This window comes from Streptomyces caeruleatus, assembly GCF_001514235.1.
Taxonomy (GTDB): Bacteria; Actinomycetota; Actinomycetes; order Streptomycetales; family Streptomycetaceae; genus Streptomyces; species Streptomyces caeruleatus.
In genome coordinates this window covers 1-113244 of record NZ_KQ948924.1, presented here as the reverse complement: position 1 = coordinate 113244, position 113244 = coordinate 1, and the positions used below count along the sequence as shown (strand labels likewise).

Below are 113244 nucleotides of genomic sequence, written 5' to 3'. Positions count from 1 at the left end.
TCGCCGCCGTCCCCACCACGGTCGCCCTCTCCCGCCGCGCCCGGAAACTGGTCGTGCAGAACCTGGTCATCGCCGGCGTGTTCATCACCGGCCTCGTCATCTGGGACCTCGCCGGCACACTGCCCCTGCCGCTCGGCGTCGCCGGCCACGAGGGCTCCACGGTCCTGGTCGGCCTGAACGGGCTGCGGCTGCTGCGGGACGCGGCGTGGCAGCAGGCGGCGGCGGACGGGACGGGCTGACCGCCGGGAGGCCGACGGGCGGGTGGAGGACGTGTGCCGGCTCCGCCGATATTCCCTCGCCGGTGCTGCCCGCCGCGCCTAGCGTGCTCCACATGCCCGACGACACCACGCGAGCACAGCGCGACGACAGGCCCCAGGAGTCCCGGAGGGTGCGCCTGAGCCGGACCTTCGACGAGGACGCGGAGCTCTACGACCGGGTCAGGCCCGGATATCCGGCGGAGCTGTACGACGACCTCGCGGAGCTCGCGGTCGCCGGCCCCGGCCGGCGCGTGCTGGAGGTGGGCTGCGGGACCGGTCAGGCGACGGTGCCGCTGGCCGCGCGGGGCTGTCGGATCACGGCCGTCGAGGCGGGACCGAGCATGGCCGCGGTCGCCCGCCGCAACCTGGCCGGAGTCACGGCCGTGGAGGTGGTGACGGCGGAGTTCGAGAGCTGGCCGCTGCCGCGGGAGCCGTTCGACGCCGTGGTCTCGGCCACGGCGTTCCACTGGATCGACCCGGCTGTGCGGGTGTCCAAGTCCGCCGACGCGGTGCGTCCGGGCGGGGCGCTGGCCGTGGTGCGCACCCAGCATGTGCGGGGCGGCACCGAGGACTTCTTCGTCGAGGTCCAGCACTGCTACGAGCGTTTCGACCCCGAGACGCCGCCCGGGTCGCGGCCTCCCGCGGCCGCCGACATCGACGGGGCGGAGCATGCGGAGGAGGTGGCGCGCAGCGGCCGGTTCGGCCCCACGGTCTTCCGTCGTTACGAGCGGGATCTCACCTACACCACGGCGGAGTACCTGGAGCTGTTGCGGACCTACTCCGGCCACCGAGCCCTTCCGGACGCCGCCAGGAACGGACTGCTGGGGTCCATCGGCGACCTGATCGACCGGCGGTACGGGGGCCGGGTGACCAAGCGCTACCTCAACGAGCTGAGCGTGTCGTACAAGCGGTGACGCGGCGAGGTGCCGTCGCGTCAACGGGGCGTCAGCGGCCGGGCGCCGGGCCGCTGCTGCGGCGCAGCACCAGGTCGACCGGGACCAGGGAGTCGACCACGGGCGGCTCGGCGGCGCCGTCGAGGCGGTCCAGGAGCAGGCGCAGCGAACGGGTGCCGATCTCGGCGAAGTCCGTGCGGACGGTGGTCAGCGGGGGGAGGAAGTGCGCGGCCTCGGGGATGTCGTCGTACCCCACGACGCTCACCTCGTCGGGGACGCGACGGCCGGCCTCGTGCAGCGCGTGGAGGACGCCGAGGGCCATCTGGTCGTTGGAGGCGAACACGGCCGTGACGTCCGCGCGCCGGGCCAGCTCCCGGCCGATGTCGTAGCCCGAGCAGGCGCTCCAGTCACCGATCAGCGGGGCCGGGACCTCGGCGCCCGCCGCCTCCAGGGTGGCCTGCCAGCTGCCCAGCCGGTGGTCGGCGGAGGTCCAGCCGGTCGGGCCGGCGAGGTGCCACACGGTGCGGTGGCCCAGCCCCAGCAGATGCTCGGTGGCCTTGCGGGCACCGGTCCGGGAGTCGCCGGTGACCTGCTGGGTGTCGGCGTCCAGGCCGTTCTCCAGCACCACCAGCGGGGTGTCCAGGCGAGTGTCCGCCAGCGCCTTGCCCACCCACAACTGCGGGGCGATGGCGATCACGCCGTCCGCGCCCTCGGCGGACAGCCGGTTCACCGCCTCCACGACCGTGTCCGGCTCGGCCGTGTCCAACGCGATCGAGCTCAGCAGATAACCGGCCTCCTGCGCCGCCGTGTTGATCGCGGTCAGGATGGAGGCAGGCCCGTAGCGGGCGGCGTCGAACGAGATCACACCGACCATCCGGGTCCTGCCGCTGGCCAGCGACCGGGCACTGCGGCTCGGCCGGTAACCCAGGGTCCGCATGGCGGTCAGCACCGTCTCCCGGGTCTGCGGCCGCACCGACGGATGGTCGTTGAGGACACGGGAGACGGTCTGCTTGGAGACCCCGGCCAGCCGGGCCACGTCGTCCATCACCGGACGCGCGCCCGCGAAGTTCCGTCTACTGCGCCCTCTCGGAGCGGAGTCGTCGGGGGAGCTTGGGCTCATGGTGGCTGTTTCCTCGACGTCGTCACGGCGGTGGTGTCCCGCCCCGGCAGAACCCCAGCATAGGCAGGGTCACGGAGCGGGAACCCCCGGGACCGGCGCCTCATCCCGAGCGGACCGCCCAGGTACGGCTGACGACCCACTCGGCCCGTGTCACCGCGGCCGTCCGCGCCGCCTCGCCCGCCCCGTCCGGCACATGGACCCGGGCCTTCGCGTGCAGCGGCAGCACCCGCACGCGCAGCGTCGCTCCCGCCGGCAGCCGGCCGATGTCCCAGGCCCGCCCCGAGAAGAACTGGTCGGCGACCAGCGCGTCCCCCACGTACGCCCGCCCGACGTCCCCGGTCCAGCGCAGCCGCAGCACGGCCCCGGCGGGGAGGTCCTCCGGTACGTCCACGCGGTACTCGGCGGCCACCGTGTCGAAGTACTCGTCCGCGGGCACGCTCGCCCGCTCCAGCACCCCGGTCGAGGGCTCGGGGGCCGGACCGGCGGGCCGCAGGAGGGCGAGCGGCGGTGCCGCCGGAGCCTCCTCGGCGTCGGTCACGATGCCGTAGCGGGTGAAGACCCCGTCGGCCTCACCGGTCACCGTCTCCCCGTCCACCACCAACGCCCGCCCCGGCGCGGGCAGTACGGCGAACGACGACTGCCCGGCCGTGCTGTGCACCCGCACCTCGCCGCCGTCGAACACCACCCCGTCCGCGCACAGCACCAGCCGCTCGGCGCCCCACGCCTCGCCCCGGTAGACGGTACGAGCCGTCGCCGCGTCCAGCACCAGCAGACCGACCCGCCCGCCGTCCGCCGCCTCCACCTCGACCAGCGCGTCGGTCCCGGGCCGCAGGCCGGTCAGCAGGATCCTGCCGTCGACGTCGGTGACGTCACCGGACGGCGCGCTGACGGACCGCACCGTGCCCGCGGCCAGGGCGACTTCGGGCGCGATGCCGTCGGTGGCGGCGAGCACCAGGACCGTACGGCCGTCCAGGGCGACCGTGCACACCGGCTGAGCGGTCGCCCACTCCAGCCGCACCCCGGCGACGTCGAGCCGCAGCGGCCAGCAGAAGTAGGCTCCGGCGGGCACGGTCACCGGGGAGCTCGGCACGTTCAACTCGCCGCCCCCATCCGGGAATTCGACCGTGAAAGAGGTGCCCCGGCGGTCGGGCAGCGGCTCGTGCGGCTGGTGGTTGTTGACGAAGAGGAAGCCCGAGGAACCGTCCGAGCGGACCGCCCACCGCAGGCTGTCCCGGTCGTGCTGACCCCGCGGCCGCTCCTCCGGCAGCACGGACCCCATCGGCGCGATTGTGTGCCCGAAGTCCGCCAACAGCAGGTGCTGGAGGCGGAGTTCGTCGTACGAGGGCCGGTACTGGCCGTACTCGCCGAGCGGGGCCTGGAAGTCGTACGTCAGGACGGGCAGGTCGTTGGGGTAGCCGGTGGCGTGGGACTCCTGGAGCGTGGACAGCTCGCCCGCCGGATTCGTACCGCCGTGGAACATGTAGTAGCCCTGCCACACCGAGCCGCAGCCGATCTTGGTGAGCCCGAGCGCGCCGATGTCGGCGGCGTCGAGGCGGGGCCGCCGGTGGTAGGCCACCGCCATGCCGCCGCCCAACTCGCAGGTGGCCCAGGGGAACCGGTCCGCGAGGGCGTCCGGGGCACCGCCGCGGACGGTGGTCGGGCGCAGGTCGGCGCCGATGCCCTCGTCGTCGCGCTGGTGGGTGAAGAAGAAGTGCTTGCGACACGTGTCGGGCCAGCCGCCGTCGGCCTCGGTCCAGAACGCCTCGGGGTAGCCGCCGTACAGCGGGAACAGTTCGTCGCCCGGGAGCTGGACGCCGCCCCACGCGGTCGACGTCCACAGGGGCGCGCTCAGTCCGGCCTCCTGGGCCATCCGCTTCAACGTCAGCAGATGGCCGGGCTGGTCGTAGAGCTCGTTCTCGATCTGGACGGCGATGACCGGGCCGCCCCGGGCGCGGTCGAGGCCGCGCAGCTGCTCGGCGACGGCCGCGAACCATCGGCGTACCGGCTCCAGGTACGCGGGATCGTCGGTGCGCGGTGTGCAGTCGCGGGCCAGGAGCCAGTCGGGCAGGCCGCCGTTTCGTACCTCGGCGTGGGACCACGGCCCGATGCGCGGGATGAAGTCCAGGCCGTGGTGGGAGCACAGCTCGGCGAAGCGGCGCAGGTCGCGGCCGCCGTCGAAGCGGACGCGGCCCTCGATCTCCTCATGGTGGATCCAGATGACGTAGGAGGCGACGGCGGTCACGCCCCCCGCTTTCATCTTCAGCAGTTCCTCCTCCCACTCGGCGGCCGGGTAGCGGGAGTAGTGGAACTCGCCGGAGACCGGAAACCAGGGGCGGCCGCCGCGGGTGAGCCAGCGGCTGGTCACCTCGACGGGGTCGGGCGCGTCCGGCGCGTCGGCGAAGGGGAGGTGGCCGGACAGCGGGGGTGCGGCGGGCGCGGGGACGCGCAGGCGGTGTGGGCGGGTCACCAGGTGTTCTCCGGTCCGAGGTCGGCGGTGTCGGTGAGGTGGGCGCGGGTGCCGGTGGTGGCGTGCAGTTCCAGCACGACGAGCTGGTTGGTGCCCGGGCGCAGGACCGGTGCGGGGACGTACAGCGTGTGCTGGGGGCCGCGGTTCCAGTAGCGGCCGAGGTGGAAGCCGTTGATCCAGGCCTGGCCCTTGGTCCAGCCGGGCAGGGCGAGGAAGGTGTCCGCCGGGGTGGCCACCTCGAAGGTGCCCTGGTGGAAGGCCGGTCCGGCGGCCGTGGTCGCCCCGGACGGCTCGAACGGCACCGCGTCCAGGGTGTCGAGGGGCAGCGGGTGGCAGTCCCAGCCGTGCAGCGGGGCGCCGTTGAAGGTGACGGGGCCGAGGAGGCCCTTGGGGGCGCCGATCCGGGGGCCGTAGTTGACGCCGCCCATGTTCTCGACGAGGACGTCCAGCGTGGCACCGGCACGCGGGACGCGGACGGGCAGGGTCGCGTCGTGGCGTTCGCGCTCCAGTACTCCGGCGGGGGCGCCGTCGACGAAGACCTGGGCGCGGTCGCCGACACCGCCCGCGAAGTGCAGCAGACCGTCGCCCGCCGCCTCCACGGTCGTGCGGTACAGGACGTAACCGGCGTGCAGGTCCAGGTCGTGCATCGTCGCCGGGTCCTCGGTGCGAGTCGGCTCCGCGAGGGCGGACACGTGGGGGAGGAGCGGGGCCCGGCGGTCCAACTCGACTGTGGTGACCGGCAGTTTGGGCGTTGGTCCGGGCACGGGCTCGTCGGGAACCGGGGCGTGGCGGGCGATGACATCGCGGAAGGCGTGGTACTTGGGGCCGGGGTCGCCGCACTCGGTGAGCGCGGCGTCGTAGTCGTACGAGGTGACCGTGGGCGCGTAGGCGTGCTTGTGGTTGGCGCCGTTGGTGAAGCCGAAGTTGGTGCCGCCGTGGAACATGTAGATGTTGACCGAGGCACCCGCCGACAGCAGCCGGTCCAGGTCGGCCGCGGCGTCGGCGGCGTCCCGCACATGGTGGGGACCGCCCCAGTGGTCGAACCAGCCGATCCAGAACTCCGCGCACATCAAGGGCCCCTCGGGCCGGTGCCGGCGCAGCTCCGCCAAATTCTGCTCGACCCGGCTGCCGAAGGTCACGGTGGCCAGGACGCCGGGCAGGGAACCGGCCGCCAGGTGCTCGGGGTCGGCCTGGTCGCAGGTGAAGAGCAGCTCCTCGACGCCCCGGGAGCGGAAGGCCTGTTCGAGGTGCTTGAGGTAGGCGGAGTCGTCGCCGTAGGCCCCGTACTCGTTCTCCACCTGTACGGCGATCACCGGGCCGCCCGCCGCGGCCAGGTGCGGCAGCAGCGGCGGCAGCAGCGCGTCGAGGTAGCGGTCGACCGCTCCGGTGAAGCGGGGGTCGCTGCTGCGCAGCCGGATGTCGTGGTCCGCGATCAGCCACGCCGGCAGACCGCCGTCGTCCCACTCGGCGCAGATGAACGGACCCGGGCGCAGCAGCACGTGCAGTCCCTCGTCGCGCGCCAGGCTCAGATAGCGGGGCAGGTCGAGGAACCCGTCGAGGACGAGCGGTCCGTCGGGGTCGGGCTGATGCAGGTTCCACGGCACATACGTCTCCACCGCGTTGAGCCCCATCAGCCGGGCCTTGCGCAGCCGGTCCGCCCACTGGTCGGGATGGATCCGGAAGTAGTGCATCGCACCGGAGATGATCCGGAACGGCTCGCCGTGCAGCAGGAAACCGTTGGAGGACGTCGTCAGAGCGGACATGCGGAAGCTTCCCTTCATCAGGAGGTGGGCGGCGGATTCAACGCGTGCGGGTACTGCGGATCAGCCAGAGCGTGGCGGCCAGACACAGCGCCGAGACCCCGGACAGCAGAAGCGGGACCGTGCGGATCCCGGACCACTCGATGGCCTTGCCCAGCGCCGGACCGGCCACCACGCCGCCGACCATGGACGCGGCGATGACCACCGCTCCCGCTCTGCGCGCCCGAGGAGCCGCCCGGTTGAGCCAGGGCAGCCCGGTCGGGAAGATCGGGGCGATGAACAGACCGACACCGGCGTACGCGTACGGGGCGAGCGCCGGGACCGAGGCGAGCAGCAGACAGACCGTCATACCCGCGCACGAGACGGTGATGATGGCCTGGGCCGAGAAGCGCAGCGCGATCGGGGCGACCAGGAAGCGCCCGACGGTCATCATCAGCCAGTACACGGACGTGGCCGTGGCCGCGAAGCCGGCACCGTAGCCGACGGTCTCCAGATGCGTCGGCTCCCAGCCGCCGACGCCGGCCTCGATGCCGACGTGCAGCACGTACAGGGCGACGAACACGGCGAGTACGGAGCCGAGACTCCGGGCGAGCACCCGCCCGCCGTACGGCTCACCGGCCGCGTCGGCCGGCTCCGGCGCCCGGTCGCGTACGCCGCGCAGACACAGCAGCAGCGGCAGGTTGGCCAGCGCGAAACCGAGGAACACCGCGGGGTAGTGGGCGGCACCGACGGCGCCGATCAGGGCCGGGCCGAGGATCGCGCCGATGCCGAAGTGGGCGTTGAGGATGTTCAGCATGGCGGTTGAGCGCTGCCCGAAGCCGACGGCGAACAGCTGGTTGAGGCCGTAGTCGATCCCGCCGAAGCCGAGCCCGGCCAACAGGGCCGTACCCAGCGCGGCCGGCCAGTTCGGCGCCAGCGCGAAACCGGCCGCGCCGACCGCCATCAGCAGATACGAGACACCGAGGATGCGCCGGTTGCCGACCCGCCCGTAGAGCCGGTCGAAGAGCAGCACGCCCGCCACCCCACCGACGAAGTGCGCACTCAGCCCCAGACCGGCAGCCGACGGCGACAGCCCGAACTCCTCACGCAAAGCCGGAATCGCCGGCCCGTACAGGGCCTGGAGAGCACCGATCAGCACGAAGCCCACGCAGGAGGCGACCACTGCGGCGGGGCTGAAGATCCGGGGGCGTGGGGGTGCCGACGTCACTGTCATGGCGGGATGTTACCGGTAACATCCCGCGCCGCGTCAAGATCCGGGTCGCGCCGACCGAGGGGGTGACCGGCGCTGGCCGGGGCGGTCATCTGGCGGTCGCGTCTGGAGGCGCGACGCCCGCACCCACCCCGGGGGCGCGGGGAACTGCGCGACCAGCCCACGACGACCCGCGCCCTGCCTCCGAGCAGTACCCCACGAAAAATTTGGACTGTCAGTACAGAACTTGGACCTGTAGTCTAGGCGGCGGACAGTCCGGAGGACGGGAGCAGGCAATGCCGGCCGAACAGCCTCTGCAAGCCGAGCGGGACGCAATCGTCACCGCCCTCAGACCGGTCGTCGACGGCCTCGCGGCCACCTTCGGCCCGATGTGCGAGGTGGTCCTGCATGACTACCGCCACCCCGACCGCTCCGTGGTCGCCGTGTCCGGCTCGGTGACCGGCCGGACCGTCGGCGGGGCGATGAGCGAGATCGGCATGCGGATCGTCGCGCGCGGCGACGACGCGGGCGACGAGCTGAACTACGTCACCCGAACCCGCGACGGCCGTCTGGTCAAGGCGTCCACCATGGTGCTGCGGGACTCGACCGGCACCGTGTTCGGCGCCCTGTGCGTCAACCTGGACGTCACCGCCGTGAACGACGCCCACGCGCTGCTCGGCGCCCTCGCCGGCGTCGGCGCCGTCGCCCCCGGAACCAGCGGCAGCGCCAACGTGCCGGTCACCACCTTCGGCAACGACATCGACTCCGTCGTCGACGCCATCCTCGACGCCCACCAGCTCCGGCAGAACGGGAGTTGGGCCGGCCTCGACCGCACCCAGCGCCTGGAGCTGTTCCGCGGCCTGGACGACCGGGGCGTGTTCGCCGTGCGCCGCGCGATCGAGCAGGTCGCGGCACGGCTCGGTATCTCCCGCGCGTCCGCCTACAGCTACCTCTCCCAGGCGCGCGCCGGGGCCGGGACGGCGAAGGACGAGGCCGCGACCGACACGACACCCTCTGGAGGACACGCGTGACGACCACCACCCCACCGGTCACCCTCGACGACGTCCGCGACGCCGCCGCACGGCTCAAGGGCGTCGCCCACCGCACCCCGGTGCTGCGCTCGCGCACGCTCGACGCCCTCGTCGGTGCCGAGGTCTTCCTCAAGTGCGAGAACTTCCAGCGCGTCGGTGCCTTCAAGTTCCGCGGAGCCTACAACGCGGCCTCCCGCCTCACCCCGGAGCAGCTCGCGCGCGGTGTCGCCGCCTACTCGTCCGGGAACCACGCCCAGGCCGTGGCCCTGGCCGCCCGCGAACTCGGCACCACCGCGGTGATCGTCATGCCGGAGGACGCCCCGCCGTCGAAGCGCGCCGCCACCTACGGCTACGGCGCCGAGATCGTCACCTACGACCGCTACACCGGCGACCGTGTCGCCATCGCCGAGGCCCTCGCCGCGGAGCGGGGCCTCACCGTCATCCCACCCTACGAGCACCCGCACATCATCGCCGGACAGGGCACGGCCGCCCTCGAACTCCTCGAAGAAGCAGGGGAGTTGGACGCGGTGCTGGCGCCCGTCGGCGGGGGCGGGCTCATCGCCGGGACCTCCACGGTCGCCAAGGGGCTGCACCCGGGCATCCGGGTGATCGGCGTCGAACCGGAGGCCGGGGACGACACCAAGCGGTCCCTGGAGGCGGGTCGGCGCGTCAGCATCCCGGTGCCGCACACCATCGCCGACGGCCAGGCCCTGCCCACCCCCGGCGAGCTCACCTTCTCCGTCAACCGGCGCCTCGTCGACGAGATCGCGCTGGTCAGTGACGACGAGATCCGGGACGCGATGCGGTTCGCCTTCGAACGCCTGAAGATCGTCGTGGAGCCGAGCGGCGCCACCCCGCTGGCCGCCCTGCTCACCGGCCGGACGGGCACGCTGCCCCGCCGGGTCGGCGTGATCATCTCCGGCGGGAACGTGGACGCCGACCGCTTCGCCGAGCTCTGTGGGAACGGCGGCTGACGGGCCCTCCCCGAATGGCGGCCCCGGATGGACGGGCGGACGATGGAGTGGTAGGGGGTCGGCCGCCGACGGCGATGTCCAGGGCCGCCGGGCAGACCGGCCCGGGCCGCGGTGAACCCGCGGCCGGGAAGGGAGCGCGTCATGGTGTTGGAAGTGAAGCCGATCGAGAAGCCGGACGAGCGCCGTGATTTCCCCCGCGGCCACCTCGAAGCCGTCCATATGACGGATCTCGACTTCGCCGTGGCGACCTTCGAGCCGGGCTGGCGCTGGTCGGAGTCCGTGGGCCCGATCGCGGGCACCGAGAGCTGCCAGATGCACCACAACTGCTACGTGGCCCAAGGCCGTATGCACATCCGCATGGACGACGGCGGTGAACAAGAGGTCGGCCCCGGTGACGTCTTCGTCTGCTCGCCCGGACACGACGCCTGGGTCGTGGGCGAAGAGCAGGCAGTGGTCTACGACTTCCAGGGGCAGACGGCGAGGGAGTACGCGAAGCAGGAGTAGTGCCGACCGGCCCGCGCCCGCACCTCACACGGTGACGACGACCTTCGCGCGCGCGTGCTCCACCTCCACGTACCGGATCGCCTCGGCCGCCTCGCTCAGGGGGTACGTCCGCTCGACGACCGGGGCGATCCTCCCGGACTCGGCGAGTTCGCGCAGCGCCGCGAGGTTCGCCCTGCTCTGCCGGGCCGGGAGTTCGAGCAGCCGCTGACGGGCGAAGGGCGCGGCCAGCCGCCTCCTGAAGAAGAGCCCCATCGGCCCGACCACGCTGCCGCCCTCGTACACACCGCCGCCGGACAGCACCAGCGTGCCGGTGGGTGCGAGCGCGCGGCGGAACCCGGCCAGTGAGTGGTTGCCCACCAGGTCCAGCACGACGTCGTACCGCCTGCCGCCGTGGGTGAAGTCGTCCCGCTTGTAGTCGATGACATGGTCCGCGCCGAGCGAGCGGACCAGCTCCACGTTCCGCGTGCTGCACACCGCCGTCACCTCGGCGCCGTAGGCCTTGGCGAGCTGCACGGCGAACGTGCCCACCCCGCCCGAAGCGCCGTTGACCAGGACCGTCTGGCCGCTCCGCACCCCGGCCACGTCCCGCAGGCCGATCAGCGCGGTGTTCCCCGCCAGGGGTATCGCGGCCGCCTGCTCGAAGGTCAGGTTGGCCGGCTTCGGGCCCACCATGCCGTCCTTGGCGCACACGAACTCCGCGAACGCGCCGTCGGCCTCGCCGTACACCTCGTCACCGGGCACGATCCCCGTGACTCCGGAGCCCACGGCCTCCACCAGCCCCGCGAAGTCCCGGCCCCGCACGGGTGCCTTGGGCCTGCGCAACCCCATCATGGCGCGCCCGAGCACCGGGTCGCCGTGCATGAGGTGCCAGTCGTACGCGTTGACCGAGGCCGCGCGCACCCGCACCAGCACCTCGTCGGCCGCCGGCACCGGCCGGTCGACGTCCCTGAACTTCAGGACGTCCGCCGAGCCGTACCGATCCTGGATCACTGCCTTCATGGGATCCCCCTCCGTTCTCGCCGAGCGTAGGAAATCCACCCCCTGCCGACCATCGGGGACGAACCCTGATTTTCACCGGGGTCCGGCCCGCGGGCTCGGCGGCGGATCCGGGCACCCTCGCCCCGCAGCTCGCCGCCGTCTGATCACCCAGGGGGGCGCAGCGTCACACCGGCAACAGCCGCGCCACCAGCGCACTGAGCTGCCGGGCCGTGCGGCACTCGTGCATCTCGACCAGCTCGGCGTAGTCGGGTGCGGCGGAGTCGCCCGTGCCCCAGCGGGAGCGCTGCTCGGGGTTCAGCCAGTAGACGCGGCGCGCCTGTCCGGCGATCTGCCGCACGGCCGGCAGGTTCGGGTCGTTCATGTTCGTACGGGCGTCGCCGAGGACGAACACGGTCGTGCGCGGGCCGACCGCGTCGCCGTAGCGCTCCGCGAACTCGCCCAGCGCCATGCCGTAGTCGCTGCTGCCGTGATAGCCCGTGAGCGTGGCCTCCGCCTCGATGCGGGCGCCGAGCCCCTCCGGGTCGGCGGTACCGTGTTCGAGCAGCTGGGTCACCTCGTCGATCCGGTTGACGAACGCGAACACCCGCACCTTGCTGAACTGGTCGTGCAGCGCCTGCACCAGCAGCATCGTGAAGTCCGAGAACCCGGACACCGAGCCCGACACATCGCACAGGAGCACCAGTTCGGGCCGGACCGGACGGCGCCGGCGCAGCACCGGCCTCATCGGCACCCCGCCCGTCGACAGCGACCCGCGCAGCGTCCGCCGCAGATCGATCGAGCCCCGCGAGGCACGGCGGCGACGGGCCGCGAGGCGGGTCGCCAACTTGCGGGCGAGCGGCGACACGGTCCGGCGCAGCTCGGCCAGTTGGGCCTTCCCCGCGAACAGGAAGTCCAGCCGGTCGGCGGTCGGAGCCACTGCCCGCCGGGCGATCTCGTCCCGGCCCCGCCGCTCGGCCACCCGCCGCCGCGCCTCCGCCGCCACCAGCGCCCGGAACGCATCGATACGCCGGCGGATCTCGTCCTCCAGCAGCCGGTCCGTGAACCCCGAACTGCCGCCCTGCCCACGGACGTTGTCGCGGACCCGGGCGAACAGGGTCTGCGGGCGCAGCCGTTCGAGCGTCTGGTACGACGACCAGCCGTCCGAGCCCGGCGAGGAGCCGTACCCCCCGAAGCCGTCGACCGCCTCGACCGCCAGCCGCGCCAGCATCGCCCGGTCGTCGGCGGTCAGGGCGTCCGCCAGTCGGTGGCGGAGATCCTCCCGGCCGGCCGTCCGCTGCTCCGGGCCGCCGACGCCGCGCGGGAAGTAGAGGTCGAAGACCGGGTCGAAGACCGTCCGTTGACCGGGGCCGTGCAACAGCGTCGCCGCCAGCCCTTCGCGCAGCAGCTCCCGGTCCGCCAGGCCGAGCGCCTCCACGGCCTGTGCCGCGTCCACCGTCTCGCCGGTGCCGATCCGGACGCCGTGCGCGCGCAGGGCCGCGACGAAGGACGTCAACCGCTCCGTGACCCCCGCCCCCGCGGGCGTGGTCACAGGGCGTCCAGGTCGAGCTTGGCGGCGGCCTTGAGGACGTCGTCCTGGTGCTTGAGGAGGACACCGAGCGTGTCCCGTACGACGGTCTCGTCCAGGGTGCCGGCGCCGAGCGCGAGCAGGGTGCGCGCCCAGTCGATGGTCTCGGCGACGGACGGCAGCTTGCGCAGGTCCATCGCCCGCAGCGCGCCCACGACCCGTACGACCGAGCGGGTCAGCGCCTCGTCGAGGCCCGGCACCTTCAGCCGTACGATCCGCCGCTCCAACTCCTCGTCGGGGAAGCCGATGTGCAGGAACAGACAGCGGCGGCGCAGTGCCTCGGACAGCTCCCGGCTCGCGTTGGAGGTGAGGACGACGAACGGGCGGCGCGTCGCGCTGATCGTGCCCAGCTCCGGGACGGTGACCTGGAAGTCGCTGAGCACCTCCAGGAGCAGGCCCTCCACCTCGACGTCCGCCTTGTCGGTCTCGTCGATCAGCAGCACCTTGGGGTCGTCGCCCCGGATGGCCGTCAGCAGCGGCCGCGTGAGCAGGAACTCCTCGCTGAAGATGTCCGTGCGCGTCTCGTCCCACGTCTCGTCGCGGCCCGCGCTGATCCGCAGCAGCTGCTTGGCGTGGTTCCACTCGTACAACGCCCGGGACTCGTCGACTCCCTCGTAGCACTGGAGCCGGACCAGCCGTGCCTCCGCCACCTCGGCCACGGCCTTCGCGAGCTCCGTCTTGCCTACCCCGGCCGGACCCTCCACCAGGAGCGGCTTGCCGAGGCGGTCGGCGAGGAAGACGGTCGTGGCGACGGCGGGCGAGGCGAGGTAGCCGGTCTCGGCCAGACGGGCGGAGACGTCGTCGACGGAAGTGAACAACGGGGCCTCCAGGTCAGTGGTCCAGCGTGGTGTCCAAGCGCTTGTTCAGTGATGATGTCATGAGGGCTCGGCCGACCGGAAGGCGATAGACCGATCGGTTTCCTCTCGGGGGCGGCCGCCGAAGCGACCGCCCCCTGCCGCGGCCCGGCTCACGAAGCCACCGCGACCGCCCCCACCGCCGGCGTCCGCAGCATCCGCCGCGCCGTGGCCAGGGCCGTCCCCAGCGTCACCGACGCCGCCACCGCGATCACCGCGACCCCGATGGCGCAGACCTCGCCCGGCAGCACCCCGTCCGTGCGCACCACCGTGAACGGGACGATCCCGGCCAGCGCGGCCACCGTCCCGAACAGGACTCCGGTGACGGTCAGGATCAGGGTCTCGGTGCCCACCGTGCCGAGCACCTGCCCCGGGGTCGCGCCCGCCAGGCGCTGTTGCCCGAACTCCCGGGCCCGGTAACTGGTCGCCGCGTACAGCGAGTTGACCAGCATCACGCAGACGAAGACCACGATGATGCCGACGACCGTGACGTTGAGCGTCTCCAGGTTCTTGGCGTCGATCGACTTCGTCAGGCCCGAGGCGGCCACGGCGTCGCTCTCCACCGCCTGCATGGTGAGCGTGGCCGTGGCGACCGCCGTGAACAGGATCAGCGACATCAGGATCCCGGCCAGATGACCGGCCCGCTCCCGCAGGTTCCGGACGGCCAGCCAGCCGCTCGCGCCGTCCAGCGGCAGCCGGTCCAGCACGGCCTCCAGCAGCCGCGGCGCCATCAGAGCGAAGCCCACCGACAGCAGGATCGCCCCATAGGCGGGCGGTGCCATCAGGGCCGCGTCCGTCCCCGAGAACACGAACGTGGAGGAGGCCGACGCGGCTCCGGCGAGCAGCGCGCCGTATGCGAGGAACTTCCGTGCCCCGCCCGGCCGTTCCTGCCCGCGCGTCGCACGCCGTACGGCGAGGAAGGCGGCGCCGGCCGACGCGAGCAGCGTGATGTCGATGCCCGTCAGGAGCGCGACCGGACCGAAGGAGGGATCGACGGACCCGGCGACCTGGCCGCTGTCCTGGAACACCTCCAGCAGGGCTCGGCCACCCAGCATCGCCGGGCCGATCGCCAGCGCCGCGCCCACCAGGGCCACGACCACCGCCTCGCCGACCACCATCCGCTTGAGCTGCCCGGGAGTCGCCCCCGAGCGGCGCAGCAGCTCCAACTCGGCGGTGCGCTGACGGACGTTGACCGTCAGGGTGGAGGCGACGGCGAAGAAGACCAGCAGGGTGCCGTAGCCGCCGACGACGCCGGCCGCGGTGGACAGGGTCTCGGCACTGGTCGGGTCCACGCCGTCCTGTGCCGCCGTGTCGTGCATCGAGTTGAACGTCATGATGATCGCCGCGCCCAGGAACGCGGACAGCAGCGTCGCGAGGAACCGCCCCGGGCGGTGCCGGATCGACCGCATGGCCAGCAGGAACATCGCTCACACCCCCGTCGTGACGTTGTCGCCCAGGTGCGCGAGGCGTTCGGCCACCGCGTTGGCCGTCGGCGCGTCCATCCGGCCCGCGAGCCTGCCGTCCGCCAGGAACAGCACCGAGTCCGCGTAGGAGGCGGCGACCGGGTCGTGGGTCACCATCACCACGGTCCGGCCGTGCACCCGCACCGCCCGCTGGAGCAACAGCAACACCTCACGCGCGCTCCGGGTGTCCAGGGCGCCCGTGGGCTCGTCCGCGAAGATCACCCGGGGTTCCGTCACCAGCGCGCGGGCGATGGCCACGCGCTGCCGCTGACCGCCGGACAACTGGCCGGGGCGGTGTCCGAGCCGGTCGCCGAGGCCCACCGAGGTCAGCACCTCCTTGGCGCGCCCGCGGTCGACACGCTGCCCGGCGAGCTTCAGCGGCAGCACCGTATTCTGCGCGACGGTGAGTGTCTCCAACAGGTTGTACTGCTGGAACACGAACCCGATCCGACCGCGCCGGAACTTCGTCAAGTCGGCCTCCCCGCCCCCGGTCAGCTCGGTGCCGTCCACGCACACGATGCCGCTGTCGGGCCGGTCCAGACCGGCCGCGCAGTGCAGCAGCGTGGTCTTGCCGGAACCCGAAGGCCCCATCACCGCGGTGAACGTGCCCCGCCCCAGCCCCAGGGTGACCCCGTCCAGAGCGGTCACGGCACTGTCCCTCGCCCCGTAGGTCTTGCTGACCTTGACCAGCCGGAGCGCCTCGGCGGCCGGTCCCTTGTCGTGCGTCCGTCGCGAGCCCGCGCGCACCATCGTCATCACTCCCCGTCCGGCACTCCCTGTGCCCTGCCGAAGAAGCTACGGAGCGGACGACGCGACCACATGGGGCGCAGGACCCGTAATGCCAGGTGTACTTGACGACACCCCCGGCGCCGGCAAAGCGGCGAGAGCCGGTCATCACGTTTTGAACGGTTTCAATTCCTCGCTCATCGACTGACTGCTTCTGTTGGAATCTGCACAGAAGTTGTCCTGCATACGCCATGGACTCCCGTCACTTCTGCCACTAGCTTCAACCGACGTTCGAGCTGAATCGTTCCAACTCCGAGCAAGCCGAAGGGACAACGGCATGAATGACGGAGTCGACAGCACGAAGGGCCGCGGGGTGCGCCGAAGGGCGGTGCTCAGCACGGCACTGGGCGCCGCACCCCTGGCTTTCGCCGGCGGGGTCGTCGGCGGCACGCCCGCGTCGGCCGCACCGCCCCCGCACCGCACCGCCGTCGAGGGCCTGACGGTCGAGCACAGAACGAACCCCCTCGGCGTGGACGCCACCCACCCGCGCTTCGGCTGGCGCACGGCCTCCCCGGTACGCGGTCGCCGCCAGTCGGCGTACCGGATCCTGGTCGCGACCGCACCCGACCGCCTGACCCCCGGCCGGGCGGACGTGTGGAACAGCGGCCGCGTCACCTCGCCCGACTCGGTCGCCGTGCGCTACGCGGGCCCCGCCCTGCGCGCCTCCACCCGCTACCACTGGACGGTGACCGTCTGGGACGAGACCGGCCGTGCCGTCCCCGCCGCACCCACCGCCCACTTCGAGACCGGCCTGCTCGGCACCGACGGCACGGCAGGCTGGGACGGCGCCCGCTGGATCACCATGGCGGGCAAGCGGCCCCACACCCCCGGCGCCCCACTGCTGCGCCGCCAAGCCCGCCTGACCGGACGGCAGGTCCGAAACGCCCGGCTCTACATCTCCGCCCTCGGCGTGTACGAGGCCCACGTCAACGGCCACCGCGTCGCCGTACCCCAGGGCCACGGCACCACCCACGAACTCCTGACCCCCGGCTGGACCAACTACGACACCACCGTCAACTACTTCACCTACGACGTCACGGACCTGGTCGCGGGCGACCGGCACGAAGGGCAGGTCACCCTCGCCGCCGTGCTCGGCAACGGCTGGTACAACAGCCGGATCTCCGAGAACAGCGTCTACTACTCGGCCGACGGCAACCCCCTGGCCCTCAAGGCCAAGCTCCTCGTCCGGTACGCCGACGGATCCGAGCAGACCGTCGTCACCGCACCCGGCGACGACTGGGCGGCCACCGACACCGGCCCCCACCGCGCCGACGACATCTACGACGGCCAGACCTACGACGCCCGCAGGGAACTCCCGGGCTGGACGTCGGCCGGCTTCGACACCTCCGGCTGGGCGGACGTGACCGAGCACGACTTCGACTCCAGGTTCCCCGACGCGAAGCTCGTCGCCTACCCCGGTGAAAGCGCCCGTCTGATGCCCGAGTGGGATCGCCGGCCGTCCTCCCTCACCGTCTACACGGGTGTGACCGGCCAGGAGAGCAGCCCGAACGGCAAGGGCGGTATCGTCGTCGACCCCGCCCGCACCGTCACGGACCCGGACATCGCGGCCACCGCCGCCGTGACCCTGCATCCCGGCGACACCGCCGTGATCGACCTGGGCCAGAACATGGTCGGCGTGCCCCGCTACACCCTGCGCGGCCCGGCCGGCGCCCAGGTCACCTTCAAACCCGGCGAGATGCTCAACGACGACAGCGCCGGCGCCGACGGCCCCGTCGGCTCGGTCTACCGCGCCAACCTCCGCGCCGCCAAGGCCACCAGCACCTACACCCTCAAGGGCGACCCCGACGGCGAGACCCACGAGGACTCGCTGACCTTCTACGGCTTCCGCCACGTCTCCGTCACCGCGACCGAGACCGTCACCCTCACCCGCTTCACCGGCCGCGTCGCCACCTCCGCCCTCCGCGACATCGGCACGATCACCACGGACGACGCCGACGTCAACCAGCTGATCAGCAACGTCCGTTGGGGCCAGCGCGGCAACTACCTGTGGGTCCCCACCGACTGCCCCCAGCGCGACGAACGCCTCGGCTGGACCGGTGACACCCAGCTGTTCTCCCAGACCGGCCTCTACAACGCCGACGCCGTCAGTTTCCTCAGCCACTTCGAGGACATCCTGATCGACTCGCAGAAGACCTACGGCCAGGACGGCGCCCAGTTCACCTGGGTCGCACCCGGCTCCCGCTACAACCAGCCGCTCCCCGCGAGCGGTTGGGCGGACTGCGGGGTCGTCGTGCCCTGGACGGTGTGGCAGATGTCCGGCGACACCACCGTGGTCGACCGCAGCTGGGCGGCGATGACGACCTACATGGACTGGATCAGGAAGCGCACCGGCGACACCTACGCCGGACAGGGCGCGATCTTCGGCGACTGGCTGGCCTTCCAGGACACCAGCACCCAGCTCATCAGCGACGTCTACTACGGCTACAGCGCCCGCCTGATGGTCGACATGGCCCGCGCCACCGGCCGCAGCGCCGAGACGCGGACGTACGAGGACCTGTTCGCCCGGATCAAGCGGGCGTTCCTCGCCAAGTACCTCGTCACCGACCCCGCCACGGGCGAGGTCACCGTCCGCTCCAGCCTGGGCGAGGCCCCGCCCTGGCTCGGCGGCAAGCCCGAGGACAACAGCCAGACAGCCCTGCTCTGGGTCCTCAAACTGGGCTTCTACGACACCGATGCCCAGCGCCGCCGCCTCGTCGAGCTGCTCGCCGAGAACATCGGCAACGACGAGGCCTACAAGGACGCGCACCCCGACAGCACCCGCGTGCGGTATGCCGAGAACACCCTCTCCGTCGGCTTCCTCGGCGTGAACGTCCTCGCCCCCGTCCTCACCGACGAGGGCCGCGTCGACCTCGCGTACCAGCTGCTGCACCAGGACGCGATGCCGTCCTGGCTGTACTCCGTGCGCAACGGAGCCACCACCATCTGGGAGCGCTGGAACTCGTACTCGAATCAGGACGGCTTCGGCCCGGTCGACATGAACTCGTTCAACCACTACTCCTACGGCGCGATCATGGAGTGGATGTACGAGAGCATGGCGGGCATCGCCAAGGACCCGGCGCACCCGGGCTTCCGGCACTTCTTCCTGCGCCCGCACCTCGATCCCGGCGGGCGGGTCACCCGGGTCACCGGCTCGCATCTCTCGCCGTACGGCGAGATCGTCAGCGCGTGGCGCACGGACGGCCGGACACTGACCTACCGGGCCGTGGTCCCCGCGAACAGTACGGCCACCCTGCGCATCCCCACGGCCGACCCGGACACGGTGCGTGAGGGCCGCACACCCCTGTCCCGGGTGCCCGGCGTCGACGACCTGGGCTTCGCGGACGGGACCGCGAGCTACCGGCTGCCGTCCGGCCGCTACCAGGTGACCAGCGCTCTGGGCTGACCTGCGGCCCCTCGTGTGACGGAGCGGGTGCGGGGAACTCGGCCGCCATGGACGAGCCGACCCGCACCCACGCTTCGTACTGGATCGAGACGGCACCGCCCGGCGACCTCGCGCCACCGCCGCACGGCGACCTCACGGTCGACGTCGCCGTCGTGGGCGCGGGCATCGCCGGGATCGCCACCGCCTGGGAGCTGGCCCGGCGGGGGCACGGCGTCGCCCTGCTGGAGGCGGACCGGGTCGCCGCCGGCGTCACCGGGCACACCACCGCCAAGCTCAGCGCCCAGCACACCCTCATCTACGACCGGCTGCGGCGCACCCGCGGCAAGGACGGCGCCCACCTGTACGCGACCTCCCAGACGGACGCGATCCGGCACGCCGCCGAGGTCGGGGACGAGCTCGGCATCGACTGCGACTGGGAGGAGACGGCCGCCTACACCTACGCCGAGGACGCCGACCGTACCGACGAACTGCGGGCGGAGGCCGACGCGGCCCGGGAGGCGGGCCTGGCCGCCGAGTACGTCACCGACACGGACCTGCCGTATCCGGTGGCGGGCGCGGTGCGCGTCGCGGGGCAGGCGCAGTTCCACCCCCGCAAGTACCTGCTGGCGCTGGTCGCCGACCTGAAACGCCTCGGCGGGCAGGTGCACGAGCACACCCGCGTCGTCGGCCTCTCCGAGGGCGAGCCCTGTGTGCTCACGACCGAGGACGGGGTGAAGGTCAGCGCCGAGACCGTCGTGGTCGCCACCCACTACCCGATCTTCGACCGGGCGCTGCTGTTCACCCGCCTCTCGGCACGGCGGGAACTGGTCGTCGCCGCTCCCATCGACGCGGCCGCCGCACCGGACGGCATGTACATCACCCCCGAGCAGAACACCCGCTCGGTGCGCACGGCGCCCTACGCGGACGGTGAACGCCTGCTCATCGTCACCGGCGAGCACTTCACCCCAGGCACGGGCGGCGACGTCGAGGCACGCTTCAAGGACCTGTCCGACTGGGCGACGGACCGCTTCGGCGAGCTCACCTTCACCCACCGCTGGGCCACCCAGGACAACGACTCCACCGACTCCGTACCGCTCGTCGGCCCCCTGCACCCCGCCGGCCGGCACTGCTATGTGGCCACCGGCTTCGGCGGCTGGGGACTCAGCAGCGGCATCATGGCGGGCCGGCTGCTCTGTGATCTGGTCACCGGCCGGGAGAACCCGTGGAGCGAGCTGTACGACCCTCGCCGAGTGATGTCCGTCGTCCGCGAGGGCAAGGACTTCGTCAAGCACCAGGCCGACGTGGCCCGCCACTTCGTCGGCGACCGCCTCCAGCACCTGCCGGGCCCCTCGGCCGGCTCGGTGGACGACATCGCCCCCGGCGACGGCGCCGTCGTCCACGTGGCCGGCAAACGCTGCGCCGTCCACCGCGACGAGGACGGCACCGTGCACGCCGTCTCCGCGAAGTGCACGCACATGGGCTGCCTGGTCGCCTTCAACCGCGCGGAACGAGCCTGGGAGTGCCCCTGCCACGGCTCCCGCTTCGACCCCGACGGCCGGGTCGTCCAGGGCCCCGCCGTACGGCCGTTGGAGCGGCGCGACATCTGAAGCCGGCGCGCCAGGGACTTTCAAAACACCCCCTAGTCGCCGACCAGGACGACCTCCAGCGTGCGCGGGCCGTGCACCCCCTCGACCCGGTCCAGCTCGATGTCGCTGGTCGCCGACGGGCCGGAGATCCAGGTCAACGGGCGTACGGGATCGAGGCGTTCGAGGGCCTGTGGAACGGACGACACGACCTGCTCGGGTACCCGTACGACACAGATGTGATGGTCGGGGACGAGCGTGATGCGGCGGCGGCCCTGGTCGGGGGAGCCGTCGAGGACGATGGTGCCGGTCTCGGCGACGGCCACCGCGCACGCCGTGACCACGCTGTCGATCCGGTCCAGCTCGTCCGGGGTGCTCTCCGCCCGGTCCGCGACCCGCTCGGCGTCGGTCGCCGCCAGCCACTCGGACTCCAGCCCCGGCGGCACCAGCACCGTCTTCGCGCCCCGCGCGGCCAGCATCCCGGCGATCGTGGCCGCGAGATCGGCGGGAGTACAGCGGTGCACGATCGCCCGGTAGTCCGCCAGGTTCTCGGCCAGCAGATCCACCGTCTGCTCGACACTGCGTTCGCCGTGTTCACGCAGATAGTCGCGGGGGACCGCCTGCTCGTACGGCATCTGCTCCGGCGGCACGTCCGCGAGAGCCCGCCGCACCCGGCCCAGGATCCGTTCCCTGCTGCTCACTTGGTACCGCCCTTTCCGCCCTGCGTCCGCTGCCACCAGTCCCGGAACGGTTCCGCGGGCACCGCCGGCAGATCCCGCGTCCCGCTCCACGCCTTGCCCGGCCCGGGCAGCGTGCGCGGATGCAGCCGGCGGGTGCGCGAGGCGAGCAGCTGCCCGGTCCGCAGGGCGCCCGGGTGGCTGAACGCCCAGCGTGCCGCCCGCATCGCGGCCCGCTCGGCGGCGTGCCCCTTGGCCGGCTTCAGCACCACCTTGTTGCCGTTCGAGGTCACCTGGCCGCCCTGGACGACCCGCTCCCGCAGATGCACCAGCACCTCGGGGATGTCGATGGCGACCGGGCACACCTCGTAGCAGGCGCCGCACAGCGACGACGCGTACGGCAGCGAGGCGTCGATCTCGCTTGTCACGCCCCGGAGTTGAGGGCTGAGGATGGCGCCGATCGGGCCCGGGTAGACCGAGCCGTAGGCGTGTCCGCCCGCCCGCTCGTACACCGGGCAGACGTTGAGGCAGGCTGAGCAGCGGATGCAGCGCAGGGCCTGGCGGCCGACCTCGTCGGCGAGGGTGTCGGTGCGGCCGTTGTCGAGCAGCACCAGATGGAAGTTCTGCGGACCGTCCGCGTCCGTGGTGCCGGTCCAGGTCGAGGTGTACGGGTTCATGCGCTCGGCCGTGGAGGAGCGGGGGAGGGTCTGGAGGAACACCTCCAGGTCCTGCCAGGTCGGCACGATCTTCTCGATGCCGACGACCGAGATCAGCGTCTCGGGCAGCGTCAGGCACATCCGCCCGTTGCCCTCGGACTCGACCACGACCAGGGTGCCGGTCTCGGCGACCATGAAGTTGGCGCCCGAGATGCCGACCTTGGCCCGCAGGAACTTCTCGCGGAGGTGGAGGCGGGCGGCCTCGGCGAGTTCGGCGGGCGTGTCCGTGAGGCCCTCGGGCGCCGGGCGCCCCCACTCGCTCATCTCGTTGCGGAAGATGTCCCGGATCTCGCCGCGGTTGCGGTGGATCGCCGGGACGAGGATGTGCGACGGCCGGTCCTTGCCCAACTGCACGATCAGCTCGGCGAGATCGGTCTCGTAGGCGCGGATGCCCTCCGCCTCAAGGGCCTCGTTCAGCCCGATCTCCTGGGTGGCCATCGACTTGACCTTGACGACCTCCGACTCGCCGGTCATCTTGACGAGCTGGGCCACGATCTCATTCGCCTCGTCGGCGTCCGCGGCCCAGTGGACCGTGCCGCCCGCAGCCGTGACCGACTCCTCCAACTGGACGAGATACCGGTCGAGGTGACGCAGCGTATGGTCCTTGATCTGCTTGCCGGCCTCCCGCAGCTCCGCCCAGTCGGACACCTCCGCGACGGCCTTCTCCCGCTTGCCGCGGATCATGTGCGTGGCGTGGCGCAGGTTGCCGCGCAGGGTCGTGTCGTGCACGGCCTCGTGCGCGGCCTTCGGAAACGCCGGCATCCCGACGAACGTTCCACTCATGCCGCCGGCTCCTCCTCCGTGCTCGCCAGGATCTCCGCGATGTGCACCGGCCGCATGCCGGTGCGCAGCCGTGCCATGGTCCCGCCGATATGCATCAGACAGGAGTTGTCCGCCGCGCACAGCACGTCGGCGCCCGTCGCCTCGGCGTTGCGCACCTTGTCCGTGCCCATCGCCGCCGAGACATCGGAGTTCTTCAGCGCGAACGTGCCGCCGAACCCGCAGCACTCCTCGGCACCCGGCAGCTCCACCAACTCCAGCCCCTTGACGGCCTGAAGGAGCCGGCGGGGCCGGTCGGCGAGACCCAGTCCGCGCAGACCGTGACAGGTCGGGTGGTACGTCACCTTGTGCGGGTAGTAGGCACCCACGTCCGTCACCCCCAGCACGTCCACCAGGAACTCCGTCAGCTCGTACGTCTTCGGCACCACCGGTGCCAGGGTCGCCGCGAGGGTGTCCCCGCGCCCCTCGGCCAGGGCCCGCTCACCCATCCGCGGATACAGCTCGCGCACCATCGCCCCGCACGATCCGGACGGGGTGACGATCGCCTCGTACTCCCCGAAGACATCGGAGAAATGCCGGGCGAGTGGCTCGGCCTCGTGGCGGTAGCCGGTGTTGTAGTGGGCCTGTCCGCAGCACGTCTGGGCCATCGGGAAGTCGACGTCGACGCCCAGCCTGGTCAGCAGTTTCACCACGGCGCGGCCGGTGTCCGGATAGAGCGTGTCGTTGACACAGGTCAGGAACAGGGCGACACGCATCGCGGCTCCTTGTGATCGATCATCGGATGAGTGCAGGGTAGTGCGGGCACGCGGCCCGGGGGAGACCCCGCTCGCCGTCGGGTGGGAATCACCCTCGGGTGAGCCGGGCCTCCGCCTCGCTCCAGCGCGCCGCGTCCCCCCGCGGCTCGTACCGGGTCAGCGGCTGCGTACGGGTGAGCAGGCGCCGCCCGTCGGCGAGGTCACCGACCAGCCCGTGGGTACGGGCCTGGACCAGGACGTTGCCGAGCGCGGCGGCCTCCGTCGGGCCCGCCACCACCGGCAGCCCGCAGGCGTCGGCGGTCAGCTGGCACAGCAGGGCGTTGCGGGTGCCGCCCCCGACGACATGCACGACGTCGACCGGATGGTCGGCCAGCCGCTGTGCCTCGGCGACGGCCCTGCGGTGGGCGAGGGCGAGCGAGTCGAGGATGCAGCGCGTGATCTCGGCGGGCGAGGCGGGCACCGGCTGCCCCGAGGCGCGGCACGCCTCGGCGATCCGCTCCGGCATCCGCCCCGGCGCCAGGAACGCCGCGTCCCCCGCGTCCACCACCGACCGCAGCGCCGGCACCTTGGACGCGTCGAGCAGCAGCGCGCCCAGATCGGGGTCGCCCCACGCCCGTACGCACTCCTGGAGCAGCCACAGGCCCATGATGTTGCGCAGATACCGGACGGTGCCGTCCAGCCCCAGCTCGTTGGTGAAGTTGGCGGCCCGGCTCTCCTCGCTCAGCACGGGCGCGTTGAGCTCAAGGCCCGCCAGCGACCAGGTGCCGGTGCAGATGTACGCGAACCGCTCGCGCTCGGCCGGGACCGCGGCCACCGCCGACGCGGTGTCGTGCGATCCGACCGCCGTCACCGGTACCGGCCCGCTCAGCCCGGTCTCCTCCAGCACCTCCCCGCGCAGCATCCCCGCGAAATCGCCGGGCTGCCGCAGCGGCGCGAACAGGTCCAGGTCGACATCCAGCCGCGAGGCGACGTCGTACGACCAGTCCCGGGTCCGCGGATCGATCAGCTGGGTGGTGGAGGCGTTGGTGAGCTCGGTGCCCTGCTCGCCGGTGAGCCAGTACGTCAGCAGGTCCGGGACGAGCAACAGCCGCTTGGCGTAGGCGAGTTGAGCGGAACCCCGGGCCGCGGCCAGCTGGTACAGCGTGTTGAAGGGCGCGTACTGCAACCCGGTCGCGGCGTACAGCTCCGCCGCCGGGACGCTCGCCCACACCTTCTCCGCGACCCCTTCCGTACGGGAGTCGCGGTAGTGCACGGGGTTGCCGAGGAGCGCCCCGTCGGCGTCCAGCAGCCCGTAGTCGACGGCCCAGCTGTCGATGCCGACGGAGTCGAGTCGTCCACCGCACTGGGCACCGGCCGCCCGCAGCCCGTCCAGCACCCCCGCGTACAGCCCGAGCACGTCCCAGCGCAGCCCCTCCGGCACACGCACCGGCCGGTTCGGGAAGCGGTGGGCCTCGCTCAGCTCCAGCGAGTCCGGGCCGACGCGGCCGACCATGACGCGCCCGCTGGAGGCACCCAGGTCGACCGCGGCGTAGGACTTCACACTCGTGCTCATCGCAGGAAGGCGGCCGCGACGCCGGCGTCGACCGGGATGTGCAGCCCGGTGGTGTGCGTCAGCTCTCCGCCGGTCAGGGCGAACACGGCGTTCGCGACATGGTCCGGGAGCACCTCGCGCTTGAGGATCGTGCGCTGGGCGTAGAACTCACCCAGCTTCTCCTCCTCGACCCCGTACACGGCGGCCCGCTTGGCTCCCCAGCCACCGGCGAAGATGCCCGACCCGCGCACGACACCGTCCGGGTTGATCCCGTTGACACGGATGCCGTGCTCACCGAGCTCGGCGGCCAGCAGCCGCACCTGGTGGGCCTGGTCGGCCTTGGTGGCCGAGTAGGCGATGTTGTTCGGCCCGGCGAAGACGGCGTTCTTGGAGGCGATGTAGACGATGTCGCCGCCCAGCTCCTGGGCGATCATCACGCGCGCCGCTTCCCGCGACACCAGGAACGAACCGCGCGCCATGATGTCGTGCTGGAGGTCCCAGTCCTTCGTCGAGGTCTCCAGCAGCGGCTTGGAGATGGAGATACCGGCGTTGTTGACGACCAGGTCCACACCGCCGAAGGCGAGCACGGCGGCCTTGAACGCGTCGGCGATCTGCTCCTCGGACGTGACGTCCACGGCCACCGCGACGGCCTTGTCCGGTCCGCCCAGCTCCTCGGCGACGGCCTCGGCGTTGTCGGCGTTCAGATCGGCGACGACCACACAGGCGCCCTCGGCCACCAGGCGCTGCGCGATGGCCTTCCCGATCCCGCTGCCGGCCCCGGTCACCAGCGCGACCCGCGTCGCGAGCGGCTTGGGCTTCGGCATCCGCTGAAGCTTGGCCTCCTCCAGCGCCCAGTACTCGATCCGGAACTTCTCGGACTCCTCGATGGGCGCGTACGTGGAGACGGCCTCGGCGCCGCGCATCACATTGATGGCGTTGACATAGAACTCACCCGCGACCCGCGCGGTCTGCTTGTCCTTGCCGAAGCTGAACATGCCGACGCCCGGGACCAGCACGATCGCCGGGTCGGCGCCCCGCATGGCGGGGGAGTCGGGCAGGGCGTGCCGCCGGTAGTAGGCGGCGTACTCCTCGCGGTACCCGGCGTGCAGCTCCTTGAGCCGGGCGACGACCTCGTCGAGCGGAGCGGTCGGCGGCAGGTCCAGCACCAGCGGCCGCACCTTGGTCCGCAGGAAGTGGTCGGGGCAGGAGGTGCCCAGCGCGGCCAGCCGAGGGTGCTCGGCGCTCGCGAGGAAGTCGAGGACGACCTCGGAGTCGGTGAAGTGACCGACCTGGGGCCGGTCCTGGGAGGCGATGGCACGGATGACCGGCGCCAGCGCCGCGGCCCGCTCCCGCCGCTCGGCGGCCCCGAGTGCCGCGTACCCCTCGATCACGGGCCCGAAGGGCTCCGGCTTCCCGCGCTCGGCGAGAAACGCCTCGGCGGTGCGGATGATGTGCAGCGAGTTGCGCTCGCACTCCTCGGAGGTGTCACCCCAGGCGGTGATGCCGTGGCCCCCGAGAATGCACCCGACGGCCTGCGGATTGGCGGCCTTGACAGCGGCGATGTCCAGCCCGAGCTGGAACCCGGGCCGCCGCCACGGCACCCACACCACGCTGTCCCCGAAACACTCGGCGGTCAGCTTCTCCCCGTCGGCGGCACAGGCGAGCGCGATGCCGGAGTCGGGGTGCAGATGATCGACATGCGCCGCGTCGACCAGCCCGTGCATGGCGGTGTCGATGGACGGAGCCGCCCCCCCCTTCCCATGCAGGCAGTAGTCGAAGGCGGCGACCATCTCGTCCTCGCGCTCGACACCCGGGTAGACGTCGACCAGCGCCCGCATCCGGTCCAGCCGCAGCACCGCCAGCCCCGCCTCGGTGAGCGTCCCGAGGTCACCACCGGACCCCTTGACCCACATCAGCTCGACGTCACTTCCGGTGACGGGGTCGGTGTCGGTGCCCTTGGCGGACGCGTTTCCGCCGGCGTAGTTGGTGTTACGGGGATCGGAGCCGAGCCGATGGGAACGGGCGAGGAGGGCGGCGGCTTCGGGATGGGGTGCCATGCGTTCTCAGTCCTTAGAAGAGGAGTCTTTTCCGATGGGCGCCTCAGGGGCGCACGGGGGGTCAGGCGCGAAGCGCCAACCCCCCAGGGGCGCGGGGAACTGCGCGGCCAGCCACATCCGGCCCGCGGCCCGCGGACGACAGATCGGGGCGGTCGCTCACGCCCCCCACCCGGCCTGGTCCCCGCCAACCCGCTCGGCCACGATCTTCTCGGCCCACCCGGACCGGCGGTACGCGCCCATGGGATCCGCGTCAAGCCCCATCTCGCCCCGAACCTCGGCGAGCAGCGGCCGCACATCCGTGTTGTACGCGTCCATCAGCACGGCATTGGCCTCCAGCACGTCCCCCGAGGCCTGGGCGGCGGCCAACGCCTCCCGGTCGACCAGCAGTGCCTTCGCCGTGGCCTCCTGCACATTCATCACGGACCGGATGATCGCCGGAATCTTCGCCTCGATGTTGTGGCACTGGTCGAGCATGAACGCGACCTCGGGCGAGAACCCACCCCCGCGCACGACCTCGTACATGATCCGGAACAACTGGAACGGGTCAGCCGCCCCCACCATCAGGTCGTCGTCCGCGTAGAACCGCGAGTTGAAGTCGAACCCTCCGAGCTTCCCCTCCCGCAGCAGCGTGGCGACGATGAACTCGATGTTGGTCCCCGGCGCATGGTGCCCGGTGTCGACCACGACCTGCGCCTTCTCCCCGAGCTTCAGACAGTGCGCGTACGCCGTCCCCCAGTCGGGGACGTCCGTCGAGTAGAAGGCCGGCTCGAAGAACTTGTACTCCAGCAGCATCCGCTGCCCGTCCCCGAGCCGCGCGTACACCTCGGAGAGGCCCTCGGCCAGCCGGTCCTGCCGCGCCCGCAGGTCGTCCTGCCCGGGATAGTTCGTACCGTCGGCGAACCACAGCTTCAGATCGCTGGAGCCCGTCGCGTCCATGATGTCGACGCACTCCAGCAGATGATCGACGGCCTTGCGCCGCACCGCCGCGTCCGGATGGCAGATGCTGCCCAGCTTGTAGTCGTCGTCCTGGAAGGTGTTGGAGTTGATCGCGCCCAGCTTCACGCCGCGCTCTTCGGCGAACTTGGCCAGCGCCGCGTAGTCGTCGACCTTGTCCCAGGGGATGTGCAGGGCGACGGTCGGCGCGACACCCGTGAACGCGTGCACCTGGGCCGCGTCCTCGAGCTTCTCCCGCGGTGTCCGCGGCACGCCCTGCTGGGCGAACACCTTGAACCGCGTCCCCGAGTTCCCGTACGCCCACGACGGCGTTTCGACTGCCTGGGTCTTGAGTGCGGCCTTCACCGCGGCGAGCTCGGTCACTGAGGGCTCCTGTGACGTCGGGACGGAAGTCGGAAGGTGGCGGACGGCGAGCGTCCGAACCGCTTCGCTGTGAAACGATTCAAGACGGGAACGTATGAGCCGCCCCGCGGGAGTGTCAACCCCTGCGGCCCAGGTCATTTCCCCGTGACTCGCCCGTGACCTTCGATCATCGAAATATTTTCGACACAAACCCATTGACGTGACATGTCGTCCATGCCTAACGTCCCGGCAACCAAGTTGAAACCTTTCACGACGCCGAGAGGGCCGTCCCGCCGGCGTCGTCGAGGAGCCCCCATGACCCACCCGTCCACCACGGGTCCGGCCCCGGTTCTGGCGCTCAGGGACATCTCGAAGTCCTTCGGCGCGGTCCGCGCCCTGCGGGACGTCTCCCTGGAGCTGTTTCCCGGGGAGGTGCACGCCCTCGCCGGAGAGAACGGCGCGGGCAAGTCGACCCTCATCAAGACGCTCGCCGGAGTGCACAGGCCGGACGCCGGCCAAGTGCTGCTCGACGGTGAACCGGTCGTCTTCCACGGCCCCGGTGACGCCCGCGACGCCGGCATCGCCGTGATCTACCAGGAGCCGACCCTCTTCCCCGACCTGTCGATCGCCGAGAACATCTTCATGAGCCGCCGCCCCCGGCGCGCGCTCGGCCGGATCGACCACCGGGCCACCCACGAGGCGACCCTGGCCCTGATGCAGCGCCTCGGCGTCGAACTCGACCCCGACCGCCCCGCGCGCGGCCTGTCCATCGCCGACCAGCAGATCGTCGAGATCGCCAAGGCGCTCTCCTTCGACGCCCGCGTCCTGATCATGGACGAGCCGACCGCCGCCCTCACCGGCAGCGAGGTCGCCCGCCTCTTCGGAGTCGTCCGCACCCTGCGCGAGCAGGGCGCCGCCGTCCTGTTCATCTCGCACCGGCTGGAGGAGATCTTCCAGATCTGCAAGCGGGTCACCACCCTGCGGGACGGCGCCTGGATCGCCAGCGAGCCGCTGGACGGCATGACCGAGGACGACCTCGTACGCCGGATGGTCGGCCGGGACCTCGACGAGCTCTACCCCAAGCAGGACGTGCAGCCGGGCGAGGTCGCCCTGAGCGTGCGCCGGCTGACCCGCGAGGGCGTCTTCACCGACGTCTCCTTCGACGTGCGGCGCGGCGAGATCGTCGGCCTCGCCGGACTGGTCGGCGCCGGCCGTACCGAGGTCGCGCGGGCCGTGTTCGGCATCGACCGCTGGGACGCCGGTGAGGTCGAGGTCGACGGGCGCAAGCTCACCAGCGGCGCCCCCTCCACCGCCATGGCCTCCGGTCTCGCCCTGGTCCCCGAGGACCGGCGCGCACAGGGCCTGGTGATGGACATGTCCATCGAGCGCAACATCGGCCTCACCGGCCTGCGCACGACCGTCAAGGCCGGCCTGATGGACCGCGGCGCCGAACGCAGCCGCTCCCTCGACTGGGCCGTCAAGCTCCAGGTCAAGTACGCGCGGATCGCCGACACGGTGAACACCCTGTCCGGCGGAAACCAGCAGAAGGTCGTCCTCGCCAAGTGGCTCGCCACCGGCCCGCGGGTGCTGATCGTCGACGAGCCCACCCGCGGCATCGACGTCGGCACCAAGGCCGAGGTGCACCGGCTGCTCAGCGAGCTGGCCGCCGACGGCGTCGCCGTCCTGATGATCTCCTCCGACCTGCCCGAGATCCTCGGCATGGCCGACCGCGTGCTCGTGATGCACGAGGGCCGCCTGACCGCCGAGATCCCCCGCTCCGAAGCCACCGAGGAAACCGTGATGGCCGCAGCAACCGGGAGGGCCGCCGCATGACGGTGACCACTCCCCACGAGGCCCCTGTCACCGACGTGCCCAAGTCCAGCGGCACCCGCCTCGTCGACCGCGTCTTCAAGATGCGCGAACTCGCCATCCTGGCCGTCTTCGTGGTCATGATCGTCGTCACCCAGCTCGGCAACAGCCAGTTCCTCACCGAACAGGGCATCAAGGACCTGCTGCTGAACGCGACGATCCTGGTCCTGGTCGCCACGGGCCAGTCCCTGGTGGTGATCACCAGGAACGTCGACCTCTCCGTCGGCTCCACCCTCGGCATCAGCGCCTTCGCCGCCGGCACGTACCTCCAGGGCGGCGGCAACCCGGTGGTCGCCGTGCTGCTGGCGATCCTCATGGGTGTCGCCTTCGGCCTGCTGAACGGCCTGCTCGTCAGCCTCGGCCAGGTGCCCGCGCTCGTCGTCACCCTCGGCACGCTCTACATCATCCGCGGCATCGACTCCATCTGGGTCGGCTCCCGCCAGATCACCGCGGCCGACCTCCCGGACGGCTTCGTCGACTTCGGCTCCGGCGGCATCTCCGCGGTGCCGTGGCTGGCGCTGATCGCCGTCGTCGTCCTGGTGGCCACCGCGTACTACCTCAAGCACTACGGCAGCGGCCGCGAGCTGTACGCCCTCGGCTCCAACCCCGAGGCCGCCCGCCTCGCCGGCATCCCCGTCCGCAAGCGGATCCTCGCCGCCTACACCTTCTGCGGTGCGCTGGCCGGACTCGCGGGCGCCATGTACCTGGCCCGGTTCGGCAACGTCGACTCCGGCACCGGCAACGGCTACGAACTCACCGTCGTCAGCGCGGTCGTCGTCGGCGGCGTCGTCTTCACCGGCGGCTCCGGCAGCGTCTACGGCGCGGCCCTCGGCGCGCTGCTGCTGACCTCCATCAACAGCGTGCTGCCCGCCCTCGGCGTCAGCTCCGTCTGGGTCCTCGCCATCAACGGCATCCTGCTCATCCTCGCCATCGCGGTCGACCGGATCGTCGCCCTGCGCGTGGCCAACGCCCTGAAGAAGAGGAACGCCCGCCATGGCTGACTTCTCCCTGAGCCGAGCGATCCGCTGGGACACGGTGGTAGGCGCTCTTCTGATCGTCGTGCTCCTGCTGTCCTTCGGAACGGTCGACGGTTTCGGAAACGCTCTCAACCTGTCGTTCCTGATCGGAAACACCCTTCCGATCGCGATGATCGCCCTGCCGATGACGCTCCTGGTCGTCTCGGGCGAGATCGATCTCTCGGTCGCCTCCACCGCCGGTCTCTCCGGCGCCGTGATGGGCGCCCTGTGGAACCAGGGCATGACGATCGAGACGATCATCCCGATCTGCCTGGTGCTCGGTGTGGTGTGCGGACTGATCAACGGTCTGCTGGTGACCAGGCTGGGACTGCCGTCCCTCGCCGTCACCATCGGCACCCTCGCCGCCTACCGCGGTATCGCCCAGATCGTGCTCGGCTCCGACGCGGTGACCGACTTCCCGACGCAGTACCTGGACTTCGCGGCCGGACGCATCGGCGACACCTTCATCCCGTACGCCTTCCTGCCCTTCCTGGTCCTGCTCGCCATCGCGGTGGTCGCCCTGCACGCCACCCCGTTCGGTCGGTCGATCTTCGCGACCGGCGCCAGCGAGGAGGCCGCGCGGTTCGCCGGTATCCGCGTCAAGCGGCAGAAGCTCATCCTGTTCACGGTGACGGGCCTGATGGCCTCCCTCACCGGGATCTTCTGGGCCCTGCACTACGCCAGCGCCCGCTACGACAACGCCACGGGACTTGAACTCTCCGTCGTGGCAGCCGTGTTGCTCGGCGGCATCGACTTCGACGGCGGCAAGGGCACGTTGGGCGGTGCCATCGCCGGGGTGTTCCTGCTGGGGGCCCTGCAGAACGTGATGAGCCTCCAGGACGTCTCCGCCCAGTCGCAGATCGTCGTCACCGGCGTCCTGCTCGTCCTCTCCGTGCTCGGCCCCCGGGTCGCACGTCAGATCTCCGTCGCGAGGGCAGGGCGTAGAGCCGCCTCAGCGCCGGTGTCCAAGGCGCCCAGTCCGGCCTCGTAGGTCCAACGCGCCCACGGACAACCTCGTAAGCCCACGCCAGTTCACCCTCGTAAGGAACCCACCATGCGCAAGTCATCCCTCCGCCGTGCCTCCGCCGGCCTCGCCGCCGCGACATCCCTCGCCCTGGCCCTCACCGCCTGCGGCGGCACCACCAAGGAGGACGTCAAGAGCGAGGGCGCCTCCGCCGCCACCGGTGGCAAGGCCGACCCGAACGCCGAGCTGAAGAAGGGCCTGACCGTCGGCTTCCTGCCCAAGCAGGTCAACAACCCCTACTTCACCTCCGCCGACAAGGGCGGCGAGGCGGCCCTGAAGGAGCTGGGCTCCAGCTACAAGGAGGTCGGCCCGTCCAGCGCCACCGACACCGCCGGCCAGGTCTCCTACGTCAACACGCTCACCCAGCAGCAGGTCGACGCGATGGCCGTCTCCGCGCAGGACCCGGGCGCCCTGTGTACCGCGCTGAAGCAGGCCATGAAGAACGGCATCAAGGTCGTCACCTACGACTCCGACACCACCCCCGACTGCCGTAACGCCTTCGTCTCGCAGGCCTCCGCCGATGACCTCGGCCGCACCGAGGTGCAGCTGATGGCGAAGCAGATCGGCTACAAGGGCGAGATCGCGATCCTGTCCGCCGCGCAGACGGCGACGAACCAGAACATCTGGATCGACATCATGAAGCAGGAGCTGAAGGACCCCAAGTACAAGGACATCAAGCTGGTCAAGGTCGCCTACGGTGACGACGACGCCCAGAAGTCCTTCCAGCAGACCCAGGGCCTGCTCCAGGAGTACCCGAACCTGAAGGGGATCATCTCCCCGACCACCGTCGGCATCAAGGCCGCCGCCCAGTACCTGTCGGGCTCCCAGTACAAGGGCAAGGTCAAGCTGACCGGCCTCGGCACCCCGAACGACATGCGCAAGTACGTCAAGAACGGCACCGTCGAGGCGTTCGAGCTGTGGGACCCGTCGAAGCTCGGCGAGCTGGCCGCCCGTACCGCCGTCGCCCTGTCCTCCGGGCAGATCACCGGCAAGGAGGGCGAGACCTTCAAGGCCGGCTCGATGGGCGAGTACACCATCGGCAAGGACGGCGTGATCAGCCTCGGCAAGCCGACCGTCTTCGACGCCAAGAACATCGACCAGTTCAACTTCTAGACCCCGGAGGGTCGTTGATGCAGCGCGTGTGCTTCCTGCTGAAGGTCCGTCAGGACCGCTTGGACGAGTACCGCGAGCGGCACGCCGCCGTGTGGCCGGAGATGCTCCAGGCGCTCTCCGCCACCGGCTGGCACAACTACTCGCTCTTCCTGCGGGAGGACGGCCTCCTGGTCGGCTACCTGGAGACCGAGGACTTCGCCGCCGCCCAGGCCGGCATGGAGGCCGCCGAGGTCAACGCCCGCTGGCAGAAGGAGATGGCGCCGTTCTTCGAATCGCTGGACGGCGCCCGGCCCGACGAGGCCATGAAACCCCTGACGGAAGTGTTCCACCTCGCCTGACCCTTCCCCCGTACCTCGCCGACAACGGAGTCCCCCGAGATGAAAAGACGTACGCTGCTGGGCGCCGCCCTCGCTGGAGCCGTGATGACCCCCGCCCTCACCTCGGGCATCGCCCGAGCCGCCGACCCCGGGCCCTCGGTCACCCTGACCGGCACCACCACGCTCGACACCCAGGCCATCTTCTTCGTGTCGTACGACGGCCTGGTCAACAACAACTCCTTCCAGAAGAACGGCCTGCTGAGCTACAAGGGCTACCAGTACGCCGTCTGGTACACCGCCGACCGTAACGCCGTCGTCGGCCGCCGCGTGCTCGGCTCCAGCACCTGGTCCACCGTCAAGGTCGGCCACACGCTCAAGGCGGACGACTCCCACAACGTCATCTCGATGGGCATCTCGAAGGTCGACGGGCGTCTCCACCTCAACATGGACTCGCACAGCGACGGCTTCACCTACGTCAAGTCGGTGGCCGGGCTGGTGGACAACCCCGGCGGGCTCAGCTGGGACACCAGCCGCTTCGGCGCCCCGCAGTCCACCCTCGACGGCCTCGCGCTCACCTCGCAGTTCACCTACCCGCAGTTCATCTCGATGCCCGACGGCAAGCTCCAGCTCAGCTACCGCGTCGGCATCTCGGGCAACGGCCGCAACGCGATCGCCGAGTACAACGGCACCTCGTGGACCAACCTCGGGGAGTGGCAGAGCTCCACCGGCACGTACACCAGCGAGCACGGCTCGTCGACCGCCCGCAACATGTACCTGCACGGCATCGACTACGACAAGAACGGCCGGCTGCACTCGTTCTTCACCTGGCGTGAGCAGAACGGCGCCGTGATGTGCAACGGCGGCGGCATCACCAACCACGACACCGGCTACGTCTACTCCGACGACCGCGGCCGCACCTGGCGCAACAACGCCGGCGCCGTGGTCGGCACAACCGGCGGCTCCGACAAGGTCGCCGTCACCGACAGCGGCCTGGTGATCGACGCGATCAACGCGGACCACTCCCTGATGAACCAGGAGAGCCAGTTCACGGACTCCGCCGGTCTGCCGCACGCGATCATCAGCTACGTACCGGGCCGTTTCGGCCAGTGCACCACCAACTACGTCGCCGACCGCACCGCCAACGGCCGCGCCTTCCACGTCCGCAAGAACTCCTCCGGCACCTGGCAGAAGACCGAGATCCCGGTCCCGCTGAACTCCAGCCAGCGCACCAAGCTGATCCTGGACAAATACGACAACGCGTACGCGATCTTCCCGTTCTGCCGGATCGCCGGGGCCTCCAAGGCCTCCGGATACACGGACTGGACGGTGCTGTACGACGGTGTCACCGCCGGACTCAACGCCTTCGGCGAGGTCGTGATCGACGAGACGCGTATCGCACAGGACAACTTCCTGTCGATCATGTACCAGGAGAAGTCCAGCGGTACGACGCCCTCGGCGCTGCGCAACCTCAACTTCCGCCTTCCTGCCTGACCACAGCCGTTGTGGGCGGCATGACGGTAATGTGCCTTCGCGCCGCCCCACGTCTTGTCGAGTCTTACCTGGAGGTCCCTGCCCGATGACCCAGTCGGTGGGTATCAAGGACGTCGCCCGCGCCGCCGGAGTCTCCGTCGGTACGGTCTCGAACGTCATCAACCGCCCGGACGCGGTCGCGACCGAGACCCGGGCGCGCGTGCAGTCCGCGATAGACCGGCTGGGCTATGTCCGCAGCGAGTCCGCGCGCCAGCTGCGCGCGGGCCGCAGCAGGATCATGGGGCTGCTCGTCCTCGACATGGGCAACCCCTTCTTCGTCGACGTGGCGCGCGGCGCCGAACGCACCGCGCGCGACGCCGGGCTCGGCGTGATGGTCTGCAACAGCGCACAGAGCGCCGGCGAAGAGGCCGAGTACCTGTCGCTCTTCGCCGAGCAGCGGGTACGCGGCGTGCTGCTGACCCCGGCCGACGCCACGGGCCGCAACATAGAGACGTTCCGGCGGCACAACATCCCCTTCGTCCTCGTCGACCGCGTCGCCGAGGGCACCACCGAATGCTCGGTCTCCGTCGACGACGTCGCGGGCGGCGCGCTGGCCGTTCGCCATCTCGTCGACGCCGGACACCGCTCCATCGCCTACGTCAGCGGCCCGCCCGGCCTCAACCAGGTCCGCGACCGCCGCACCGGCGCCCTGAACGCACTGGAGGAGGCCGGCCTCGGCCCCGACGTCCTGCGTGAACTGCCCACCGAGCGGCTCGACGTCGCCGCCGGCCGGGACGCCGGCGCCCGCCTCCTCGGCCTCGCCGACCGCCCCACCGCCGTCTTCTGCGCCAACGACCTGCTCGCCCTCGGCGTCCTCCAGGCCATGTACGCGGCCGGCATAAAGGTCCCCGACGACCTCGCGATCGTCGGCTACGACGACATCGAGTTCGCGGCCGCCGCGGCCGTCCCCCTCACCTCCGTACGGCAGCCCGCCGTCACCATGGGCACCCTGGCGGCCGAGATGCTGCTGGAGGAGACGGAGGAGGAGACCGGCACGAAGAGGCACGAGCACCGCAGGGTCGTCCTCCAGCCGGAGCTCGTGGTACGACGGTCCAGCCTCGCCGCCCGCTGATCGGCCGTTCAGTACGATTTCATGATCCTGGGGGTCGGTCGACGGACGAGCATGTGCTGAACTGGGACGCGGCCCGAAAAACCATCCGTCCCGGGAGCCCTGTTGACCGTCAGCTACCGCCAGCCCGGCGTCGTCCTCACCGATCGCCACTTCACCGTGCCCCTCGACCACGACGCCCCGAAGGGCGAGACGATCGAGCTCTACGCCCGTGAGGTCGTCGCCACCGACAAGGCGCACCAGGACCTGCCGTGGCTGGTCTACCTCCAGGGCGGCCCCGGCTTCGGCGCGAACCGCTTCGTCGGCAAGGGCGCCTGGCTCGGCCGCGCGCTGAAGGAGTACCGCGTCCTGCTGCTCGACCAGCGCGGCACCGGCCACTCCACGCCCGCCAACCGCCAGACGCTCCCGCTGCGCGGCGGCCCCGCCGAACAGGCCGACCACCTCACGCACTTCCGCGCCGACTCGATCGTCCGCGACTGCGAGGCAATCCGCCGGGACGTGACCGGCGGCGCCCCCTGGACCGTCCTCGGCCAGAGCTTCGGCGGCTTCTGCACGGTCAACTACCTTTCCACCGCCCCCGAGGGCCTGACGGCGGCCGTCATCACCGGTGGCCTGCCCTCGCTCGACGCGCACGCCGACGACGTCTACCGCGCGGCCTACCCGCGCATCGAGCGCAAGGTCACCGCGCACTACGCCCGCTACCCGCAGGACGTCGAGCGCGCCCGCCGTATCGCGGACCACCTCCTCGCACACGACGTGGTCCTGCCGAACGGCTACCGCCTCACCGCCGAGGCCTTCCAGTCCCTCGGCATCCTCCTCGGCGGCAGCGAGGGCAGCCACCGTCTGCACTACCTGCTGGAGGACGCCTTCGTCCGCACCCCGCGGGGCCCGGCCCTCTCGGACGCCTTCCAGGAGGAGGCGCAGGGCCTGCTGTCGTACGCCGGCCACCCGTTGTACGCCCTCGTCCACGAGGCCATCTACGGCCAGGACGCCCGCCCCACCGCCTGGTCCGCCGAGCGCGTCCGCGCCGAGTTCCCGCAGTTCGACGCGGCCAAGACCCTCGCCGGCGACGGGCCGCTGCTGTTCACCGGCGAGACCATCCACCCCTGGATGTTCGACTGCGACCCGGCGCTGCGCCCGCTGCGCGAGACCGCCGAACTCCTCGCCGCCCGCACCGACTGGACGCCCCTGTACGACCCGGCGCGCCTCGCCGCCAACGAGGTGCCGGTCGCGGCGGCCGTCTACCACGACGACATGTACGTCGACACCGCCCACTCCCTCGCCACCGCCCGCGCGATCCGGGGCTTGCGCACCTGGGTCACCGACGAGTTCGAGCACGACGGCGTACGGGCCGGCGGCCCCCGTGTCCTGGACCGGCTGCTCGCGCTCACCCGTGACGAAGCGTGATGTCAGTGTGAAGGGTTAGTGTGCGGGCATGACCGAGCCGACGATCACTCAGCTCCAGCCCATGCCGGACGACTGGCAGCGCGCCCTCGCCGTCGTCGCCCACCCGGACGACCTCGAGTACGGCTGCTCGGCGGCGATCGCCGCCTGGACCGACGCCGGCCGCGAGGTCACCTATGTCCTCGCGACCCGCGGCGAGGCCGGCATAGACACCCTGGAACCCGCGAAGTGCGGCCCGCTGCGGGAGCGCGAGCAGCGGGCCAGCGCCGCCGTGGTCGGGGTGTCGGCGGTGGAGTTCCTCGACCACGAGGACGGCGTGATCGAGTACGGCCTCGCCCTGCGCCGCGACATCGCCGCCGCGATCCGCCGGCACCGGCCCGAGCTGGTGATCACGCTCAACCACCGCGACACCTGGGGCGGCGTCGCCTGGAACACCCCGGACCATGTGGCCGTCGGCCGCGCCACGCTGGACGCGGCCGGCGACGCGGGCAACCGCTGGATCTTCCCGGAGCTCGGCGAGCAGGGCCTGGAACCCTGGAACGGCGTCCGCTGGGTCGCCGTCGCCGGCTCCAGCAGTCCCACGCACGCGGTGGACGCGACGGCGGGTCTGGAGCGCGGGGTGCGCTCGCTGCTCGAACACCGCACCTACATCGAGGTGTTGACGGACGAGGACCCGGAGACGTACGCCCGGAGTTTCCTCACCGGGAACGCCGCGGCGACGGGGGAGCGGTTCGGCGGAAAGCCGGCCGTGGCGTTCGAACTGTTCAGCCGGTGAACGACACAGAACTCCTCGCGGACCGCTTCCAGGAGCACCGCGGCCGGCTCAAGGCCGTCGCCTACCGCATGCTGGGCTCACTGGCCGAGGCGGAGGACGCCGTCCAGGAGGCCTGGCTGAAGCTGAGCCGCAGCGACGCGCACGACATCGAGAACCTCGGCGGCTGGCTGACCACGGTGGTCGGCCGGGTCTGCCTGGACCTGCTGCGCTCGCGCACGCGCCGCCACGAGGAGCCGCTGGACGACACCTTCGTCCCCGACCCCGTGATCAGGCCGTTGTCGACGGTCGACCCGGAACAGGAGGTGCTGCAGGCCGACTCGGTGGGGCTGGCCCTGCTCGTGGTGCTGGAGGCCCTGGAGCCCGCCGAGCGGATCGCGTTCGTGCTGCACGACATGTTCGCGGTGCCGTTCGACGACATCGCGCCGATCGTGGAGCGCTCCTCGGCCGCCACCCGGCAGCTCGCCAGCCGCGCCCGGCGCCGGGTGAAGGGCGCCACGCCGTCGGCCGAGACCGATCCCGGCAGACAGCGCCAGGTCCTCGACGCCTTCATGGCCGCCTCCCGGGCGGGGGACTTCGAGGCGCTGCTCGCGGTCCTGGACCCCGGCATCGTGCTGCGGGTCGACTCCGGACCGCTGGTCGGTGGTGCGGCGGCCTCCAAGGTGGTGCGCGGTGCGCAGCCGGTCGCCGAACAGGCGATGCTCTTCCGGCAGTTCGCGCGGTACATGCAGCTCGTGTCCGTCAACGGCACGGTCGGGGTCCTCAACGCCCCCGAGGGCCGGCCCCAGTCGGTCATGGGCGTCACCGTCGTCGACGGCCGGATCACCGAGATGTACATCCTGGCCGACCCCGAGCGGCTGGCCGCCCTCGACCTGCCGGACCTCACCGGCTGAGGGACGCGGCCGGAAGGCTGGTCGCCGCGCAGGACACTCATCGGTGCGTCATCCGTTCCGTATGCTGAACGGCATGCAAGATCAGATGTTCGACCGGGCCGACCTGCGCGGCGACTGCGCCAGCTGCTTCGGACTGTGCTGTGTGGCCCTGCCCTTCGCCGCGTCCGCCGACTTCGCGGTCGACAAGGCGGCCGGGAAGCCCTGCCACAACCTGCGCGACGACCACCGGTGCGGCATCCACGACCGGCTCCGGCAGACCGGCTTCACCGGCTGCACCGTCTACGACTGCTTCGGTGCCGGCCAGAAGGTCGCGCAGGTCACCTTCGGCGGCCAGGACTGGCGTACGGGCTCCCGGGAGCACGCCCGGCGGATGTTCGACGTCTTCCCGGTCGTCCGCCAGCTCCACGAACTGCTCTGGTACCTCACCGAGGCGCTCACCCTGCCCGCCGCCCGCCCCCTCCGCGGCGAGCTGCGCCGGATCCTGGACCGGACCGAGGAACTCACCCGCGGGACCCCGGACGAGCTCGCGGCGCTCGACGTCGCCGCGCACCGCCAGGACGTCAACGTCCTCCTGCTCAAGGCCAGCGAACTGGCCCGGGCCGGATTCGGCGGCCGCAAGAAGAACCGCCGGGGCGCGGACCTGATGGGCGCCCGGCTCAGGGGCGCCGACCTGCGCGGCGCGAACCTGCGCGGCGCCTACCTCATCGCCGCCGACCTCACCGGCGCCGACCTGCGCGGGGCGGACCTCATCGGCGCCGACCTGCGCGACACCGACCTCACGGACGCCGACCTGACCGGCGCCTTCTTCCTGACCCAGCCCCAGCTCAACGCGGCCCGGGGCAGCGCGGGCACCCGGCTGCCCGCCTCAGTCGGCCGCCCCGTGCACTGGACAGCGGACGTCTGACGCCGCGCCCTCGGCGGTGCCGGTCGGGACAGGGGCCGTAGGGTCCGCGCCGGGCGCCCGCCGCTCCAGCCGCAGCCGCAGTCCCTCCGGCATCAGCGTCAGCCGCTCCGTCACCCGCAGCCGATAGGCCGGGTCGCCCCTGAAGTCGTAGCGGCGCAGCAGCAGTCCCAGCACCAGCGTGGCCTCGTGCAAGGCGAACTGGCGCCCGATGCACGCCCGCGCCCCCGTCCCGAACGGCTTGAAGGTGTGCGGCGGACGTGTCCGTACGGCCTGCGGATCGAAGCGGTCCGGCTCGAACCGGTCGGCGTCCGCGCCCCACACCTCGGGGTCACGGTGCAGCATCGCCGTGAGCACCAGGGCCCAGCCGCCCCGGCGCATCGGATGGACCCCGCCCAGCACGGTGTCCTCGCGGGCCTCCCGCGTGAAGGCCGGCACCGTCGGCCACAGCCGCTGCGACTCGTCCAGGACCCGGCGGACGTACCGCAGCTTGGCCACCTGGTCGTAGCCCGGCACCGCCGTGCCGCCCCAGACCCGGTCCACCTCGGCGCGGGCGCGGGCGGCGACGTCGGGATGCCGGGAGAGGTAGTGCAGGGCGAAGGAGAGCGCCCCCGACGTCGTCTCGTGCCCGGCGACCAGGAAGGTGATCACCTGGCGGCGGACGTTCTCGGCGGACAGCCGCTCGCCCGTCTCCGGATGGGCGGTCTCCAGCATCCGGTCCAGCAGGTCGCCGTCGCCCGCCCCGCCGGCCGTACGGGCGCGGACCAGGTCGTCGACCGTGCGGTTGAGGTACGCGACGTCCCGGTCGTTGCGGCGCGCGGCACGCCGTAGCAGGAACGGCGACGGCACGGTGTTGAGCCGCTGTGCGTAGGTGAGGGTCCCCACCATCGCTGTCACGAAGGGGTGCGGCCGGGCCCGCTCGAAGGAGCCGAAGTCATGCCCGAACCCCGTGCGCGCGATGGTCTCCAGAGTCAGTTTGGTCATGTCCTCGGGCACATCCACTGTCCGGCCCGCGGCCATTTCGCGGTCCCAGTGGTCCATGAGCCGGTCCGCCACGGCGAGCATCATCGGGTGGTAGCCCGCCATCGCGTCCCGGCTGAACCCCGGCGCCAGGACGTCATGGGCCAGCTGCCAGTTGGGCTCGTGGTTGTACGCGGTGAACAGTCCGTCCCCGACGACCGGTCGCAGGTTGGCGACGCCGAGCCCAACGTGCTTGGCGAACCGCGACTCGTCCGCCATGTCGGCCGCCAGCGCGGCGCCCCCCACGAACACGATCTCCCTGTTGAAGACCCTGCGCCGGAAGATCGGCCCGAGCCGGCGGGCATGGCGCAGCGAGTCCTGCAAGGGCTTGGTCCGGCTGGCACCGAGCACGTCGCCGAGCACGGGGAGCCGGCGCGGGGGATGCGGGATGCGGGACAGCTCGGGCCAGCCCTGCTCGGCGCTGCGGAACCCCTTCGGCAGTCCGGCTGCCGTCGTCGTCTCCGTCATGACGCGATCTCCCTTGCTGCATGGGCAGGTTGAGCGTGTTGTACATGGGTTCAATAACGCGTTCAGTCTGATCCCGGTGCTGAATCGACGTCAAGTAAAGTGCGGGCATGGCCGCGAACCAGGGCGAGCGCACACGCCGCCGGCTCAGCACCCAGGAGCGCCGTGAACAGCTCCTGACCGTCGGGGCGCGGCTGTTTTCGGAGAGTCCGTACGACGAGGTGTGGATCGAGCAGGTCGCCGAGATCGCCGGCGTCTCGCGGGGGCTGCTCTATCACTACTTCCCGACGAAGCGGGACTTCTTCGCGGCGGTCGTCGAGCGGGAGAGCGAGCGCATGCTGCGGATGACGGCCGCCGTGCCCGGGGTCCCGGTCCGCGCGCAGCTCGCCGCGGGCCTCGACACGTATCTGGAGTACGTCGAGGCCCACGCCCATGGCTACCGCGCCTTCCACCGTGCCGACGCGGCCGGCGACCAGGCCGTGCGCAAGGTCTACCAACGCGCCCTGGCCGCGCAGGAGAAGCAGATTCTGGCGGCGATGGCGGCGGACCCCGAGTTCGGCCCTGTCTTCGAGGAGCGGCTCGACGTCCGGCTCGCCGTGCGGGGCTGGCTGGCGTTCACCACTGCCGTCTGCCTGGAGTGGCTGCGGGGCGCGGACCTCTCCCGGGAGCAGGTGCGCGATCTGTGCGCCCGGGCCCTGCTGGGTGTCATCACACCCTGAGCTCCCGCAAAGAGATCGCACAGGAACACCGTGGCTGGTTGGCGTGCGGCTCGATCTTCGATAGGTTAGGCAAGGCTTACCTAAGGAGGAACGGGATGGGTGACAGCCAAGCCTGGACGGCGGCACCTTCCGCGGCGGAACGGGCCCGGTCGGTGCTCGCCGGTGCGTGGTCCTGCGGGGTGACCGCGGAGAGTTGCCGGGAGGAGCTCGTCGGCGCGCACACGGTGACCGAGGGCGGTGCCGTCCTGCTGGACGTGCCGGAGGACAGTGTGCTCGTGACGGCGGCGATCTGCGCGCCCCGCGGAGAGCCGTCCGCCGTCCTGGAGTTCGCCGACGTCGCCCCCGTGCCCGTGCGCAAGCGGATCCGCACCCGGCTCTGGATGTCGGGCTGGTTCATCCCCGAGGACGGCAAACTCGCCTTCCAGGCGACCCGCGTGGTGCTGCGGCAGCCGTCCGGAGCCGTGGTCGTCGGCCTCGACGAGTTCGCCGCCGCCGCGCCCGACCCGCTGGCCACCGCCGAGGCCCGGCTGCTCACCCACCTCGCCGACTGCCACCCGGACGCCGTCGAGCGGCTCACCCGCCTCGTCGACTCCGACAGCCTGCACGGCGCCGTCCGCGTCCAGCCCCTCGCCGTCGACCGGCACGGACTGACCCTGCGCATCGAACGCGCCCGCTCCGACGGCGACGTACGACTGCCGTTCCACCGCCCCGCCGACGACGTCGCGCAGCTCACCGAACGCATGCACGTCCTGCTCGCCCAGGCCAGCGCCGCCTCGTGCCCACGCGCCCTACAGCGGCAGCGCACAGACGGCGACGGGTGACGCGAAAGGCTCGCCCGCGAGCCGCAGTTCACCGCTCTTGTCGTCGAGGAGGAAGACACTCACGGTGCTTGAGCGCTGGTTCGCCGCGAACAGCAGCGTGCCGTCCGGCGAGAGGGCGATCTGCCGCGGGAAGTCCCCGGACACCGGCACCGTGTCGAGCAGCCTGAGCCGGGCGCCCTTCGCCTCCACCGCGTAGCGCGCGAGGCTGTTGTGGCCGCGGTTGGCGAGATAGGCGAAACGGCCGTTCGGCGTCACCACGATCTGCGCCGGATAGCTGGTGCCGGAACCCGTGCCCGTCTCCTGCTCCTCGCCGATGGTCACCCGGCCGCTGCCCGGGTCGTACGCGCAGACCGCGACGGTGTTGTCGACCTCGTTGGCCAGATACGCGTACCGGCCGCCCGGGTGGAAGGTGAGATGGCGCGGGCCGGCGCCCGGCTTCGTCCGCGCCCGCGTGACCTCGGTGAGCGTGCCGGCCTTCTGGTCGAGGCGATAGGTGTACACCGTGTCCGTGCCCAGGTCGACGGCGAGGACGTGGCCGCCGTCGGGGCTGGTGACGATCTGGTGGGCGTGCGGGCCGTCCTGGCCGGGGCCGGGCGCCGGGCTGGAGTGCGTGACCAGGTCGGTGCGCTCGCCGAGCGCGCCCGAGGCGTCGATCGGGTGCACGGCCACGCTGCCCGTGCCGTAGTTGGCGCTCAGCAGCCAGCGTCCGCCCGGATGCACCGACAGATGGCAGGGCGCCGCCCCGCCGGTGCTCCGGCTGCCCAGGACCTTGCGGTCGGCGAGGCGCACGGCGGTCACGGCGCCGTCCTCGCGCTCGTCGACCGCGTACAGCGTCCGGCCGTCCGGGTGCAGTGCCAGATACGACGGGTCGGCGACGTCCGTGATCGTGCCGGTGCCGGTGACACGACCCGTGTCCGGGTCGTACGCGGCGAGCCCGATGCCCTTGCCGCCGCCCTCCACGGAGGTGTACGTGCCGAGGTAGAGCGGGCGTGGGCCGGACGGGGCACGGCTCTCGGACTGCGCGCTCGGACGGGTCCCGGGCGTGGTCGCCTCGGGAGCCGCCGTGTCGGCCGTGGCCTCAGGGGCGGGCGCGTCGTCGCATCCCGTGGCCGCGGGGAGGGTCACGCCCGCGGCCGATCCCGCGAGGGTGCCGACGAAACGGCGCCTGCTCAGCCCACCACTGCCCATGTCCACACCTCAGGTCTCGGTCGTCGTGGTCGCGACAGCAACCTTGGCGTGGATCACCCGTCGAGCGCAAGAAGAGCAACGCGCGTTGCGCACAGTGCAATGCGAAGGGGTGGCGCTCAACATGGGCTCATGCCGCGACACGAGCTCCGCGTGCCTCCTACCAGTCCCCGTCCTGCACCGGCTTGCCCGGCGCGTCCTTCAGGTGCTTCACCTGGCCCGGCGTCGGCGCCTGCCACGGCTCGTGGTCGTCGCCGAGCCAGTCACCGACCGGCTTCACCGCCTCCAGCGTGTCCGTCGGGGCGAGATCCTCGGCGTCCTGGTCGTAGTAGTCGAACCAGGGCAGCCCCGCCCTGGTGTACGCGGCACGGTCCACCGGCGACGGCGGGGGAGCCTCACCGGTGATACGGCGCCACTCCGGGGGCATCACCAGATGGACGAAGACCCGTCCGGCGGGGGCGTCGGCCCAGTCCGACAGCGGCCGGTCGTCCTCGTAGACCTCCTGGCGCATCGAGCCGCCCACGCCCAGGCCCATCGCCGCGGCCGCCCGGCGCATCCCGCGCGCCGGAGCTGCGGCGGGCGCCGGGACCGCGCCCGGTGCGGGCGGCGCGGCCATGGGCATGGCGGCGCCGTAGCCGCCGTACTGCGGCATGGCCCGCGCCTGCTCCGCCCGGCGCCGCTCCTCCTCGCGCCACCGCTCCAGCAGCGGCTCCCGCAGTGCGAAGGACTGCAGCTGTACGCCGCCCCAGACCTCCTCGCCGGTGACCTGACCCTCGACGGTCGCGCCCAGACCGAGCGGGACGGCGACGAACTGGCGGACGGTGCCCTTGCCGGAGTTGATGCCGTCCAGCCAGGGCTGTCGGGGCAGCACGACGTAGTTCTGCGGTTTACGGGCGAGCCGGTCGCTCCAGGGCTTTCCCGACACCGCGCACACCTTGCCCACGCCTACCTGCAAGGCGGCCGGCTCGGTCGTGCCCCCGAAGCTCAGCCACATCGCCTCGCGCAGGTAGACGGGCAGCATCACCCCGCCGCGCGCCCGCCACGCCTCGGGAACCGTGTCCGCGTAGTCCGCCACCCTTCGGACCGGGAACTCGCCCAGCCCCGGCGGCAGCGGATGCGTGCCCTTCTCCGGCAGCCGCAGCGTGCGGATGAACCGCACCGCCACACCGCCCGGCAGCCGCAGTGTGTTTCCGTCGATCCGCACGGTGGACTCGCCCATCGTCCCGCTCCCTAAGGCCCTGTCGTCAAATTCCCGCCTGCCCGGCGGCGTCTGGCACGCACGCTCGCCGCGTTGCCGAACCGCCCACGTGGCTCCGCCACGCGGGCGCTCCGGCGCCTTACGATCGCACGCACCAGACGCCGCCGGGCCCGCCCTTCGGGCGGACGACGGGAATTTGACGACAGGGCCTAGCTCCCGGCGCCGGCCCCGTCCCGGCGCTCCCTCACGAAGAACGTCCGCCGATCCCCGTACGGTTCCACAACTGCTCCTGAACGCCCATGCGCTCGCGCAGCCGGGTCAGGCGCGGCATCCGGGACCGCTGCTCCTGCGAGACGCGGTCCAGTTCCTCCAGCAGCCGGCGTGAGCGGTGCTCGGTGTCCATCTCGTCGAGGATGCGGTTGACCTCCGTGAGCACGGCGCCCAGCAGCTGCCAGTGCCCCTCCTCACGCTCGGCCTCCTCCCGCAGCAGCAGGGCGAGCTTGTCGCGGGTGCCCCCCGCCGTGCGCAACTCGGCGGCGAGCCGGGACTCCGCCGCGTCGGCGTTGCTGCTGACGTGCGTGGTGACCAGCACCGAGAAGCTGACCACCGCGTCGGCGATCTCGGACAGCAACTGCTCCAGGACCGCGCCCGTCTCCTTCGCGAACAGCGGCTCGGGCTCACGTTCCTTCGCGAGGTCGGTCAGGGTGCGCGCGAGCACCCGCAGGACGACCGTGCAGATCTCCAGCGTGTCCAGCCCGGTGCGCAGCACCACGCGGTGCAGCAGGCTGTCGCGCACGCGCGGATTGAGCCGGAGACTGTCCTCGGCCTGCCGGAGCGCCGCGTCCACCTCGACGATGTCGTGGTCCAGCCGGCGCGCCTCGTGCAGCCGGGCCGCGGCCTGCTCGAACGGGGTGTGACCGGCGGCCTCCTCGCCGATGCGCAGCATCAACTGCCGCACCCGGCGGGCCAGTCCCTCCAGCGACTCACCGGCCTCCTCCACCCACACCGGCGGCGCGAGCAGCAGATTGAAGCCGAGCCCGACCACCGCGCCGATCAGCGTCTCCACGACCCGCGCCCAGGCGGTGTCCCCGACGGTCGTCACCCCGAGGACCAGCATGGCGCTGATCGCCACTTCGGGCACGTACTCGTTCACCCGCACCAGATGGCCGACCGCCAGCGAGGCCACGATCAGCAGGGCGAGGCTCCACCAGGTCAGGCCGACCAGGAGGCTGAAGGCGATGGCCACCAGGACGCCGGCCACCACGGAGTTCACGCGGCGGATGCCGTTGGTGAGCGTGGCGTAGAAGGTGACCTGGACGACCAGCAGCGCGGTCAGGGGAGAGGTCAGCGGGGCGGCCTCGGGGCTCAGGCGCAGCGCGATGACGTAGGCGATCGTCGCCGCCGCCGCCGAACGCAGCGTCTGGACCACCACGGGATCCCGGCGCAGCTTCGCCAGCCGCTCCCGGACCGGCGTTCCCTCACGTGCCTCTGGCATCCTCGGGCTGCTCCCCTTCCATCCACAGATGCTTCCCACCCCGCTTGCGGAACGTGACGGTCCGCAAGGACCCCCAGAGTGATCGCAGCGGCCGTGGTACGGCAAGGGGCCGGGCTGGTGATCGTCGACACCCGCGCGCCGCCGGACCGGGCGCCCGGCCGGGTCCGGGGCTGAGGAAAACCCCCGCCCCCACCCCGTGGTTGTCCGCACCCGGGGACGGAGGACCACCGGATGGCCCCCGTCCGCCCGGGACGCAAGCCTTGGATCATGAATCGGCATCTCACCGGATCAGTGCTGACCCTGTTCATCATCCTCGCCGCCCTGGCGACCGGCATCCCGGCCACGGCGGCACCGCCCGCCCGCACGGTCGTCGAGGCGCTCGACCGTGCCGCCCACCCGCTGCGAACCGTCGAACCGGGCGGCGACACCGCAGATCTGCGTCCTGTGGACCGGATGGTCGGCGGCGCGCGGGTCGTCGGCCTGGGGGAGGCCACGCACAGCTCGCACGAGTTCTTCGCGCTCAAGGCCCGCGTCTTTTGGCATCTCGTCGCCCAGAAGGGCTTCCGCACCTTCGCCCTGGAGGCCCCCTGGAGCACCGGTCTGCGCCTGGACGCCTATGTGCTCCACGGCAAGGGCGACCCCCGGCGCATCATGCGCGAGGAGTTCCAGCGGGACTTCCTGTGGTGGAACAACACGGACTATCTGCGGCTCGTCGAGTGGATGCGCGCGTACAACCTCCGCCACCCCGACGACCCCGTCCGCTTCCTGGGCGACGACATCGCCTGGAGCGGCCCCGAACTGTACGACGCGGTCGAGGACCACGCCGACGGCGCCCACCCCGGGCTGAGCGCCCGGCTCGCCGAGCTCTACCGCGGCCTGCGGCCCACCGTGCCGACCGGCAGGTACATCGAGGAGTACCTGAAGCTGCCGTACGCCGAACGCAGGGAGCGGGCGGCGCGCACGGGCGAGGCGCTGCGGCTGCTCCGGCGGACGGCTCCCGGCAGCGACCGCGCGGCGCACGCCTGGGCGATCCGGCAGGCGACCGTGATCGACCAGACCGCCCGGCAGTACGCCTTCGACCTCGCGGACCCGGCCGGGGTCGCCGCGGCCATGCGCTACCGCGACGCGACCATGGCGGCCAACGTGGTGTGGTGGCAGCGGCACACCGGCACCAAGGTGCTGCTCTCGGCGCACAACAACCACGTCGGCTACGTCCCGGAGGACCCCGCCGAGAACCCCGAGGTCCAGGGCGCGTTCCTGCGCGACAGCCTCGGGGCGGGCTATGTCTCCGTCGGCCTGACCTTCGGCCGGGGCTCGTTCAACGCCACGGGACTGGACGACGACGTGATCCGCCGCTGGACGCTGGGGCCAGCGGGCCCGGACGGCAACGAGCGGACCCTGGACCGGGTCCGGCACCGCGACTACGTCCTCGACCTGCGGTCCGTCGGCGCACCGGCCCGCGAGTGGCTGCGCCGGGCCCGGCCGACGCGCGGTATCGGCACCGCCTACCCGGACGGGCCGCACGACATCGCGCTCGCCCGCAGCCACGACGTACTGATCCACCTCCACCAGGTGCGGGCGGCGCGGCTGCGGGACCGGTAGGCGCCCGTCAGACGTACAGCTTGTCGAGGAAGGCGGACAGATTGCCCGTGGCGCGGGCGATCTGCTCCTCCAGCGTCAGACTCTCCTCGAAGCGGGCTCCGGAGTCCGGGACCTTCTTGCCGCGCAGGTAGAGGGAGCACGCCAGGTCGGTGCACATGTACAGGCCGACGGAATTGCCCTCCCGCCCGGCGGGGCCCGCCTTGCGCGCGGTCATCAGGGAGACGCCCCCGCCCCGATGGGTCGTCAGACACAGGGAGCACATGCTGCGGTGCAGGAAACCGCGCTGCGAGGACGGGAAGCGCAGGGTGACGCCCACCGCGCGCCCCTCCCGCTCGGTCACCAGATAGCTGCGATCGGGTGCTCCCGGATCCCGCCAGCCCAGGAAGTCGAGGTCGTCCCACGGGCGTTCGTCGAGGTCACGGGGGAGGGACAGCCGCTTGGCCTCGCCCTTCGAGCAGTTGATGAAGGAGTTGCGGATGTCCGGGTCGGTGAGCGGCCTCATGGGTGGGCTCCTGAATGAGTCGGTCCGGCAAACCTAGAGGCTCTAGGTTCGTGGCTAGGTCAGGCAGGATCGCAGGAGTGAGGGACGTGCGCCAGTGAATTACGGCGACGCCGGCTCCGGCGGCCACACCCCGGGTGCGAGCACGCCCTTCGCATAGGCCCGGGCCACCAGCTCCGTACGGTTCGCGGCGTCCCACCGTGCCGACAGGCGCCGCAGGTGGTAGTTCACGCCGTCCACCGTCAGCCCCGTCTCCCGCGCGGCCCGCGCCGTCGTGGCACCCCCGGCGAGAAGGGCCAGGACGCGGGCCTCGATCGGCGCCACCTTCGCGGGCCTGCGCTCGGGCGCCTCGCGGTCACCGAGGACGCGGAGCATCACCAGCAGCGTCGGAGTCTCCTCCACCGTGTCGCTCACCGGGTCCGCCGTCAGCTCGCCGTGCCGCTCCGCGCCGTCGGGTGCCTGCCAGCGCACCGACACCTGGTACCGCGAGCGGTGCCGCAGCCGCAACGCCTCGGCGATCCGCTCCACCTGGGTCGCCTCCTGCGGCCGGAACAGCTCCAGCACGTCCCGGCCGCGCAGCCGCCCCGGCGGCGTACCGCACTCCGCCGCCATCGCCGGATTGGCCAGCAGCACGGCGCCGTACACATCACAGACCGCGATCGGCACCGAGACCCGGTCGAAGACCATCAGGGCGCGGTTGCGCCACACCACGGCCTCCGGGTGCAGCCAGCCCACGAGCACCTCCTGTCCCTCGGCGCAAGAGCGACGTACGCCCCGGCACTACACAATCATGTAGTGCCGGGGCGCGGGCGGCCGGTACCCGTCGATCACGCTTGATCGCAGGAACTCCGTACCGCGAAAGGCAGTTGTCGCGCCATGCCCCCCACCGCGCTGCACCCGCAGACCACGGACGCCCTCCCCGGCGTCCCCCTCGTCGACATCACCTCCGTCGGACCCGGCGGCACCCCGATCCAGCAGGCCATGGCGCTGATGCGGGAGCACGGGCCGGTGTTCGTGCGGCGGCTGCACGGGCGGGACACCCTGTTCGTGGGCGACCTGGACCTGGTGGCCGAACTAGCCGACGAGCAGCGGTTCGCCAAGCACGTCGGGCCCGGCCTGGAGAACGTCCGCGAGTTCGCCGCCGACGGCCTGTTCACCGCGTACAACGACGAGCCCAACTGGGCCAAGGCCCACGACATCCTGATGCCCGCCTTCGCGCTCGGCTCGATGCGCACCTACCACCCGGTGATGCTGAAGGTGGCCCGCCGGCTCGTCGAGTCCTGGGACCGCGACGCCCGCGCCGGACGGCCGGTGAACGTCCCCGACGACATGACCCGGATGACCCTGGACACCATCGGGCTCGCCGGCTTCGGCTACGACTTCGGATCCTTCGAGCGGCCCGAGCCGCACCCCTTCGTCGAGTCGATGGTCCGCTGCCTGGAGTGGAGCATGACCCGGCTCGCCCGGGTCCCGGGCCGGGACTACTCGGCGGCGGACGCCGCCTGCCGCACTGACTCCGCCTATCTCGCGAAGGTCGTCGACGACGTCATCGCCGCCCGCACCGGCACCGACCAGAGCGCCGCCGAGGACCTCCTCGGCCTGATGCTCACCGCCGAGCACCCCGCCGACGGCACCACCCTCGACACCGCCAACATCCGCAACCAGGTCATCACCTTCCTGATCGCCGGCCACGAGACCACCTCCGGCGCGATGTCCTTCGCCCTGTACTACCTGGCCAAGCACCCGACCGCGCTCCAGCTCGTGCGGCGAGAGGTCGACGAGCTCTGGGGCGACCAGGCCGACCCGGAGCCGACGTACGACGAGGTCGGGAAGCTGGCGTACACCCGCCAGGTCCTCAACGAGGCGCTGCGGCTGTGGCCCACCGCAGCCGTGTTCTCCCGGCAGGCCCGCGAGGACACCCTGCTCGGCGGACGCATCCCGCTGCGCGCCGGGCAGGCCGCCCTGGTGCTCACGCCGATGCTGCACCGGCAGCCGGTCTGGGGCGACAACCCCGAGCTGTTCGACCCCTCGCGCTTCACACCCGAGGCCGAGGAAGCCCGGTCCGTGCACGCCTTCAAGCCCTTCGGCACCGGTGAACGGGCCTGTATCGGGCGGCAGTTCGCGCTGCACGAGGCGACCATGCTGCTGGCGATGCTCGTCCACCGCTACCGGCTGCGCGACCACGCCGACTACCGGCTCACGGTCAAGGAGACCCTCACCCTCAAGCCCGAGGGCTTCACCCTCGCCCTGACCCCGCGCACCACCGCCGACCGCGCACACGCCCCGCTGCCGGGCGCCGTCCCCGCCGCCGCGCAGGCCGAGTCCGACACGGCCGTGCTCCCCGCCCGCGTCCGCCCCGGCACCAGCGCTCTGTTCCTGCACGGCAGCAACTACGGCACCTGCCGCGACTTCGCCGCCCAGCTCGCCGACGAGGCCGCCGCGATCGGCTGCGAGACCCAGGTGGCGCCCCTGGACGACTACGCCGGCGGCCTGCCCACCGACCGCCCGGTGGTGATCACCGCCGCCTCCTACAACGGCCGCCCCACCGACGACGCCACCGCCTTCGCCGCCTGGCTGGACGAGGCCCCCGACGCCACGGACGTCACCTACGCCGTCCTCGGCGTCGGCGACCGCAACTGGGCCGCCACCTACCAGCACGTCCCCACGCGTTTCGACGCAACGCTCGCCGACCTCGGCGCCACCCGCCTCGTCGACCGCGCCGCCGCCGACGCCTCCGGTGATCTCACCGGCGCGGTACGGGACTTCACCGCCCGGCTCCGTACGGCGCTGCTGGAACGGTACGGCGACCCGGACGCGACCGCCCCCGCCGACGCCGGGCCGGCCACGGCGTACCAGGTCCGCACGCTGACCGGAGGCCCGCTGGACGCCCTCGCGCAACGGCACGGCCTCGTCCCCATGACGGTCACCGAGGCCCACGACCTCACCGCCCCCGGCTACGCTCGCCGCAAGCGCTTCGTCCGCGTCGCCCTCCCGGACGGCGTCACCTACCGCACCGCCGACCACCTCACCGTTTTGCCCGCCAACGCCCCCGCCCTGGCCGAGCGAGCCGCCGCCGCGCTCGGCGTCGACCTCGACACCGTCCTGGACATCCGCGCCACCCGCCCCCGCCGGGACGGCCTCGCGGTCGACCGGCCGGTGTCCGTACGCCAACTCCTCACCCGCCACGTCGAGTTGCAGGAGCGCCCGAACGCCGCCCAACTCGCCGCCCTCGCCGCCGCCAACCCGTGCCCGCCGGAGCGCACGGCGCTGGCGAACCTGACCGACGACCCCCGCACCCTGGTCGAGGTGATCGAGGACTTCCCGGCCCTGCGCGGCGCCCTCGACTGGCCGCGACTCCTGGAAATCCTCACCCCGCTGCGCCCCCGCCACTACTCCATCTCCTCCTCGCCGGCCGTCGACCCCGGCCACGCGGACCTGATGGTCTCCCTGCTGGAGGCCCCCGCCCGCTCGGGCAAGGGCCGCTACCGGGGGACCGGCTCCGGCCACCTCACCGGCATCGAACCCGGCGACACGGTGTACGCCCGGGTCCAGCCCTGCCGGGAGGCCTTCCGGATCGACGCGGGCACGCCCGTCGTCATGGTCGCCGCGGGCACCGGGCTCGCCCCGTTCCGCGGAGCCATAGCCGACCGTACGGCGGCCCGCGCGACCGGCACCGAACTCGCCCCCGCCCTCTGCTACTTCGGCTGCGACGCCCCCGACGCCGACTTCCTGCACGCCGACGAACTGCGCGCCGCCGAGGCCGCCGGCGCCGTCTCGCTCCGCCCGGCCTTCAGCGCCGCCCCGCAGGACGGAGTGACCTTCGTCCAGCACCGCATCGCCGCCGAGGCCGACGAGGTCTGGGAACTGCTCGGGGCGGGCGCCCGGGTGTACGTGTGCGGGGACGGTTCACGGATGGCGCCGGGGGTGCGCGAGGCGTTCCGTACGCTGTACCGGGAGCGCACGCCGGGCGCCGACGACACGGCGGCCGGGCGGTGGCTCGACACACTGATCGCGGACGGCCGCTACGTCGAGGACGTGTACACGGCCGGCTGATCGACGGGGACCGAAGGGGCGGGGTGGGCGCACGGTGGTGGACTCCTGGGAACGGGCCCGGCAGGTCCTGGACGCGGCGGGCATCCCGCCGGACCACCTCGCCCACCTCCGCCCGCTGACGGGCGGCACCTACAACACGGTCGAGGAACTCCTCCTCACCGACGGCCGCCGGTACGTGCTGAAGGTGCCGCCCCCGCCGACCGTCCCGGGACTGAGCCACGAGAACCGGCTGCTGGTGTCCGAGGCGCAGTTCTACCGGAGCGCCGCCGAGGCGGACGTGCCCGCACCGCGTGTGGTGGCCGACGGGGACCGGCTGCTGATGACCGCCTGCCCCGGCGAACCCTGGAACGGCGAGCTCACCGACACCGAACGAACCGCCCTGCGCACGGAGTTGGGCCGCCAGGTGGCCCGCCTGCACCGGGTGACCGGACCGGCCTTCGGCTACCCCTCCGGCGCCCTCGGCCCGCTCGCCCCCGACTGGCGCACCGCCTTCACCGGGATGCTCGACGCCGTCCTCGACGACGCCCGCCACTACCGGCCCACGCTGCCCCGCCCCGCCGACGCCGTCGCGGACACGCTCCGGGCCGGCTACGACACCCTCGACGAGGTCACCGTCCCGTGCCTGGTCCACTTCGACCTGTGGCCGGGCAACATCCTGGTGGACCGGGCGTCGGGGGAGGCCCGGATCGGCGGGCTCATCGACGGCGAGCGCATGTTCTGGGGCGATCCTCCCCCAGTGCCTGAACGGCCTGGGGGGACCCCCAGCCGACTTCGTCTCCCTGGCCCTGCTCGGCGACATCAAGCAGGACGACGCCTTCCTCGCCGGATACCGGGAGGCCGGAGGACGGGCCGACTTCGACGCCCCGGCCCGCCTGCGCCTGGCCCTCTACCGCTCCTACCTCTACCTGATCATGCTCACGGAGACGGCCCCCCGGGCGGCCGACGCCGCACAGCACCGCTGGGTCCAGGACTCGGTCGCCCCGGAGCTCGTGGCGGCACTGGCCGAGATCGAGGACCTGACCTCGTAGACCGGCTCGTGGTCCGGTACGGGACCTCAGACGGGGCAACCGTACGGCCGTGCTGCAACGCCTGTACTTCGACGGCCCCCTCAGCCGCTTCGAACTCGGCCCGGCGACCGGACTGAGCTCCGGTTCCGTCAGCAACGTCGTCGCCGAGCTGATCGCCGACGCCTGGTCGAGGAGGCCGGCAGCGTCGACTCCGACGGCGGCCGCCCCCGCATCCTGCTGCGCGTCGCGCCCGCCAGCGGCCACATGATCGGCGTCGACGTGGGGGAGACCCGGGTACGGATCGGGCTCTTCGACCTCACCCTCACCGAACTCGCCCGCGCGGAAAGGCCGTTGACGCAAGCGCGGTACGAGGTCGAGGGCATCGTCGGCCACGTGCGCGACGGCATCGCCGAGGTGCTCTCGGACGCCGGCATCGCACCCGAGCGGCTCCTCGGCGTCGGCATCGGCGTCCCCGGGATCGTCGAACCCACACCGGGCCCCGGCGCCGTCGTGCACGGACAGACCATCGGCTGGGACGCCGTACCGCTGGAGCGGCTCCTGCGGGCGGCTCCCCGCTCCCGGACGGCGTCCCGTACTTCATCGACAACGGCGCCCGCACCCTCGGCCAGGCCGAGATGTGGTTCGGCGGCGGACGCGGCGCCCGCAACGCGCTCGTCGTGCTCTTCGGCTCCGGCGTCGGCGCCTGTCTGGTCACCCCCGAGGTGGAGCACGGACGGGCCGTCGAGTGGGGTCATCTGACGGTACGCGTCCGGGGGCGCCGCTGCCGCTGCGGTGCCCTCGGCTGCCTGGAGGCCTACGCGGGCGCCGAGTCGCTGCTCGCGCGCTGGCGCGAGGAGGGCGGGAGCGCCGGAGGGCACCGACGAGGAGACCGCGCTGGCGGCGATGCTGGCCGGCGCGTATCCGCCCGAGGGCGAGGCCGCCGACCCGGTGGCGCTCGCCGTACTGGAGGAGACGGCCGAGTACGTGGGCGCGGGCCTGTCCGACCTGATCAACCTCTTCCAGCCCGAGCGCATCCTGATCGGCGGCTGGGCGGGACACCAGCTCGGCGCCCGCTTCCTGCCCGCCGTACGCCGGTACGCGGCTTCCTACGCCCTGCGGCACCCGGCCCAGAAGGTCACCGTCGACCTCGGCCGGCTCGGTCCGGACGCGGTCACCGTGGGTGCCGCGATCCTGCCGCTCGCCGACTTCTTCGCGCGGGGCGGCCGACGCGCCGAACCGGCGGCACAGGCGCCGGGGCCCGCCTGGCGGACGGCTTCCTCGGAGCGGGTGCCGCACTGAGGTTTCGCCGCTCGCGGGAGCGGTACTCGCGGTGCCCTGACCTTGGACGACGCGCAGGAGGTGCACCATGGCCGACGACCGTCGCGAGGCGCCGGAGCAGAACGGCGGGCCGGTTCCGCGAGATCTGCCGGACCAGCAGGCGAACGAGGGGGAGGACCCCTGGGAGGTGCCGGTCGCGCCCGCCGACGACGCGGGCGAGGACGACGACGTCCCCGACACGGACGAGGCGGGCACGAGCCGGCAGGGCGCGTCCCCGTCGGGCGCGGTCCATCCGGAACATCCGGCACCCGAGGAGCCGCCCGGCTGAGCCGGGTCAGCCGACCTTGCGCCCCCGCATCGGCTCCGTGGGCGCGCCCTCACCGCGCTGGAGGCCCTGCAGGAACTCCTCCAGCACCTCGGTCGCCGTACGCTCCGGCCGCCAGCTCAGTTCCGCACGGGCCCGTGTGCAGTCCATCAGCGGCAGCCGCAGCACCGCGTCGAAGAGGTGCGGGGAAGCGGGCAGCAGGTGCAGCCCCCACGCGGCGGCAATCGCCGAGCGGGCCGCCGGGCGGGGCAGCCGGACCGGGCGGGCACCGAGCATCTCGCCCAGCAGCCCCGCGTCGATCGGAGGGTCGGCCGCCAGGTTGAACGCGCCCCGCACGTCGGACTTCACGGCCAGCCGATACGCCGTCGCCGCGTCGTCCGTGTGCAGGGCCTGGACCCGCAGTCCCGGAATGTCCGGCAGGACCGGCAGCAGTTCGGGCCGGGCCAGCGGACCCGGCAGGAAGCGGCCCCCGAAGATACGGCGCTGCTCGCTCGCCGACTCCCGCTTGAACAGGAACGCCGGCCGCATCCGCACCACCCGCACCCGGGGATGGGCGCGGTCGAAGGTGTCCAGCGTCCGCTCCAGATAGGCCTTCTCCCGGCAGTACGCGGCGTCCGGCCAGCCGTGCGTCGGCCAGGACTCGTCCACGGCGTGGTCCTTCGGCCCCGGCGAGTACGCGCCGACCGACGACGCGTGCACCAGCGCCGGCACCTTGGCCGCGGCCACCGCCTCGAAGACCCGGATGCCGCCCAGCACGTTCGTGCGCCAGGTCCGCGCCGGATCGTGCGTCGGCTGGAACGCCCAGGCCAGATGGACGACGGCGTCGGCACCCGCGAAGACGCCCGCCAGGTCGGCCTGCTCGGAGCCCAGGTCGACCGCCGCCCAGTCCGTCTTCGGCGGCGACCAGTCGGGGATCCGGCGGGCCAGCCCCAGCACGGAGCCGACCTCCGGATCCTCCGAGAGCAGCCGCACCACACTCGTACCGACATTGCCCGTGGCACCGGTGACCACGATCCTGCGGGCCGCTTCGCTGCTCACCTGCGGCTCCTTACGAAGAGCGGGGACGGGGAGCGTCCGAGTACCCGCTCCGAGGCGCTCGCACGCTCCGGGCCCGCACTACGAGGCGAACGCGTCCACCCCGGTGAGCTCCGCCGACAGCGTCCACAGCCGCGCCGCCTGCTCCGGGTCCACCGCCCAGTCCTTCACGCCGGCCCGCTCACCGTCCGCCGGGGCGGGCTCGGCGATGTCGCAGTCCTCCAGGTAGACGCCGCCCAGGCCGGTCAGCTGGGGTGAGGTCGCGGCCCACACCTGGGTCGCGGCGCCCTGCTCGGGCGTCTTGAAGCCGTCCTGCGGGATCGGGTTGCCCTCCTCGTCGATCCAGCCGTGGGCCACCATCTCCTCCTTCGGCAGATGCCGCTGCAGAGGGGTGAGGATGCCGCCGGGGTGCAGCGCGAAGGCCCGTACGCCACGGTCCGCCGCGAGCCGGTCGAGCTGGACGGCGAACAGGACGTTCGCGGTCTTCGCCTGGCCGTAGGCCTGCCACTTGTCGTAGCCCTGCCGCCAGTGCACGTCGTCCCAGCGGATGCCGGAGAAGTGGTGACCGCGCGAGGACACGGACACCACCCGGGCGCCGCCGGGCTCGATCGCCGGCCACAGCCGGTTGACCAGGGCGAAGTGACCGAGGTGATTGGTCGCGAACTGGGCTTCCCAGCCCGGCCCCACCCGGGTCTGAGGGCAGGCCATGATCCCGGCGTTGTCGATCACGATGTCGATCGTGCGCGCCGAGTCGAGGAACCGCTCGGCGAAGGAGCGCACGCTCTCCAGGTCCCCGAGGTCGAGCGTGTCCACCTCGACACCGTCCACGCCGTCGAGCGCCTCCCGCGCGGTGTCCGGCCGACGTGCCGGTACGACGACCCGGGCACCCGCCTTGGTGAGGGCACGCGTGGTCTCCAGGCCGAGCCCCGAGTAGCCGCCGGTGACGATCGCGAGCTTGCCGGAGAGGTCGATGCCGTCCAGGACCTCGTCGGCGGTGCTGTGGGCGCCGAACCCCGAGCCGATCTTGTGCTGTGCAGTGCTCATGTCCGGAACGCTACGAATTGGAGTGCTCTCGAAGTCAAACCGACCCGGCCGGGTGCGCCCACAAAGTGCGCCCACAAAGGAGAGAGCCCCGACCGGGACGGGGGAGCCACGGTCGGGGCGGTCTGTGGTGGGTGCGGATGGCGGTCGCCTCTCGGCGAAAGGCTCCACAGGGCTTCAGCCGAACGATCGTCCCTGTGGGCAAAAGGTGAGGCCCGGGGACACTGTCCCATCCGCACCCACGTGTTGTTCAACGGGCAACCACCCTCGGGTGTTCCGTCTCGGGGGCAGATGCCAGGTGATCTGTGTCACCCTCGCTGACCTGCCGAAACGGTTTCGCTCCACACGTTCTCGGCCTGCAGCAGCAGGGTCCCGAGCACCGTCGCCCGAGCGGCGCCCTGCCCGGCGTGCTCCCGCAGCCAGTCCTGGAGCTCCCGTCGCAGCCGCAGCATCGTGGCCTCGGCCCGGTCGTCCGGACCGGCCTCGCCCTCCCCGGCCTCCAGCAGATGCCTGCTCTCCACCTGGCACTTGTCGCCGATCAGGTCCAGCAGCCCGGCGTACGCGTGCAGCGCGGGCCCGTCGGGCGGCAGGGGAGCGCGTTCTTCGTCGGCCGCGACGGCCAGCGTCCGGGTGAGCGCCCTGATGTGCCCGGTGACCCGGCTCCAGCGCTCGTCCTCCTCTTCCGGCGGCGCCGGCCTCGGAGCGCGCCGCACCCGCAGCGGGCCCGCGGTCAGCCGCAGGCTCTCCCGGCTCCAGCCCCGCGCCGAGCGCAGCGTCTCCAGGCGGCGCTCCAGCCGTGCCGAGGCACTCGACCAGCCGGCCGCGCTCTGCGCGTTCCACTCGGTGTCCCGCAGATCGGCGGCCACGGTGTGCAGGAGGTCCCCCGCCTCCCGGGCCAGTGCCGCGAGGTTCTCCCGGACGTCCCGCAGATGGATCGGCGGCAGTACGAGCGCGTTGACGGCGACCCCGATCACCGCCCCGAGAGCGGCCTGTCCCACCCGGTGCCCGACGGCGGCCGCCCCGGCCGCGCCCGTGGCCAGGGTGAACAGCGCGGTCGTCGCGCCGAAGACGCCCTGGTCGCCGAAGCGCGACCAGTTGGCCAGCAGCATCAGCAGCGGGATCGACAGGGTCAGCGCGCCCAGGGTGCTCCCGGTGAGCGCCAGCGCGGCCGACGCGAGCACCGTCCCGGCACAGATCGCCGTGAACTGCTGCGCGGCCTGGAGCAGCGAGCTGTACACCGTGGCCTGCACCAGGATCAGCGCGACCCAGGACGCCATCAGGGCCATCGGGTCGCCCAGCCACACGCTCCCCACCAGCCAGGCCAGCAGCGCCGCGGCCGCCGCCTTCAGCGACTGCACGATTAGGTCGCGCTCCCGGCCGGGCCCGGCCCAGGCGGCCCGGGCGGCCCTGCCGACGGAGTCCGCCTCCCGCCGTAGCGCGTTGATCACCCGGGCGCCCCCGTCGGTCCGCTGGCGTATGGATTCCGCCGCCCGGGTGACCCGGCGCGCGGGCCGGGCCACCCCCTGCGTCGCACGCGTCATCCGGTGCGCGGGTGCGTGTCCGGGCCGCCCGGCACGTCGGCCAGGGGGCTGTCGGCCAGCGTCGCCAGCAGATGGGCCGGATCGTCGTACACCGCCTGCGCGCCCGCGTCCAGCAGGTCGGCGCGGGGGATGCCGCCGCACAGGACGCCCACACAGCGCACCCCGGCGCGGGTGCCGGCCCGCATGTCCCACACGGTGTCGCCGACGAAGACCGCCCGCTCGGCGGGCACCCCGGCCAGTTCCAGGGCGTGCTCGACGGGCTCCGGAGCGGGCTTGCCCTCGTCGACGTCGTCGGCGCTCGCGGTGGCGTCGATCGCGTCGTCCGCGGAGATCGCCCGGCGCAGCGCGGACAGCTCCGCCCCGCCGGCCGAGGTCGCGAGGACGACGCGCCAGCCCTCGCGGGCGAGTCGTCGCAGCAGCCGGTCCGCGTCCCGCAGCGGGGGCAGCCGGTCGAAGTACTGGCCGTACAGGGCCTTGTGCGCGGCGCTCAGCTCGGCGTCCCGGTCCTTGTCCCGGTCGTCCCCGAGGAGGTGGGCGATCAGATCGGTGGAGCCGAGGCCGACGGCCCGGTGGACGGCGTGCATGGGCACCCGGTGGCCGGTCTGGCGGAAGGCTTCCCACCAGGTCGTCACATGGAGGTGATTGGTGTCGACAAGGGTTCCGTCGACGTCGAACACCGCCGCCCGTTCCATGGGCTGCCCCTTCCTGGCGCGCGAACCGCTTCTCTCGTGCCGGCCGAGTACCACGTCAGACGCCCGCCACTCGGGCCGGTGTCCGGCCCTCGTGGGTCCAGGCCAGCAGCTCCTCCAGGCTCCAGGTGGTCACCACGCGCTCGGCCGGCACCTCGCACTCCTCCGCGCGGGCGCACCCGAGGATCTGCCAGTCCAGCTGTCCGGGCGCGTGCGCGTCGGTGTCGATCGAGAACAGCACGCCCGCGTCGGCGGCCCGGCGCAGCAGCCGGCGCGGCGGGTCCAGCCGCTCGGGCCGGCTGTTGATCTCCACCGCCGTGCCCGACTCGGCACACGCCCTGAACACGTCATCCGCGTCGAACTGCGACTCGGGCCGCCCACGCCCGGTCACCAGCCTGCCCGTGCAGTGCCCCAGCACGTCGGCGTGCGGATCGCGTACGGCCGCCACCATCCGCCGGGTCATCGAGCGGGCGTCCATGCGCAGCTTGGAGTGCACGGACACCACCACGACGTCCAGCCGGTCCAGCAGCTCCGGCTCCTGGTCCAGCGAGCCGTCCTCCAGGATGTCGCACTCGATGCCGGTGAGCAGCCGGAACGGCGCCCAGGTCTCGTTCAGCTCCGCCACCACGTCCAGCTGCCGCAGCAGCCGCTCGGGCGACAGACCGCGGGCCACGGTCAGCCGCGGCGAGTGGTCGGTGAGCGCGGCCCACTCGTGGCCGAGCTCCGCCGCGGTCCGGCCCATCTCCTCGATCGGGCTGCCGCCGTCGGACCAGTCGGAGTGCAGATGGCAGTCCCCGCGCAGCAACGCCCGCAGCCGCCCGCCGGCCCTGCTGTCGGCCCCGGTGGACTCCTCGACGTCGCCCTCCAGCTTCTCCAGATAGCCCGGCGTCCCACCCGCCAGTGCCTCGCGGACCACCTGGGCCGTCTTCGGGCCGACGCCCTTGAGCGACTCCAGCGACCCGGCCTCCGCCCGCTCGCGCACCTCGCCCTCGGGCAGCCCGGCGAGCACGCGGGCGGCCGTCCGGAAGGCACGGACGCGGTAGGTCGGCGCCAGGGCCCGCTCCAGCAGGAAGGCGATCCGCTCCAGGGCCTCGACGGGGTCCATCGCCACCTCCTCCTCCAGAGTTCCCCAGGCTCCCCGGGGACGCACCCCGGACCGCCGGCGCGCGCCACCGGACGCCGGCCGAAGGACCCGTCGATGACTCAAGGACCCGCCGAGGCGAGTAGCGCCTTACGCTCTATTCATGACCGAAAGCATGAGCCCGCACATGGCACACCCGCGGATCATGGTGCTCGGGGTCCAGCCGGGTACGCCTCCGTTTCGCATCATGGAGATCGACGGCATGGTCGTCGGTCAGGCGAGGACCATCACCGACGTCCTGGAGTATGCCGCCGCGTTCGGCATCACCGTCCATGACCTGGACGACCCGGACGTGGTCCGCTGGGTCGGCGGGGACAAGTTCACCTGGCACCACCACTAGGCCCTGTCGTCAAATTCCCGCCTGCCCGGAGGCGTCTGGCACGCACGCTCGCCGCGTTGCCGAACCGCCCACGTGGCTCCGCCACGAGGGCGCTCCGGCGCCTTGCGATCGCACGCTCCCCCACGCTCGAACCGAGCTTCGCCCGGCTCGCGCGGGGGCACCCCCATCGCCGCCTCCGGGCCCGCCCTCCGGGCGGACGACGGGAATTTGACGACAGGGCCTAGACCTGTCCGACTCGCCCCCGGATCGCGACGCCGCCGGTCGGGCTGTCTCCGGTGGTCACCGAGACGTGGTCCACCACCAGTTGCCGCGGAAAGACCGTGGAGCCGTCCGGGTCGCCGGGCCAGTAGCCGCCCACCGCGAGGTTCAGGATCAGGAAGAACGGCTGGTTGAAGACCCATTGCCTGCCGCCCAGGTCGGCGGGTGTGCGGCGCTGGTAGACGTTCCCGTCCACGGACCAGGTGATCGAGTCGGGCGCCCAGTCGACGGCGAAGGTGTGGAAGGCGTCGGCGAAGGCCTGCCCGCCCGGCAGCGAGTAGGCGGCGCCTATGCCGCCCGAACCGGAGTAGCCGGGGCCGTGGATCATGCCGTGCACGGTCGAGGGCTCGAAGCCGACGTTCTCCATGACGTCGATCTCGCCGGAGCCCGGCCAGTTGACGGGGGTGCCCAGCATCCAGAACGCGGGCCACATGCCCTGCCCCCGCGGCACCTTCAGCCGTGCCTCGACGTGCCCGTACTGCGCGGTGAACTTCCCGGCGGTGTTCAGCCGGGCCGAGGTGTACTGGCAAGTTCCGTACCAGCACTGGTAGTTGGCCGGGTTCTCGCGCCGGGCCGTGATCACCAGATGGCCCTGGCCGTCCAGGGCCGCGTTCTTGTTGCCCGAGGTGTAGTACTGCCGCTCGTGGTTGTTGACGTTGTCGCCGGTCTCGCTCTGCCACTTCGACGCGTCGACCGCGGCGCCGGCGGGCCCGTCGAAGGTGTCGGAGAACGCCACCGCCGCCGCCGACCGAGGTGGGGGGAAGGTGTCGCCACTTGATTCAAGGAGTGAGATAAGAAGTCGTCAATACCTTGGTACGGACCAGGATTTCCCATCCTTCGTCCGCCGCCGAAGTGTTGCGTTCCTAGGCTTCTCACCATGAACGCCGCACACATCGGTGAGCTGCTCGCGATCCTGGGCGCGGGCACGGCAGCCGGAGCCGTCAACGCCGCCGTCGGGTCGGGGACGCTGATCTCGTTCCCGGTGCTGCTCGCCACGGGCCTGCCGCCGGTCACCGCCACGGTCTCCAACGCGCTCGGACTGATCCCGGGCTCGATCAGCGGAGCCGTCGGATACCGCGCCGAACTGCGCGGCCAGCGCCGCCGCATCCTGAAGTGGAGCGCCGGCGCCCTGCTCGGCGGGCTCACCGGCGCCGCGCTGCTGCTCGCCCTGCCCGCCTCGGCGTTCGAACGGATCGTGCCGGTCCTGGTGGGGCTCGCCCTTCTGCTGGTCGCCCTCCAGCCGGTGATCAGCAGGAGGCTGAACGTCCGCCGGGCGCGCAAGGAACGCCCCGCGCGCCCCGACGGCGGCCCCCTGCTGCTCGTCGGACTGACCCTGGCCAGCGTCTACGGCGGCTACTTCTCCGCTGCCCAGGGCATCATCTACGTCGCCCTGATGGGCATGCTCCTCGACGACGGCCTGCAACGCCTCACCGCCGTCAAGAACGTGCTCGTCGCCGTGGTCAACTCCGTCGCCGCGCTCTTCTTCCTCGTCGTCGCCGACTTCGACTGGACGGCCGTCGCCCTCCTGGCCGTCGGGTCCGCGGTCGGCGGCCATCTCGGAGCCACCGTCGGCCGCCGCCTGCGTCCCGCCGTTCTGCGCACGTTCATCGTGGTCGTCGGCACCGTCGCCATCGTCCAGCTGGTCGTGCGGTTCTAGGCGGACTCGCCCTGGGCCTTCCGGGAGCGCGACCCGCGCGCGTGCACGGCGCGGCTCAGCCGCCGGCCCAGCAGCAGATAGCCGACCAGGGCGCCGGTGGTGTTGAGGATGACGTCATCGACGTCGAAGGCGCGCCCGGTGACCAGGGCGCCCTGGGCGAACTCGACGAGGAGCATGACGGTCGCCGTCAGCAGGAGCACGCGCAGCACACCGCGCGTCCTCGGGGCGACGACCGGGACCAGGACGCCGAACGGCACGCCCAGCAGCAGATTGCCCCCGATCTGCCGGACGGCGTCGCGCAGTTCGGGCTGGTCCAGATAGGCCCGCAGCGAACGGCCCGGCCGCAGGTTGGTGTGCGTCAGGGCCTCCGACGCCGGGGACGGCTCCAGGGTGAGCTTCGCCAGGACGACGGCGAAGGCCACCATGAACGCGAACGCGCACACCATGGCCAGCAGCCGGGCGAGGAAGCGCAAGGGGTGCCGCTCGGATCGCGGGGACGGCTCGGACTTGAAAGATTTGGGAGTGCGCCCGGACTTGGCAGTGCGCCCGGATTTGGCAGTGCGCCCGGACGTGGCGGCGCCTGCGGACTTGGGAGTGCCGGGGTGCAACGCGGCACGCGAACGTGGGGTTCTACGGGCCATGCGGTCCTCCAGTCTTCAACTTCCCTTCGTAGTAAGGGGATTACCCCGGACCGGCGACATGATGCCCACCGTGCGGCTCCCGGTCCCGGCCGCCCGCGGTTTCCCTTCACGCTGTCGGGGCACTCCGGGCGGAGACCCGCGCGCGCCGCCGCCTCTGTCACCCGAGGCGGTGTTTGGATGACGCGGAACGGAAGTAACGGACATCTGGCCCGCGGAGGTGCCCCAGCATGGACCGGCGTACGACGCTTGTCGCCACGGCCGAGTTCCTGGCCTGGTGGGCCGCGCTCGCCGGGCTGTGGCTGATCCTCGTCAGCGCCGTGGACACCCTGGAACTCGCCGTCGGCGCGGGCGCCGCCGCCGTGGCCGCGCTCGCCGCAGTCGCCGCGCGCCGGGCGGTGACCGCAGGGTGAACGGCTGGCTCCTCGCGGCGTCCGTCGTACTCGGCGCGGGACTGGGCGCCACCCTCTGGGGCGTCGCCACCGGACCGCTCAGGCGCCGGGTCGTGGCACAGAACGTGTCCACCGCGCTGGCCTGCCCCGGACTGCTCCTCCTCGCCCAGGGCTACGACCGCTCCGCATACGTCGATCTCGCCCTGGTCCTCGCCCTGCTCGGCCCCGTCGGCACCCTCGTCTTCGCCCGTCTGCTGACCGACGAACTCGCCGACGACCCGCCCCGCGCCTGGGGCGTGACCTGGGCCGCAGCCGGGCTCGCCGCGGGCGTGGTCGCGGCGCTGTGCGCGGCCGTCGGACCGAGCCGGGCGATGGCCAAGCTGCTCCTCGTCGGCGCGCTGCTGATCGGCGGGAACGTGGTCGCCTCGCGCGCGCTGTCCGGCGGGATCGCGGGGGTGCGCGGTGGCTGACGCGGTCGTCGTCGTCGCGCTGCTGCTGGTCGCCGGCTCCGCGACCGTGGCCGTACTGGTCCGCGACCCCGTCCGCCAGGCCCTCGTCCTGGCCGTCCTCGGCGTCGTGCTCGCCGTGCTCTTCACCGCCGTACAGGCACCGGACGTCGCCCTGTCGCAACTCGCGGTCGGCGGCGCCCTCACGCCGCTGTTGCTGCTCCTCGCCGTACGCAAGGTCAAGCGGCGCAAAGGGCGTGAGCGATGAGCCCGCGCACCCGGCTCGGGCTCGTCGCCTTCGGTCTCGCCGGCCTCGCCGTGCTCCTCGTCGCCGCCTGTCTGCGGCTCCCCGGCTTCGGCGGCGACAGCCACCCCTACGGCGACCGCGCGGTCCGCGAGTCCCTCGCCCGGCACACCGCCAACACCATCGCCTCCGTCAACTTCGACCAGCGCGCCTTCGACACCCTCGGTGAGATGACCATCCTGTTCGCGGCCGTCGTCGGCTGTGTCGTCCTGCTGCGCCAGACCCGCGACGAACACCGAGCCCGCCCCCGACCCGCCGACGTGGCCCCGCCGGTGCGCCGGTACGCCCTGATCGTCCTGCCGATCGCCCTGGTCACCGGCCTGTACGTCATCGCGCACGGCCAGCTCAGCCCCGGCGGCGGCTTCCAGGGCGGCGTCGTCGCCGCGACCTCCCTGCACCTGCTCTACCTCGGCGCCGACTACCGCGCCCTGGAACGCGTCCGCCCGGTCGGCCTGTACGAGGTCGGCGACGCCGTGTCGGCCTCGGCGTACGTCGTCACCGGACTCGCGGGCCTCATCGGCGGCACGGCGTTCCTCGCCAACACCCTGCTGCCGTACGGCACGTTCAACACCCTGTCCTCCGGCGGCACCGTGCCGCTGCTGAACGCGGCCATCGGCATGGAGGTCGCCTGCGCGGTCGTCGTGCTGCTCGCCCGCTTCCTGGACCAGGCCGTCGAGATCGAGGAGGAGAGCGGGACATGAGAGCCGTGATGGACGTCCTGCCGTACCTCGTCGCCGTGTGGATCTTCCTGGCCGGCTGCTACGGCCTGGCCACCAGCCGCAATCTGATCCATGCCGTCGGCTGTCTGTCCGTGTGCCAGTCCGGCACCTACGTCCTGCTGCTGGCCGTCGGCTACCGCGACGACGCCACCGCACCCGTCTTCTCCGACGTCGAGCCCGGCTCACGCCCCGTCGTCGACCCGGTCGTGCAGGCCCTCGCGCTGACGGACGTCGTCGTCGGCGCCACCGTCACCGCGCTCCTCCTCGCCCTCGTCATCCAGGTCGCCAAACGGCACGGCACCGTCGACCCCGACGAACTCTCCGAGCTGCGCGGCTGATGAACGACCTGCTGCCGCTGCTCGTCGCCGTCCCCCTCCTCGGGGCCGCCCTCCTGGTCGCCGGCGGACGCCGGGTCCCCCGCGTCCTCGCCGAGTCCGTGGGCTGTGCCGTCTCGGCGGGCACCGCCGGGCTCGCGATCGTGCTGCTGCTGAACTCCTCGCCGCCGATGACCGAATGGGTCGGCGGCTGGACGCCCGTCGACGGCCGCAGCGTCGGCATCGTCCTGGTCGGGGACGAAGCGGGGCTCGGCATGGCGGCCCTGGCCTCCCTGCTGACCCTCGCGGCGCTGGCGTACTCCTGGCACTACTTCGACGAACCCCCACGCCGCCACGCCGGTTCCTTCCCCGCGCTGATGCTGCTCTTCCAGGCCGGGATGTGCGGGTTCTCGATCGCGGGCGACCTGTTCAACGCGTTCGTGTGGTTCGAGCTGATGAGCGTCGTCGCCTACGCGCTGACCGGCACCCGGGTCGAGGAGGCCAAGGCCGTACAGGGCGCGCTGACCTTCGGCGTCGTCACCTCCCTCGGCGCGTACGCCATGCTCATGGGCATCGGGCTGCTCTACGCCCGCACCGGCGAGCTCGCCATGACGCAGATCGGCCGCGGCCTCGACGCGCACGGGCCGCCGGACGCCCTGGTCCTCGCCGCCTTCGTCCTCGTCCTGACCGGCCTGCTGGTGAAGGCCGCGGCCGTCCCCTTCCACTTCTGGCTCCCCGACGCCCACGCCGTCGCGCCCACGCCCGTGTGCATGCTGCTGTCGGGCGTCATGGTCGAACTCGGGGTGTACGGCGTCTGGCGGGTGTACGGCACCGTCTTCGCGGGACCCGGCGGCATCCCGGCCGCCGACCTGGAACGGGTCCTTATCGTGCTGGGCTCGGTGACGGCTGTGCTCGGCGCGGTCATGTGCTGGTACCAGCGGCACATCAAGCGGTTGCTGGCGTACTCCACGGTCGCGCACACCGGGCTGTTCCTGATCGGCGTCGGCGCCCTCACGCCCGAGGCCGACGACGGCGTCGCGCTGTACGTCCTCGGACACGCCGGTGTGAAGGCCGCCCTGTTCGCCTGCACGGGCATCCTCCTCGACCGGTACGGCACCGTCGACGAGCACGCCCTGCACGGACGGGCCCGGGAACTGCGGGGCGTCGCCGTACTGTTCGCCATGGCCGGACTGGCACTGGCCGGGCTCCCGCCCTTCGGCACGGCGTTCGGCAAGGCCGTCACGGAGGAGGCCGTCGGCGGCCCGGTCGTCGCGCTGTACGTCGCCGTGAGCGCGGTCACCGCCGGGGCCGTACTGCGGGTCGCGGGGCGGGTGTTCCTGGGGCTCGGCCCGACACCCGAGGACGACACCGAGTACGAGACGACCGGCGCCGGGGAGCGCCCCGAGACCCGGCACCGGCTCAGCCGCGTCCCCGACACCATGACCGCCGTCCCCGCCGTGCTCCTCGCCGGCTCGCTCGCCGTCGGTGTGGCCCCCGGCTTCGGCGAGGTCGTGGCGCACGCCGTCAACGAGGCCGGGTCCGGCGGCGCGGTGGTCCCCGCACCGCACTGGAGCCCGGCCGGTGTGCTGCTGGACCTCGCCTCCACCGTGCTGGCCCTCGGCCTCGCGGCCCTCGCCGTCACCCGGCCGACGCTCCTCGCCGCCCCGGACCGCGCACGCCCGCTGCGACGCCTGCAGTCCGGGCACGTCGGGGACTACGTGGCCTGGGTGCTGGTGGGCGCCACGCTGCTCGGCGCGCTGGCCCTGCCGGGACTGCTGTCCTAGCCAGGAAGGACCGCGGGGCTCACGTCCCGTACGTCACCTTCACCTCCTTGAAGCCCAGGGAGCGGAGCAGGCCTTCGAGCATGCCGGTGGTGTTGGTCTCGGCGCGTGCGGTCAGGCCGCTCTCCTTCGCCGCGTCGCCGATGTGCTTCACCGCCAGTTTCTGCACGGCCTGTTCGCCGTTCGGGTTGTCCGAGAAGAGGTCGCCGAGACGGTCGAGGAGACCACGCTCCTTGGAGACGGCGTAGGAGCGGTCGGGGTCCAGGGCCGGCTTGCCGAGGGCGGCGTGCGGAAGCCGGAGCGTGGCGGACGTACGGTCGTCGTTGACCGTGACGTCGTCCTCGCCGACCTCTCCGAGGTCGACATAGGCGTCCACGGTGCCCGCGCCGACGTACAGCGTGCGGGTGCCGCGGATCGCGTCGGGCAGGAACTTGGCGTCCTTCTCCAGATCCACGACGATCTGGAAGTTGCCGGAGGCGGCGTCGTAGCGGCTCATGTCCTGGATGGACTGGAGCAGGGCGGGCCCCGAACGGTCGTTGGTCTCGGTGCCGAACAGGTCCTTCAGGCCGGGGATCACGCTCAGCCGGATCCCGGCGAAGAAGACGACGAGCACCAGGATCAGGGCGCTCACCACCTTCGCCCAGCCGGGCATGCGCTTGTCGATGCGCTTGATGGGAGTCGTCATGGCGACGTTTCTCCTTCCCTCTTCAACCAAGTACCCCCAAATCCCTTGCCGGACCTGTCCGTTGGCCGTGCGTCAGGGCCGCTTCAGCTCCCGGTCCCCGGACACCCGCGACCACCACACCCCTTCACCGTGCGTGAGCCCCGGCAGCCGCAGCTCGACCTCCCGTACCCGGCGGGCCGGCAGCTCGCCGGTGATCAGCCATGACGTCGACCCGCCCGTCGTACCCGTGAACTCGGCTCCGCACGACGCCAGTTGGGCGGACACCGGCGCCAGCGCGTCCAGCGGAACCTCCGTCTCGAACGCGTGGTACGGCTCGTACAGCCGTGTCCCCGCCCGCTCCAGCGCGCGACGCAGCACGATCGGGGTGAGCCCGCGGAAGTCGGCGGCGGTGCTGACCGGGGCGCTGTAGCCGGACCGGGTCAGTGTCACCAGGTAGTCGGTCACCGGTGCGCCGGACGGTCCCGTCTCCATCGTCGCGTGAACCGTGTCCTCGACGGCCTGGTGGAAGGCGCGGGGGAGCGCGCCGAGTTCCGTCTCGTAGGTGAACACCCCGCCCGAGCCACGCGGTCCCGGTCCGACCCGCAGCCCGATCGTCGCCCAGTACCTGGTGTGGTCGTGCCACGGCATCTCCGCCGAGGCCTCGCCCACGCCCCGCGGCCGCTCCAGCAGACGCACCCGGCCCGGCTCGAACTCGGCCTCCACGCCGAAGTCCTGCGCCAGGGTCGCCGCGAGCACCTCCATCTGGACCTCGCCGTACAGCAGCAGCGCGGTGGCGCCGGAGGGCGCGGGCCGGGCATGGAGCAGCGGGTCCTGGTCCGCCAGGGTCAGCAGCGCCGTCCGCAGCGGCGCCGCCTGGGCGGGGTTGCGGGCCCGGACCAGGGTCTGAAGCGTCGGCGGCGCGAACTGCGCGGTCCGGTCGTCCAGTGCGCCGAGCCGGTCGCCGACGCGGATGCCCGGGACGCCGGTCAGCGCGGCGATGTTCCCTGCCGTGAGGGTCTCGGCGCCGCCGAACACGTCGAGGTGCGTGGCCCGGCCGACGACCTCGGTGCTCCGGCCGTCGGACTCCCGGCGCAGGAACGTCAGCCGCCGGCGCCGGGTCACCTCACCCTCGTACAGCCGCAGATACGCCGTGCGCTCACCGCCGGGGCCGGGCCGTACGGCGAGCACCGTGCCGCGCGGTGCGCCGGTCCCGGACGACGGGGCCGGAGGGATGAGCCGGGTGAGGCCCTCGACGAGGTCCGGCACGCCCTGGCCGCCGAGCGCCGAGCCGAAGAAGACCGGGTGGAAGGAGCCGTCGGCCGTCCGGGCGGCGAGAGCCCGGCCCAGTTCGTCCGCGGTCGGTTCGGGGCCGTCCACGACCCCTGCCAGGATGGCGGCGTCCACCTCCGCGAGCGCCTCGGCCAGGTCGGCGCGGACCCGGGGATCCTCGGGCGAGCGCCGCCGTACGCGGGCGTCGGCGGTACCGAGTCCCGTCACCGAGTTCAGCGGTGCGACGTGGGGCGTCAGCCTGGAGCGGACGTCGGCGAGCAGGTCGTCCGAGCGGGCGCCCGCCCGGTCGATCTTGTTGACGAACACGACCGTGGGCAGCCGCAGCCGCCGCAGGGTGCGCATCAGCACACGGGTCTGTGCCTGCACGCCCTCTACGGCGGACAGCAGCAGCACCGCGCCGTCGAGGACCTCCAGGGCGCGCTCGACCTCGGCGACGAAGTCGGAGTGCCCGGGGGTGTCGATCAGGTTGACGTGGGTGTCGCCGACGGTGAACGCGGCGACGGCGGAGCGGATGGTGATGCCGCGCTGCCGTTCGATGGCGCCGTCGTCCGTGCGGGTGTCGCCGCCGTCGACGCTGCCGAGCCGGGGAATCGCGCCGTGGTCGAAGAGCAGCCGCTCGGTGAGGCTGGTCTTACCGGCGTCGACGTGGGCCAGGATGCCGATGTTCAGGGTGTTCGGGGTGTTCGGGGTGTTCGGGGTGTGCATGCGGGGTCGAGTCCTCGATGACCGTGGGCCGGCAGGGGCGCTGGGTGCTGTCGAGGAGTCGGCGCATGCGAGGGATCCTGACGTGAGGGAACGCGGACGCGGCCATCATGGCGCGGCTCCACCGGCGGACGGCAAGCGAATTTCGGGTCCCCGTAGCATGACCCCGGGAGCAGAAACGATCATGCGAGGAGCCGAGTGTGCGAGAGATCGCCGTGTTCAGCGGCAGTGCCCACCCCGAGCTTGCGGCGGAGGTCTGCGCCCATCTGGGGGTGCCGCTCAGTCCCACCCGGGTCAGCCGGTTCGCCAACGACTGCCTTGAGGTGCAGCTTCAGGCCAACTGCCGGGAGCGGGACGTCTATCTGATCCAGCCCCTGGTCCGGCCCGTCCAGGAGCACCTCGTCGAGCTGCTGCTGATGTGCGACGCCGCACGCGGGGCGTCCGCGCGCCGGATCACCGTCGTGATGCCGCACTACTCCTACGCCCGCTCCGACAAGAAGGACGCGCCCCGCATCTCGCTCGGCGGGCGGCTCGTCGCCGACCTGATGGTGGCGGCCGGCGCGAGCCGCGTGCTCGCCATGACCCTGCACGCGCCCCAGGTGCACGGCTTCTTCACGGTGCCGGTCGACCACCTGCACGCGCTGCGTGAACTCGCCGCGCACTTCCGGGAGTACGACCTCACCCGTACGACCGTCGTCTCGCCGGACCTCGGCAACGCCAAGGAGGCCGCCGCCTTCGCGCGGATGATCGGCGCCCAGGTGGCCGCCGGCGCCAAGCAGCGGTTCGCGGACGACCGGGTCAGCATCAGCTCCGTCATCGGCGAGGTCACCGGCCGGGACGTGATCATCCTGGACGACGAGATCGCCAAGGGCAGTACCGTCCTCGAACTCCTCGACCGGCTACGGGAGTTGGGCCCGCGCTCGATCCGCGTCGCCTGTACGCACGGTCTGTTCGCGGCCGGCGCGCTGAAGCGGATCGGCGAGCAGCCCGACGTACTGGAGATCGTGTGCACCAACACCGTGCCGGTCCCCGCGCAGGAGCGCACCGAGAAGCTGCGCGTCCTGTCCATCGCCCCGGCACTCGCCGAGGCCGTGCGCCGCATTCACAACGGGGAGTCCGTAAGCGCCCTGTTCGACGCGCCGGGAACCGAATAGTCCAAGGACGAGGGCGGCCGGCACACGTTCGCGACAGGGGGGCAGCGGGCTCCTCACAACGTGCCGGACGTGGCCTCCGGCTGGTTCAGGGCCGCGTCCAGCGTCGGGTGCGGGGGCAGCAGCCGGGACAGGCCGGTGATCCTCAGGACGCGCAGGGTGAGCGGGTGGGTGCAGACCAGGTGCAGCTGCCCGCCGTGGTCGAGCGCCCGGCCGCGGGCCCGGTAGAGCAGGCGCAGCCCGGAGCAGTCGAAGAACTCGATCCTGCGCAGGTCGATCACGATCCTGGCGTCGGGGTGTGCCGTCACCCGGTCCAGGTATGGCGCGATTTCGACGGCGGCCGCGATGTCGATCTCGCCGTGGAACTCCAGCACCGTGTGACCCCGGTGCCGGTGGACGCGCAGATGCCGACTGAACGGCGCAGGTCCCTGCTGCACGACGACATCGCCTCCAACCTGCTCACTTGCGGCGGGCTGCTCAAATCCAGTCCCCGCACTGCAAGTTACCCCCGACGACCGAATTTGAGCATGTTCGATTGACATATGTCTTCGAATTGCGACAGTCGCTTCGCCAACTGCCGTACGGGGTGCGGGAGATGTGCGAGGCGTGACTACGACAACGCGTGCCAGGACTTGCTGAGGGCCTGGCGGAACTGCTCGGCCTGATGGGCCGTGAGGTCCCGCACCATCCGCTCCTCCAGCTCCCGCACCGGGCCCGCGTGGCGCGCCAGCAGCTCACGGCCCGCGTCGGTCAGCAGGATCAGCAGCTCGCGGCGATTGCGGGGATTGCGCTCCCGGCGGACCAGCCCGCGGGTCTCCAGCGACCGTACGACGTCGGAGATCGACTGGGCCGTGACGAAGGAGTCGCGGGCCAGCTGTGCGGCCGACCGTCCGTCGTGCCGCTCCAGGACGGTGAGCGCCGTGTACTGCAGGGCGGTGATCCCGGACGGCTTGACCAGCTCGTCGAGGTGGGAGCGCACGACCAGCTCCACCTGCTTCACCATGTAGAGAAGCGACGGAGCTGCCTTGGTCACCTGGGCGTCGAGCATGAGTTCAGCGTAGAGCATTGACAGGAAACCTGTCTGTAAACAGACTGCGCACCAACAGGAATCCTGTTGGTTGAAAACTTGGCGATGAAGCTGGGGAGTGGCGATGACCACCTTCGAGATCGAACCCGGTCGGCTGTTCATCGGGGGCCGGTGGCGCGAGGCCGCCGACGGAGCGCGCACCGAGGTGGTCGACCCGTCCCGCGGCACGGTCCTCACCACGGTCGCGGACGCCGGTGCCGCCGATGTGGACGCGGCCGTGCGCGCCGCGCGGGACGCCTTCGACGACGGCGCCTGGTCCGGGCTGAGCGGCCGTGAGCGGGGCCGGGTGCTGCAGCGGGTCGCCGAGCTGATCCGGGAGAACGCGGACACCATCGCCGAACTGGAGAGCCGGGACGTCGGCAAGCCGATCACGCTCGCCCACGCCGTCGACGTGACCACCGCGGCCAACGACTACGAACAAAACGCCGCCCTCGCCCACACCCTGGACGGCTCCGTCCGGGAGACGCCCATGAACGCCCTCGCCTACGTCCGGCGGCGGCCGCTCGGCGTGGTCGCGGCGATCAGCCCGTACAACTTCCCGCTGATCCTTTCCGGCTCGAAGATCGCGCCGGCCCTCGCGGCGGGCAACACGGTGGTCCACAAGCCGGCCGAGGACACCCCGCTCAGCGCGCTGTACATGGCCGAGCTCTTCAAGCGGGCCGGTGTCCCCGACGGCGTGGTCAACATCGTCACCGGCGGCCCCGCGGTCGGCGAGGCGCTGCTGCGGAACTCCGGGGTGGACAAGGTCGCCTTCACCGGCTCGACCGGGGTGGGGAGGAAGGTCGCGGCCCTCGCCGGGGAGTCGCTCAAGTCCGTGACCATGGAGCTCGGCGGCAACGCTGCCCACATCGTCTTCGCGGACGCCGATCTGGAGAAGGCCGTCGGCGCGGTCATCAAGGGCTTCGTCTTCAACACCGGCCAGTTCTGCATGGGCGGACCGCGGCTCCTGGTGGCCCGGCAGGTCTACAGCACGCTGCTCGGCATCCTCGCCGACGCCGTGCCCGGAGTACCGCTCGGCGATCCGCGCAAGCCCGAGACCGTCATCGGCCCGATGGCGGGCGAGCGGCATCTGCGCAAGGTCGAGGAGTACGTCGACCTGGCCCGCAAGGAGGGCGGCCGCATCGTCTGCGGCGGTGAGCGCCTCGACCTCGACGGCGGCTACTACTACAAGCCCACCGTCATCGCCGACCTGCCGAACGACTCCCGGGTGATCCAGGAGGAGATCTTCGGCCCGGTCCTCACCGTCCAGCCCTTCGACTCAGAGGACGAGGCCGTCGAGCTCGCCAACTCCACGCCGTACGGCCTGGCCTCGGGCGTCCAGACGGGCAGTCTGGCCCGGGCCCACCGGGTCGCCGACCGCCTCCAGGCCGGGATCGTCTGGGTCAACGACTGGGCGATGCTCGACTCCGGCGTCCCCTTCGGCGGCGTCAAGGACTCCGGCTTCGGCCGCGAGTACGGGCCCGAGGGGCTCGACGCCTACACCACGACCAAGTCCGTCGTCGTCTCGCTCGACTGAGCGTCCCTGCCTAGGAGTTCGTACGATGTCCATCCCCACCCGCGCCGCCGTCGTCGAGTCCGGCGGAGCACCCTTCACCCTCTCCGACGTGGAGCTCGCCGAGCCCGGACCGCACGAGGCCGTCGTCCGCATGGTGGCGACCGGCCTGTGCCACACCGACCTCGGCGTGGCGAGCGGCGGACTGCCCTTCCCGCTGCCCGGCGTCCTCGGCCACGAGGGCGCGGGCGTCGTCGAGGCCGTCGGCCCCGCGGTCACCGGCGTCGCCCCCGGCGACCACGTCGTACTGTCCTTCACCTCGTGCGGCGAGTGCCGCAACTGCCGCGGCGGGCACCCGGCGTACTGCGCGACCTGGCTGCCGCTGAACCTCATCGGCGGCCGCCGGGCCGACGGCAGCAGCACGATCAGCCGGGGCGGCGAGGAACTCGGCGGCCACTTCTTCGGACAGTCGTCCTTCGCCGAGCGGGCACTGGTGGACGAGCGCAGCCTGGTCAAGGTCGACCCGGAGGTGCCGCTCACCTCGATCGCCCCGCTGGGCTGCGGCGTACAGACCGGAGTCGGCGCCGTCTGGAACGTGCTGAAGCCGGTCACCGGCAGCACGGTCGTCGTCCTCGGCGCCGGAGCCGTCGGCCTGTCCGCCGTCATGGCCGCCGCGCTGACCCCCGCCACCCACATCGTCGCCGTCGACCGGGTCGCCGAACGCCTGTCCCTGGCAAAGGAGTTGGGGGCCACCCACACCGTCGACGCGAGCGAGGCCGACCTCGGCGAGGCGCTCGCCGGGATCACCGGCGGTCAGGGTGCCGACGGCGTCGTCGAGACCACGGGCAACGTCGGCGTCCTGCGCCAGGGCGTCGACGCGCTCGCCGCCCGCGGCACCCTGGTCGTCGTCGGCGCCCCGCCGTTCGGCACCGAGGTCGCCCTGGACGTCAACGGGCTGCTCGGCGGCAAGCAGGTCGTCGGCCTCACCCTCGGCGACGCCGAGACCCAGACCTTCATCCCCGCCCTGGTGCGGCTGGTGAAGGAGGGGCGGCTCCCGCTGCACCGCCTGATCAGCACCTACCCCTTCGCGGAGATCGACCAGGCGGTGCGGGACATGGGCGCGGGCAAGGCGATCAAGCCCGTGCTCACGTTCTGACTCAGTCGACCGTCAGGACCAGCTTCCCCGTGGTCCGGCCGGTGTCGCCGAGCGCGTGTGCCTCGGTGGCATCGGCCAGCGGGAAGGTACCGGCGATCTCGACGCGCAGCTGCCCCTTCTCGACCAGGTCCGTGATCGCCCGCAGGTCGGCGCGGTCGGCGTCCACGAGCATCCGCACCGCCCGTACGCCGAGCCGCTCGGCCTCCTCGTGGAACTCGTCCGACCCGACCGGCAGGATCGAGACGACGACGCCCCCCGGGCGCAGCACCTTCAGCGAGCGCACGGAGGTCGCGCCGCCCAGGGTGTCCAGTACGACGTCCACGTCCTTCACGGCCTCGGTGAAGTCCGTCTCCCGGTAGTCGATCAGCTCGTCGGCGCCCAGGCCCCGCAGGAACTCGTGCTTGCCCGCGCTCGCCGTGCCGATCACATACGCGCCCCGCGCCTTCGCGATCTGCACGGCCACATGGCCGACCCCGCCGGCCGCAGCGTGCACCAGCACCCGCTGCCCCGGCCGCACGTCGGCGTACTCGACCAGGGCCTGCCAAGCGGTCAGCGAGACCAGCGGCAGCGCGCCCGCCTGCGTGTGGTCGATCGAGGCCGGCTTGGGCGCGAAGGTGCGGGCCGGGGCGGTGACGTACTCGGCGTGCGAGCCGTGGCCGAACGGGTAGGACAGCATGCCGAAGACCTCGTCGCCGGGCTGGAAGCGGGCGACGCCGATGCCGACCGCCTCGACCACGCCGGAGACGTCCCAGCCCAGGACGAAGGGCGGCTCGCCGAGGAATCCGCCGTTCGCGCGGTGCTTCCAGTCGGTCGGGTTGACACCGGCGGCGCGGACCCGCACCAGTACCTCGTTCGGGCGCGGCGTCGGGCGCTCCAGCTCCACTTCCTTCAGAACCTCGGGACCGCCGAGGACGTCCTGGCTGATGGCTCGCATCGTGTTCACAGTGCTCATGGTGAAACAGCCTGCCGGGAGCCGCCGCCCCGGGAAATGGCACGATTGCCAACCTTCGATAGGATCGTGCCATGCATGGTGAACGACAGATGGAGCGGGTCGAGCGGGTCGTGGTGCTGGCCCTGGACGGCGTCTACCCCTTCGAGCTCGGCATCCCCAGCCGGATCTTCGGCGCGGCCGACGGCCGGTACGAGGTGCTGACCTGCAGCGTCGACGGACAGCCGGTGCGCAGCACCGCGGACTTCACGATCGGCGTCCAGTACGGTGATCGGGCCCGGAGATCCTCGCCACGGCCGACACCGTGGTGGTCGCCTCCATGGCGCCCCCGTACATCCCCGCGGAGCTGACCGCCGAGGTCTCCCGCGCCCTCGCGCTGATCCGCCCCGACGCGCGCATCGTGTCGATCTGCACCGCCGCCTTCGTCCTCGCCGCGGCGGGCCTGCTGGACGGCCGCAGAGCCACCACGCACTGGCAGTCCACCGAGGCGTTCCGAAGCCTCCACCCGAGGGTCGAGCTGGACCCCGACGTCCTCTTCGTCCACGACGGCAGGATCCTCACCTCGGCCGGCGCGGCCTCCGGCGTCGACGTCTGTCTGCACATCGTCCGGGTCGACCACGGCCACGAGCTGGCCAACGCGGTCGCCCGGCGCTGCGTCGTACCGCCGTTCCGGGACGGCGGCCAGGCCCAGTACATCGAGCAGCCCGTCCCGGAGAGCGGCGCCGCCGACACCGCCGCGACCCGCGCCTGGGCCCTGGAGAACCTCGGCGACCCCCTCACCCTCACCGACCTCGCCGCCCACGCCCGGATGAGCCTGCGCACCTTCGCCCGCCGCTTCCACGACGAGGTCGGCCTCAGCCCCGGCCGCTGGCTGATCCAGCAGCGCGTCGCCCGCGCCCGGCACCTGCTGGAGTCCAGCGACCTGTCGGTCGACCGGATCGCCGGCCAGGTCGGCTTCGCCACGGCCGCCTCCCTGCGCCAGCATCTGCACGCCGCGATCGGGGTGTCGCCACAGGCCTACCGCCGTACGTTCCAGGCGACGGCGGACCGCTAGGCCCTGTCGTCAAATCTCCGCCTGCCGCGCGGCGCCATGCACGCACTCTCGGCGCCCCTGACGCCGCGCGGCCCGCCCTCCGGGCGGACGACGGGAATTTGACGACAGGGCCTAGCGGGGCCGCGCCGACGGGCAACCGCTCACGCCTCCCGAGCCGCGTACACGCGCGCGCCCCCCACATAGGTCAGCGCGACCCGGGTGTCCGCGACGGCCTCGGGCGGTCCGGCGAACGGATCGCGGTCCAGGACCACGAGGTCCGCGAGCGCGCCGGGCCGCACCTCGCCCGTGTCGTCGAGGTGGTTCACATAGGCCGAGCCCGCCGTGTAGGCGGTCAGCGCCTCGGTGAGCCCGATGCGTTCGCCCGGCAGGAACACGGGCGCGTCGTCGGCGTCCGGGGTCACGCGGTTGACCGCCACATGGATCCCGTGGAGCGGGTCGGGGCTGCTCACGGGCCAGTCGCTGCCCGCCGCGAGCCGGGCACCGGAGCGCAGCAGCGCGCCGAACGGGTACTGCCACGCGGCCCGTTCGGGCCCCAGGAACGGAATCGTCAGCTCGTCCATCTGCGGTTCGTGCGCGGCCCACAGCGGCTGGATGTTCGCGGTGGCCCCGAGCCGGGCGAACCGCGGCACGTCGGCGGGCTGCACGACCTGGAGATGGGCCAGATGCGGCCGCGTGTCGCTCGGCCCGTTCGCCGCGCGCGCCGCCTCGATCGCGTCCAGCGCGTCCCGTACGGCCCGGTCACCGAGGGCGTGGAAGTGACACTGGAAGCCGAGCGCGTCCAACTCCGTGACGTACGCGGGCAGTTGCCCGGCGTCGATGAAGCTGGTGCCCCGGTTGGCGGTGACACAGCCGCACTTGTCGAGGTAGGGGTCGAGCAGCGCGGCCGTTCCGGTCTCGGCGACACCGTCCAGCATCAGCTTGACGCTGCCCGCGCTGAACCGCCCATGGCTCAACGCGGCCCGCCGCTCGACCAGTTCGGGAATCTGCTCGGCGCCCCGCTCACGGTCCCACCACAGCGCGCCGACGACACGGGCGGTCAGCGAGCCGTCCCGCGCGGCCGACAGATAGGCCTGCCCCGGGTCGTCCATGCCGAGGAAGTCCCCGACCAGCGCGTCCTGCCAGGCCGTGATGCCGAGCGCGTGCAGATGCCGCTGGGCGTGCAGCAGCGCCGCCAGCCGGTCGGCCGGGGTGGCCGCCGGCGTGAGCCGCCCCACGAGCTGCATCGCCCCCTCCTGCAGGGTCCCGCTCGGCTCACCCGAGGCGTCCCGGTCGATCCGCCCGTCGGCCGGCTCCGGCGTGTCCCGGGTGACGCCGGCGAGCGCGAGGGCACGGCTGTTGACCCAGGCCCCGTGGTGGTCGCGGTTGGGCAGGTACACCGGCCGGTCGGGCACCACCGCGTCCAGCAGCTCCTTCGTCGGCGTACCGCCCGCGAAGGCCTCCATCGACCAGCCGCCGCCCGTGATCCACTCCCGCTCCGGGTGCGCGTCGGCGTACGCGCGCACCGCGGCGAGGGTCTCGTCGGCCGTCCTCGCCCCGGTCAGGTCGCACTGGGAGAGTTCCAGCCCGGCCGGCACCGGGTGCACGTGCGCGTCCTGGAATCCGGGCAGCAGCAGCCGCCCGGCGAGGTCCACCACCTCGGTCCGTGGCCCGGCGAGATCGTGCACCTCCTCCCGTCCCACGGCCGTGACACGGTCGCCGGTGACGGCCACGGCGGTCGCGGTGCGGCCCCCGGGAGTGAGGACGGGGCCGCCGGTGAAGAGGAGATCTGCGTGCATGATCCGTTTCCTGGTCGGTTATCGGGAGGTGGCGAGGAGCCGCGGCGCGTCGGCGTCGGTGCCCTTGCCGGTGCGGAAGTACGGCGATCTGCGCACCCACTTGGCCCACGCGGCGGCCACGAAGCCGGACGCGATCATCGCCAGGGGGGTGACCAGCAGGAACCAGCCGTTGTCCGCGCTGACTTCGAAGTGGTCGGCGGAGGTGTAGAAGGACCAGCTGAGGTAGCCGCCGAGGCCGAGCAGCACGGCTGCGCTCAACGTGGGCAGGACCACCGCGCGCACGCCCTGCCGCCAGTCCTCGAACAGCAGCGCGCGGAACCGGACGGCGGCCGCGAGCGCCGTGAGCGCGTACGACAGGGCGACCACGATGCCCACCGCGCTCACCGTCGCCATGATCATGTCGGCGAGCCGGGGAATGACCAGCGCCAGGCCCGCGACGCCCGCCGCCAGCGCGCCGATCAGTACCGTGCCGCTGGCCGGAGTCCCGTACCGGGGGCTGACCTTGGACCACACCGGCCCGAGCGTACGGTCCCGGCTCATCGCGAACATCGCCCGGGCCGTCGGGATCACCCCGGCCTGGAGCGAGGCGACCGCCGAGAACATCAGGGCGACCAGGGGCAGCGCCGCCCACGGCTGGGACGCCAGCCGGTCGCCGAAGAAGGCCAGCCCCTGCGCGCCGTGCCCTGCCAACTCCTGCTCGGACAGGACCCGTTGGAAGGCGACCGAGCCGAGCAGGAACAGCGCCAGCATGGTGAACAGAGTGGTGATCCCGGCCCGTGACGCGTCGCGCGGGTCACGGACTTCCTCGTTGACGCTGAACGCCGACTCGAAGCCCCAGTAGCAGAACACCGACAGCAGCATTCCCTGTGCGAGAGCCGTCGCCGACGGGATCGCGAACGGGTCGAACCAGCTCAGGCTGAAGTCGTGCGGGCCGGTGACGATGCCGTAGCCGCAGAAGCCCAGCAGGACGACGTACTCGAAGACCAGCAGCCCGGCCTGGAGACGGGCGGCGGCGCGGATGCCGGTGACGGCGGTCAGCGTGACCGCCACCAGGACCAGGATGCCGAGCGCCGTCGTCTGCGCGGTCGAACCCGGGTCCAGCGCGAGACCGCCGATCCGGTGCAGCCCCGCGTCCCCGGCGAGCTGGAGCAGGGCGGAGCCGGTGACCGCCGTGGTGTACGCGAGGAAGGCCACCACGGCCACGATGTTCACCCAGCCGACCATGAAGCCCAGCCAGGGCGTGAGCGAACGGCCCACCCACACATAGCCGTTGCCCGCGTTCGGCTCGACCTTGTTGAGCCGCGAGTAGGCGCCCGCGATACCCAGGACCGGCAGGAACGCCAGCAGCATGATCGCCGGCAGATGCAGGCCGACCACGCCCGCCGTGACGCCGAGACCGATGCCGATGCTGGTGGTCGCGGCCGTGCTGGACGCGGCGATGGCGACCCCGTCCAGGACACCCAGGGACTTGCGCAGCTCGGGCCGCGCTGGAGGGACGACGCTGTGGGACTGCTCGTCGGGCATGGCGGTCTCCGCTCGCACCGGGGGCCTGGACGGCCCCGATGAGCGGACATGAAACTGTCCGGGGGGTTAACAGGTCAACAGTGTTGTCGTAAGGTGCGGGACACCCGGCCCCGAGGGAGGCCCTTCATGGGAGGCAGTCCATGAGCGAGCGCGTCGTCCCGCCCGCCGCCCGGCAGCGCAGGCGCCCCACCAAGCAGGGCGTCGTCCTGTCCGAGGAGCTCATCGTCGACACGGCCCTGCGCCTCATCGAGGAACACGGCGCCGACGCCCTCTCGGTCCGGCGCCTCGGCCGCGCCCTCGGCGCCGACCCCAGCTCGCTCTACCGCTACTTCCGGCACACCGACGACCTGATGCTCGCCATCGCCGACGAACTCATCGGCCGTACGCTGCGCACCTGGCGCCCGACCGGCGACTGGCGCGCCGACCTGCGCGATCTCGGCCTGCGGATGCACGCCGGGGCCCTCGCGCACCCCCGCGCCGCCGTGCTCAGCTCGTACCGGGTGACCGGGCGGACGTACGAGATCCAGGCCGTCGAGACCATCCTCGGCGTGCTGCGCGGCGCCGGATTCCCGGACGCCGAGGCGGTGCGGATCTACCACGCGTTCATCGACCAGGCTCTCGCCCACGGCGCCCTCGACTCGGCGAGCGCGGCCATGCCGAAGGACGCGCGGGAGGCCGAGGCGGCCGTCTGGCGGGCGACGTACGCACGCCTCCCCGCCGACACCCACCCGCACATCGCGGCCACCGCCCGCCGGCTCGTGGCCGACATGGCGCGCAGCTCCTATCCGGCGGCGCTGGACCTGCTCCTCGGCGCGGCGGCGGGTCGGCTGGCGGAAATCCGCACCCGGTCCGGACAGCCGACGGCCACACCGGACCCGTCCCCCGAAGCCGTTACGTGAGGAGAGAGTTCGCCATGGCCCCGTCGCCCGCACGCCCCGCCGAGCAGCGCAAGAAGGACACCCTGCACCGTCTGGAACACGACGAGGACGTGTGGGTCGCCACCGCCGACGCCGACGGGGGAGTGCCGTTCCTCGTGCCGCTCTCCTTCCTCTGGGACGGCTCGACCCTGCTGCTGGCGACACCCGCCACCAGCCCCACGGGACGGAACCTCCAGGCGACCGGCAGGACGCGCCTCGGTATCGGTCCGACCCGCGACGTCGTCATGATCGAGGGCACGGTCGAGACGATCGCGCCGGCCGAGCTGTCCGAGGAGGAGGGCGACCGCTTCGCCGCGACGACCGGCTTCGACCCGCGTCGGCTCAGCACGCCCTACCTGTACTTCCGTGTCCTGCCGACCCGGGTGCAGGCCTGGCGCGAGGCCAACGAGCTGGCGGGGCGGGAGCTGATGCGGGACGGGAAGTGGCTGGTCGCGGACTGAAACGGCCTGACCTGGACACCCGTCGGGGCAGGGCGGCGGGACAGGTCCGTCCCGCGCCCCGGACCCTTCGGAGGAGTCATGCCACTGGTGACAGCGGGTTTCGTGGTGCTCGACTGTGCCGAGCCGGAGAAACTCGCCGTGTTCTACAAGGAACTGCTCGACGGCGAACAGACGGAGGCGACCGCCAACCGCGTGGAGATCAGGGGCGCAGACGGCACCCGGCTCGCGTTCCGCCGCGACATGAACGCGACGCCGCCGAGCTGGCCGCGCCCCGAGAACTCCCTCCAGGCCCACCTGGACTTCGTGGTGGAGGACCTGGACGAGGCGGAGCGCAGGATCGTCGGGCTCGGCGGCCGGCCGCTGGAGGCGAAGGACGCGGCCGGCCCCTACGAGGAACGCGGCTTCTCCGACCCGGCCGGCCACTCCTTCACCCTGCGCCGCACGGCCCCCACGGCACCGAAGCAGGGCTGACCGCCTCGGTGCCGGCGCCTCCGCCGGGGCGGCCGCTCAGTCCCGCCCGCCCTTCTCGCTGACCGGCCACACTCCGGTCGACCGCTCGATCGCCTTGGCGCCCGTGCGGTCGGCCAGGCTGCGGGCCATCGCGAACAGGGCGCCCTGGACCGCTGCCGCCAGCAGGATCTCGCCCCAGCCACGCTCCCGGTCCAGCGCGTCGGGGGCGTCCTCCTCGTGCCGTATCGCCATCCACGTCTTGCGGAAGGCGAGCCCGGCCAGCGCGCCGCTCGCCCAGCCGAGGGCGAATCCCAGCGGCTTGTAGGCGAGGGGGAGCTTCGCCTTCTTCTGCTTCTTGGCCATGTGCCTGTGCCTCCTTCGTAGGTTCACGGTCGACCGTGCGCCGGGACCTGCTCGGCCTGCGCGGGAGGCCCGGGCGGGGTCCCGTCGCCGAACGGCCTGCCGCCCAGCTCCTGACGGTGGTGCGGGGTCAGCCAGCCCGACAGGTCCGGCCCCAGGGGCACGATGCCGGTCGGGTTGATGCCGCTGTGCACCTGGTAGTAGTGCCGCTTGATGTGGTCGAAGTCGACGGTGTCACCGAATCCGGGCGTCTGGTAGAGGTCGCGGGCGTACGCCCACAGGACCTGATGTTCCGTCAACTTCCAGCGGTTGCACTTGAAGTGACCGTGGTAGACGGCGTCGAAACGGACCAGCGTGGTGAACAGCCGGATGTCCGCCTCGGTGATCGTGTCGCCGACCAGATAGCGCTGCCCCGCCAGTCGCTCGCCCAGCAGCTCCAGCCGCCGGAACAGCCGCGCGCACGCCTCCTCGTACTCCTGCTGTCCGGTGGCGAACCCCGCCCGGTACACACCGTTGTTGACGTCCTCGAAGACCTCCGCCATCACGGCGTCGATCTCGTCCCGCAGCGGCTCGGGGTAGAGATCGGGCGCCCCCGCGCGGTGCAGGGCCGTCCACTCGGTGGCGAGGTCGAGCGTGATCGACTGGTAGTCGTTGGTGACGAGCCGGCCGCTGGGCACGTCCACGATGGCGGGCACGCTGACGCCGCCCGGGTAGTCGGTCTCCCGCCGGTCGTAGGCCTCACTGAGGAAGCGGATGCCGAGCACCGGGTCACGGTCGTCGGGGTCCAGCGTGAAGCGCCAGCTGCGGTCGTCCTGGAGCGGATCGGGGATCGCCAGGGACAGGGCGTCCTCCAGGCCCAGCAGCCGCCGGGACACCACCGCCCGGCTCGCCCACGGACAGGCACGGCTGGCCACCAGACGGTAGCGTCCGGCCTCCACCGGCCAGCCCTCCCGGCCGTCCGCCGTGATCCGGTCCGCGAAGTGGGCCTTCGACCGCTGGAACGACTTCCTCCCATACGCGGTGTTGCCCCCGCCGCTCATGACCCGGCTCCTCTCTGCCGTACGTCCCCGTCCCGTGCCGGGGCTCCTGGTCCCACCGAGTCCCCCGATTTCCGCCGACGGCACGGTGTGAGCCGGATCGGCCGGGGCAGTCGGTGGAAAATGAGCAGTACGCCCAACACACCGAAGGCGGACCGCAGGACCCGGGTCACCGTCCTGGTGGCCCTCACCGCCAATCTCGTCATCGCCGTCGCCAAGGCCGTCGGCGGAGTCCTCGCCCACTCGCCCGCGCTGCTGTCGGAGGCCGCGCACTCCGTGGCGGACAGCATGAACGAGATCTTCCTGCTGGCAGCGCTGCGCCGCAGCCGCCGCCCCGCCGACGCCCGCCATCCCTTCGGCTACGGCAAGGAACGCTTCTTCTGGTCACTGCTCGCGGCCGTCGGGATCTTCGTGATGGGCGGCTGCTTCTCCTTCTTCCAGGGCGTCGAGGCGCTGCGCGCAGGCTCCGAGGAAAAGCTCGGCGGCTATGTGGCGGGCATGATCGTGCTCGGCGTCGCCTTCGTCGCCGAGGGACTCTCGCTGGTGCGGGCGCTGTACCAGGTACGCCGGCAGGGCGGCCTGGCGAACGGGCTGCGCGACCCCGCCCTGCGCACGGTCGTCGCCGAGGACGCCACGGCGGTGCTCGGTGTGACCCTCGCCCTCGCGGGCATGGCACTGCACATGGTCACCGGGCAGGTCGTCTGGGAGGCGTCCGCGTCGCTCGCGATCGGCGTGCTCCTCGTCTACGTCGCCTACCGGCTGGGACGCGACGCCCGCGACCAGCTGATCGGGGAGGCCGCCGACCCCGAGGCGGCCGGCCGGATCCGGGCGCTGCTGGAGGCCCAGCCGGAGATCGACAGCGTGGAGGCCCTGTTCACGATGAAGACCGGCCTGGAGACGGCCCTGGTGGCGGCCCGGGTCGATCTGATGCCCGGCCTCGACAGCGAAGACGTGGAGGAGGTCGCCGTCCGTATCAAGCGGTCCATCTCCCGGACCGTGGCGGAGGCCGACCAGATCTTCCTCGACGTGACCGAACGCTCAGCGCGCGAGGCACAGGGAAGCCCCGCCGCGACGGGGGAGCGCGGCGGGGCCTGACGCACGTGTGCCCGGCGAAGGGGGGTTCATGCGTCCGTGCGGAGAAAAATTTCCGGTCGCGGACGCCAGGTCCGTTCAGGCGTCGTCTCAGCCCTCGTCGAACGGCTCCAGCACGAAGACGGGGATCACCCGGTCCGTCTTCTTCTGGTAGTCGGCGTATGGCGGATACGCCGCCACGGCCCGCTCCCACCACTCGTCCTTCTCCGCGCCGGTGATCTCGCGGGCCCGCATGTCCTGCTTGACCGGCCCGTCCTGGAGCTCCACATGGGGATCGCCCTTGACGTTGTGGTACCAGACCGGGTGCTTGGGCGCGCCGCCCTGCGAGGCCACCACGGCATAACGCCCCTCGTGCTCCACGCGCATCAGCGGCGTCTTGCGGATCTTGCCGCTTCGGGCACCCCGGGTCGTGAGCACGATCACCGGCCTCCCCGTGTTCTGGAGGGTCGTCCCCCGGGTGCCGCCGGAGCCCTCGTACAACTCCACCTGGTCGCGGACCCACTTGGTCGGGCTGGGCTCGTACTCACCGTCGAGAGGCATGCTTCGGTCCCATCGTCGTGTCCTGAAGCCGACTGACTCCACCCTTCAACAAGGGCCCGGCCGGAAATCATCCTGCGCGCCTACGCCACCATCCCCACGGCCAGCGCCAGCATCACGCCGCTCGACACCAGCGCCGTCACCAACCGCCCCCGACGCCCCGTCAGCACCCGCCCCAACAGCGCCCCGCCCCCGGCGAGCAGCACCTGCCAGCTCGCGGACGCGGCGAACGCGGCCAGGACGAAGACGCCCTGCTCCAGGGGCGCCGCCGCCTCCGTCGTGCGCGTACCGAGGACGAGGGCCGCGAAGTAGACCACCGTGGTCGGGTTCAGCAGCGTGATGCCGAGCAGCGCCAGGTAGGCGCGTGCCGGGCTCGGGGGAGAGGGGGGAGAGGGGGGAGTGGAGCGGGTGGCCAGGGGGCGGTCGCGGTAGTGGCGTACGGCGACGACGGCGCCCCGTATCGCGAGGACCGCAAGCACCAGGGCGGAGGCCCAGCGCAGCGGGACCAGCACCGGACGCAGCGCGCCGGCCGGCGCGGAGCCGCCGAGGGTGGCCACGAGGGCGTACAGCCCGTCGGCCGTCGCGACGCCCAGCGCCGCGCAGACCCCGGTCCGCAGGGAGGTACGGGCGGTGAGGGAGACGAGGTAGGTCGCGACCGCGCCGACCGGGACGGCGATGCCGTAGCCCGCGATCAGCCCCGCGACGAGCGCGGCGCTCACGACGTGGGAAGCGTGGGCCTCCATGGACGGCCGGACTGCTGCTGGAGCGCCACCGGACGGACGGTGACGGTCAGCGGCAGGAAGGCGCGGGTCGTAGGCATGGCCGGATTCTGTGGTCGCCCGCCGCCCGCGGACAAGCGATTTTCCGGCGACGGGCGCTGCGGGAACCGGCGGACGGGCCGGACGTCCCCCTGACCGAAGCTCTGTGCGACGATCCCCGGCCAGATTGCCCGGGCGGCTGATCTGGCCGAACTTGGCGTCGTTCCGCTAGGTGCCTGAGGCATCTAATGAAGATCGGCACGACGCACTCTTCGTCTGCGAGGTCTTCCATGACGGACACGACGGAACCGCACACCGTCACCTTCCCCCAGAGCCGGACCTGCCCCTACCACCCGCCCACCGCCTACGACCCGCTGCGCGAGACCCGCCCGCTGGCCCGCATCAGCCTCTACGACGGCCGCCCGGTCTGGCTGGTCACCGGACACGCGCTCGCCCGCACCCTGCTGGCCGACCCCCGGCTGTCCTCCGACCGCACCCGGTCCGACTTCCCCGCGCCCACCGAACGGTTCGCGGGGCTCCGCAACCGCAAGGGCGCGCTGCTGGGCGTCGACGACCCCGAACACCGGGTCCAGCGGCGGATGATGGTCCCCAGCTTCACCCTGCGGCGCGCCGCCGAGCTGCGCCCCGAGATCCAGCGGATCGTGGACGAACGGCTTGACACGATGATCGCCCAGGGGGCGCCCGCCGAGCTGGTGAGCGCCTTCGCCCTGCCCGTGCCCTCCATGGTCATCTGCGCCCTGCTGGGCGTCCCCTACGCCGATCACGACTTCTTCGAGGAACAGTCGCGACGCCTGCTGCGCGGCCCCACGGCTGACGACACCATGGCCGCCCGCGACCGGCTGGAGGCGTACTTCGCGGAGCTGATCGACCGGAAACGGAACCAGCCGGAGCCCGGTGACGGCGTCCTGGACGAACTCGTCCACCAGCAGCTGCGCGCGGGCGAGCTGGACCAGGAGGAGGTCATCGCCCTCGCGACCATCCTGCTGGTCGCCGGCCACGAGACCACCGCCAACATGATCTCCCTGGGCACCTTCACCCTGCTCCAACACCCGGACCGGCTGGCCGAGTTGAGGGCCGAACCGACGCTGCTGCCCGCCGCGGTCGAGGAGCTGATGCGGATGCTCTCGATCGCCGACGGCATGCTGCGGGTCGCCGTCGAGGACATCGGGACGGACGGCGGGACGATCCGGGCGGGCGAAGGCGTGGTCTTCTCGACCTCGGTCATCAACCGCGACGAGTCCGTCTACCCCGACCCCGACACCCTCGACTGGCACCGCTCGGCCCGCCACCATGTCGGCTTCGGCTTCGGCATCCACCAGTGCCTCGGCCAGAACCTGGCCCGCGCCGAGATGGAGATCGCCCTGCGCACCCTCTTCGAGCGGCTCCCGACCCTGCGCCTTGCCGTCCCTGCGGAGGAAATCCCCTTCAAACCCGGCGACACGATCCAGGGGATGCTGGAACTCCCCGTGACCTGGTAAGAGGCTCCGGTCATGGACAACGAAACGCGCGAATCAGACAACCTGCACATCGACATCGACCACGCCCTCTGCATCGGCGCCGGCCAGTGTGCCCTCGCCGCCCCCTCCGTCTTCACCCAGGACGACGACGGCTTCAGTGCCCTGCTCCCCGGCCGCGAGAACGGCGGCGGCGACCCGATGGTCCGCGAGGCCGCCCGGGCTTGCCCGGTGAGTGCCATCACCGTGTCGGAAACGGCGAGTTGACGCCGGCTACGTAGGCCACCCGGCACTCACAGCGGCGGGCGGGCCCGGCAGCCGACGCCGGGCCCGCCCGCCGACCTCAGCGCGCCGCCATCAGCGAGCGGGCCGCCTCCCGCGCCTCCGCCGCCGGACGCGTACCGCCCGTTATCCCCGCCGTCACCATCGCGCCCTCGGCCAGCAGATACAGCGGCCCGGTCAGTGCGTCGGGCAGTCCTGCCGCCGTCACCAGCGAGGCGAGGTAGTCGCGGAACGCCTGTTTGTGGGAACGGACCTGGCCGGCGACCCGCTCGGAGCGGGCGCCCAGCTCGCCGTACGAGTTGATCCAGGCGCACCCGCGGAAGTCCTCCTCGCCGAACCACTCCTCCAGCCGGTCGAAGACGGCGAGGATCCGTCGCCCGGGGTCCGCGTGCCGCTCCACGTGGGCGGCGAGCAGTCCGCGCCAGCGCATGTCGCGCCGTTCCAGATACGCCTCGACCAGCTGCTCCTTCGCGGGGAAGAGCTGATAGAGCCGCTTGAGCGAGACCCCTGACGCACCCCGGATGTCGTCCATGCCGACGGACTGGATGCCACGCCCGTAGAACAGCTTCTCCGCGGCGTCCAGTGCCTGCTCCCGGGCGGTTTCGCTGTCCATGTGCGACCTCTCCTTGACGCGAGAACGAGCGTTCTCCTACGGTAGCAGCCAGTCCGGAGAACGCACGTTCTCCACCAGTGGTACCCCCATTCCGGCCCCGGAGGACGACATGACCGACCGCCCGCCCCTGCCGCCGTTCACCCGCGAGACTGCCGCCCAAAAGGTGCAGGCAGCCGAGGACGCCTGGAACACCCGCGACCCGCACAAGGTGGCACTCGCCTACTCCGAGGACTCGGTGTGGCGCAACCGCGACACCTTCGTCACCGGCCGCGCCGAGATCGTCGAGTTCCTGACCGCCAAGTGGGAGCGCGAGCTGGACTACGCCCTGCGCAAGGACCTGTGGGCCTTCGACGGCAACCGCATCGCCGTCCGCTTCCAGTACGAGTGCCACGACGCCGACGGCCAGTGGTACCGCTCCTACGGCAACGAACTGTGGGAGTTCGACGAGCACGGCCTGATGACCCGCCGCGAGGCCGGCATCAACGACATGCCGATCGAGGAGAAGGAGCGCCGTGTCTTCGGGCCGCGCCCGGAGAGCGAGCGCGGGCTGTCCTTCCCGCTGCGCTAGACCGTCTGGGTAGGGTTCCCGGATGACCGAACAGGCTGTGAGCGAACAGGCCTTGCCCGTACAGGCCTTTCCCGTACAGGCCCTGCCCGTACAGGCCCGAAAGCCCTTCCTCTACGTCGTCGTCTGTGCCGCCGGTATCGCCGCGGACGTCAGCAAGCTGATCACCGCCGCACAGGAGCGCGACTGGGAGGTCGGGGTCATCGCGACCCCGGTCGCCATGAACGGCTTCTTCGACACCGCCGCCGTCGAGGCCCTCACCGGCCGCCCGATCCGCTCGGCCTGGCGCACGCCCGGCGACCCGCGCCCCTTCCCGCCGCCGGACGCCGTGGTCGCGGCCCCGGCCACCTTCAACACGGTCAACAAGTGGGCCGCCGGCATCGCCGACACCCTCGCCCTGGGCACCCTGTGCGAGGCGTACGGCCTCGGCGTCCCCATCGCCGTCCTGCCCTGCGTCGCCGACGCGCTGGCCGCCCATCCCGCCTACCAGGACAGCCTGATACGCCTGCGCGGCATGGGCGTGCGCCTCGGGGAGCCGTACACCGGCGAGGCGGGGGAGGACGGCGGACGGCCGGACTTCGGCTGGGAACGTGCCCTGGACCTGCTGGAGCGATGACCGGACCGGGCGCCCCCGCATCCGACGACGTACGCTCCCCTGGTACCCACTCCGAAGGCAGGAGCAGCAACGATGCAGTACGTGAAGCTCGGTTCGACGGGCCTGGACGTGTCGCGGATCTGTCTGGGCTGCATGACCTACGGCCTCCCCGACCGCGGCACGCACGAGTGGACCCTCGACGAGGAGGCCTCACGACCGCTGATCCGCCAGGCGCTGGACGCCGGGATCAACTTCTTCGACACCGCCAACGTCTACTCCGACGGCACCAGCGAGGAGATCGTCGGCAAGGCGCTGCGCGACTTCACCCGCCGCGACGACATCGTCCTCGCGACCAAGCTGAACGGCCGCATGCGACCCGGCCCCAACGGTGCCGGCCTCTCCCGCAAGGCCGTCATGACGGAGATCGACCACAGCCTCACCCGCCTCGGCACCGACTACGTCGACCTCTACCAGATCCACCGCTTCGACCCGCACACCCCGGTCGAGGAGACGATGGAGGCGCTGCACGACCTGGTCAAGGCGGGCAAGGTGCGCTACATCGGGGCCAGTTCGATGTACGCCTGGCAGTTCTCCAAGATGCAGTACACGGCCGAGCGGCACGGCTGGACCAAGTTCGTCTCGATGCAGAACCACTACAACCTCCTCTACCGCGAGGAGGAACGCGAGATGCTCCCGCTCTGCGCGGACCAGGGCGTCGGCACCCTGCCCTGGAGCCCGCTCGCCCGCGGCCGCCTCACCCGGGACTGGGGCACGGTCACCGACCGCAGCGCCACCGACAACTTCGGCAGCGGCCTGTACGCCGACAGCGACCGCGTCGTGGTCGAGGCGGTCACGCGGGTGGCGAACGAGCGGGGCGTCCCGCGAGCTCAGGTCGCCCTGGCCTGGCTCCTCCACCAGCCCACGGTCACGGCCCCGATCATCGGCGCCGCCAAGCCGCGTCATATCGAGGACGCGGTCGCGGCGGTAGAACTCCGCCTGACGGAGAAGGAGTTGGAGGAGCTACAGCAGCCATACAGCCCCCACCCGATCATCGGCCACTGAAACGCCCCCAGACGACGTACTAGTGGGGCCCGTACGGCGCGAACTCGCTGCCGCACGGCCCCGCCCCCTCACTCTCCCCCAACGCCACCCGGTCCCCACTCATCGACAACGTCCGGTAATACGCCCCGATCCGCTCAGCGGAACGCCCCACGTAGTGCCCGATGAACGACCGCCGAAAGCGACCCTCCGTACGGTTCGGCTGCGACCCGTGCACCAGGCTCCCGTTGAAGAACAGAACGTCCCCGGGCTCCATGTCGACGGGAACAGCGGCCAACCCCGCCGGAGGCGCGACGTACTCCCGCGCGAAAGACACCTCCGCGTCCGCCAACTCCGGACAGAACAACTCCATCGCGTGCGTACCGGGGACGACCTCAAGCCCCCCGTTGTCCCGGTCGATCACATCGCAGGCCACCCACGCCGCCACACACGTGCCCGGCTCGACCCGCAGATAGAAGTTGTCCTGGTGCAGCGCCTGCCCCCGGGCCCCCGGCGGCTTGAAGTAGAACATGCTCTGCGCGGCCAGCACCTCCTCCCCGAGCAGCACCTCCAGCACGCCGCGCAGCCGCGCGTCCAGCAGCACCCGCAGCGCCAGTTCGTCGATCTCGTGCGGCTGCATCACCCTCGGGTACGCGCGCAGCGGGTCGCCGTCCGACGGGCGGGGTTCGAAGTGCCCGGGCACGGGACCGGCCGCGTGCAGTGCCGCGAACCGGTCGCACAAGCGGTCGATCTCGGCGGACCCGAACAGCCCGCGTACGACTGTGAAGCCCTCCTCCTGGAACTGGCGCAGCCCGCGCTCGGGCAGGATGGGTGCGGCGGCGTTCGCCATGTCCGTGGCTGTCGTCTCGGCTGTCATGTGTCCGCTCCTCGGTCAGGTGTCCTCGCCCGACCACGCTAGGCCGACGCCCGTCCGAGGAGGATGACTGTGAGCGCTGACGGATTGCCCGGGACTGCTGCGCCCGGTGTTCCCGCCCCGCCGCCCGGACTGGTGGTCGTCGGGTACTTCGATCAGCCGCCGACGTACGGGATCAGCCGGCCGCGCGGCGCGGACAGCTGGCTGTTCACCTGGACGACCGGCGGCCGGGGCCGGCTGCGGCACGGGAGTGCCGAGGCGCGGGCCGGGGCGGGTGACCTCGTGGTGCTCGCGCCGGGCGTTCCGCACGGCTATGGGGTCGAGCCCGGCGCCCGCCACTGGCGGTTCTGGTGGGCGCACTGCCAGGCCCGGCCCTCCTGGCGGTCCTGGCTGCGTCCGTACGACGCCTGTGAGGGGATGTACGTCGTCACGCCGACGCCGGACACGGTGCGCGGCCGTGTCGAGGGGGCGTTTCGCCGGATGCTCACCGACGCCCGCTGGACCGGCACGGACGCGCCGCCCCCGACCGCGCCGGGCGACGCGCCCGGGGACGAGTCGGTCGCCGTGGCCCATGGCACCGCCGCCCGCGAACTCGCCCTGTGCTCACTGGAGGAGGTCGTCCTGCTGACCGCCGGCACCGCGCGGCCCCAGCCGTCCCGGCCCGGCATCGACGCACGGGTGCGCCGGGCGGAGGCGCTGATCGCGGCCGACCCGGCCGCACCGCACACCGTGCGGTCCCTCGCCGAGCAGGTCGCGCTCTCGCCCTCGCGATTCGCCCACCTCTTCACCCGGCAGACCGGGCAGTCACCGATGCGCGCGCTGCGCGAGGCCCGGCTGCGGCACGCCGCCCGGCTGCTGGAGTCCACCGATCTGTCCGTGGAACGCGTGGCGGCCGCCTCGGGGTTCGTGAGTCCTTTTCACTTCAACCGAGTGTCCCGTGAACGGTACGGGAGGCCGCCGGGCGCGTACCGGGGGAGCGGTCCAATGGTTGGCGCATGACCTGTGAAGGCAGGGTGAAGGTCCGTACGTCCTTATGACCAGGCATGAAAGTCGGAGATCGGGCGTTCAATGGTTTGCGCTCGCACGCGAACGCGGCTGAGTGAATACCGTTTCCAATTTCTTGCCGAGGTGCCGTAATCGCCCTGAAGGCTTATTGACCAATCGTCAAACAGTGACCGTCGCGCACGCAATGCACAAAAACTGGAATCGCTTGTTCTCTGTCCCTGACCTGTGTAAAGGTGTGCCTCGCTCACCAGTGCCCAGGCTTCACAAGAGTTGCGCCCGGAGCATACCCGTTGGTATGGACCTTCAATGCCGAAAGCTCTCCGGAGGAATGCCGTCGTGCCTGACGCAGGCCTGTCGAATTCGCCTGACGACGACCGACTCTTCGATGTGACGGACGCTCAACTGAGCGCCGAGCTGAAGAAGTGGACGGGGGTGTCGCCGGCGCTGCACCCCGTCGGCGAACTCCTCGATCGGCACTGGGAAGCGGGCTTCGCCTACGCACGGCTTTGTACCGCCGACGCCCGATCCGCGGGAATGCTCACCACCGCGGCCTTCACCCGGCTTTTCGGCGAAACACTGCGGCAGACCGGACCGACGGCCGCCTGGCGTCCCCAACTCCTCGTCACCGTGCGCCGTATCGCCGCGGAATGGGACACCGACCGCAGTCGCGAGCTGCTCCACCCCGAACTGCGGTCCGACACGGAGGGCGCGGAGCGCGTCTCCGCCCGACTGCTGCCGCCCGCCGACCGACGGCTGCTGTCCGGGGCCTTCCAGCGCCTCCCCCAGGCGGCCCGCTGCCTGCTCTGGCACACCGAGGTCGAGGCCGAACCGCTGGCCGTACCGGCCGGGCTCCTCGGCCTCGACGAGGAGTCCGCCCGCATCGAACTGGGCCGGGCCTGCGAGCGGTTGCGCGAGGAGAGCCTCCAGGTCCACCGCGAACTCGCCCCCGAGCACGAGTGCCGGCAGTACCTGCGGATGCTGGACGTCACCTACCGCCGCGGCGGCGTCGACGTCGACCCGGACCTGCGCGAGCACCTGGACCGCTGCGGGCACTGCGCTGAAACCGCCGCCCAGCTCCTCTTCTTCAACGAAGGGCTCGGCGTCGCACTGGCCGAGGCGGTGCTCGGCTGGGGCGCGAGACCCTACCTGGAGGCGAGAGCACGCCAGGCCGCGGAGCCCGCCGAGGCCAGGACCGAAGCGGCCGCGGAGCCGCGGTCGACGGCGCCGATCGCGGGGGAGTCGTTCTTCGCCGACACCGCCGACAGCGCCGAGTTCGTCTCCCCGGCAGCGGTCCCCACCCCTCCGGCGCACGCCCCCGCCCCCGGCGGCGAGGCGCCCGCGACCGTCGGAGCGATGCCTGCCGCCGCGGGCGAGCCCTTCGCCGCCGCGACCACCGCGTCCGCCTCTTCGCCGGCCGGCCCCCGGGCCGCACGCCGCTCCGGCCGTCGTACCGCCCGCCGAAGCGACCCCACCACCGCCCCGCAAGCCGAGGACCCCCGCACCTGCACCGGCCGCGCCGCCCTCAAGGCCGCCCGCCGTGCCACGCGGCGCCGCAACCTGACCGCGGCCGTGGCGACCGTCAGCGCCCTCGTCGTCCTCCCGCTCGTCCTGTGGTCGTCCGGCGGTTCCGAGGACGCGCCCGCTCCGGCCGCGAACGACCGCCCCACCGGGACACCGGACGCCGACGCGGGCTCCGCCACCGGCAACCCCTCCTGGGCGGGCGCAGCCGAGGCCGCCAAGGGCGAACTGCGGGGCCGGCTGCACAACATCGGGTCCGGGCTCTGCGTCGGCATCGTCGACGAGAAGGCCGTCAAGGACGCGGAGACCGAGCTCGCCAAATGCTCCTCGGCGCCCGGCCAGCAGTGGTCGTACGAGACCGACGGACTGGCCCGCAGCGCCGCGAACCCCGATCTCTGCCTCGACTCCCACCTCGGCTACTCGGTCCGGCTGGCCCCGTGCGCGAACGCCGCCGACTCCGAGACCAAGAACGTCCGCTACGACTTCACGCTCCAGGGCACCCTCGTACCCCGCTTCAACCAGGACCTGGCCCTGAGCCCCGCCGCCACGGACGGCTCGGGCGCCCTCGTCCTCAAGAGCCGCGAGGACGACAACAACGCCCAGCACTGGGTGATCGACACCTCGAAGACGGAGCCCCAGCTGGAGGTGGTCAACTGGGACACGGAAGTGAAGAAGGCGAAGCCGCCGGCCCCGGCCACCACCCCCACGCCCGAGCCGTCGAAGGCCACCCCGACACCCTCGCCGACACCGTCCGCGACCCCGTCGACGTCGCAGCCGACGACCACGAGCCCGACCCCGACCGACGCCTCGTGCTACTACAACCCGTACTCCTGCTCCTGGGGCGGCCAGAACGGCTGGTCGGGCGGGGGGTACGGGTACGGCGGCTACGGCGGGGGCTATGGCGGCTACGGCGGCGGCGGTCGCCGCTGACCGGCCGGGGCGGGTCAGCCTCCGGTGCCGGGCTGGACCACGGTCAGCCGCACCGAGGACTCGTTGCCGGCCACCGGCACCTCACCGGCCGTCCACGGCACCCTCAGCGGATCCCGTTCGTCGGGCGGCGTCACGAGCAGCGCCGCCGGCAGGGCCGTACGAGCCCCGCTGATCTCGGGACTGGCGAAGGACAGCCCGGCCCAGGCGCTGCGGCCCGGGGTCAGTGTGACGGTCGTGGGCGTGTCGGGGGAGCGCTTCGGGTCGGGTCCGAGTTGCCCGCCGGACGCGTCGACGAAGGCGGCGCCCGGATAGCCGCGGACCGTGCAGGTGCGGTCGGTCTTGTTGGTCAGCACGATCGGGAAGTTGCGCTGCCCGGCCCCGGGGCTCGGGCGTCCGATCGACGCGCGCAGCTCGGCGGTGTGACAGCGCGGGGCGGCGGCGCCCGACTGGGTCACCGGGCTCTCGGTGTCCGGGGTGCCCGGTCCGGGCGTGCCCGGCTCGGTGGTGGGGCTCCCGGCGTCGGTCGTGGCCGGTCCGGTCGTACGGCTGCTCGTGCCGGCCGGTGTCTGTGCGGTACCCGTGGGGTCGGCGCCGTCGGCGCACGCGGTCAGCAGGCTCAGCAGCGCGACAGCGGTCACGAGGGGAGTCGCCCGGTGTAAGGAGCGGAGTGTCCGTGCACGTCCCATGTCTGTCACGACTCCCCGTTTTCCCACGGAGTACTCACCGCGCGTCCTCACTCCTCGTCGAGGAGTCCGATCTCGGCCCAGATCGTCTTGCCGTCCGCCGTGTGCCGGCTGCCCCAGCGCTGGGTCAGCTGAGCGACCAGCAGCAGGCCGCGGCCGCCCTCGTCGAAGGTCTTGGCGCGGCGCAGATGCGGCGCCGTGTGGCTGGTGTCGGACACCTCGCAGATCAGCGTCCGCGCGTCGTGGATCAGCCGGAGCCGGATGGGGTGGATGCCGTAGCGGATGGCGTTGGTGACCAGCTCGCTCACCACCAGCTCCGCGGTGAACGACGCCTCGGTCAGGCTCCACACGCCGAGCTGCTCCAGGACCTGCTTGCGGATGGGTGCCACGAGCGCCGGGTCCGCCGGGATGTCCCAGGTGGCGACCCTGGAGGGCGGCAGCCCCTGGGTGCGGGCCAGCAGCAGGGCCACGTCGTCCGCGGCACCGCCCGGCGGGAGCAGGGCGTGCAGCACGCGGTCGCAGGTCTCGTCCAGGGAGTAGGAGAACGCCGACAGCGCCTCGCACAGCAGCGCGTGGCTGGCGTCGACGTCACGCTCCCGTGTCTCGATCAGCCCGTCGGTGTAGAGCGCGAGCACCGTGCCCTCGCGCAGTTCGACCTCGGCCGACTCGAACGGCAGCCCACCCAGGCCCAGCGGCGGCCCGGCCGGCAGCTCGATCTCGCGGGGCGCACCGCCGGGCGGCACCATGACCGGCGAGGGATGCCCGGCCCGGGCCATCGTGCAGCGCCGGGAGACCGGGTCGTACACCGCGTACAGACAGGTCGCGCCGACCTCACCGGAGACACCGTCGGTGCCCGCCTCCTCGGACAGCCGGACGACCAGGTCGTCGAGGTGGGTGAGGAGTTCGTCCGGCGCGAGGTCGATGTCGGCCAGGGTGCGCACGGCCGTACGCAGCCGGCCCATCGTGGCCGAGGCCTGGATGCCGTGGCCGACGACGTCCCCGACCACCATCGCCACCCGCATCCCGGACAGCGGGATCACGTCGAACCAGTCACCGCCCACGCCGGAGCGCGCCGCCGGGAGATAGCGCGAGGCCGCTTCGAGGGCGGCGGTGCGCGGCAGGGTTCGGGGCAGCAGGCTGCGCTGGAGGGCGAGGGCGGTCTCGCGTTCGCGGGAGTAGCGGCGGGCGTTGTCGATACAGACGGCCGCGCGGGCGGTGATCTCCTCGGCCAGCAGCGCGTCGTCGGGCGTGAACGGCTCGGGGTTCTTGAACCGGGTGAGCACGGCGACGCCGAGGGTGGTGCCGCGGGCCTGGATCGGCACCGACATCGTGGTGTGGATGCCGTACTCCTGGATCCGCTCGGCGCGGGCCGGGTCCCAGGAGAGCCACTGCGCGAGGTCGTCGGTCGAGGTCGAGGCGATGAGCGTGTGGCCCGTCAGCAGCGCGTCCGCCTGCGGTGACGGGGTGGGATAGACGTCCACGTGGCCGGGCTTGACCACGGCTTCCGGGCTGCCGGAGTTGACGGACCGGTGGGCGGTTCGGCGCAGGACGATCGGGGCCGTCGGCCGCCCGGTCGGCGCCTCGCCGCCGTGCTCCGGCGGGTCCAGCAGGTCCACGCTCACGAAGTCGGCGAGCGCGGGGACACAGATGTCCGCCAGCTCCTGGGCGGTCCGCGTGACATCGAGGGTGGTGCCGATCCGGACGCTGGCCTCGTTCACCAGCTGGAGCCGCTCCTGGGCCACGTACTGCTCGGTGAAGTCGTGCGCGGCGACCGACACACCGCGCACCCGCCCCCTGCCGTCGGTGATCGGGGCCATCCGGGCCAGCCAGGCGTGCGTTCTGTCCCCGCCGACCGGCACGTACGTCCGTACGTCGGTGCCTTGGCCCGTGGTGAGCACGCGTAGGAGCTGCCGCTCGATGTCGTAGCTCTGTGCCCGCCCCGTCAGTTCGGGCGCCCGCAGGCCCCGCACATGGTCCTCGGAGAGGTGGAGGACCTCCGCCATGACGCCGTTGATCCTGCGCAGCCGCAGCCGCTCGTCATAGATCGCGATGGCGCAGGGCGAGGCGAGGAGCCCGACCTCGTCCAGGGGATCGTCGGGCAGCCGCGCACCGTCGCCCTCCAGCGGGGTGACCACGAGCCAGCGGTAAGGGCCCTCGCCCTGGTGACGCAGCCGGTGGGCGAGCAGCCACACGGAGAGCGTGCCGCCGTCGCGGCGGCGCAGCGTGAGGACGCCGTCCCAGCGGTCGCCCTCCGGGGTGCCGCGTCCGCGTTCATCGGCCAGCAGCTCCGCGGCGGGGCGTCCGACGACCTCGGCGGCCCGGTGGCCCAACAGCCGCTCGGCGCCGGCGTTCCACTCGACGAGCACGCCGCCGTCGTCGATGACCGCCCGGGCCGTCGCGGCCTCGTCGAACGGATACTCCGGGCTCATGCTCGCCACTCCAACGCGCACACTCACGGTGATCAAGCGTGACACTCGCTGCTCCAGCCTAGTGCGTCGGCGACCGGTTGGTACCGGAACTCCGTGGCGCACTCTTGACTCTTCCGCGCGCCTCCCCGTCAGAATCTGTTTGTTCACGATCAGTTGTGAGTACTTCTGGGCCCTGATGAGGGAGAGCCGCCATGACAGTCACTCGAAGATCGTTACTGCTCGCCTCCACGGCCGCGCCGGCGGCCGGAGCGCTGCTGGGCACCCCGACGGCACGGGCCGCGGGGCTCGCCGGTACGGCCGGTGCCGCGTCCGGCCGCCGCACGGTCCCGTTGCGCGACGGCTGGCGCTTCGCACTGGTGAACCCGGGCGGCATCACCGACCCCACCGGGGCCTACGCCGATGCCGCCGAGCCCGGCCACGACGACTCCGGCTGGCGCCAGGTCGCGGTGCCGCACGACTGGAGCATCGAGTTCGCCCCGACCACCGAGCACGGCACCACCAGCGGCACCGGCTTCTTCCCCGGCGGCCTCGGCTGGTACCGCCTCGCCTTCACCCTGCCGCCCGGCCTCGCGGGCAAGCGGATATCGGTGGAGTTCGACGGCGTCTACATGGACTCCCACGTCTACTGCAACGGCGAGGAGGTCGGCCGCCACCCCTACGGCTACACCGGCTTCGCCTTCGACCTCACCGACCTCGTGCACACCGACGGCGCCACCGAGAACGTGCTCGCGGTCAAGGTGCAGAACCGGCTGCCCAGCAGCCGCTGGTACTCGGGCAGCGGCATCTACCGCGAGGCCCGCCTGGTCGTCACCGAGCCGGTGCACGTGGAGCGCTGGGGTACGTACGTCACGACGCCGGAGATCACCGAGGAGCGGGGCGTCGTCCACGTCCGGACGTCGGTGGTGAACGCCTCCGCCGGCGGCACGGACGTCGAGGTCGTCTCGCGGATCGTCGATCCCGACGGCCGTACGGTCGCCCGGACGTCCTCCACGGTCCCCGTCACCGACCGCGCGACCGCCACCCACGAGCTGACGGTTCCCCGGCCCGGGCTGTGGGACTTCGAGACCCCGCACCACCGCTACACCCTGAGGACCGACCTGCGCGTCGGCGGCAGGACGACCGACACCTACCGCACGCCCTTCGGCTTCCGCACCTTCCGCTTCGACCCCGACGAGGGCTTCCACCTCAACGGCGTCCACAGCAAGATCAAGGGTGTCGACCTCCACCACGACCTGGGCGCCCTCGGCGCGGCCGTCAGCATCGACGCGATCCGGCGGCAGATGACCATCATGAAGTCGATGGGCGTCAACGCCTTCCGCACCTCCCACAACCCGCCCTCCCCGGAGATGATCCAGGTCTGCGAGGAGATGGGCATCGTGATGCTGGTGGAGGCCTTCGACTGCTGGCGCTCGCCCAAGACGCGCTACGACTACGGGCGCTTCTTCGACGAGTGGGCCGACAAGGACATCACCGAGATGGTGCTGGCCGCCCGCAACTCGCCCGCCGTCCTCGCCTGGTCGATCGGCAACGAGGTCTCCGAGTTCACCTCCACCTCCGGACTCGCCATGGCCGACCGGCTCATCGCCGCCCTCAAGGCCGCCGACGACACCCGCCCCGTCGTCATCGGCTCCCACCGCCACCGCAGCGTGCCCGCCCCCGGCTCACCCGGCGACCTGATCCTGGCCAAGCTCGACGGCCTGGGCCTCAACTACAACACCGCCAAGTCGGTGGACGCCCTGCACGCCCGCTATCCCCACCTGTTCCTCTTCGAGTCCGAGTCCTCCTCCGAGACCTCGACCCGGGGCGCCTACCAGGAGCCCGAGCGCCTCAACACCGGCGAGAACCACACCCCCGGCAGGCGTGCGACCTCCTCCTACGACAACAACCTCGCCTCCTGGACCATGAGCGGCGAGTACGGGCACAAGAAGGACCGGGACCGGAAGTGGTTCGCCGGGCAGTTCCTGTGGTCGGGCATCGACTACATCGGCGAGCCCACGCCGTACGACGTCTTCCCGGTCAAGGCGTCCTTCTTCGGCGCCGTCGACACGGCAGGCTTCCCGAAGGACATGTACTACCTGTTCCGGAGCCAGTGGGTCGACGAACCGATGGTCCATCTGCTGCCGATGACCTGGAACCACCAGGAGGGCGACACGGTCGAGGTGTGGGCGTACTCCAACGTCGACACCGTCGAGCTGTTCCTCAACGGCGAGTCCCTGGGCACCCGCACCTTCGACACCAAGAGGACCGTCGACGGCCGGACCTACCTGGAGACCACCGAGGCGACCGGCGACGACAAGACCTTCACCGACGGCCCCCACCCCGGCAGCTACACCAGCCCGAACGGCAGCGCGGGCAAGCTGCATCTGACTTGGAAAGTCCCTTATGAGGCAGGGGAGTTGAAGGCAGTCGCCAGCAAGGGTGGCAAGGCGGTCGCCACCGACGTACTGCGCACGGCCGGTGCACCGAAGGCCGTACGGCTCACCGCCGACCGCAAGTCCCTTGCCGCTGACGGACGTTCACTGCTCTTCGTGACCGCGGAGGTCGTCGACGCCCGGGGCGTGGTGGTGCCCGACGCCGAGGACCTGATCACCTTCGACGTACGAGGCGGCTCGCTGGCCGGCCTGGACAACGGGCGCGAGGAGAGCGCCGAGCGCTACCAGGCCAGTACGCGTACGGCCTTCCACGGCAAGGCGCTGGCGATCGTACGGTCCGGCACGAAGACGGGCACCCTGAAGGTGAGTGCCCAGGCCGAGGGACTGCGGGCGGGCAGCGTGAGCGTGCGGACGACCCACGCCCGCTCCGCCGCGCTCACCCCGGCCCCGGAGTTCGAGCCCGACTACCCGGCTCCCGCGAACTACCCCTACGCGGACGCCAGTTACTCCGGCCGCCCGGACACCCTCCCGGCCGCCATGCTCGACGGCGACCCGGCCACCGGCTGGTCCAACGGCTTCCTCAAGTCGGCGACGGCCCTGCTGCCGGCCTTCGACGGGGCCCGCCCCGAGGACTGGGTGAGTGTGGACTTCGGCCGCGCGCGGACCTTCGACCGGGTGGAGGTCTCGTTCACCGAGGACGCGTCGCACACCCTGCCTGCGTCGGTCGCGGCCGAGGTCTGGGACGGCCGACGGTACACGCCTGTCAAGGGCGCGTCCGTGGACTGGGCCACCGCCTCGAACGCACCGACCGTCATCACCTTCGACGCGATGCGAGGCTCCGGTCTGCGCCTGACCCTGACGAGCGCCCACCCGGGGGAGCCCCGAGGGGCACTACGCATCAGCAAGCTGGAGGCACCGGCCACCTGACCTACGTCCTGGTCCGGACGCCGGGCGCAGCCGCGCCCTCTCTTGGGGGCGCGGGGAACTGCGCGACCAGCCACGATGGCGCCGCACCCGAAAGCCGTGCGTCCGGACCGTTGACGGACTGTCATGTCGCCAACAAACATGACTGCGTCCGCATCTGGGAGCGCTCCCACGCCGAGCGTCACCCGCCCCTCCCCCGAGGAGCCCAGACGTGAAACGCCGCAGAACCACCTTGCTGACCCTGACGGCCCTGCTGGCCGCAGGCCTAACCGCCCTGCCGACCAACCCGGCCGCCGCCGAAGAGGTCGAGCAGCTCAAGAACGGCACCTTCGACACCACCACAGAGCCATGGTGGACGAGCAGCACCGTCACCGCGGCCCTGTCCGACGGCCGGCTCTGCGCCGACGTGCCCGCCGGCACCGCCAACCCCTGGGACGCCGCGGTCGGCCAGAACGACATCACCCTGGTGAAGGGGGAGTCGTACCGCTTCTCCTTCACCGCGAACGGCTCACCCGAGGGGCACACCGTGCGGGCGATCGTCGGCCTGTCGGCGGCCCCGTACGACACCTATTTCGAGGTGACGCCGCAGCTGAGCGTCTCCGGGAACTCCTACGCGTACACCTTCACCTCGCCCGTCGACACCCCGCAGGGCCAGGTCGCCTTCCAACTCGGAGGCAGCGACGACGCGTGGCGCTTCTGCATGGACGACGCCTCGCTGCTGGGCGGTGTCCCGCCGGAGGTGTACGAGCCCGACACCGGCCCGCGGGTCCGTGTGAACCAGGTCGCCTACCTCCCGGCCGGGCCGAAGAACGCCACGCTGGTCACCGACGCCACCGGGAAACTGCCCTGGCAGCTGAAGAACGCGTCCGGGACGGTCGTCGCCCACGGCTGGACCGTGCCGCGCGGCACCGACGCCTCCTCCGCGCAGAACGTCCACTCCATCGACTTCGGCGCCTACCGCAAGCAGGGCGAGGGTCTGACCCTGGTCGCCGACGGGGAGGCGAGCCGGCCCTTCGGCATCGGGACGGGCGCCTACGAGAAGCTGCGCCTGGACGCCGTGAAGTACTACTACACGCAGCGCAGCGGCATCGCGATCCGTGACGACCTGCGACCGGGCTATGCCCGACCGGCCGGGCACGTCGACGTCGCACCCAACAAGGGTGACGGCAACGTGCCCTGCCAGCCCGGCGTGTGCGACTACAGCCTCGATGTGACCGGCGGCTGGTACGACGCGGGCGACCACGGCAAGTACGTCGTCAACGGCGGCATCTCCGTGTGGGAGCTGCTGAGCACGTACGAACGCGAACTGCTCGCCCGCACCGGGGAGCCGAGGAAGCTCGGCGACGGCACGCTCGCCATCCCGGAGAGCGGCAACAACGTGCCGGACATCCTCGACGAGGTCCGCTGGGAGCTGGAGTTCCTGCTGAAGATGCAGGTGCCCGCGGGGCAGCCGCTGGCCGGCATGGCGCATCACAAGATCCATGACGAACAGTGGACGGGCCTGCCGCTGCTGCCGAGCGACGACCCGCAGAAGCGCGAACTGCATCCGCCGTCCACCGCGGCGACCCTCAACCTGGCGGCGACGGCCGCGCAGGCGGCCCGCCTGTACAAGCCGTACGACAAGGAGTTCGCGGCGAGGGCGCTGGGCGCCGCCCGGACGGCGTGGGCGGCGGCGCTCGCGCACCCCGACCGGTACGCCTCCGAGAGCGACGGCATCGGCGGGGGCACGTACGCCGACAACAACGTCACCGACGAGTTCTACTGGGCGGCGGCGGAGCTGTATCTCAGTACCGGTGAGAAGGAGTTCGCGGACCACGTCCTCGGCTCCCCGGTGCACACGGCCGACGTGTTCGTCCCCGTCGGCTACGACTGGGCCAGGACCGCGGCGGCCGCCCGCCTCGACCTCGCGACCGTGCCGAGCAAACTGCCCGGCCGGGACAAGGTGCGCCAGTCCGTGACCAACGGTGCTGACCGCTACCTGGCCACGCTGAAGGCACAGCCGTACGGGATGCCGTACGCCCCCGAGGGCAACCTCTACGACTGGGGCTCCAACCACCAGATCCTGCACAACGCCGTGGTCATCGCCGCCGCGTACGACATCTCCGGTGCCTCGAAGTACCGTGACGGGGCGCTCCAGAGCATGGACTACCTCCTCGGGCGCAACGCGCTGAACATCTCGTACGTGACCGGCTACGGCGAGGTCAACTCCCGTAACCAGCACGCGCGTTGGTACGCCCATCAGCTCGACCCGAGCCAGCCGAACCCGCCGGTCGGCACGCTCGCGGGCGGGCCGAACTCAAGCATCCAGGACCCCTACGCACAGAGCAGACTCCAGGGCTGCGTCGGCCAGTTCTGCTACATCGACGACATCCAGTCCTGGTCGACCAACGAGCACACGATCAACTGGAACTCCGCCCTGACCCGGATGGCCTCCTTCGTGGCCGACCAGGGATAGGTACCGGTGAGCCCGCCGCCGCGGCGTGCGGCGGCGGGCCTCCCCAGGCCTCCGGTCGTGGCTACTGCGTGATGTTCCTGACCGGGAGCTCCTTGCGGGAGCGGTGGGCGGGATGCCGGCACGGGGTGTGACACCGGGACGTCATCGGGGGTTGTAGGGCAGGTCAGGAGTACACGGCCCGGGCACCTGGTGTGGGGCGGCAGGTCGCCTACTCGATGCTTCGGGGCTCGTGCTCCACGACTGGGCCCGGCCGTTGGTGGGCGGTCAGGGTGTGCAGCGCCGCCTGGTCCAGCGGCTGGTGCACCTCGACGTACTCGCCGTGCGGCAGCCGCTTGATCAGGCCGGTCTCGCGGCCGTGCAACACCCGTTCCCGGTCCTGAAGTTGGAGGCCGAGACAGATGCGGCGGGTGACGACGAACACCAGCACCGGGACGAGCAGGGCCGCGATGCGTATCGTCCACGTCACCGCGTTGATCGACAGATGCAGGCGGGTCGCCACGATGTCGTTGCCGCCGCCCGCCAGCAGGACCAGATAGAGGCTGATCCATGCCGCGCCGATCCCCGTGCGCACAGGGCGGTTGCGCGGGCGGTCGAGGAGATGGTGCTCGCGCTTGTCGCCCGTGACCCTGGCCTCCAGGAACGGATACACGCCGATGAACACCAGCAGCAGCGGGAAGACCACGACCGGGATCAGCACCCCGAGGACGAGCGTGTGGCCCCCCACGGTGATCTCCCAGCCCGGCATGACGCGGACCAGCCCCTCGGCGAAGCCCAGATACCAGTCGGGCTGGGCTCCGGTGGAGACCTGGTCGGCGCGGTAGGGGCCGTAGGACCAGACCGGGTTGACCGAAGCGACCGCCGCCATGAACGTGAGCGCGCCGAAGACCAGGAAGAAGAACCCACCCGCCTTCGCCAGGTAGACCGGCATGAACGGGGCGCCGACGACATTGCGTTCGGTGCGGCCGGGCCCCGCGAACTGGGTGTGCTTGTGGTGGACGACCAGCAGGACGTGCACCACGACCAGCGCCGCCATGATGCCGGGGATCACCAGGACGTGCAGGGAGTAGAAGCGGGCCACGATGTCCTGGCCGGGGAACTCCCCGCCGAACAGGAACATCGACAGATACGTCCCGACGATCGGCACCGACAGCAGCGCGCCGTTCACGAACCTGAGACCCGTCCCCGACAGCAGGTCGTCCGGCAGCGAGTAGCCGAAGAGGCCCTCGAACAGGCCGAGGAGCAGCAGGGACCAGCCGAACAGCCAGTTGACCTCCCGCGGCTTGCGGAACGACCCGGTGAAGAAGTGCCGCATCATGTGCGTGAGCATCCCGGCGACGAAGACCAGCGCCGCCCAGTGGTGCAGCTGCCGGATCAGCAGCCCGCCGCGCACGTCGAAGCTGATGTCCAGCGTGGAGGCGTAGGCCTCGGACATGCGGACGCCGTTGAGCGGCGTGTAACTGCCGTGGTACGTCACCTCGTTCATCGACGGATGGAAGAACAGCGTGAGGTACACGCCGGTCAGGATCAGCACGACGAAGCTGTACAGGCAGATCTCGCCGAGCAGGAAGGACCAGTGGTCCGGGAAGACCTTGCGCAGGTACTTCCGGCCGAGGGTGTGGATGCCGAGCCGCCCGTCGAACCAGTCCGCGACCCGCTCGCCTCTTCCGGCCGGCACCTCCCGGGCGCTCACGCCGCTTCCCGGGGCACATGCGTCAGCTTGTCGGGGTTGCTGACGACGTAGACACCGGACACCCGGTCGCCGTCCGGTGTGAGATCCAGGACCAGCACGGCGTACGGCTCCCCGCCCTGGAACAGCACCACCGCGTCGTCACCGTTGACCCGCCGGTAGCGCAGCTCCAGGTGGCCCGCCCCGCCCTTCCTCCCGTACGACCCGAAGAACCGCAGCGCCTTGTCCCGGCCGTGCACGGGCCGCAGCGCCGCCGGCTTGCGCTTGCCCCCGGCGTCCGTCCACACCGTGACGTCCGGCGCGAGGACCTCCATGAGCTCGGCGATGTCCCCGCCCACCGCGGCCCGCACGAACCGCTCGGTCGCCTCCCGGCGCACCCGCGGATGCGCCTCGTACAGCGGCCGCCGCGCGTGCACGTGCCCGCGCGCGCGATGCGCCAGCTGCCGTACGGCCGCCGGGCTGCGGTCGATGATCTCCGCGATCTCCGTGTGCGCGTACCCGAACACCTCGTGCAGCACGAACACCGCGCGTTCCAGTGGCGACAGCGACTCCAGGACGACCAGCATCGCCAGTGACACGGATTCGGTGCGCAGGGCCGGGTCCTCGGCGCCGTCGTGCTCGTCGACCGCGACCAGCGGCTCGGGCAGCCAGGGGCCGACGTAGGTCTCCCGGCGGCGGCTGATCGTGGCCCGCCGCGTCAGCGCGTGGTTCACGGCGATCCGCACCAGATACGCCCGCGGGTTGTCGACTCCCTCCAGCGGCGCGCCCCCGCCCCGCGCCGTCCAGGACAGCCAGCTCTCCTGGAGGACGTCCTCGGTGTCGGCGACGCTGCCGAGGATGTTGTAGACGACGCCGAACATCAGCTCGCGGTGCTCGACGAAGACGCCGGTCGCGTCGTCGGTGGTGGTGACGGGTGCGGGGGTGTCGGACATGCGGGGCCTCCCAGTGCGCGCTCACCACTGCGAGGCCCGGCGGGGGCCGGAATGTGACATCCCGGGGGCGAATGTGACCCACGTCTCGGGACCGCGCCCGTGCGACAGCGCGCGGCGCGGGGTGTTCCATAGCCGCGTGGTACCGACGTACATCACACTTGACCTGCACGTATTTACGCGTGAGTACCCGAGCGGTACCGTGAGGCCATGCCAGCTCTCAACGTGGAGTTCAGCGACCGCGAGCTCGAGGACCTGCGGCAGATCGCCAAGGAACGCGGTACGTCGATGAAGGCACTCGTGCGCGAGGCCGCGGCGGCCGACATAGCTCGGCACCGGGCCCTGCAGGAGGGCGCCGAGGCGTTCCGCCGGTTCTTCGCCTCGCACGCCGACGAGTTCGCCGCGGCCTTCCCCGACGACGAACCGTCCGCCAAGGGCGAGGGGCGGGCCGCCTGACCGATGGCACCCGTCATCCATATCGACGTGCCCTGGCTGCTGCAGCGCCACGAAGAGGTCCTGCCGGACCAGCCCACGGTCAACGACTTCAGCGCGCTGGTCGCCGCCGTCGCCCGCCATCGTGTGGATCCGCCCCGGCTGGGCGTCGACTCCGACCCGGCCTGGCGGGCCGCCGCGCTGCTGCACACCCTGGCCCTGCTCAAGCCGCTGCCCTCGGCCAACGCCCGTTTCGCCTGCGCGTCCGCCGTGGCCTACATGTTCGTCAGCGGCGTCGGCATCGACCCGCCCTACGGCGCCCTCGTCGACCTCGCGCGCGACCTGATCTCCGGCAAGGTCGACGTGTACGGCGCGGCCGACCGGCTGCGTTCCTGGCAGATCTGAACCATCCCGCCGCCTCACCGTCCCGGTCCCGTGGCGGTCCCCGTTCCTCCCGCCCGGGGGCCGCCGACCGAGGGCGGGAGGAACGGGGTCGGCGGCCCATGACGCGCAGGAGAGCCGCCGTCCCTGCGCGGGGCCTTCCGAGAGGGCCGCTCCCAGTGGACTACGCGGGCGTGCGCGCCGGGGAGCGTGCGTGGTGCGGCGGCGTGTGCGCGCGTTTCACACGGGGCGCATGGAATGTCGAAAGCTCGCGCGCGTGCGGCGAGTTGCCGCCGAATCTGACTTTCTTTCAAAGGTGCGGATGTTGCCCAAGTGTCTTGTTGGCCATCCGTGTGCTGTGCAAGGGTGAACTACCCGTGGGGGGTGGAAAAAGGCCGGGTCTCATGCGTTCCGTGAAGAACCGGGGCGGATGGACGTGGGCGAATTCTTGCTCCCCCCGCTCGTGCCGGAGAGGTGCACACCAAGTCGCTCGGTCCTTTTCGGCGAAGGGAACTTCCGTGTCTTGAGCGTGGGAAGGAATCCGTTCAGTGCCCACCCCCCACCCCCCTCGCCCTCCTTACCCCCCGTCCGGCGGGGAACCGGAGGAATCCGACGAAGGTCTCGCCGCCCGGTTACGGGGCCGTCCGGATGGCGAGGCCGCTCCGTCCGTCGCGCTGCTCATGGCGCGGCACTGGCAACCGGTCCACGCGTACGCGGAGATCTGCCTCGCCTCCCCGGAGACGGCTGCCGACATGGTCACCGCCGCCGCATTCCATCAGGTCCTCGACCGCCTGGCGCTCGGCGAATCCGCTGCCGCGCTGCGTCCCCGGCTGCTCGTGGCAGTCCGGGACGCGGTCCGGCAGTGGTCGGCGGACGACCGAATAGCGGGTGTTCTGCCGGAGCTGGGGAAACCCGCCGGCGGTCGCGGTATGCGGACCGCGAAGTCCATGACGCCGGAAAATCGCCGGCTCGCCGACCGGTCATTCCAGTCGCTTCCGGGACTTGCCCGCTGTCTGCTCTGGCATACCGAGGTCGAGGCCGAGCCGCTAAGCGTGCCCGCCGGTCTGTTGGGCATGGATACCGTCACCGCCACGGCCGCTCTCGAACAGGCGCGTGATAAATTCCGTGAAGGTTGTGTACATGCCCATCGGGAACTCGCGCCGACCAAGGATTGCCGGTTCCACAACCGCCTCCTCGACGTTCCGATTCGGCGCGGCGGGGCCTTGCTGCCGGACGTCCAGCAGCATCTGACGCAGTGCCGCTACTGCCGCAACGCCGCCGAACAACTGAGCCATTTCGAAGGCGGGTTGGGCGTCCTCATCGCCGAGGCGGTGCTCGGCTGGGGCGCGCGCCGCTATCTGGACACCAGACCGGGCCGCACGCGGTCCTCCGCACCCCGCGCCGGCGGCTCCGCCCGGCACGGCGCCGCACGACGTCACCTCCTGTCCCGGATCCCCGCGCAGATCCGCCGGACACCCGGCGGGCCGCGCTCCTCGCGGACCCTGCTCACGGGCGTGGGCGTGGCCTCGGCCGGGCTGATCGCGATCACGCTCGCCGCGGGCCTGCTCTCGGACGACGACGGGGTCGACCCGGCCGCCTCCGCCACCGGCGGCAACACGGCCTCCCAGTCGCCCCCCGCGGCCTCCACCTCACCACCGGGCACCGCCCAACTCCCCAACGCACCGCGCCGGACCAGCTTCCGCAACGCCGAGGCCGACCTGTGTCTCGACATCCGCGGCGAGCCGAAGCCCGGCGCCGGGACCGAGCTGGCGGAGTGCTCGGACGACGACACCCAGCAGTGGTCGTACGAGAAGGACGGCCTGCTGCGCAGCGTGGCGGACCCCGGCCTGTGCCTCGACTCCCACAAGGACGCCGGCGTGGTGATCCTCGGCAAGTGCGCCGACGACGACTCCGAGCGGGCCGACGACGTGCGCTACGACCTCACCGTCCAGGGCGAGTTACTGCCCCGCTGGGACAAGCGACTCGCCGTCGCCCCCACCATCGCCGACAAGTCCGCCGACATCGTGGCCAAGGTCCGCGACGACTCCGAGTCCCAACGCTGGCTGACCGCCCCGTCGACGTCGGCGAGTCCCGGCTCGCTTTCGAGCGCGGAGGTCGAGACGCCTGGGGTGCGGGCAGTCCGAGTGGGGGAGGAGAACGCCTAGTTCACCACGTCCCGCGGCGCCTCGCCCGACAGGAAGGTCGTCACGTTCTGCACGGCCGCCAGGGCGATGCGCACCAGGGTCTCGCGGGTGACGCCGCCGGCGTGCGGGGAGAGCACCACGTTCGGGGCGTGGAGGAGGCGCAGGGCCGGTGTGGGGGGTTCGGGGTCGAAGACGTCGATGCCCGCACCGGCCACCGCGCCCTTCTCCAGCGCGTCCGCGAGGGCGTCCTGTTCGATCAGGGCGCCGCGGGCGGTGTTGATGACGAACGCGGTCGGCTTGAGGAGTGCGAGGCGCTCGGCGTTCAGGAGGTGCCGGGTCTCCTCGGTGAGCGGGGCGTGCAGGGAGACGTAGTCGGCGGTGCGCAGCAGTTCGTCGAGCGGCACGTGGCGGGCGCCGCCGAGGGCGGCCTCCGTCTCCGGGGACAGTCGGCGGCGGCCGGCGTAGACCACGCCCATGTCGAACGCCGTCGCGCGGCGGGCCACTTCACGCCCGACCTGCCCCAGACCCACGATGCCGAGCGTCTTGCCGGACAGCTCGGTCAGGGAGTGCTGGAGCCGGGGGAGCGCCCAGTCGGCCTCGACCAGCGCGGTGTGGGCGGGGATCAGCTGCTTGGCCAGGGCGAGCATCAGGGCGAAGGTCTGCTCGGCCACGTTCTGCGCCTCGGCACCGCTGGAACCGATGTTGCACACGTCCACCCCGCGCTCGCGCGCCGCCGCCACGTCGACGTAGTCGAAGCCGTGGCTCGCGCACTGCACCAGCTCCAACTCCGGTGCGGCGGCGAGGTGTCCGGCGGTCAGCGGGGCGAGCGCCGTGATGACGGCGTGCGCGGCGCGCAGCGCGGCCGGGTCCTCGTCGGCCGCCTCGACGACGGTGACGTTCGCGCTCTCGGGGAACAGGGTGGCGAGTCCGGCGCCGATGCCGCGGCCACCCACGTGCGGCGAGATGACGGCGAGGACGTTCTTCGTGGCGGTCATGCGGATTCCTCGATGAGGTCGGCGGGACCGATCGTGGCGGGGGTGGCGTGCCCGGACAGGGCGAGGGTGAGGTCGAGTTCGGCGAGCAGACAGCGGATGACGTGCTCGACGCCGGCCTGGCCGTCGAGGCCGAGCCCGTACGCGTACGGCCGTCCGACGAGCACCGCCCGCGCGCCGAGGGCGAGGGCCTTGAAGATGTCGTCGCCGGTACGGACGCCGCTGTCGAAGAGGACGGTCAGCCGGTCGCCGACCGCCTCCACGACCCGGGGCAGAGCGTCCGCCGCGCCGATGGAGCCGGCCACCTGACGGCCGCCGTGGTTGGAGACGACGACCCCGTCCATCCCGGCGTCGGCGGCGGCGCGTGCGTCGTCCGGGTGGAGGATGCCCTTGAGGACGATCGGGCCGTCCCAGTTCTCCCGCAGGAACGCCAGGTCGGGCCAGGTCTTGGCGGGGTCCGAGAACATGCCGACGAAGTGCATCACGGCGGCGTTCGGATCCTCGTGCACCGGCTTGGCCAGGCCCGCCTGGAACGCCGGGTCGGAGAAGTAGTTGGCGGTGCCCACGCCGTGCAGGAACGGCAGGTACGCCTGGTCGAGATCGCGGGGCCGCCAGGCCAGCATCGGTGTGTCCAGGGTGACGACGAGCGCGGTGAACCCGGCCGCCTTCGCCCGGCCGAGGAAACTGCGGGCCACCTCCGGGTCCTTAGGCCAGTACAGCTGGAACCAGCGCTCGGCGTCCCCCATCGCCTCCGCGACCTGCTCCATCGGGGTGCTGGACGCCGAGGAGAGGATGAACGGCACCCCTTGTGCCGCCGCGGCCCGGGCGGCCGCGCACTCCGCGTCCGGATGCATGATCGACAGCACGCCGACGGGCGCGAGGGCCAGCGGGGCGGGCAGGGCGCGGCCCAGCACCTCGACGGACAGGTCCCGTTCGTGCACGTCCCGCAGCATGCGCGGGACGATCCGGCGGCGCCGCAGAGCCGCCCGGTTGGCGCGGGCGGTGCTGCCGCCGCCCGCGCTGCCCGCCACATAGCCGACGGGACCGGGACCGAGGCGCTGCTCGGTCAGCTCCTCCAGCCGGGTCAGATCGGTGGGCAGCCGGGGCACCGCCCCCGTCATGCCGTTCAGATAGATCTCGTACTGGAAGTCCGCCCAGTGCTTGCCCATGCGTTGACCTCGCCTCTCCTCACTGAGAACGCGCCGTACGCAGACCATACCGACCGGTAGGCGGGGGAGTGGATCAGGGGGAGGTCACGGATTCGTGCAGGATGCGGGCCAGTTCGTGTGGCTGGGAGAACATCGGCCAGTGGCCGGTGTCCATGGTCACCAGCTCCCAGCGGTCGCTCTTGAGGAGTTCGGCGACGTCGTCGCTCGGCTCGGGCCAGTCCAGCAGGCACTTGACGTAGGTCGACGGCAACTCGGCGAGCGGGCGGGTCACCACGGCCGGTTCGGTGAGCGAGGCGCCGGGATGCGGCGTCGAGTCGCGAACGATCCGGGCGATCTGCTCGTCGGTGAGGTCCTGGTCCGCCAGATCCTCCGCCGAGAAGGACGGCCAGAAGCCGTCGTTCGCTTCGATCGCCGCCCGCACCCCGTCACTCGGCCAACCCCACAGGAACGACTTCCCGTCGGCCGGGACGCTCGCGTCGACGTACACCACCCGCGACAGCCGGTCACCGATGCGCTCCGCGGCCTGCCCGACCGGTATGCCCGAGTAACTGTGCCCGACCAGCACCACGTCCCGCAGGCCGAGACGCTCCACCTCCTCGACGATGTCCCGCACATGGGTCTGCTGCCCGGCCGGTGCGCCCCGCTTCTCGGCCAGCCCGGACAACGTCAGCGCATGCGCCCCGTACCCGGCCGCCAGCAACCCGGGCACCACCGCGTCCCACGCCCACGCGCCCAGCTTCGCACCCGCCACCAGAACGAATTCAGTCATGAGGGCAAGCTAGCCGAC

Annotated in this window: 97 protein-coding genes and 4 pseudogenes (1 of these 101 only partly in view); 53 read left to right on the top strand and 48 right to left on the bottom strand. The window is 72.0% G+C overall.

Annotated elements, in window-relative coordinates; all coding sequences use genetic code 11:
• Both AQJ67_RS00505 and AQJ67_RS00500 read left to right on the top strand, forming a co-directional pair.
• Positions 1–239, top strand: the final stretch of a protein-coding gene (locus tag AQJ67_RS00505) for a heavy metal translocating P-type ATPase (RefSeq protein ID WP_062715887.1). 1741 nt of this gene lie to the left of the window's left edge; 239 of the gene's 1980 nt are visible here — the last part of the coding sequence; the start codon falls outside the window, past its left edge; the stop codon is at positions 237–239.
• A 92-nt stretch (positions 240–331) separates the two neighbouring features.
• A complete protein-coding gene (locus tag AQJ67_RS00500) occupies positions 332–1171 on the top strand; it encodes a class I SAM-dependent methyltransferase (protein WP_062716730.1) in 840 nt (279 codons plus the stop codon).
• A gap of 31 nt (positions 1172–1202) precedes the next feature.
• Here the strand turns inward: AQJ67_RS00500 and AQJ67_RS00495 are convergent, their stop codons facing one another.
• From AQJ67_RS00495 to AQJ67_RS00480, 4 genes are all read right to left on the bottom strand, one after another.
• Positions 1203–2270 (bottom strand): LacI family DNA-binding transcriptional regulator, encoded by a 1068-nt coding sequence (locus AQJ67_RS00495; protein WP_062715886.1) that lies wholly within the window; start codon positions 2268–2270, stop codon positions 1203–1205.
• Positions 2271–2370: 100 nt separating this feature from the next.
• Entirely contained in the window at positions 2371–4737 is a 2367-nt protein-coding gene (locus AQJ67_RS00490) for a beta-galactosidase (RefSeq protein WP_062715885.1), read from the bottom strand.
• Positions 4734–6500, bottom strand: coding sequence for a glycoside hydrolase family 35 protein (locus AQJ67_RS00485; protein WP_062715884.1), 1767 nt, complete (start codon positions 6498–6500; stop codon positions 4734–4736). The genes AQJ67_RS00490 and AQJ67_RS00485 overlap by 4 nt, the downstream gene beginning before the upstream one ends.
• Positions 6501–6537: 37 nt before the next feature.
• Positions 6538–7710: an MFS transporter gene (locus AQJ67_RS00480; protein WP_208614876.1), complete on the bottom strand. Its 1173-nt coding sequence runs from the start codon at positions 7708–7710 to the stop codon at positions 6538–6540.
• Between the two features lie 272 nt (positions 7711–7982).
• Here AQJ67_RS00480 and AQJ67_RS00475 point away from each other — a divergent pair, with 272 nt between their 5' ends.
• The 3 genes from AQJ67_RS00475 to AQJ67_RS00465 all read left to right on the top strand — a co-directional run bounded on the left by AQJ67_RS00475 (position 7983) and on the right by AQJ67_RS00465 (position 10195).
• Complete coding sequence (locus tag AQJ67_RS00475; RefSeq protein WP_062715883.1) at positions 7983–8717, top strand: helix-turn-helix transcriptional regulator; 735 nt, start codon at positions 7983–7985, stop codon at positions 8715–8717.
• Positions 8714–9691, top strand: coding sequence for a threo-3-hydroxy-L-aspartate ammonia-lyase (locus AQJ67_RS00470; RefSeq protein ID WP_062715882.1), 978 nt, complete (start codon positions 8714–8716; stop codon positions 9689–9691). Before AQJ67_RS00475 ends, AQJ67_RS00470 begins: the two co-directional genes overlap by 4 nt.
• 144 nt (positions 9692–9835) lie before the next feature.
• On the top strand, positions 9836–10195 hold the full coding sequence (locus AQJ67_RS00465; RefSeq protein WP_062716728.1) for a cupin domain-containing protein: 360 nt from the start codon (positions 9836–9838) through the stop codon (positions 10193–10195).
• A 24-nt stretch (positions 10196–10219) separates the two neighbouring features.
• Here the strand turns inward: AQJ67_RS00465 and AQJ67_RS00460 are convergent, their stop codons facing one another.
• The 5 genes from AQJ67_RS00460 to AQJ67_RS00440 form a co-directional block, all read right to left on the bottom strand.
• Positions 10220–11194 carry an NAD(P)-dependent alcohol dehydrogenase gene (locus AQJ67_RS00460; protein ID WP_062715881.1) on the bottom strand — a complete coding sequence of 325 codons (975 nt, stop codon included), beginning with the start codon at positions 11192–11194 and terminating at the stop codon, positions 10220–10222.
• 163 nt (positions 11195–11357) lie between these two features.
• Positions 11358–12722 carry a vWA domain-containing protein gene (locus AQJ67_RS00455; RefSeq protein WP_062715880.1) on the bottom strand — a complete coding sequence of 455 codons (1365 nt, stop codon included), beginning with the start codon at positions 12720–12722 and terminating at the stop codon, positions 11358–11360.
• Positions 12719–13576 (bottom strand): AAA family ATPase, encoded by an 858-nt coding sequence (locus AQJ67_RS00450; RefSeq protein ID WP_062715879.1) that lies wholly within the window; start codon positions 13574–13576, stop codon positions 12719–12721. Before AQJ67_RS00450 ends, AQJ67_RS00455 begins: the two co-directional genes overlap by 4 nt.
• 149 nt (positions 13577–13725) lie before the next feature.
• Positions 13726–15036, bottom strand: coding sequence for an FtsX-like permease family protein (locus AQJ67_RS00445; RefSeq protein WP_062715878.1), 1311 nt, complete (start codon positions 15034–15036; stop codon positions 13726–13728).
• Positions 15037–15039: 3 nt separating this feature from the next.
• Positions 15040–15831: an ABC transporter ATP-binding protein gene (locus AQJ67_RS00440; protein WP_062715877.1), complete on the bottom strand. Its 792-nt coding sequence runs from the start codon at positions 15829–15831 to the stop codon at positions 15040–15042.
• Between the two features lie 307 nt (positions 15832–16138).
• Between AQJ67_RS00440 and AQJ67_RS00435 the strand changes: the two genes are divergently transcribed.
• Together AQJ67_RS00435 and AQJ67_RS00430 are read left to right on the top strand one after the other, a co-directional pair.
• Entirely contained in the window at positions 16139–19264 is a 3126-nt protein-coding gene (locus AQJ67_RS00435) for an alpha-L-rhamnosidase (RefSeq protein ID WP_062715876.1), read from the top strand.
• A 47-nt stretch (positions 19265–19311) separates the two neighbouring features.
• On the top strand, positions 19312–20850 hold the full coding sequence (locus tag AQJ67_RS00430; RefSeq protein ID WP_062715875.1) for an FAD-dependent oxidoreductase: 1539 nt from the start codon (positions 19312–19314) through the stop codon (positions 20848–20850).
• Between the two features lie 32 nt (positions 20851–20882).
• Here the strand turns inward: AQJ67_RS00430 and AQJ67_RS00425 are convergent, their stop codons facing one another.
• From AQJ67_RS00425 to rhaI, 6 genes are all read right to left on the bottom strand, one after another.
• Positions 20883–21527: a LutC/YkgG family protein gene (locus AQJ67_RS00425; protein WP_062715874.1), complete on the bottom strand. Its 645-nt coding sequence runs from the start codon at positions 21525–21527 to the stop codon at positions 20883–20885.
• Complete coding sequence (locus AQJ67_RS00420; protein ID WP_063807269.1) at positions 21524–23002, bottom strand: LutB/LldF family L-lactate oxidation iron-sulfur protein; 1479 nt, start codon at positions 23000–23002, stop codon at positions 21524–21526. Before AQJ67_RS00420 ends, AQJ67_RS00425 begins: the two co-directional genes overlap by 4 nt.
• On the bottom strand, positions 22999–23754 hold the full coding sequence (locus AQJ67_RS00415) for a (Fe-S)-binding protein (RefSeq protein ID WP_062715872.1): 756 nt from the start codon (positions 23752–23754) through the stop codon (positions 22999–23001). Before AQJ67_RS00415 ends, AQJ67_RS00420 begins: the two co-directional genes overlap by 4 nt.
• A gap of 88 nt (positions 23755–23842) precedes the next feature.
• Positions 23843–25306 (bottom strand): rhamnulokinase, encoded by a 1464-nt coding sequence (locus tag AQJ67_RS00410; protein ID WP_079055703.1) that lies wholly within the window; start codon positions 25304–25306, stop codon positions 23843–23845.
• Positions 25303–27342 (bottom strand): bifunctional rhamnulose-1-phosphate aldolase/short-chain dehydrogenase, encoded by a 2040-nt coding sequence (locus tag AQJ67_RS00405; RefSeq protein ID WP_062715870.1) that lies wholly within the window; start codon positions 27340–27342, stop codon positions 25303–25305. The genes AQJ67_RS00410 and AQJ67_RS00405 overlap by 4 nt, the downstream gene beginning before the upstream one ends.
• Positions 27343–27498: 156 nt before the next feature.
• On the bottom strand, positions 27499–28659 hold the full coding sequence (gene rhaI / locus AQJ67_RS00400) for an L-rhamnose isomerase (protein ID WP_062715869.1): 1161 nt from the start codon (positions 28657–28659) through the stop codon (positions 27499–27501).
• A gap of 294 nt (positions 28660–28953) precedes the next feature.
• Here rhaI and AQJ67_RS00395 point away from each other — a divergent pair, with 294 nt between their 5' ends.
• The 11 genes from AQJ67_RS00395 (at position 28954) to AQJ67_RS00345 (ending at position 40549) form a co-directional block, all read left to right on the top strand.
• On the top strand, positions 28954–30471 hold the full coding sequence (locus tag AQJ67_RS00395; RefSeq protein ID WP_062715868.1) for a sugar ABC transporter ATP-binding protein: 1518 nt from the start codon (positions 28954–28956) through the stop codon (positions 30469–30471).
• On the top strand, positions 30468–31508 hold the full coding sequence (locus AQJ67_RS00390; RefSeq protein WP_062715867.1) for an ABC transporter permease: 1041 nt from the start codon (positions 30468–30470) through the stop codon (positions 31506–31508). The genes AQJ67_RS00395 and AQJ67_RS00390 overlap by 4 nt, the downstream gene beginning before the upstream one ends.
• On the top strand, positions 31501–32514 hold the full coding sequence (locus tag AQJ67_RS00385) for an ABC transporter permease (protein ID WP_062715866.1): 1014 nt from the start codon (positions 31501–31503) through the stop codon (positions 32512–32514). The genes AQJ67_RS00390 and AQJ67_RS00385 overlap by 8 nt, the downstream gene beginning before the upstream one ends.
• A gap of 63 nt (positions 32515–32577) precedes the next feature.
• Positions 32578–33660, top strand: coding sequence for a rhamnose ABC transporter substrate-binding protein (gene rhaS / locus AQJ67_RS00380; RefSeq protein WP_062715865.1), 1083 nt, complete (start codon positions 32578–32580; stop codon positions 33658–33660).
• Positions 33661–33677: 17 nt separating this feature from the next.
• Positions 33678–33998 carry an L-rhamnose mutarotase gene (locus AQJ67_RS00375; RefSeq protein WP_062715864.1) on the top strand — a complete coding sequence of 107 codons (321 nt, stop codon included), beginning with the start codon at positions 33678–33680 and terminating at the stop codon, positions 33996–33998.
• 39 nt (positions 33999–34037) lie between these two features.
• On the top strand, positions 34038–35468 hold the full coding sequence (locus AQJ67_RS00370; RefSeq protein WP_062715863.1) for a BNR repeat-containing protein: 1431 nt from the start codon (positions 34038–34040) through the stop codon (positions 35466–35468).
• 85 nt (positions 35469–35553) lie between these two features.
• Positions 35554–36579 carry a LacI family DNA-binding transcriptional regulator gene (locus AQJ67_RS00365; protein ID WP_062715862.1) on the top strand — a complete coding sequence of 342 codons (1026 nt, stop codon included), beginning with the start codon at positions 35554–35556 and terminating at the stop codon, positions 36577–36579.
• Between the two features lie 102 nt (positions 36580–36681).
• The gene (locus AQJ67_RS00360) at positions 36682–37983 is read left to right on the top strand and encodes an alpha/beta fold hydrolase (protein WP_062715861.1); all 1302 of its coding nucleotides are present in this window, start codon (positions 36682–36684) and stop codon (positions 37981–37983) included.
• Between the two features lie 28 nt (positions 37984–38011).
• On the top strand, positions 38012–38755 hold the full coding sequence (locus AQJ67_RS00355; RefSeq protein ID WP_062715860.1) for a PIG-L deacetylase family protein: 744 nt from the start codon (positions 38012–38014) through the stop codon (positions 38753–38755).
• The gene (locus AQJ67_RS00350) at positions 38752–39645 is read left to right on the top strand and encodes a sigma-70 family RNA polymerase sigma factor (protein ID WP_062715859.1); all 894 of its coding nucleotides are present in this window, start codon (positions 38752–38754) and stop codon (positions 39643–39645) included. Before AQJ67_RS00355 ends, AQJ67_RS00350 begins: the two co-directional genes overlap by 4 nt.
• Positions 39646–39718: 73 nt before the next feature.
• The gene (locus tag AQJ67_RS00345) at positions 39719–40549 is read left to right on the top strand and encodes a pentapeptide repeat-containing protein (protein WP_062716727.1); all 831 of its coding nucleotides are present in this window, start codon (positions 39719–39721) and stop codon (positions 40547–40549) included.
• Here the strand turns inward: AQJ67_RS00345 and AQJ67_RS00340 are convergent.
• Complete coding sequence (locus AQJ67_RS00340) at positions 40511–42034, bottom strand: cytochrome P450 (protein ID WP_062715858.1); 1524 nt, start codon at positions 42032–42034, stop codon at positions 40511–40513. The two genes, AQJ67_RS00345 and AQJ67_RS00340, sit on opposite strands and share 39 nt — an antisense overlap.
• 107 nt (positions 42035–42141) lie before the next feature.
• Here AQJ67_RS00340 and AQJ67_RS00335 point away from each other — a divergent pair, with 107 nt between their 5' ends.
• Positions 42142–42750 (top strand): TetR/AcrR family transcriptional regulator, encoded by a 609-nt coding sequence (locus tag AQJ67_RS00335; protein WP_062715857.1) that lies wholly within the window; start codon positions 42142–42144, stop codon positions 42748–42750.
• A gap of 95 nt (positions 42751–42845) precedes the next feature.
• Positions 42846–43571, top strand: coding sequence for a DUF2470 domain-containing protein (locus tag AQJ67_RS00330; RefSeq protein WP_062715856.1), 726 nt, complete (start codon positions 42846–42848; stop codon positions 43569–43571).
• Here the strand turns inward: AQJ67_RS00330 and AQJ67_RS00325 are convergent.
• From AQJ67_RS00325 to AQJ67_RS00315, 3 genes are all read right to left on the bottom strand, one after another.
• Positions 43539–44759, bottom strand: coding sequence for a lactonase family protein (locus AQJ67_RS00325; protein WP_062715855.1), 1221 nt, complete (start codon positions 44757–44759; stop codon positions 43539–43541). The two genes, AQJ67_RS00330 and AQJ67_RS00325, sit on opposite strands and share 33 nt — an antisense overlap.
• Positions 44760–44916: 157 nt before the next feature.
• Positions 44917–45975 carry a hypothetical protein gene (locus tag AQJ67_RS00320; RefSeq protein ID WP_062715854.1) on the bottom strand — a complete coding sequence of 353 codons (1059 nt, stop codon included), beginning with the start codon at positions 45973–45975 and terminating at the stop codon, positions 44917–44919.
• A 223-nt stretch (positions 45976–46198) separates the two neighbouring features.
• The gene (locus AQJ67_RS00315) at positions 46199–47449 is read right to left on the bottom strand and encodes an FUSC family protein (RefSeq protein ID WP_062715853.1); all 1251 of its coding nucleotides are present in this window, start codon (positions 47447–47449) and stop codon (positions 46199–46201) included.
• Positions 47450–47716: 267 nt separating this feature from the next.
• Between AQJ67_RS00315 and AQJ67_RS00310 the strand changes: the two genes are divergently transcribed.
• A complete protein-coding gene (locus tag AQJ67_RS00310; RefSeq protein WP_062716726.1) occupies positions 47717–49051 on the top strand; it encodes an erythromycin esterase family protein in 1335 nt (444 codons plus the stop codon).
• A gap of 7 nt (positions 49052–49058) precedes the next feature.
• Here the strand turns inward: AQJ67_RS00310 and AQJ67_RS00305 are convergent, their stop codons facing one another.
• Positions 49059–49553 carry an FBP domain-containing protein gene (locus tag AQJ67_RS00305; RefSeq protein WP_062715852.1) on the bottom strand — a complete coding sequence of 165 codons (495 nt, stop codon included), beginning with the start codon at positions 49551–49553 and terminating at the stop codon, positions 49059–49061.
• Positions 49554–49652: 99 nt separating this feature from the next.
• Positions 49653–50237 (bottom strand): PAS domain S-box protein, encoded by a 585-nt coding sequence (locus AQJ67_RS00300; RefSeq protein ID WP_062716725.1) that lies wholly within the window; start codon positions 50235–50237, stop codon positions 49653–49655.
• Between the two features lie 189 nt (positions 50238–50426).
• On the opposite strand from AQJ67_RS00300, the gene AQJ67_RS00295 reads away from it, so the two are divergent.
• The 4 genes and pseudogenes from AQJ67_RS00295 (at position 50427) to AQJ67_RS00280 (ending at position 56216) form a co-directional block, all read left to right on the top strand.
• Positions 50427–53603, top strand: a complete 3177-nt coding sequence (locus tag AQJ67_RS00295) for a cytochrome P450 (RefSeq protein ID WP_062715851.1) — start codon at positions 50427–50429, stop codon at positions 53601–53603.
• A gap of 34 nt (positions 53604–53637) precedes the next feature.
• Positions 53638–54631 (top strand): annotated as a pseudogene (locus AQJ67_RS00290) (phosphotransferase family protein).
• 49 nt (positions 54632–54680) lie between these two features.
• A pseudogene (locus AQJ67_RS00285) lies at positions 54681–55909 on the top strand (ROK family protein).
• Between the two features lie 67 nt (positions 55910–55976).
• Positions 55977–56216, top strand: a complete 240-nt coding sequence (locus tag AQJ67_RS00280) for a hypothetical protein (protein WP_062715850.1) — start codon at positions 55977–55979, stop codon at positions 56214–56216.
• Between the two features lie 6 nt (positions 56217–56222).
• On the opposite strand, the gene AQJ67_RS00275 is transcribed toward AQJ67_RS00280, so the two are convergent.
• From AQJ67_RS00275 to AQJ67_RS00255, 5 genes are all read right to left on the bottom strand, one after another.
• Positions 56223–57251, bottom strand: coding sequence for an SDR family oxidoreductase (locus AQJ67_RS00275; protein WP_062715849.1), 1029 nt, complete (start codon positions 57249–57251; stop codon positions 56223–56225).
• A gap of 78 nt (positions 57252–57329) precedes the next feature.
• On the bottom strand, positions 57330–58292 hold the full coding sequence (locus tag AQJ67_RS00270; RefSeq protein ID WP_062715848.1) for an SDR family NAD(P)-dependent oxidoreductase: 963 nt from the start codon (positions 58290–58292) through the stop codon (positions 57330–57332).
• Positions 58293–58597: 305 nt separating this feature from the next.
• The gene (locus tag AQJ67_RS00265; RefSeq protein ID WP_062715847.1) at positions 58598–59830 is read right to left on the bottom strand and encodes an FUSC family protein; all 1233 of its coding nucleotides are present in this window, start codon (positions 59828–59830) and stop codon (positions 58598–58600) included.
• Positions 59827–60522, bottom strand: a complete 696-nt coding sequence (locus tag AQJ67_RS00260; protein WP_062715846.1) for an HAD family hydrolase — start codon at positions 60520–60522, stop codon at positions 59827–59829. The genes AQJ67_RS00265 and AQJ67_RS00260 overlap by 4 nt, the downstream gene beginning before the upstream one ends.
• 55 nt (positions 60523–60577) lie before the next feature.
• The gene (locus AQJ67_RS00255; RefSeq protein ID WP_062715845.1) at positions 60578–61624 is read right to left on the bottom strand and encodes a PHP domain-containing protein; all 1047 of its coding nucleotides are present in this window, start codon (positions 61622–61624) and stop codon (positions 60578–60580) included.
• A gap of 139 nt (positions 61625–61763) precedes the next feature.
• Between AQJ67_RS00255 and AQJ67_RS00250 the strand changes: the two genes are divergently transcribed.
• Positions 61764–62000, top strand: coding sequence for a hypothetical protein (locus AQJ67_RS00250; protein ID WP_062715844.1), 237 nt, complete (start codon positions 61764–61766; stop codon positions 61998–62000).
• Positions 62001–62226: 226 nt separating this feature from the next.
• On the opposite strand, the pseudogene AQJ67_RS00245 reads toward AQJ67_RS00250, so the two are convergent.
• Positions 62227–63006: pseudogene (locus tag AQJ67_RS00245) on the bottom strand (glycoside hydrolase family 16 protein); the annotation flags it as partial.
• A gap of 129 nt (positions 63007–63135) precedes the next feature.
• Between AQJ67_RS00245 and AQJ67_RS00240 the strand changes: the two are divergent.
• Positions 63136–63915, top strand: a complete 780-nt coding sequence (locus AQJ67_RS00240) for a sulfite exporter TauE/SafE family protein (protein ID WP_062715843.1) — start codon at positions 63136–63138, stop codon at positions 63913–63915.
• On the opposite strand, the gene AQJ67_RS00235 is transcribed toward AQJ67_RS00240, so the two are convergent.
• Positions 63912–64556 (bottom strand): VanZ family protein, encoded by a 645-nt coding sequence (locus AQJ67_RS00235; RefSeq protein WP_079055702.1) that lies wholly within the window; start codon positions 64554–64556, stop codon positions 63912–63914. The genes AQJ67_RS00240 and AQJ67_RS00235 overlap by 4 nt on opposite strands.
• Before the next feature lie 227 nt (positions 64557–64783).
• On the opposite strand from AQJ67_RS00235, the gene AQJ67_RS00230 reads away from it, so the two are divergent.
• The 6 genes from AQJ67_RS00230 to AQJ67_RS00205 are packed head-to-tail and all read left to right on the top strand — an operon-like array spanning position 64784 to position 68512.
• The gene (locus AQJ67_RS00230) at positions 64784–64966 is read left to right on the top strand and encodes a hypothetical protein (protein WP_062715841.1); all 183 of its coding nucleotides are present in this window, start codon (positions 64784–64786) and stop codon (positions 64964–64966) included.
• Positions 64963–65415 carry an MrpF/PhaF family protein gene (locus tag AQJ67_RS00225; protein ID WP_062715840.1) on the top strand — a complete coding sequence of 151 codons (453 nt, stop codon included), beginning with the start codon at positions 64963–64965 and terminating at the stop codon, positions 65413–65415. Before AQJ67_RS00230 ends, AQJ67_RS00225 begins: the two co-directional genes overlap by 4 nt.
• Positions 65408–65659: a hydrogenase subunit MbhD domain-containing protein gene (locus AQJ67_RS00220; RefSeq protein WP_062715839.1), complete on the top strand. Its 252-nt coding sequence runs from the start codon at positions 65408–65410 to the stop codon at positions 65657–65659. The genes AQJ67_RS00225 and AQJ67_RS00220 overlap by 8 nt, the downstream gene beginning before the upstream one ends.
• Positions 65656–66396: an MnhB domain-containing protein gene (locus tag AQJ67_RS00215; RefSeq protein WP_062715838.1), complete on the top strand. Its 741-nt coding sequence runs from the start codon at positions 65656–65658 to the stop codon at positions 66394–66396. The genes AQJ67_RS00220 and AQJ67_RS00215 overlap by 4 nt, the downstream gene beginning before the upstream one ends.
• An 8-nt stretch (positions 66397–66404) precedes the next feature.
• Entirely contained in the window at positions 66405–66752 is a 348-nt protein-coding gene (locus AQJ67_RS00210) for a sodium:proton antiporter (protein WP_062715837.1), read from the top strand.
• Positions 66752–68512 carry a complex I subunit 5 family protein gene (locus tag AQJ67_RS00205; RefSeq protein ID WP_062715836.1) on the top strand — a complete coding sequence of 587 codons (1761 nt, stop codon included), beginning with the start codon at positions 66752–66754 and terminating at the stop codon, positions 68510–68512. Before AQJ67_RS00210 ends, AQJ67_RS00205 begins: the two co-directional genes overlap by 1 nt.
• 19 nt (positions 68513–68531) lie before the next feature.
• Here the strand turns inward: AQJ67_RS00205 and AQJ67_RS00200 are convergent, their stop codons facing one another.
• Positions 68532–69194, bottom strand: coding sequence for a DUF4230 domain-containing protein (locus AQJ67_RS00200; RefSeq protein WP_062715835.1), 663 nt, complete (start codon positions 69192–69194; stop codon positions 68532–68534).
• A 72-nt stretch (positions 69195–69266) separates the two neighbouring features.
• Positions 69267–71168, bottom strand: coding sequence for a tetracycline resistance ribosomal protection protein Otr(A) (gene otr(A), locus AQJ67_RS00195; RefSeq protein ID WP_062715834.1), 1902 nt, complete (start codon positions 71166–71168; stop codon positions 69267–69269).
• A 197-nt stretch (positions 71169–71365) separates the two neighbouring features.
• Here otr(A) and AQJ67_RS00190 point away from each other — a divergent pair, with 197 nt between their 5' ends.
• Entirely contained in the window at positions 71366–72319 is a 954-nt protein-coding gene (locus AQJ67_RS00190; protein ID WP_062715833.1) for a ribose-phosphate diphosphokinase, read from the top strand.
• Between the two features lie 53 nt (positions 72320–72372).
• Here AQJ67_RS00190 and AQJ67_RS00185 read toward each other — a convergent pair whose 3' ends face one another.
• Both AQJ67_RS00185 and AQJ67_RS00180 read right to left on the bottom strand, forming a co-directional pair.
• On the bottom strand, positions 72373–72753 hold the full coding sequence (locus tag AQJ67_RS00185; protein ID WP_062715832.1) for an anti-sigma factor antagonist: 381 nt from the start codon (positions 72751–72753) through the stop codon (positions 72373–72375).
• A 173-nt stretch (positions 72754–72926) separates the two neighbouring features.
• A complete protein-coding gene (locus AQJ67_RS00180) occupies positions 72927–73364 on the bottom strand; it encodes a MarR family winged helix-turn-helix transcriptional regulator (RefSeq protein ID WP_062716724.1) in 438 nt (145 codons plus the stop codon).
• A 103-nt stretch (positions 73365–73467) separates the two neighbouring features.
• Between AQJ67_RS00180 and AQJ67_RS00175 the strand changes: the two genes are divergently transcribed.
• Together AQJ67_RS00175 and AQJ67_RS00170 are read left to right on the top strand one after the other, a co-directional pair.
• A complete protein-coding gene (locus tag AQJ67_RS00175; RefSeq protein WP_062716723.1) occupies positions 73468–74919 on the top strand; it encodes an aldehyde dehydrogenase family protein in 1452 nt (483 codons plus the stop codon).
• Positions 74920–74944: 25 nt separating this feature from the next.
• Entirely contained in the window at positions 74945–76051 is a 1107-nt protein-coding gene (locus AQJ67_RS00170) for an NAD(P)-dependent alcohol dehydrogenase (RefSeq protein ID WP_062715831.1), read from the top strand.
• Position 76052: 1 nt separating this feature from the next.
• Here the strand turns inward: AQJ67_RS00170 and AQJ67_RS00165 are convergent, their stop codons facing one another.
• Positions 76053–77003, bottom strand: a complete 951-nt coding sequence (locus AQJ67_RS00165; protein WP_062715830.1) for an NADP-dependent oxidoreductase — start codon at positions 77001–77003, stop codon at positions 76053–76055.
• 89 nt (positions 77004–77092) lie between these two features.
• Between AQJ67_RS00165 and AQJ67_RS50105 the strand changes: the two are divergent.
• Positions 77093–78054 (top strand): annotated as a pseudogene (locus AQJ67_RS50105) (GlxA family transcriptional regulator).
• Positions 78055–78194: 140 nt separating this feature from the next.
• Here AQJ67_RS50105 and AQJ67_RS00155 read toward each other — a convergent pair.
• A complete protein-coding gene (locus tag AQJ67_RS00155) occupies positions 78195–79829 on the bottom strand; it encodes an amidohydrolase (RefSeq protein WP_062715829.1) in 1635 nt (544 codons plus the stop codon).
• 18 nt (positions 79830–79847) lie between these two features.
• Positions 79848–81353, bottom strand: coding sequence for an APC family permease (locus AQJ67_RS00150; protein ID WP_062715828.1), 1506 nt, complete (start codon positions 81351–81353; stop codon positions 79848–79850).
• A gap of 140 nt (positions 81354–81493) precedes the next feature.
• Between AQJ67_RS00150 and AQJ67_RS00145 the strand changes: the two genes are divergently transcribed.
• The 3 genes from AQJ67_RS00145 to AQJ67_RS00135 all read left to right on the top strand — a co-directional run bounded on the left by AQJ67_RS00145 (position 81494) and on the right by AQJ67_RS00135 (position 83202).
• A complete protein-coding gene (locus AQJ67_RS00145) occupies positions 81494–82252 on the top strand; it encodes a TetR/AcrR family transcriptional regulator (RefSeq protein ID WP_062715827.1) in 759 nt (252 codons plus the stop codon).
• Positions 82253–82266: 14 nt separating this feature from the next.
• On the top strand, positions 82267–82731 hold the full coding sequence (locus tag AQJ67_RS00140) for a pyridoxamine 5'-phosphate oxidase family protein (RefSeq protein WP_062715826.1): 465 nt from the start codon (positions 82267–82269) through the stop codon (positions 82729–82731).
• 78 nt (positions 82732–82809) lie between these two features.
• Positions 82810–83202, top strand: a complete 393-nt coding sequence (locus AQJ67_RS00135) for a VOC family protein (RefSeq protein WP_062715825.1) — start codon at positions 82810–82812, stop codon at positions 83200–83202.
• A 36-nt stretch (positions 83203–83238) separates the two neighbouring features.
• On the opposite strand, the gene AQJ67_RS00130 is transcribed toward AQJ67_RS00135, so the two are convergent.
• A complete protein-coding gene (locus tag AQJ67_RS00130) occupies positions 83239–83544 on the bottom strand; it encodes a DUF4235 domain-containing protein (RefSeq protein ID WP_062715824.1) in 306 nt (101 codons plus the stop codon).
• Positions 83545–83567: 23 nt separating this feature from the next.
• Positions 83568–84581 (bottom strand): glutathione S-transferase family protein, encoded by a 1014-nt coding sequence (locus tag AQJ67_RS00125; protein ID WP_062715823.1) that lies wholly within the window; start codon positions 84579–84581, stop codon positions 83568–83570.
• Positions 84582–84701: 120 nt separating this feature from the next.
• On the opposite strand from AQJ67_RS00125, the gene AQJ67_RS00120 reads away from it, so the two are divergent.
• Positions 84702–85673 carry a cation diffusion facilitator family transporter gene (locus AQJ67_RS00120; protein WP_062715822.1) on the top strand — a complete coding sequence of 324 codons (972 nt, stop codon included), beginning with the start codon at positions 84702–84704 and terminating at the stop codon, positions 85671–85673.
• An 87-nt stretch (positions 85674–85760) separates the two neighbouring features.
• Here the strand turns inward: AQJ67_RS00120 and AQJ67_RS00115 are convergent, their stop codons facing one another.
• Positions 85761–86210, bottom strand: coding sequence for a nitroreductase family deazaflavin-dependent oxidoreductase (locus tag AQJ67_RS00115; RefSeq protein WP_062715821.1), 450 nt, complete (start codon positions 86208–86210; stop codon positions 85761–85763).
• Between the two features lie 80 nt (positions 86211–86290).
• The gene (locus AQJ67_RS00110; protein ID WP_062715820.1) at positions 86291–86926 is read right to left on the bottom strand and encodes a LysE family transporter; all 636 of its coding nucleotides are present in this window, start codon (positions 86924–86926) and stop codon (positions 86291–86293) included.
• A 329-nt stretch (positions 86927–87255) separates the two neighbouring features.
• On the opposite strand from AQJ67_RS00110, the gene AQJ67_RS00105 reads away from it, so the two are divergent.
• Positions 87256–88464 (top strand): cytochrome P450, encoded by a 1209-nt coding sequence (locus AQJ67_RS00105; protein ID WP_062715819.1) that lies wholly within the window; start codon positions 87256–87258, stop codon positions 88462–88464.
• A 42-nt stretch (positions 88465–88506) separates the two neighbouring features.
• Positions 88507–88707, top strand: coding sequence for a ferredoxin (locus AQJ67_RS00100; protein ID WP_062716722.1), 201 nt, complete (start codon positions 88507–88509; stop codon positions 88705–88707).
• A 76-nt stretch (positions 88708–88783) separates the two neighbouring features.
• Here AQJ67_RS00100 and AQJ67_RS00095 read toward each other — a convergent pair whose 3' ends face one another.
• Complete coding sequence (locus AQJ67_RS00095; RefSeq protein WP_062715818.1) at positions 88784–89335, bottom strand: TetR/AcrR family transcriptional regulator; 552 nt, start codon at positions 89333–89335, stop codon at positions 88784–88786.
• Positions 89336–89444: 109 nt separating this feature from the next.
• Between AQJ67_RS00095 and AQJ67_RS00090 the strand changes: the two genes are divergently transcribed.
• The 3 genes from AQJ67_RS00090 to AQJ67_RS00080 all read left to right on the top strand — a co-directional run bounded on the left by AQJ67_RS00090 (position 89445) and on the right by AQJ67_RS00080 (position 91557).
• A complete protein-coding gene (locus tag AQJ67_RS00090; RefSeq protein WP_062715817.1) occupies positions 89445–89903 on the top strand; it encodes a nuclear transport factor 2 family protein in 459 nt (152 codons plus the stop codon).
• Positions 89904–89925: 22 nt separating this feature from the next.
• Positions 89926–90516, top strand: coding sequence for a flavoprotein (locus tag AQJ67_RS00085; RefSeq protein ID WP_244190332.1), 591 nt, complete (start codon positions 89926–89928; stop codon positions 90514–90516).
• A gap of 72 nt (positions 90517–90588) precedes the next feature.
• Positions 90589–91557 carry an aldo/keto reductase gene (locus AQJ67_RS00080; protein WP_062715816.1) on the top strand — a complete coding sequence of 323 codons (969 nt, stop codon included), beginning with the start codon at positions 90589–90591 and terminating at the stop codon, positions 91555–91557.
• Between the two features lie 19 nt (positions 91558–91576).
• Here AQJ67_RS00080 and AQJ67_RS00075 read toward each other — a convergent pair whose 3' ends face one another.
• Positions 91577–92383, bottom strand: coding sequence for a phytanoyl-CoA dioxygenase family protein (locus AQJ67_RS00075; protein WP_062716720.1), 807 nt, complete (start codon positions 92381–92383; stop codon positions 91577–91579).
• A 90-nt stretch (positions 92384–92473) separates the two neighbouring features.
• On the opposite strand from AQJ67_RS00075, the gene AQJ67_RS00070 reads away from it, so the two are divergent.
• Both AQJ67_RS00070 and AQJ67_RS00065 read left to right on the top strand, forming a co-directional pair.
• Positions 92474–93406 carry a helix-turn-helix domain-containing protein gene (locus AQJ67_RS00070; RefSeq protein WP_079055700.1) on the top strand — a complete coding sequence of 311 codons (933 nt, stop codon included), beginning with the start codon at positions 92474–92476 and terminating at the stop codon, positions 93404–93406.
• Positions 93407–93748: 342 nt separating this feature from the next.
• Positions 93749–95860: an RICIN domain-containing protein gene (locus AQJ67_RS00065; RefSeq protein ID WP_062715814.1), complete on the top strand. Its 2112-nt coding sequence runs from the start codon at positions 93749–93751 to the stop codon at positions 95858–95860.
• Positions 95861–95874: 14 nt separating this feature from the next.
• Here AQJ67_RS00065 and AQJ67_RS00060 read toward each other — a convergent pair whose 3' ends face one another.
• The gene (locus AQJ67_RS00060; protein WP_062715813.1) at positions 95875–96546 is read right to left on the bottom strand and encodes a DUF4232 domain-containing protein; all 672 of its coding nucleotides are present in this window, start codon (positions 96544–96546) and stop codon (positions 95875–95877) included.
• Positions 96547–96593: 47 nt separating this feature from the next.
• Positions 96594–98972, bottom strand: a complete 2379-nt coding sequence (locus tag AQJ67_RS00055) for a SpoIIE family protein phosphatase (RefSeq protein WP_062715812.1) — start codon at positions 98970–98972, stop codon at positions 96594–96596.
• A gap of 191 nt (positions 98973–99163) precedes the next feature.
• Here AQJ67_RS00055 and AQJ67_RS00050 point away from each other — a divergent pair, with 191 nt between their 5' ends.
• Together AQJ67_RS00050 and AQJ67_RS00045 are read left to right on the top strand one after the other, a co-directional pair.
• The gene (locus AQJ67_RS00050; protein WP_062715811.1) at positions 99164–102271 is read left to right on the top strand and encodes a glycoside hydrolase family 2 TIM barrel-domain containing protein; all 3108 of its coding nucleotides are present in this window, start codon (positions 99164–99166) and stop codon (positions 102269–102271) included.
• A gap of 208 nt (positions 102272–102479) precedes the next feature.
• Positions 102480–104723, top strand: coding sequence for a glycoside hydrolase family 9 protein (locus AQJ67_RS00045; RefSeq protein ID WP_062715810.1), 2244 nt, complete (start codon positions 102480–102482; stop codon positions 104721–104723).
• A 208-nt stretch (positions 104724–104931) separates the two neighbouring features.
• Here the strand turns inward: AQJ67_RS00045 and qcrB are convergent, their stop codons facing one another.
• Together qcrB and sigJ are read right to left on the bottom strand one after the other, a co-directional pair.
• On the bottom strand, positions 104932–106413 hold the full coding sequence (qcrB, locus tag AQJ67_RS00040) for a cytochrome bc1 complex cytochrome b subunit (RefSeq protein WP_062715809.1): 1482 nt from the start codon (positions 106411–106413) through the stop codon (positions 104932–104934).
• Positions 106410–107342, bottom strand: a complete 933-nt coding sequence (sigJ, locus tag AQJ67_RS00035) for an RNA polymerase sigma factor SigJ (RefSeq protein WP_062715808.1) — start codon at positions 107340–107342, stop codon at positions 106410–106412. Before sigJ ends, qcrB begins: the two co-directional genes overlap by 4 nt.
• Before the next feature lie 207 nt (positions 107343–107549).
• On the opposite strand from sigJ, the gene AQJ67_RS00030 reads away from it, so the two are divergent.
• From AQJ67_RS00030 to AQJ67_RS00020, 3 genes are all read left to right on the top strand, one after another.
• Entirely contained in the window at positions 107550–107795 is a 246-nt protein-coding gene (locus tag AQJ67_RS00030) for a hypothetical protein (RefSeq protein WP_048578995.1), read from the top strand.
• A gap of 3 nt (positions 107796–107798) precedes the next feature.
• Complete coding sequence (locus AQJ67_RS00025) at positions 107799–108176, top strand: hypothetical protein (protein ID WP_062715807.1); 378 nt, start codon at positions 107799–107801, stop codon at positions 108174–108176.
• Between the two features lie 524 nt (positions 108177–108700).
• Positions 108701–110317, top strand: coding sequence for an RICIN domain-containing protein (locus AQJ67_RS00020; protein ID WP_062715806.1), 1617 nt, complete (start codon positions 108701–108703; stop codon positions 110315–110317).
• Here the strand turns inward: AQJ67_RS00020 and AQJ67_RS00015 are convergent.
• The 3 genes from AQJ67_RS00015 to AQJ67_RS00005 form a co-directional block, all read right to left on the bottom strand.
• Entirely contained in the window at positions 110314–111291 is a 978-nt protein-coding gene (locus AQJ67_RS00015) for a 2-hydroxyacid dehydrogenase (RefSeq protein ID WP_062715805.1), read from the bottom strand. The genes AQJ67_RS00020 and AQJ67_RS00015 overlap by 4 nt on opposite strands.
• A complete protein-coding gene (locus tag AQJ67_RS00010) occupies positions 111288–112457 on the bottom strand; it encodes a lactate 2-monooxygenase (RefSeq protein WP_062715804.1) in 1170 nt (389 codons plus the stop codon). Before AQJ67_RS00010 ends, AQJ67_RS00015 begins: the two co-directional genes overlap by 4 nt.
• A 73-nt stretch (positions 112458–112530) precedes the next feature.
• Positions 112531–113226 carry an alpha/beta fold hydrolase gene (locus AQJ67_RS00005; RefSeq protein ID WP_062715803.1) on the bottom strand — a complete coding sequence of 232 codons (696 nt, stop codon included), beginning with the start codon at positions 113224–113226 and terminating at the stop codon, positions 112531–112533.
• Positions 113227–113244 lie beyond the last annotated feature (18 nt).

Excerpts from the sequence above, each read along its gene's own strand:
- AQJ67_RS00130 (WP_062715824.1), bottom strand. The coding sequence starts at position 83,544 with ATGGCCAAGAAGCAGAAGAAGGCGAAGCTCCCCCTCGCCTACAAGCCG.
- AQJ67_RS00325 (WP_062715855.1), bottom strand. The coding sequence starts at position 44,759 with ATGGGCAGTGGTGGGCTGAGCAGGCGCCGTTTCGTCGGCACCCTCGCG.
- AQJ67_RS00005 (WP_062715803.1), bottom strand. The coding sequence starts at position 113,226 with ATGACTGAATTCGTTCTGGTGGCGGGTGCGAAGCTGGGCGCGTGGGCG.
- AQJ67_RS00175 (WP_062716723.1), top strand. The coding sequence starts at position 73,468 with ATGACCACCTTCGAGATCGAACCCGGTCGGCTGTTCATCGGGGGCCGG.
- AQJ67_RS00090 (WP_062715817.1), top strand. The coding sequence starts at position 89,445 with ATGACCGACCGCCCGCCCCTGCCGCCGTTCACCCGCGAGACTGCCGCC.
- AQJ67_RS00375 (WP_062715864.1), top strand. The coding sequence starts at position 33,678 with ATGCAGCGCGTGTGCTTCCTGCTGAAGGTCCGTCAGGACCGCTTGGAC.
- AQJ67_RS00355 (WP_062715860.1), top strand. The coding sequence starts at position 38,012 with ATGACCGAGCCGACGATCACTCAGCTCCAGCCCATGCCGGACGACTGG.
- AQJ67_RS00155 (WP_062715829.1), bottom strand. The coding sequence starts at position 79,829 with ATGCACGCAGATCTCCTCTTCACCGGCGGCCCCGTCCTCACTCCCGGG.
- AQJ67_RS00095 (WP_062715818.1), bottom strand. The coding sequence starts at position 89,335 with ATGGACAGCGAAACCGCCCGGGAGCAGGCACTGGACGCCGCGGAGAAG.
- AQJ67_RS00485 (WP_062715884.1), bottom strand. The coding sequence starts at position 6,500 with ATGTCCGCTCTGACGACGTCCTCCAACGGTTTCCTGCTGCACGGCGAG.
- AQJ67_RS00420 (WP_063807269.1), bottom strand. The coding sequence starts at position 23,002 with ATGAGTGGAACGTTCGTCGGGATGCCGGCGTTTCCGAAGGCCGCGCAC.
- AQJ67_RS00395 (WP_062715868.1), top strand. The coding sequence starts at position 28,954 with ATGACCCACCCGTCCACCACGGGTCCGGCCCCGGTTCTGGCGCTCAGG.
- sigJ (WP_062715808.1), bottom strand. The coding sequence starts at position 107,342 with ATGTCCGACACCCCCGCACCCGTCACCACCACCGACGACGCGACCGGC.
- rhaS (WP_062715865.1), top strand. The coding sequence starts at position 32,578 with ATGCGCAAGTCATCCCTCCGCCGTGCCTCCGCCGGCCTCGCCGCCGCG.
- AQJ67_RS00165 (WP_062715830.1), bottom strand. The coding sequence starts at position 77,003 with ATGAGCACTGTGAACACGATGCGAGCCATCAGCCAGGACGTCCTCGGC.
- AQJ67_RS00015 (WP_062715805.1), bottom strand. The coding sequence starts at position 111,291 with ATGACCGCCACGAAGAACGTCCTCGCCGTCATCTCGCCGCACGTGGGT.
- AQJ67_RS00500 (WP_062716730.1), top strand. The coding sequence starts at position 332 with ATGCCCGACGACACCACGCGAGCACAGCGCGACGACAGGCCCCAGGAG.
- AQJ67_RS00370 (WP_062715863.1), top strand. The coding sequence starts at position 34,038 with ATGAAAAGACGTACGCTGCTGGGCGCCGCCCTCGCTGGAGCCGTGATG.
- AQJ67_RS00365 (WP_062715862.1), top strand. The coding sequence starts at position 35,554 with ATGACCCAGTCGGTGGGTATCAAGGACGTCGCCCGCGCCGCCGGAGTC.
- AQJ67_RS00115 (WP_062715821.1), bottom strand. The coding sequence starts at position 86,210 with ATGCCTCTCGACGGTGAGTACGAGCCCAGCCCGACCAAGTGGGTCCGC.
- AQJ67_RS00250 (WP_062715844.1), top strand. The coding sequence starts at position 61,764 with ATGACCGAAAGCATGAGCCCGCACATGGCACACCCGCGGATCATGGTG.
- AQJ67_RS00320 (WP_062715854.1), bottom strand. The coding sequence starts at position 45,975 with ATGGGCGAGTCCACCGTGCGGATCGACGGAAACACACTGCGGCTGCCG.
- AQJ67_RS00240 (WP_062715843.1), top strand. The coding sequence starts at position 63,136 with ATGAACGCCGCACACATCGGTGAGCTGCTCGCGATCCTGGGCGCGGGC.
- AQJ67_RS00085 (WP_244190332.1), top strand. The coding sequence starts at position 89,926 with ATGACCGAACAGGCTGTGAGCGAACAGGCCTTGCCCGTACAGGCCTTT.
- AQJ67_RS00480 (WP_208614876.1), bottom strand. The coding sequence starts at position 7,710 with ATGACAGTGACGTCGGCACCCCCACGCCCCCGGATCTTCAGCCCCGCC.
- AQJ67_RS00435 (WP_062715876.1), top strand. The coding sequence starts at position 16,139 with ATGAATGACGGAGTCGACAGCACGAAGGGCCGCGGGGTGCGCCGAAGG.
- AQJ67_RS00055 (WP_062715812.1), bottom strand. The coding sequence starts at position 98,972 with ATGAGCCCGGAGTATCCGTTCGACGAGGCCGCGACGGCCCGGGCGGTC.
- AQJ67_RS00415 (WP_062715872.1), bottom strand. The coding sequence starts at position 23,754 with ATGCGTGTCGCCCTGTTCCTGACCTGTGTCAACGACACGCTCTATCCG.
- AQJ67_RS00170 (WP_062715831.1), top strand. The coding sequence starts at position 74,945 with ATGTCCATCCCCACCCGCGCCGCCGTCGTCGAGTCCGGCGGAGCACCC.
- AQJ67_RS00215 (WP_062715838.1), top strand. The coding sequence starts at position 65,656 with ATGAGCCCGCGCACCCGGCTCGGGCTCGTCGCCTTCGGTCTCGCCGGC.
- AQJ67_RS00300 (WP_062716725.1), bottom strand. The coding sequence starts at position 50,237 with ATGGTCTTCGACCGGGTCTCGGTGCCGATCGCGGTCTGTGATGTGTAC.
- AQJ67_RS00210 (WP_062715837.1), top strand. The coding sequence starts at position 66,405 with ATGGACGTCCTGCCGTACCTCGTCGCCGTGTGGATCTTCCTGGCCGGC.
- AQJ67_RS00440 (WP_062715877.1), bottom strand. The coding sequence starts at position 15,831 with ATGACGATGGTGCGCGCGGGCTCGCGACGGACGCACGACAAGGGACCG.
- AQJ67_RS00330 (WP_062715856.1), top strand. The coding sequence starts at position 42,846 with ATGGGTGACAGCCAAGCCTGGACGGCGGCACCTTCCGCGGCGGAACGG.
- AQJ67_RS00230 (WP_062715841.1), top strand. The coding sequence starts at position 64,784 with ATGGACCGGCGTACGACGCTTGTCGCCACGGCCGAGTTCCTGGCCTGG.
- AQJ67_RS00030 (WP_048578995.1), top strand. The coding sequence starts at position 107,550 with ATGCCAGCTCTCAACGTGGAGTTCAGCGACCGCGAGCTCGAGGACCTG.
- AQJ67_RS00445 (WP_062715878.1), bottom strand. The coding sequence starts at position 15,036 with ATGTTCCTGCTGGCCATGCGGTCGATCCGGCACCGCCCGGGGCGGTTC.
- AQJ67_RS00205 (WP_062715836.1), top strand. The coding sequence starts at position 66,752 with ATGAACGACCTGCTGCCGCTGCTCGTCGCCGTCCCCCTCCTCGGGGCC.
- AQJ67_RS00145 (WP_062715827.1), top strand. The coding sequence starts at position 81,494 with ATGAGCGAGCGCGTCGTCCCGCCCGCCGCCCGGCAGCGCAGGCGCCCC.
- AQJ67_RS00140 (WP_062715826.1), top strand. The coding sequence starts at position 82,267 with ATGGCCCCGTCGCCCGCACGCCCCGCCGAGCAGCGCAAGAAGGACACC.
- AQJ67_RS00280 (WP_062715850.1), top strand. The coding sequence starts at position 55,977 with ATGGCCGACGACCGTCGCGAGGCGCCGGAGCAGAACGGCGGGCCGGTT.
- AQJ67_RS00315 (WP_062715853.1), bottom strand. The coding sequence starts at position 47,449 with ATGCCAGAGGCACGTGAGGGAACGCCGGTCCGGGAGCGGCTGGCGAAG.
- AQJ67_RS00010 (WP_062715804.1), bottom strand. The coding sequence starts at position 112,457 with ATGGGCAAGCACTGGGCGGACTTCCAGTACGAGATCTATCTGAACGGC.
- AQJ67_RS00305 (WP_062715852.1), bottom strand. The coding sequence starts at position 49,553 with ATGAGGCCGCTCACCGACCCGGACATCCGCAACTCCTTCATCAACTGC.
- AQJ67_RS00310 (WP_062716726.1), top strand. The coding sequence starts at position 47,717 with ATGAATCGGCATCTCACCGGATCAGTGCTGACCCTGTTCATCATCCTC.
- AQJ67_RS00460 (WP_062715881.1), bottom strand. The coding sequence starts at position 11,194 with ATGAAGGCAGTGATCCAGGATCGGTACGGCTCGGCGGACGTCCTGAAG.
- AQJ67_RS00120 (WP_062715822.1), top strand. The coding sequence starts at position 84,702 with ATGAGCAGTACGCCCAACACACCGAAGGCGGACCGCAGGACCCGGGTC.
- AQJ67_RS00135 (WP_062715825.1), top strand. The coding sequence starts at position 82,810 with ATGCCACTGGTGACAGCGGGTTTCGTGGTGCTCGACTGTGCCGAGCCG.
- AQJ67_RS00200 (WP_062715835.1), bottom strand. The coding sequence starts at position 69,194 with ATGACGACTCCCATCAAGCGCATCGACAAGCGCATGCCCGGCTGGGCG.
- AQJ67_RS00255 (WP_062715845.1), bottom strand. The coding sequence starts at position 61,624 with ATGGACCCCGTCGAGGCCCTGGAGCGGATCGCCTTCCTGCTGGAGCGG.
- AQJ67_RS00345 (WP_062716727.1), top strand. The coding sequence starts at position 39,719 with ATGCAAGATCAGATGTTCGACCGGGCCGACCTGCGCGGCGACTGCGCC.
- AQJ67_RS00060 (WP_062715813.1), bottom strand. The coding sequence starts at position 96,546 with ATGGGACGTGCACGGACACTCCGCTCCTTACACCGGGCGACTCCCCTC.
- AQJ67_RS00495 (WP_062715886.1), bottom strand. The coding sequence starts at position 2,270 with ATGAGCCCAAGCTCCCCCGACGACTCCGCTCCGAGAGGGCGCAGTAGA.
- AQJ67_RS00340 (WP_062715858.1), bottom strand. The coding sequence starts at position 42,034 with ATGACGGAGACGACGACGGCAGCCGGACTGCCGAAGGGGTTCCGCAGC.
- AQJ67_RS00390 (WP_062715867.1), top strand. The coding sequence starts at position 30,468 with ATGACGGTGACCACTCCCCACGAGGCCCCTGTCACCGACGTGCCCAAG.
- AQJ67_RS00410 (WP_079055703.1), bottom strand. The coding sequence starts at position 25,306 with ATGAGCACGAGTGTGAAGTCCTACGCCGCGGTCGACCTGGGTGCCTCC.
- AQJ67_RS00080 (WP_062715816.1), top strand. The coding sequence starts at position 90,589 with ATGCAGTACGTGAAGCTCGGTTCGACGGGCCTGGACGTGTCGCGGATC.
- AQJ67_RS00335 (WP_062715857.1), top strand. The coding sequence starts at position 42,142 with ATGGCCGCGAACCAGGGCGAGCGCACACGCCGCCGGCTCAGCACCCAG.
- AQJ67_RS00295 (WP_062715851.1), top strand. The coding sequence starts at position 50,427 with ATGCCCCCCACCGCGCTGCACCCGCAGACCACGGACGCCCTCCCCGGC.
- AQJ67_RS00235 (WP_079055702.1), bottom strand. The coding sequence starts at position 64,556 with ATGGCCCGTAGAACCCCACGTTCGCGTGCCGCGTTGCACCCCGGCACT.
- AQJ67_RS00405 (WP_062715870.1), bottom strand. The coding sequence starts at position 27,342 with ATGGCACCCCATCCCGAAGCCGCCGCCCTCCTCGCCCGTTCCCATCGG.
- AQJ67_RS00150 (WP_062715828.1), bottom strand. The coding sequence starts at position 81,353 with ATGCCCGACGAGCAGTCCCACAGCGTCGTCCCTCCAGCGCGGCCCGAG.
- AQJ67_RS00385 (WP_062715866.1), top strand. The coding sequence starts at position 31,501 with ATGGCTGACTTCTCCCTGAGCCGAGCGATCCGCTGGGACACGGTGGTA.
- AQJ67_RS00265 (WP_062715847.1), bottom strand. The coding sequence starts at position 59,830 with ATGACGCGTGCGACGCAGGGGGTGGCCCGGCCCGCGCGCCGGGTCACC.
- AQJ67_RS00125 (WP_062715823.1), bottom strand. The coding sequence starts at position 84,581 with ATGAGCGGCGGGGGCAACACCGCGTATGGGAGGAAGTCGTTCCAGCGG.
- AQJ67_RS00260 (WP_062715846.1), bottom strand. The coding sequence starts at position 60,522 with ATGGAACGGGCGGCGGTGTTCGACGTCGACGGAACCCTTGTCGACACC.
- AQJ67_RS00025 (WP_062715807.1), top strand. The coding sequence starts at position 107,799 with ATGGCACCCGTCATCCATATCGACGTGCCCTGGCTGCTGCAGCGCCAC.
- AQJ67_RS00075 (WP_062716720.1), bottom strand. The coding sequence starts at position 92,383 with ATGGCGAACGCCGCCGCACCCATCCTGCCCGAGCGCGGGCTGCGCCAG.
- AQJ67_RS00430 (WP_062715875.1), top strand. The coding sequence starts at position 19,312 with ATGGACGAGCCGACCCGCACCCACGCTTCGTACTGGATCGAGACGGCA.
- AQJ67_RS00105 (WP_062715819.1), top strand. The coding sequence starts at position 87,256 with ATGACGGACACGACGGAACCGCACACCGTCACCTTCCCCCAGAGCCGG.
- AQJ67_RS00070 (WP_079055700.1), top strand. The coding sequence starts at position 92,474 with ATGACTGTGAGCGCTGACGGATTGCCCGGGACTGCTGCGCCCGGTGTT.
- AQJ67_RS00050 (WP_062715811.1), top strand. The coding sequence starts at position 99,164 with ATGACAGTCACTCGAAGATCGTTACTGCTCGCCTCCACGGCCGCGCCG.
- AQJ67_RS00180 (WP_062716724.1), bottom strand. The coding sequence starts at position 73,364 with ATGCTCGACGCCCAGGTGACCAAGGCAGCTCCGTCGCTTCTCTACATG.
- AQJ67_RS00475 (WP_062715883.1), top strand. The coding sequence starts at position 7,983 with ATGCCGGCCGAACAGCCTCTGCAAGCCGAGCGGGACGCAATCGTCACC.
- AQJ67_RS00270 (WP_062715848.1), bottom strand. The coding sequence starts at position 58,292 with ATGAGCACTGCACAGCACAAGATCGGCTCGGGGTTCGGCGCCCACAGC.